Here is a 115,343-nt window from a genome sequence, read left to right on the forward strand (position 1 = left end):
AAGCCGCGTATCAGCCGCAGCAGGCTTATCAACCTGAACAGGCGCCGGTACAGCAGCCTCACTACCAGCCTGAAGCCGCGTATCAGCCGCAGCAGGCGTATCAGCCTGAACAGGCGCCGGTACAGCAGCCTGCTTATCAGCCTGAACCTTATGCCGCCTCGCCTGTTATTGAGCCAGAAGCTCCCCAGGAAGAGGTCAAGCCGCAGCGTCCGCCGATGTACTATTTCGAAGAGGTTGAAGAGAAGCGCGCGCGTGAGCGCGAACAGCTTGCCGCCTGGTATCAGCCGATTCCGGAGCCTGCGAGTCCGGTTGCGACCAGGCCTATCTCGCCGCCGCCATCTTCTCCGGTTGATGCCGCCGCGGTGACTACGCTCGCCGCCAGCGTACATCAGGCCGCGGGCGCTGGTGCTAGCGCTGCCGCGGTGGTCTCCGCTGCGTCATCCGCCGCGCCGCTGTTCAGTCCGGCAGCGGGCGGGCCGCGCGTGCAGGTCAAAGAGGGCATTGGTCCGAAGCTGCCGCGTCCTAACCACGTCCGCGTACCGACGCGCCGTGAGCTGGCATCGTATGGCATTAAGCTGCCTTCTCAGCGCATCGCGGAAGAGCGCGCCCGCCAGGCGGAGCTTGATCAAAATTATGACGATGAGCCACTCACCGATGAAGAAGTTAACGAGCTGGAGCAGGGCGAGCTGGCGCGTCAGTTTGCCGCCACCCAGCAGCAGCGCTACGGTGAGGTCTACCAGGCTGACGATGGCGGAGATGACGATTCAGCCGCCGAAGCCGAGCTGGCTCGCCAGTTTGCCGCCACCCAACAGCAGCGCTACAGCAGCGAGCAGCCGCGCGGGGCGAATCCGTTCTCTCCGGCTGATTATGACTTCTCGCCGATGAAAACGCTGGTGGACGACGGCCCGAGCGAGCCGCTGTTTACGCCGATGCCGGAGGTTCAGCCGTCGGCACCGCAATACCAGCAGCCGGCGCAGCATCAGCATCAGCCGGTACAGCAGCCGCAGCCCGTGCAGCACTATCAGCAGCCGACGCCGCAGCCTGCTTACCAGCAGCCGACGCCGCAGCCTGCTTACCAGCAGCCTCAGGCTCAGCAGCCGGTACAATCTGCGCCGGCGGCGCAGAGCTACCAGCCGCAGCAGGCTCCTCAGGCCCCGATGCAGCCGCCGGTCCAACAGCTGGCGCCGCAGCCGCAGGAGAGTCTGATTCACCCGCTCCTGATGCGTAACGGCAACAGCCATCCGCTGCAGCGGCCGACGACGCCGCTGCCATCTCTGGATCTGCTGACGCCGCCGCCGAGTGAGATAGAGCCGGTTGATACCTTCGCGCTGGAGCAAATGGCGCGCCTGGTGGAAGCTCGCCTTGCCGATTTCCGTATTAAAGCGGACGTCGTGAACTACTCGCCAGGCCCGGTTATCACCCGCTTTGAGCTGAACCTGGCGCCGGGCGTGAAGGCCGCGCGTATTTCTAACCTGTCGCGCGACCTTGCCCGTTCGCTCTCCACGGTTGCCGTGCGCGTCGTGGAAGTGATTCCCGGCAAGCCGTACGTTGGCCTGGAGCTGCCGAATAAGAAGCGTCAGACCGTCTACCTGCGCGAAGTGCTGGATAATACCAAGTTCCGCGATAACCCCTCGCCGCTGACCGTGGTGCTGGGCAAAGATATTGCCGGCGATCCGGTCGTCGCCGACCTGGCAAAAATGCCGCACCTGCTGGTTGCCGGTACCACCGGCTCCGGTAAATCGGTTGGCGTCAACGCCATGATCCTCAGCATGCTCTACAAGGCACAGCCGGAAGACGTGCGCTTCATTATGATCGACCCCAAAATGCTCGAACTGTCGGTCTATGAAGGGATCCCGCATCTGCTGACGGAAGTGGTTACCGATATGAAAGACGCCGCCAACGCTCTGCGCTGGAGCGTGAACGAGATGGAACGCCGCTACAAGCTGATGTCAGCGTTGGGCGTGCGTAACCTGGCGGGCTACAACGAGAAGATTGCCGAGGCGGCGCGCATGGGGCGCCCAATTCCGGATCCGTACTGGAAGCCGGGCGACAGCATGGATGCGGTTCATCCGGTGCTGGAAAAACTGCCTTACATCGTGGTGCTGGTGGACGAATTCGCCGACCTGATGATGACCGTGGGTAAAAAAGTGGAAGAGCTGATTGCTCGTCTGGCGCAGAAAGCGCGTGCGGCGGGTATTCACCTCGTGCTGGCGACCCAGCGCCCGTCGGTTGACGTGATCACCGGCCTGATTAAGGCCAACATCCCGACGCGTATTGCGTTCACCGTGTCGAGTAAAATTGACTCGCGTACCATTCTTGACCAGAGCGGTGCCGAATCGCTGCTGGGGATGGGGGATATGCTCTACTCCGGGCCGAACTCCACTATCCCGGTGCGCGTGCACGGCGCATTCGTACGCGATCAGGAAGTCCATGCGGTAGTCCAGGACTGGAAAGCGCGCGGGCGCCCGCAGTATGTCGACGGCATCACTTCGGATAGCGAAAGCGAAGGCGGCGGCGGTGGATTTGACGGCGGAGAAGAGCTGGATCCGCTGTTCGACCAGGCGGTTAATTTCGTGACCGAGAAGCGTAAAGCCTCTATCTCTGGGGTTCAGCGTCAGTTCCGTATCGGCTATAACCGCGCCGCGCGCATCATCGAACAGATGGAAGCGCAGGGGATCGTCAGCGAGCAGGGCCATAACGGAAACCGCGAAGTGCTGGCGCCGCCGCCCTTCGAGTGAGTGCAAAGTTGGGTAAATAAGAGCAAAATCAGCCTATTCTTCTGTCCCGCCGCGCCAGGCGGTCCTACATTAGGGGCAGAAGAGGCTCCCGCGCAGGGAGCGACGCACATTGACGGACATTAAGGAATAACAATGAAAAAACTCGCAATCACCTGTGCATTACTGTCTGGATTTGTTGTCAGCCAGGTTTGGGCTGACGCCGCCGGCGATTTGAAAAGCCGTCTGGATAAGGTGAGCAGCTTCCACGCCAGCTTCACGCAGAAAGTGACCGATGGCAGCGGCAACGCGGTACAGGACGGACAGGGCGACCTGTGGGTGAAGCGCCCGAATCTGTTCAACTGGCACATGACCCAGCCGGATGAAAGCATTCTGGTCTCTGACGGCAAAACGCTGTGGTTCTATAACCCGTTCGTTGAGCAGGCGACCGTCACCTGGCTGAAAGACGCCACCAGCAACACGCCGTTTATGCTGATTGCGCGTAACCAGTCTAACGACTGGCAGCAGTACAATATTAAGCAAAACGGCGATGACTTCGTCCTGACGCCGAAAAGCGGCAGCGGTAACCTGAAGCAGTTCACCATTAACGTAGGGCGTGATGGCACCATTCATCAGTTCAGCGCGGTAGAGCAGGACGACCAGCGCAGCAGCTACCAGCTGAAGTCGCAGCAAAACGGTGCGATAGACGCATCTAAGTTTACCTTTACGCCGCCGCAAGGGGTTACGGTGGACGATCAACGTAAATAGAGGCGAATGTGGGCAATCTGTCGCTCGATTTTTCCGACAATGCGTTTCAACCTCTGGCCGCCCGTATGCGGCCAGAAAATTTAGCGCAGTACATCGGCCAGCAGCATCTGCTGGCACCGGGTAAACCTTTGCCGCGGGCAATCGAGGCCGGGCATCTTCATTCGATGATTCTGTGGGGCCCGCCGGGTACCGGGAAAACGACCTTAGCGGAAGTGATTGCTCGCTATGCCAGCGCCGACGTCGAGCGTATTTCGGCCGTGACCTCCGGCGTGAAGGAGATCCGTGAAGCCATCGAACGCGCCCGGCAGAACCGTAACGCCGGTCGGCGCACCATCCTGTTTGTCGACGAAGTCCACCGCTTCAATAAAAGCCAGCAGGATGCGTTTCTGCCGCATATCGAAGATGGCACCATCACCTTTATCGGCGCGACGACGGAAAATCCCTCTTTTGAACTCAACTCCGCGCTGTTATCGAGAGCGCGCGTTTATCTGCTGAAATCACTGACCACGGAAGATATCGAGCAGGTGCTTACGCAGGCGATGAGCGATGCGGGCCGCGGCTACGGCGGGCAGAATATTGTGCTGCCTGACGACACGCGTCGGGCGATCGCCGAGCTGGTAAACGGCGATGCGCGCCGGGCGCTCAACACGCTGGAGATGATGGCCGATATGGCCGAAACCGACGCCGCCGGTCAGCGGGTGCTGCAGGCCAAACTGTTGACCGAAATTGCCGGCGAGCGTAGCGCGCGTTTTGATAACAAGGGCGATCGCTTTTACGATTTAATTTCGGCGCTGCACAAGTCCGTGCGCGGCAGCGCGCCGGACGCCGCGCTGTACTGGTATGCACGGATCATTAGCGCCGGCGGCGATCCGCTGTACGTTGCTCGCCGCTGCCTGGCGATTGCTTCGGAAGACGTCGGCAACGCCGACCCTCGGGCCATGCAGGTTGCTATCTCTGCCTGGGACTGCTTTACCCGAGTCGGCCCTGCGGAAGGCGAGCGGGCGATTGCTCAGGCCATTGTGTACCTCGCCTGCGCGCCGAAGAGCAACGCGGTTTACAGCGCCTTTAAGGCCGCGATGGCCGATGCCCGCGAACGCCCGGACTACGACGTGCCGGTCCACCTGCGCAACGCGCCAACGAAGCTGATGAAAGAGATGGGCTATGGCCAGCAGTATCGCTACGCCCACGATGAGCCCAACGCCTATGCCGCCGGCGAGGAGTACTTCCCGCAGGAAATGGCGCAAACGCGCTATTATCGGCCAACAAACCGAGGGCTTGAGGGGAAAATTGGCGAAAAGCTCGCCTGGCTTGCCGAACAGGATCAAAATAGCCCCACAAAACGCTACCGCTAACAGAGTCGTTGCGGTAAGGTTACCAGGATATTCCGGTGGTCGTAGTCTGCGGCCACTTTTCATTTTATTAATTCGATAAGCACAGGATAAGCATGCTCGATCCCAATCTGCTGCGTACCGAGCCAGACGCAGTCGCTGAAAAACTGGCACGCCGGGGCTTTAAGCTGGATGTAGATAAACTGCGCGCTCTGGAAGAGCGTCGTAAAGTTCTGCAGGTTGAAACTGAAAATCTGCAGGCGGAGCGTAACTCCCGATCGAAATCCATTGGCCAGGCGAAAGCGCGTGGGGAAGATATCGAGCCGTTACGCCTGGAAGTGAACAAGCTTGGCGAACAGCTGGATGCGGCGAAAACCGATCTGGACGCGCTGCTGGCCGAAATCCGCGATATCGCGCTGACCATTCCTAACGTTCCGCATGATGACGTTCCGCTGGGTAAAAGTGAAAACGACAACGTCGAAGTGAGCCGCTGGGGTACCCCGCGCGAGTTCGATTTTGACGTACGCGATCACGTGACTCTGGGCGAAATGCACGGCGGGCTGGACTTCGCTGCGGCGGTTAAACTGACCGGCTCGCGCTTTGTGGTCATGAAGGGCCAGCTGGCTCGTCTGCACCGCGCGCTGTCGCAGTTTATGCTGGACCTGCATACCGAACAGCACGGCTATAGTGAAAACTATGTCCCGTATCTGGTAAACCAGGAAACGCTGTATGGCACCGGCCAGCTGCCGAAATTCGCCGGCGACCTGTTCCATACTCGTCCGCTGGAAGAAGAGGCGGATAGCAGCAACTACGCGCTGATCCCGACCGCCGAAGTTCCGCTGACTAACCTGGTTCGCGATGAGATCATCGATGAAGACGATCTGCCGATCAAAATGACCGCGCATACGCCGTGCTTCCGCTCTGAAGCGGGATCCTACGGTCGTGATACCCGTGGTCTGATCCGTATGCACCAGTTCGACAAAGTTGAGATGGTGCAGATCGTCCGTCCGGAAGATTCCATGGCGGCGCTGGAAGAGATGACCGGCCACGCGGAGAAAGTTCTGCAGCTGCTGGGTCTGCCATACCGTAAAGTGGCGCTCTGCACCGGCGATATGGGCTTCAGCGCATGCAAAACCTACGATCTGGAAGTGTGGGTACCGGCGCAGAATACCTACCGCGAAATTTCGTCCTGCTCGAACGTCTGGGATTTCCAGGCGCGCCGCATGCAGGCACGCTGCCGCAGCAAGTCTGATAAGAAAACGCGCCTGGTCCATACGCTGAACGGCTCTGGCCTGGCAGTGGGTCGTACCCTGGTTGCGCTGATGGAAAACTATCAGCAGGCTGACGGCCGTATTGAAATCCCGGAAATTCTGCGCCCGTATATGCGCGGCCTTGAGTTCATCGGCTGATTTTTCTACCCCCTTCTCAAAAGCGCCTACGGGCGCTTTTTTTTCATCTCCTTCTTGATGCCGGGCAATAACCCGTCCGTTCAATACCCCCATACTCCCTTGGTGTTAAAGCAGCATAAAAAACTAATAAAAGCTAGTTACGCTATATATAAGTCTATATAGCGATTATCAGTAAATTGTGAGCAACCAAAGCGAGTATCCATGAAAATTAAAGCCCCCGATGCTTTACTGGCTGCCGAAGTAAGCCGGCGTGGTTTAATGAAAACCACGGCGATTGGCGGTCTGGCAGTGGCCAGTAACGCATTTACTTTACCCTTCACGCGCATTGCCCATGCCGCAGACACCCTGTCACCGGCAGGCGAAACGGTGACCTGGAGCGCCTGTACCGTGAACTGCGGTAGCCGCTGCCCGCTGCGCATGCATGTCGTTGATGGCGAAATTAAATACGTTGAAACAGACAATACCGGTGACGATAGCTACGACGGCCTGCACCAGGTGCGTGCCTGCCTGCGCGGACGCTCGATGCGTCGTCGCGTCTACAATCCCGATCGCCTGAAGTACCCGATGAAGCGCGTGGGTAAACGCGGCGAGGGGAAATTTGAGCGCATCAGCTGGGAAGAGGCGTTCGATACCATTGCCGGCAATATGCAGCGCCTGATCAAAGACTATGGCAACGAGTCTATCTACCTGAACTACGGTACCGGAACCCTGGGCGGGACCATGACCCGCTCCTGGCCGCCGGGAAAAACGCTCATTGCTCGCCTGATGAACTGCTGCGGGGGCTATCTTAATCACTACGGCGACTACTCTTCCGCGCAGATCGCCGCCGGGCTGAATTACACCTACGGCGGCTGGGCCGACGGCAATAGCCCGTCGGATATTGAAAACAGCCAGCTGGTGGTTCTGTTTGGCAATAACCCGGGCGAAACGCGGATGAGCGGCGGCGGGGTGACCTACTATCTGGAGCAGGCGCGACAAAAATCCAATGCGCGGATGATCATTGTCGATCCCCGCTATACGGATACCGGGGCCGGTCGTGAGGACGAGTGGATCCCGATTCGCCCGGGTACCGACGCGGCGCTGGTCTCCGCGCTGGCGTGGGTGATGATTACCGAAAACCTGGTCGATACCCCGTTCCTCGATAAATACTGCGTTGGCTATGATGAGAAAACGCTCCCTGCCGATGCGCCGGCAAACGGCCACTATAAGGCCTGGATCCTGGGTCAGGGCAGCGACGGTATCGCCAAAACGCCAGCATGGGCGTCAACCATCACCGGCATTCCGGCCGATCGCATCGTCAAGCTGGCGCGTGAGATTGCCACCGCGAAGCCCGCCTATATTAGCCAGGGCTGGGGGCCGCAGCGCCACGCTAACGGTGAAATTGCGACCCGGGCTATCTCGATGCTCTCTATTCTTACCGGCAACGTCGGCATTAACGGCGGCAACAGCGGCGCGCGCGAGGGCTCATACGATCTGCCGTTTGAGCGTATGCCGACGCTGGAAAACCCGGTTGAGACCAGCATCTCCATGTTTATGTGGACCGACGCCATCGAGCGTGGTCCGGAGATGACGGCGCTCCGCGACGGGGTTCGCGGCAAAGACAAGCTCGATGTGCCGATCAAGATGATCTGGAACTATGCGGGCAACTGCCTGATTAACCAGCACTCTGATATCAACCGCACCCATGAAATTCTGCAGGACGACAAGAAGTGCGAGATGATCGTGGTGATCGATTGCCATATGACCTCGTCGGCAAAATATGCCGATATCCTGCTGCCGGACTGCACCGCCTCCGAACAGATGGACTTCGCGCTGGATGCCTCCTGCGGCAATATGTCGTACGTTATCTTCACCGATGAGGCGATTAAGCCGCGCTTTGAATGCAAAACGATTTATGACATGACGACGGCGCTGGCGAAACGCATGGGCGTGGAGCAGCAGTTTACGGAAGGCCGTAGCCAGGAAGGCTGGATGCGCTATCTGCACGAGCTCTCCCGCAAAGCGATCCCCGATCTCCCGGACTTTGAGACTTTCCGCAAGCAGGGGATCTATAAGCAGCGTGACCCTGAAGGCCACCACGTTGCCTATAAGGCGTTCCGTGAAGATCCGCAGGCTAACCCGCTGACCACGCCGTCGGGAAAAATCGAAATCTATTCGCAGGAGCTGGCGAAAATTGCCGCCACCTGGGAGTTACCCGAAGGGGACGTTATCGATCCGCTGCCGATTTATACCCCCGGCTTTGAGAACTATAACGATCCGCTGACCGAGAAGTTCCCGCTGCAGCTGACCGGCTTCCACTATAAATCTCGCGTGCACTCGACCTACGGCAACGTAGACGTGCTGCAGGCGGCCTGTCGCCAGGAGATGTGGATTAACCCGCTTGATGCGAAGACGCGAGGTATCGCCAACGGCGACCGAATTCGTATTTTCAACGCCCGCGGTGAGGTACATATCGAAGCCAAAGTGACGCCGCGTATGATGCCTGGCGTTGTCGCGCTGGGTGAGGGCGCCTGGTATAGCCCGGACGCAGGCCGCGTGGATCAGGCGGGGAGTATCAACGTGCTCACCACCCAACGCCCGTCGCCGCTGGCGAAAGGAAATCCGTCGCATACCAACCTCGTCCAGGTTGAAAAGCTGTAAGGAATAACCGATGACAACTCAATATGGATTTTTTATCGATTCCGCCCGTTGCACCGGTTGTAAAACCTGCGAACTGGCTTGTAAAGACTATAAGAACCTGACGCCGGACGTCAGCTTCCGCCGCATTTATGAATACGCGGGCGGCGACTGGCAGGAGGATAACGGCGTCTGGCAGCAGAACGTGTTTGCCTACTACCTCTCTATCGCCTGTAACCACTGCGAGGATCCGGCCTGTACCAAGGTCTGTCCGAGCGGCGCAATGCGCAAGCGCGACGATGGCTTTGTGGTGGTGGATGAAGACGTCTGTATCGGCTGCCGCTATTGCCATATGGCCTGTCCGTACGGCGCGCCGCAGTACAACGCGGCGAAAGGGCATATGACCAAGTGCGACGGCTGCCACGAGCGCGTCGCCGTAGGTAAAAAACCGATCTGCGTCGAGTCCTGCCCGCTGCGGGCGCTGGACTTTGGCCCAATCGAAGAGCTGCGGCAGAAGCATGGCAAGCTGGCCGCCGTTGCGCCGCTGCCGTCGGCGCATTTTACGCAACCCAGCATTGTCATTAAACCGAACGCCAACAGTCGTCCGTGTGGCGATACAACCGGCTATCTGGCCAACCCGAAGGAGGTGTGAGATGGGAAGTGGATGGCATGAATGGCCGCTGATGATCTTCACGGTCTTTGGTCAGTGCGTAGTGGGGGGCTTCATTGTCCTGGCGCTGGCGCTTATGAAAGGCAGCCTGTCGCCTGAGCAGCAGCAGCGCGTGGTGCTGAGTATGTTTGGCCTGTGGGTGCTGATGGGGATTGGATTTATCGCCTCGACGCTGCACCTGGGGTCGCCGATGCGGGCCTTCAATTCGCTCAACCGCGTCGGAGCATCGTCGCTGAGTAATGAAATTGCCAGCGGAGCGCTCTTCTTCGCCGTTGGCGGCATTGGCTGGCTGCTGGCGGCGGTTAAGAAGCTTCCGGCCGGGCTGCGCAGCCTGTGGCTGATCGTCACGATGGTGCTGGGCGTCATCTTCGTCTGGATGATGGTGCGGGTGTACAACACCATTGATACGGTCCCGACCTGGTATAGCGTCTGGACGCCGCTGAGCTTCTTCCTGACGCTGTTTATCGGTGGACCGCTGCTCGGCTATCTGCTGCTGCGTGTGGCCGGCGTGAACGGCTGGGCGATGCGTCTGCTGCCCGTCGTAACGCTGGTGGCTCTGGTGGCGAGCGTGGCCGTGGCGCTGATGCAGGGAAGCGAGCTGTCGACTATCCACAGCTCTATCCAGCAGGCGTCTGCGCTGGTGCCGGACTACGGCTCGCTGATGGCGTGGCGCGTTGCGGCTCTGGCGCTGGCGCTGGCGTGCTGGGTTGCGCCAATGCTTAAAGGATATCAGCCGGCGCTGCCGCTGCTAGGCCTGGCATTTGTGCTGGTGCTGGTGGGTGAGATGGTGGGCCGCGGGGTCTTCTACGGTCTGCATATGACGGTGGGTATGGCGATCGCCAGCTAAGCCTTTATTCGCGCCGGAACTTCGCGGTTCCGGCGCGATAAAAAATGCGCTCTCTTCATGAAATATTTCAACTGATATTCCCGCCCGTTAATTCCAATAAATTAATAAAAACAATGGAATAATATAAAGAATAATTCTGCCGCCTCGCCGATGGATAAAAAACTTCAATCGTTGCCCGACAAACCGCGTCCTGCCTGATTTCAGGTGGATTGACAATGTTTATAGCAGTGGCATGATGCGCACGAAATCCGAACTTCCTCACGGTTTATATCCATGTCCATCTACACCCGGCCGGTGCAAATGTTGCTCTGCGGCCTGCTTTTGTTGACGCTGGCGATAGCGGTTTTAAATACCCTCGTCCCGCTTTGGCTCGCCCATGAAAACATGCCTACCTGGCAGGTCGGGATGGTCGGCTCATCCTATTTCACCGGTAACCTTGTCGGAACCCTGCTGGCCGGATGGGTCATTAAGCATCTCGGATTTAACCGCAGCTACTATCTTGCCTCGCTGATTTTTGCCGTCGGCTGCGTTGGGCTGGGCGTAACGATGGGGTTCTGGACCTGGTTCAGCTGGCGCTTTGTGGCCGGCGTGGGCTGCGCAATGATTTGGGTCGTGGTAGAGAGCGCGCTGGTGTGCAGCGGTACCTCCCGCAGCCGCGGTCGCCTGCTGGCGGCGTACATGATGGTTTACTACGTCGGTACCGTGCTGGGCCAGCTGATGGTGAGCAAGCTGCCGACGGATCTGATGAGCGTCCTGCCGTGGGTGACCGGTCTGGCGCTGGCCGCCATCCTTCCTCTGCTGTTTACGCGCGTGGTCAATCAGACGGACGAGCCGCACGAGCCGGCGCGCATCTGGCCAATGCTCAGGCTGCGCCAGGCTCGCCACGGCGTCAACGGCTGCATTATTTCCGGGATCGTCCTCGGCTCGCTATACGGACTTATGCCGCTGTGGCTGAACCATCAGGGAGTGAGCGACGCCGGGATTGGCTTCTGGATGGCGGTGATGGTGAGCGCCGGGATCCTCGGCCAGTGGCCGGTGGGTCGCCTGGCGGATCGCTATGGTCGCCTGCTGGTGCTGCGCGTTCAGGTGTTTATCGTCATTCTCGGCTGTCTGGCCATGCTTAGCCAGGCCGCGATGGCGCCCGCGCTGTTTATCCTTGGCGCCTCGGGCTTTACGCTGTATCCGGTAGCGATGGCCTGGGCATGCGAAAAAGTTGAGCGCCATCAGCTGGTGGCGATGAACCAGGCGCTATTGATGAGCTACACCATCGGTAGCCTGCTTGGGCCAACGCTGACCGCGATGCTGATGCAGAACTTCTCCGATAACTTGCTGTTTATTATGATCGCGAGCGTGTCGTTTATTTACCTGCTGACGCTGCTGCGAAAAGCGGGGCACCACCCGACGCCGGTGGCCCACGCCTGAATCCGCGCGCGCACTGGCCGTTCTGGATGCGGTGCTATCACCGCAAATTTGGAGCGAAGGGAACGTTGCTGCGCCTGGCGGGAGATAAATTGGTGAGTGCAGTCTGGCATTAAAACAGTTTTGATGATTCCCGGCGGGCGCATTGTGCCGCCGGGAGATTCAGCCCTAGTACATCACCTTATGACCATACTGCTCGAGAATGCCTTTTACGCGCTCCATGGTCTCTTTCTTCGGCGGATGCACGCCGTCAAGCTTGTACTCTTCACCCATCGCCACCCATTTATGCTTGCCCAGCTCGTGATACGGCAGCAGCTCGATTTTTTCGACGTTGCCCATATCGCGGGTAAACTCGCCGAGGCGGTGCGCGGAATCATCATCATCTGACCAGCCGGGTACCACTACGTAGCGGATCCAGACGTTGATATTCTTCTGCGACAAATAGCGGGCAAACTCCAGCGTACGGTGGTTAGAGACGCCGACCAGATTTTGGTGGATTTCATCATTCATCTGCTTAAGGTCAAGCATCACCAGATCGGTCACTTCAAGCAGCTCGTCAATCACCGGATCGTAGCGACGAACGAAGCCGTTGGTATCGAGGCAGGTGTGGATGCCCTCCTTGCGGCAGGCGCGGAACCAGTCGCGTACGAATTCAGCCTGCAGGATAGCCTCACCGCCGGAGGCGGTCACGCCGCCGCCGGATGCGTTCATAAAGTGACGGTAGGTGACAACCTCTTTCATCAGGCTTTCGACGGTGACTTCGGTACCGCCGTGGGTATCCCAGGTATCGCGATTATGGCAGTACAGGCAGCGCATCAGGCAGCCCTGGAAGAAGGTGATGAAGCGGATCCCTGGCCCATCGACGGTGCCACAGGATTCAAAGGAGTGAATGCGACCAATAGTTGACATTGCGGTGGTATCTCCAGATTCGGCCCGTCCGGGACCTGTGATGCACAGCTCAAACCGGCTGTGTTAAGTCTGTTTTGGCAGTTATCCATTGAGTATAGATAGCGGACAAAAGAGACTGGGGGGCAGGGAGGTATTGCTAAAAAGGCCCCACTTGCGTGGAGCCTTTATTGTACGCTTTTTATATCGCGATTTCAGTCAAAACCCGTTACATGGTCTGAGTGAAGGTACGAGTGATAACGTCCTGCTGCTGCTCTTTAGTCAGGGAGTTAAAACGTACTGCATAGCCGGATACGCGGATGGTCAGCTGCGGATATTTTTCCGGGTTTTCCATCGCGTCGAGCAGCATTTCACGGTTCATAACGTTGACGTTCAGGTGCTGACCGCCTTCGATAGAAGCTTCGTGGTGGAAGTAACCGTCCATCAGACCGGCCAGGTTTGTTTTACGAACTTCGTCGTCTTTACCCAGAGCGTTAGGAACGATAGAGAAGGTGTAAGAGATACCATCTTTAGCGTACGCAAACGGCAGTTTTGCAACGGAGGTCAGAGAGGCAACGGCACCTTTCTGGTCACGACCGTGCATCGGGTTAGCACCTGGTCCGAACGGAGCGCCAGCGCGACGGCCGTCAGGAGTGTTACCGGTTTTCTTACCATACACAACGTTAGAAGTGATGGTCAGAACGGACTGAGTCGGGATAGCGTTGCGGTAGGTAGTCAGTTTCTGAATTTTCTTCATGAAACGTTCAACCAGATCGACCGCCATGTCATCTACGCGAGAGTCGTTGTTACCAAACTGCGGGTATTCGCCTTCGATTTCGAAGTCGACAGCCAGACCGTCTTCGTCACGAATCGGTTTAACTTTCGCATATTTGATAGCGGACAGGGAGTCAGCGGCAACGGACAGACCGGCGATACCACATGCCATGGTGCGAACAACGTCACGATCGTGCAGCGCCATCAGAGAAGCTTCGTAGCTGTACTTGTCGTGCATGTAGTGGATGATGTTCAGCGCGGTGACGTACTGTTTAGCCAGCCAGTCCATGAAGTGATCCATGCGATCCATGACTTCGTCAAAGTTCAGAACGTCGCCTTTGATCGGTTCAGACTTAGGACCAACCTGCATTTTCAGTTTTTCATCAACGCCGCCGTTGATAGCGTATAGCATGGTTTTCGCGAGGTTAGCGCGAGCACCGAAGAACTGCATTTGCTTACCAACAACCATCGGGCTTACGCAGCAAGCGATAGCGTAGTCATCGTTGTTAAAGTCAGGGCGCATCAGATCGTCGTTCTCATACTGCAGAGAAGAGGTATCGATGGAGACTTTAGCCGCGTATTTTTTGAAGCTCAGCGGCAGTTTTTCAGACCACAGAATAGTGATGTTCGGCTCCGGAGACGGCCCCATGGTGTACAGGGTGTTCAGGAAGCGGAAGCTGTTTTTGGTGACCAGAGTACGGCCATCAACGCCCATACCACCGATTGATTCAGTTGCCCAAATCGGGTCACCGGAGAACAGTTCATCATACTCAGGAGTACGCAGGAAGCGAACCATACGCAGCTTCATGACCAGGTGGTCAATCATTTCCTGAGCGTCTTGCTCGGTGATTTTACCGGCTTTCAGGTCGCGTTCGATGAAGATATCCAGGAAGCTGGAGGTACGGCCGAAGGACATTGCCGCGCCGTTCTGAGACTTAACGGCAGCCAGGTAACCGAAGTAGGTCCACTGGATAGCTTCCTGCGCGGTTTTTGCCGGAGCAGAGATATCGCAGCCGTATTTGGCCGCCATTTCTTTGATCTGGCCCAGCGCACGGTACTGCTCGGAGATCTCTTCGCGCAGACGGATGGTTGCTTCCAGATCTTCGCCGTTTTCCAGTTTGCCTTGTAGAGACAGGAACTGAGCGTATTTGTCTTTCATCAGGAAGTCGATGCCGTACAGCGCAACGCGGCGGTAGTCACCGATGATACGGCCACGGCCGTAGGCATCCGGCAGACCGGTCAGCACGCCGGATTTACGGCAGTTCAGGATGTCTTTGGTGTAAACATCAAAAACGCCCTGGTTGTGAGTTTTACGGTACTCGGTGAAGATTTTTTTCAGCATCGGGTCCAGCTCGCGATCGTACGCTTTGCAAGAACCTTCAACCATTTTAATGCCGCCGAACGGGATAATGGCACGTTTCAGCGGAGCTTCAGTCTGCAGACCAACGATTTTCTCGAGCGCTTTCTCGATGTAGCCTGCGTCGTGAGAAGTGATGGTGGATGCAAGGGAAGTGTCAAAATCAACAGGCGCGTGAGTGCGGTTTTCCTGTTTAACACCTTCCATTACGTTGTCCCACAGCTTGGTGGTCGCGTCAGTTGCGCCAGCCAGGAAGGACTCGTCACCTTCGTACGGGGTATAGTTTTTCTGGATAAAGTCACGGACGTTGACTTCGTTCTGCCAGTCACCTTTCGCAAAACCTTCCCAGGCTGTGGCTAACTTTTCATTAAGCTCGGACATGTAACACCTACCTTCTTAAGTGGATTTTTTATTTACTGCCTGAAACAACCCTTAGTGATGGTCGTCGCCACGCAGGTAAATGACCCAGTATGTCAACCCAACCAGCAGACCACCGCCAATAATGTTCCCGATAGTTACCGGAATCAGGTTATCAGTGATGAAGTTCATGACGGTCAGGTGAGAGAAACTTTCCGGAGTTGAACCAACGGCGGTCCAGAATTCCGGGCTTGCAAAGTCGCGGATTACGATACCCATCGGGATCATAAACATGTTAGCGATACTGTGCTCAAAGCCGCTGGCAACGAACATGGCGACGGGCAGAACCATAATCATTGCTTTGTCCATCAGGCTGCGGCCGGAGTAGCTCATCCACACCGCGAGGCAGACCATCAGGTTCGCCAGGATACCCAGGCAGACGGCTTCAATAAATGTATGATGCATTTTGTGGTCAGCGGTTTGTAGGACGTTGAGCCCCCAACCGCCGTTAGCGGCCATATATTCACCCGATAGCCACATCAGCAGCACGAACAGCAGCGCGCCTATCAGGTTACCAACATAGACGTTGAGCCAGTTTATTGCCAGTTGACCCCAGGTAATCCTGCCGCTGGCTTTCGCCACAACGATAAGTACGGTGGAGGTAAACAGGTCAGCACCGCAGATGACGCACAGAATCAGGCCGAGTGAAAAGCAGATCCCCCCAATAAGCTTGGCAATACCGAAAGGCATCGCGGCAGTACCGGTCGTCGCGGTGATGTAGAAGACAAAAGCAATGGAGATAAAGACACCAGCGGTAATCGCCAGATAAAAGGTCTTCATCGGGTGCTTTGTCGCTTTATAGACACCCGCTTCTTCGGCGACTTTCGCCATCGCAGCGGGGAGTAATAGATCAAAAGGGTTGTCAGCTTTCACACTAACTCTCTCTTTATATAAGTTGGCGGTGAGATACTAACAAAGCATTATAGAAGGGAAATTGATGTAGATCATATCCCACCGGAACTATAAGCCCGTTTAGCGTATGGTTTTTGTGGTAATTAATGCTAATTTATTGTTTTTTAAAAAGAAAATAAAGTTTAATATTTACAAATTATGTTGATTTTTTTCATTTTTGGGCACAGGCCACGGTTAATTAAAATGGGGTATTTTTATTAAAATTAACATCTCCAAACTGTTGCGCGATCAATTTTCACTGTAAATTAACTTCACAACTACAAATTATTGGTCCCGTGAATAAAATATAAAAAAACGGAGCCGTAAACGACTCCGTGATGGGGCACTTCAGGCGGCGCTAAAGGCTATTTAGCCCAGTACGCCGCTTTAGCACGCTGCAGCTTCTCGTAGGCTTCCAGTAAGGACTGATGGGCCGGGAACGCGTGCAGATCGCTATCTACCGCCTGCAGGCCGTAGAACGGCGCTTCGCCGCTTAGCGCAGCGCTGGCGGCTTCCACCGCATCTGCGCCGTACATGCGCACAAAGGCGTTCAGGTACTGCAGCGGCTGACGCTCTTCTTCCTGGCTCAGCAGCAGCAGCGTTTGCAGGCAGCGGTAGTAGTTGGCGCGCTCTGCGCTGAAGATTGACGCATTGAACTCGATCGTCCACTCCGTCCAGATCAGCGCCTGCTCCAGATCGCCGCCGGCCAGCGCCAGCATCGCTTTCAGTTCGCCAATACGCAGCGTATACCAGCCGTTGTCTTTGCCCGTTGCCAGGCCCAGCAGTTCGCGAACGCGGGTGAAGTCGTCATTACCTTCATCGTCCAGCTGCTCAATCAGCGCCAGATAGTCCTCTTTTTCCCACTCGCTGCCCGGCAGAGAGAGGAGCGTTTCGCGCAGATGGCTGCCCATGCTGTTGTTCGCCAGCCACAGGTCTTCTGCCGGATAGATATCCGACATCCCCGGAACGATAATCCGGCAGGCGTAGACGCTGAGGTGCTCGTAATCGGCGATGTAGACCTCTTTATCTTCTTCTTTAAAGATGGCCATCAGGGTAGCGAACTCTTCTTCCGTGGTACCGGAGAAGCTCCAGTCGACGAACGGATAGTCGGCATCCTGTTTGAACATATCCCAGGAGATCAGGCCGCTGGAGTCGATAAAGTGGGTTTCAAGGTTGGCGTGTTCAGCCACTTCTTCGTCATCGAAGGTTGGCGGCGTGAAGACGTCGAGATCCTTCAGGCTACGGCCCTGCAGCAGCTCGGTGACGGTGCGCTCCAGCGCGACGCCGAAGTCAGGGTGCGCGCCGAAGGAGGCGAAACAGGTTCCGTTTTCCGGGTTAAACAGCACCACGCAGATCACCGGATACTTGCCGCCCAGCGAGCCGTCGTAAGCAAAAATTGGGAAACCTTCCGCTTCCAGCTTATTAATCGACTCCACCACGCCCGGATAGCGGGCCATTACTTCGGCAGGGATCTCCGGCAGGCTGATGCTTTCAGAAATGATGCGGTTCTTGATATGGCGCTCAAAGACTTCCGACAGGGCCTGAACGCGCGCTTCGTTCGCGGTGTTGCCCGCGGACATCCCGTTAGAAACGTACAGGTTGCCGATGATATTCATCGGAATATAAACGGTTTCGCCATCGGACTGACGGGTGAACGGCAGGCCGCAAACGCCGCGATCGTCATTACCCGACTGCAGGTCAACCAGCATGCCGGCGGTCAGCTGATCGTCAGGATCGTAGAAGGCGCGCAGGCGAGGATCGAGCAGCCCCTGCGGAACTTCATCATCTTCGGTCAGCGGGAACCATTTTTCGTTTGGATAGTGAACAAACGGCCCGTTAGCGATGGTTTCGCCTAACCAGAAGTCAGCGAAGAAATAGTTGGTCGACAGACGTTCGAAGTACTCGCCCAGCGCAGAGGCCAGCGCCGCTTTTTTGGTCGCGCCTTTGCCGTTGGTGAAGCACAGCGAGCAGGCTTTATCGCGAATATGAACTGACCACACGTGCGGTACCGGATTCAGCCACGAGGCCTCTTCAATATCAAATCCGAGGTCGAGCAATTTCTGCTGGAAGCGAGCGATGGAATCTTCCAGGGCGGCGTCTTTGCCGGGGATAAACGTTTGAGTCATAGCGGTCACTTTTTTCGTACGTAAAGCGCGCAATGATACGGGGTTTGTGTGTCAGGCGCTATCTTCGTGAAGGCCCCGGCGAAAATAAAAGCCTGGGCTATGCTTACAGGCAGTAACCTACTGTTAAGGCATTAAAAAATGAAAGCGTTCGATCTTCACCGCATGGCGTTTGATAAAGTTCCGCCGGAGTTTTTAGGGGAGGTCGCGCTGCGCAGCCTCTTTACCTTCCTGCTGGTTTTCCTGTTCCTTAAAATTACCGGACGGCGCGGCGTCCGCCAGATGTCGCTCTTTGAAGTGCTGATCATTTTGACGCTAGGCTCTGCGGCCGGGGACGTTGCCTTTTATGACGACGTGCCGCTGATCCCGGTGTTCGTCGTGTTTGTCACCCTGGCGCTGCTCTACCGCCTGGTAATGTGGCTGATGTCAAAAAGCGAGAAGCTGGAAAACCTGCTGGAAGGGAAGCCGGTGGTCATCGTCGAAGAAGGGGAGCTGGCGTGGGAGAAAGTCCACAGCGCCAATATGACCGAGTTCGAGTTTTTTATGGAGCTTCGCCTCTACAGCGTGGAGCAGCTCGGCCAGGTTCGGCTGGCGATAATGGAAACTAACGGACAAATCAGCATGTACTATTACGCTGATGAAGAGGTTAAGCCGGGGCTATGTATTCTGCCGGAGAGCTGCTATGAACGTTTTGTAACCATTCCTGAGACCGGCGAATACGCCTGCGTGCGCTGTAGCCAGGTGATCGTCATTCAGGCCGGTAAAAAACAATTATGTCGGCGCTGTCAAAATCCAGAATGGGCGAGGGTTAGCAGAGCTAAACGCATCACCTGACAGCCTTTTTGTCGGTTTTGTTACGGAGGGCTAGTGAATTGTTTTGTGTGAAGCCGATCATATTTTTCCGGTCATAAGTTTTAGGCATTGCGATGCGTGTCGCTGAATGATAAAACCGATGTACCCGTCATACTTCAGGCTGCATGTGCGCTGGCCGCACTCGTGCAAGCCGGCCGCTGACTTCAGCAGGCGCCAGCGGAAGAATCCACTGGTCGTCCGTCCGCAGCTCGAATTATCATGGTTCAGATACCGGAATAACTTATGCACGCGACGGTTCGCGGGCAAATAACATAGCAACGTGGTGAGGGGAAATGGCTCAGGTCTATAACTTTAGTTCGGGCCCGGCAATGCTGCCGGCGGAAGTGCTCAAACTGGCTCAGCAGGAGCTTTGCGACTGGCAGGGTCTGGGAACGTCGGTAATGGAGATCAGTCACCGTGGTAAAGAGTTTATCCAGGTGGCCGAGGCGGCGGAGCAGGATTTTCGCGATCTGCTCAACATCCCCTCCAACTACAAAGTTTTATTCTGCCATGGCGGCGGTCGCGGCCAGTTCGCCGGCGTCCCGCTGAACCTGCTCGGCGATAAAACCACCGCTGACTACGTTGACGCTGGCTACTGGGCAGCAAGCGCCATCAAAGAAGCGAAAAAATACTGTTCGCCAAATACCATTGACGCCAAAGTCACCGTTGATGGCCTGCGTGCCGTCCGGCCGATGAGCGAATGGCAGCTGACCCCGGGCGCGGCCTACCTGCACTATTGCCCGAATGAAACCATCGACGGCATCGCCATTGACGAAACGCCGAACTTTGGTGATGACGTCGTTGTTGCCGCCGATTTCTCCTCGACTATTTTGTCCGCGCCGATCGATGTTAGCCGCTTTGGCGTTATCTACGCCGGTGCGCAGAAAAACATTGGCCCGGCAGGGCTGACGCTGGTGATCGTTCGCGAAGACCTGCTGGGTAAAGCGAACGTCGCCTGTCCGTCAATACTCGATTACTCCGTGCTTGATGCCAATGATTCCATGTTCAACACGCCGCCGACCTTTGCCTGGTACCTCTCTGGCCTGGTATTCAAATGGCTGAAAGAGCACGGCGGCGTAGCGGCAATGGATAAAATCAACCAGCAAAAAGCCGATCTGCTCTACGGCACCATCGACGGCAGCAGCTTCTATCGTAACGACGTCGCGGCGGCCAACCGCTCGCGCATGAACGTTCCGTTCCAGCTGGCCGACAGCGCGCTGGACAAGCTGTTCCTCGAAGAGTCCTTCGCCGCTGGCCTGCATTCACTGAAAGGGCACCGCGTCGTGGGCGGCATGCGCGCATCTATCTATAACGCAATGCCGCTGGCGGGCGTGCAGGCGCTGACCGACTTTATGCAGGACTTTGAACGTCGTCACGGCTAATCAATGTTGTGCTTTTCATCCCCGCAGCCGGCCTGCGGGGTTTTTATTCCGTTTTTTTGAGAGTTGAGTTTGATGGAATCCCTGACGTTACACCCCATCGCGCGCGTGGATGGCACCGTGAACCTGCCTGGGTCTAAAAGTGTCTCTAACCGCGCTTTGCTGCTGGCGGCATTAGCCCGTGGCACCACGGTGCTGACCAACCTGCTGGACAGCGACGATGTTCGCCACATGCTGAATGCCCTGAGCGCCCTGGGAGTTCATTACACCCTGTCCTCCGATCGTACCCGCTGCGAAGTGACCGGCAACGGTGGTCCGCTGCAGGCGAATAGCGCGCTGGAGCTGTTCCTTGGCAATGCCGGGACCGCCATGCGCCCGCTGGCGGCAGCCCTGTGCCTGGGCAGCAACGATATTGTGCTGACCGGTGAACCGCGGATGAAAGAGCGTCCGATTGGTCATCTGGTTGATGCGCTACGTCAGGGGGGCGCCCAAATTGAGTATCTGGAGCAGGAAAACTATCCGCCTCTGCGCCTGCGCGGCGGCTTTGCCGGCGGCAGCGTTGAGGTTGACGGTAGCGTTTCCAGCCAGTTCCTTACCGCTCTGCTGATGGCTGCGCCGCTGGCGCCGCAGGATACCGTTATCACCATTAAAGGCGATCTGGTTTCCAAACCGTATATTGATATTACGCTGCACCTGATGAAGACCTTCGGCGTGGACGTTGAAAACCAGTCCTATCAGCGTTTTGTCGTTCGCGGCAACCAGCAGTACCGCTCTGCGGGCGACTACCTGGTTGAGGGCGATGCCTCTTCGGCATCCTACTTCCTCGCGGCGGGCGCCATTAAGGGCGGTACGGTGAAAGTCACCGGTATCGGCCGTAACAGCGTGCAGGGCGATATCCGCTTTGCCGACGTGCTGGAAAAAATGGGCGCTATCGTCAGCTGGGGCGATGACTATATTGCCTGTACCCGCGGCGAACTGAACGCCATCGATATGGATATGAACCATATTCCGGATGCGGCCATGACTATCGCCACCGCGGCGCTGTTTGCCAAAGGCACCACCACGCTGCGTAATATTTATAACTGGCGGGTAAAAGAGACCGATCGTCTGTTCGCGATGGCCACCGAACTGCGCAAAGTCGGCGCTGAAGTGGAAGAGGGCGAGGATTACATCCGCATTACGCCTCCGCTGGAGCTGCAGTTTGCTGAGATTGGCACCTATAACGATCACCGCATGGCGATGTGCTTCTCGCTGGTGGCGCTTTCCGACACGCCGGTGACGATCCTCGATCCGAAGTGTACGGCAAAAACCTTCCCTGACTACTTCGAGCAGCTGGCGCGGATTAGCACCCAGGCGTAAGCGCCTGCGGTTGCGCCAACGTAAAGCTTTGTCATCTGCGGGCTGATATTCCGTCAGCCCGCTATAATTGCGCAATTATTCTGCATTTCATTTCCGGTCGTCCGTATTTTGCATCCAATGCTCACTTTCCGTCGTATAGATGCGTATAATGCGCGGCGTTTATATTCTATGCGCCTTGCTGAAGGAGAAAAAGATGACGGCAGCTATTCCGGTAATCACCATTGATGGGCCTGGCGGTGCGGGTAAGGGAACGTTGTGCAAGGCGATGGCGGAAGCGTTAGGCTGGCATTTGCTGGATTCCGGCGCCATCTATCGCGTTCTGGCGCTGGCCGCGCTGCATCATCATGTGGACGTCGAATCTGAAGAAGCCCTGGTGCCGCTGGCCGCGCACCTGGACGTGCGCTTTATTTCCACCGATGGCAGCCTCGAAGTTATCCTTGAAGGTGAGGACGTCAGCGCGGCAATCCGCACGCAGGAAGTGGCCAATACCGCTTCGAAAGCGGCGGCTTTTCCCCGGGTGCGTGAAGCCCTGCTGCGCCGCCAGCGTGCGTTTCGCGAACTGCCGGGTCTGATTGCCGACGGACGAGATATGGGCACCGTGGTGTTCCCCGATGCGCCGGTGAAAATTTTCCTTGATGCGTCCGCGCAAGAACGTGCGCATCGGCGCATGCTGCAGTTGCAGGAAAAGGGCTTTAGTGTTAACTTTGACCGCCTTTTATCCGAGATAAAAGAGCGTGACGACCGCGATCGTAATCGCAGCGTGGCGCCACTTGTCCCGGCCGCCGATGCTTTAGTTCTCGATTCAACTGAACTAAACATTGAGCAAGTAATTGAAAAAGCGCTACAATATGCGCGCGAGAAATTGGCAGTCGCTTAGCCGTAATCGGCAAAGCGCAGCGGCCTCCGAATTATAGCAGTACCCCCGCAGCAACGGAGTGTTAGCGGGTATGTTAAACAACCCCATCCGGCACGGAGCCAGGTGGACGTTAAATATGAAACCTGAAGATTAAACATGACTGAATCTTTTGCTCAACTATTTGAAGAATCCTTAAAAACAATCGAAACCCGTCCGGGTTCCATCGTTCGTGGTGTTGTTGTTGCTATCGACAAAGATATCGTACTGGTTGACGCCGGTCTGAAATCTGAGTCTGCCATTCCGGCAGAGCAGTTCAAAAACGCCCAGGGCGAGCTGGAAATCCAGGTCGGTGACGAAGTTGACGTTGCTCTGGATGCAGTAGAAGACGGCTTCGGTGAAACCCTGCTGTCCCGTGAAAAAGCTAAACGTCACGAAGCTTGGATCACGCTGGAAAAAGCTTACGAAGAAGCTGAAACTGTAGTCGGTGTTATCAACGGCAAAGTTAAAGGTGGCTTCACTGTTGAGCTGAATGGTATTCGCGCGTTCCTGCCGGGTTCCCTGGTTGACGTTCGTCCGGTTCGCGACACGCTGCACCTGGAAGGCAAAGAGCTTGAGTTCAAAGTAATCAAGCTGGACCAGAAGCGTAACAACGTTGTTGTTTCCCGTCGTGCGGTTATCGAATCCGAGAACAGCGCAGAACGCGATCAGCTGCTGGAAAACCTGCAGGAAGGCATGGAAGTCAAAGGTATCGTTAAGAACCTCACTGACTACGGCGCATTCGTTGATCTGGGCGGCGTCGATGGCCTGCTGCACATCACCGACATGGCGTGGAAACGCGTTAAGCACCCGAGCGAAATCGTAAACGTTGGCGACGAAATCACTGTTAAAGTGCTGAAGTTCGACCGCGAGCGTACCCGTGTATCTCTGGGCCTGAAACAGCTGGGCGAAGATCCGTGGGTAGCTATCGCTAAGCGTTATCCGGAAGGTACCAAACTGACCGGTCGCGTGACCAACCTGACCGACTACGGCTGCTTCGTTGAAATCGAAGAAGGCGTTGAAGGCCTGGTTCACGTTTCCGAAATGGATTGGACCAACAAAAACATCCACCCGTCCAAAGTTGTTAACGTTGGCGACGTAGTGGAAGTTATGGTTCTGGATATCGACGAAGAACGTCGTCGTATCTCCCTGGGCCTGAAGCAGTGCAAAAACAACCCATGGCAGCAGTTCGCGGAAACCCACAACAAGGGCGACCGTGTTGAAGGTAAAATCAAGTCTATCACTGACTTCGGTATCTTCATCGGCCTGGACGGCGGCATCGATGGCCTGGTTCACCTGTCTGACATCTCCTGGAACGTTGCAGGCGAAGAAGCAGTACGTGAATACAAAAAAGGCGACGAAATCGCAGCAGTTGTTCTGCAGGTTGACGCAGAACGTGAGCGTATCTCTCTGGGCGTTAAGCAGCTCGCAGAAGATCCGTTCAACAACTGGGTTGCACTGAACAAGAAAGGCGCAATCGTAAACGGTAAAGTCACTGCAGTTGACGCTAAAGGCGCAACCGTAGAACTGGCTGACGGCGTTGAAGGTTACCTGCGTGCTTCTGAAGCATCCCGTGACCGCGTTGAAGATGCGACTCTGGTTCTGAGCGTTGGCGATGACGTTGAAGCTAAATTCACCGGCGTTGATCGTAAAAACCGCGCAATCAGCCTGTCTGTTCGTGCGAAAGACGAAGCTGACGAGAAAGATGCAATCGCAACTGTTAACAAACAGGAAGATGCAAACTTCTCTAACAACGCAATGGCTGAAGCTTTCAAAGCAGCTAAAGGCGAGTAATCTTAGTCTTTCGGGTTACAACAACCTGAATTACGACGAGTTTACTTGACAGATTGCAGGATTCGTCCTGTAATCAAGCACAAAGGGCGGCTACGGCCGCCCTTGTTTAAAGCTGTTAGCTAATCTGGCCTTGAAGGAAACCGGAGGAAAAATGACCAAGTCAGAATTGATAGAAAGACTTGCCAGCCAGCAATCCCACATTCCTGCGAAAGCAGTTGAGGATGCTGTTAAAGAAATGCTGGAACATATGGCCTCAACGCTTGCTCAAGGTGAGCGCATTGAAATCCGCGGTTTCGGCAGCTTCTCTTTGCATTACCGAGCACCTCGCACCGGGCGTAACCCGAAAACTGGCGATAAAGTCGAACTGGAAGGCAAGTACGTTCCGCACTTTAAGCCTGGGAAAGAACTACGCGACCGCGCCAATATTTACGAAGAGTAAGTTCCGCTGAACGGCGTTAACGTACTCCGAAGATAAAAAAAGCACCTGAGGGTGCTTTTTTTATGCCCGCAATTCGACCTTCCTCGCAAACCTCTGCCTGCTCTGGCGCAACGCGCCGATATTCCCGGAAGCCGGCACCCGCGCCGCGACCTTGCTGGATGACTATCGACTGACCCGACGCGATACTTCCCTGAAACAGGAAGGTTGGCATGCGTTTACCCCAGCTTGCGGGTTGTGCGATCGTCGGAGTCTTGCCGCTGCTGCTGCTCGCGCGGCTGCCCGAGCTGGCTACCCTGTGGTGGCTGACGGGCCTGGCGCTTGTGCCATTGCTACTGCGCTGGCGGCCCCTGCGCTTTGCGGCGCTGACGCTGCTTTTTTTCCTCTGGGGCGTGCTGAGCGCTCACCAGGTCATCTGGCCGACGCAGGCTTTACCCGGTAGCCCTCGGCGGGTAGAGGTTGAGCTGACGGCGACGGACGGGCAGACCACCCATCAGGGAAGCCTCATCCGGGTTGATGGACGGCGGCTGTTCCCGGCGCCGGGGATCGCGCTCTACGGCCAGGCGCTTCCCGAACCGCCGTGCGCGGGACAGCGCTGGATGATGACCGTCCACATTCGCCCGGTACACGGTCAGCTTAACGACGGTGGTTTTGACAGCCAGCGTTTTGCCCTGGCGCAGTCTCGCCCCGTGACCGGACGCTTCACGTCCGCAGAGGCCCTTGACCTGCGCTGCAGCCGACGCGCGGCCTATCTGCGCTCGTTAACCCGCACCCTCGATGCGCTGCCGTGGCGGTCGGTGATATTAGGATTAGGGATGGGGGAGCGGCTGGTGGTGCCGAAGGAGATCAAGCTCTTGATGCAGCAAACGGGGACCTCCCATCTGATGGCCATCTCCGGTTTACATATTGCGTTGGGCGCCATACTGGGTGGGCTACTGACTCGCGGCGCGCAGTTCTTTTTCCCCTGCCGCTGGATTGTCTGGCAGCTGCCGCTGCTGATTGGCCTGGCCTGCGCGCTGTTCTATGCCTGGCTTACCGGCATGCAGCCACCCGCGCTGCGAACCTGCGTCGCACTTGCCGTCGGCTGCGGGCTGCGGCTATCCGGCAGGCGCTGGACGTCATGGCAGATAGGGATATGCTGCGTGGGCGCTATTCTGTTTGCCGATCCGCTGGCCGTGCTATCCGACAGCCTGTGGCTCTCGGTGTTTGCCGTGGCGACGCTCATTTTTTGGTATCAGCTGGTGCCGCTGCCCCCGACATCGCGGGGCTGGCTGCTGCGCCAGCTGCTGGGGTTATGCCACCTGCAGTTCGGGCTGATGCTGCTGCTGTTGCCGATGCAGATTGTTATCTTTCACGGTATCAGCCTGACCTCGTGGCTGGCGAACCTGGTTGCCGTGCCACTGGTCACTTTTGCCATCGTGCCCCTTATTCTGGCGGCGATGCTGCTGCACCTCTGCGGGCCTGGGCTGGTTGAGATGGCGCTATGGCTATCGGCAGATCGCCTGCTGGCGGTGCTGTTCTGGTTCCTGCGCGGGCTGCCGCAGGGCTGGCTGCCGCTGGATTCTCGCTGGACGGGCGTCAGCGCGCTGCCCTGGCTGTTGCTGCTGGTCTGGCGTTTTCACGCCTGGCGCTCGCTTCCGGCGCTGTGCCTGAGCAGCATCGTGCTGCTGAGCTGGCCCTTCTGGCGTCCGACGGTGAAGGAGGAGTGGCGGGTGACGATGCTGGACGTCGGGCAGGGGCTGGCGATGGTCATCGAACGGCAGGGAGCTGAAATCCTCTATGACACCGGCCTGGCCTGGCCCGAGGGCGACAGCGGTCAGCTGATTATCATCCCCTGGCTACGCTGGCACCATCTGCGGGTGGAAGGGATTATTTTGAGCCACGAGCATCTTGACCACCGCGGCGGCCTGAATTCGATACGCCAGGTCTGGCCAGCGGCGTGGATACGCAGTCCTCTGGGGTGGGTGGGGCATCGCGCGTGCAGCAGGGGAGAGCGCTGGCGGTGGCGCGGCTTAACCTTTCGCGCGCTTTGGCCGCTGCCGGGAGCGACTGCTACCGGCAATAATCGCTCCTGCGTGGTGCGCGTTGATGACGGCCAGCGCAGTATTTTGCTCACCGGTGATATCGAAGCGGTAGCAGAGCGGGCAATGCTGAGCCGCTACTGGCAGCATCTGGCGTCTACACTTATCCAGGTTCCACATCATGGCAGCAATACCTCTTCGACCATTGCGCTGCTGCAGCGCACCGGCGGCGAGGCGGCGCTGGCCTCGGTATCCCGCTATAATGCGTGGCGGATGCCCTCGGATAAGGTTGTCCAGCGCTATCGACAGCAGGGATACCGCTGGTTCGATACGGCCCATCAGGGGCAAATGACGGTTGTTTTTTCCTCAGATGGTTGGCAAATCCTTAGCTTACGAGATCAACTTTTACCTCGTTGGTATCATCAGTGGTTTGGCGAGACCGAGGATAACGGGTAGAATATGCGGCTATTTCAACATAAGCTGGTTTACTGAATGCAGAATGATAAAGATCTCTCCACGTGGCAGACCTTCCGCCGCCTCTGGCCGCTTATTGCGCCATTTAAAACCGGACTGATCGTCGCGGCAATTGCGTTAGTCTTTAACGCGGCTAGTGATACCTTCATGCTATCGCTTCTTAAACCGTTATTGGATGATGGTTTTGGTAAAACGGATCGCTCAGTGCTGCTATGGATGCCGCTGGTGGTGATTGGGCTGATGCTGCTGCGTGGCGTCACCAGCTATATTTCGAGCTACTGTATCTCGTGGGTTTCCGGCAAGGTCGTGATGACCATGCGACGCCGTTTATTCAGCCACATGATGGGGATGCCGGTCTCTTTCTTCGACAAACAGTCTACCGGTACGCTGCTGTCGCGCATCACCTATGATTCCGAGCAGGTTGCGTCCTCCTCTTCCAGCGCGCTGATCACCGTCGTGCGCGAAGGTGCGTCGATCATCGGTCTGTTTATCATGATGTTCTACTACAGCTGGCAGCTGTCGCTGATTCTGATCGTACTGGCGCCAATCGTCTCTATCGCGATCCGCGTGGTCTCGAAGCGTTTTCGTAATATCAGCAAGAATATGCAGAACACCATGGGTCAGGTGACCACCAGCGCGGAACAGATGCTCAAAGGGCATAAAGAAGTGCTGATGTTTGGCGGCCAGGCCGTAGAAACCAAGCGTTTCGATAAGGTCAGCAACAAAATGCGCCTGCAGGGGATGAAAATGGTCTCCGCATCGTCCATCTCTGACCCTATCATTCAGCTGATCGCCTCTCTGGCGCTGGCGTTTGTGCTCTACGCCGCCAGCTTCCCAAGCGTTATGGAAACGCTGACTGCCGGTACGATTACCGTGGTCTTCTCCTCGATGATCGCCCTGATGCGTCCGCTGAAGTCACTCACCAACGTCAACGCGCAGTTCCAGCGCGGGATGGCCGCCTGCCAGACGCTGTTTGCTATTCTTGATTCCGAGCAGGAAAAAGACGAAGGCAAGCTGGTTATCGAGCGCGCGAAGGGGAGCCTTGAGTTCAATAACGTCACCTTTACCTATCCTGGCCGTGAAACGCCGGCGCTGCGTAACATCAGCCTGAATATTCCGGAAGGTAAAACCGTGGCCCTGGTGGGGCGTTCGGGATCGGGTAAATCGACAATCGCGAGCCTGATCACGCGCTTTTATGATATCGATGAAGGCCAGATCCTGCTCGACGGTCACGATCTGCGCGAATACACCCTGGCCTCCCTGCGCGATCAGGTCGCCCTGGTTTCGCAAAACGTGCACCTGTTCAACGATACCGTAGCCAACAACATTGCCTACGCGCGCAACGAAGAGTACAGCCGCGAGCAGATCGAAGAGGCGGCGCGGATGGCCTATGCCATGGACTTTATCAGTAAAATGGATAACGGCCTCGATACCGTCATCGGCGAGAACGGCGTGCTGCTTTCCGGCGGCCAGCGCCAGCGTATCGCCATCGCGCGCGCGCTGCTGCGCAACAGCCCAATCCTGATCCTTGATGAGGCAACGTCGGCGCTGGATACCGAATCTGAACGCGCCATTCAGGCGGCGCTGGACGAGCTGCAGAAAAACCGCACCTCGCTGGTTATCGCCCACCGCCTGTCAACCATCGAGAAGGCAGATGAAATCGTGGTGGTCGAAGATGGACGCATCGTTGAACGCGGCAGCCACGCTGACCTGCTGGAACATCGCGGCGTTTACGCTCAGCTGCATAAAATGCAATTTGGCCAATGATCGCGCGCATCTGGTCCGGTGAGTCGCCTTTATGGCGACTGCTGCTTCCGCTCTCCTGGCTTTACGGCCTGGTGAGCGGCCTGATTCGTCTCAGCTACCGGCTGGGGCTGAAGAAGGCCTGGCGCGCGCCGGTTCCGGTTGTTGTTGTCGGAAACCTCACCGCCGGCGGTAACGGCAAGACGCCGGTTGTCATCTGGCTGGTGGAGCAGCTGCAGCAGCGCGGGATCCGCGTTGGGGTCGTTTCTCGCGGCTACGGCGGCAAGGCGGCGAGCTATCCGCTGGTGCTCAACAGCACCACCGGCACATCGGAAGCCGGCGACGAGCCGGTGCTGATTTATCAACGCACCGGCGCGCCGGTGGCGGTCTCCCCCCAGCGCAGCGAGGCGGTGCGGGCACTGCTTGCCGTACAGGATCTGCAGCTTATCGTCACCGACGATGGCCTGCAGCACTACGGGCTGGCGCGTGATAAAGAAATCGTGGTTATTGACGGCGTACGCCGCTTTGGCAACGGCTGGTGGCTACCGGCCGGGCCGATGCGCGAACGCGCCTCGCGCCTGCGCAGCGTCGACGCCATTATCGCTAACGGCGGCGTCGCGCGGCCGGGAGAGATAGCCATGCAGCTGCGCCCCGGGCAGGCGGTGAATGTGCTTAACGGCGAACGACGCGACGTGGCGAGCTTTGATAACGTCGTCGCGATGGCCGGGATTGGCCATCCGCCGCGCTTTTTTGCCACCCTCGAAAGCTGCGGCGTGCGGCCGGTAAAAACCGTGGCGCTGGCCGATCATCAGGCTCTCACCCGAGCCGACGTTGCCGCTCTGGTAACCGAGCGGCAAACGCTGCTGATGACCGAAAAAGACGCGGTGAAATGCCGGGCCTTCGCCGAAGCTAACTGGTGGTATCTGCCCGTCGACGCCATAATGACGGACGAACGCGCGCAGCGGCTGCTTACGGATCTGGCGACGCTGGCGCAACGTTAGTTTTCGCCACGCCTGCTTTCGGTGCCGCTGTATCGTGATCCTCAACGGAGAACCTGCATGTCGGTACTAATGCTTTCACTTAAAGAAGCCCGCCATCTTCACCTCGCGGCGCAGGGCCTGCTGAAAAGGCCTCGCCGTCGCGCCCGCTCGGCCGATATTCTGCACGCTATCCGCCAGATGTCGCTGCTGCAAATTGATACCATCAACGTTGTCGCCCGTAGCCCCTATCTGGTGCTTTTCAGCCGCCTTGGCAGCTATCCGCAAAGCTGGCTGGACGAGGCGCTGCGCGCGGGCGAACTCATGGAGTACTGGGCTCATGAGGCCTGCTTTTTACCGCGCAGCGATTTTTCGCTGGTGCGCCACCGCATGCTGACGCCGGATAACATGGGCTGGAAGTACCATAAGGGGTGGATGACGGAGCATGCGGATGATATTCAGCTGCTGCTGGAGCACATCGCGCAAAATGGCCCGGTACGTTCGGCCGACTTTAGCCATCCGCGTAAAGGTGCCAGCGGCTGGTGGGAGTGGAAGCCGCACAAGCGTCATCTGGAGGGGCTGTTTACCGCCGGCGAAGTGATGGTCGTGGAACGGCGCAACTTTCAGCGGGTTTACGACCTGACGCAGCGGGTGATGCCGCACTGGGATGATGAGCGCGATGCGCTGTCGCAGGCGCAGGCTGAAGAGATTATGTTGCGCAATAGCGCCCGCAGCCTGGGTATTTTCCGCCCGCAGTGGTTGGCGGACTATTATCGCCTGCGGCAACCGGCGCTCGCGAGCCTGCTGGCAAACTGGCAGGAAGAGGGGCTGGTGACGGCGGTGAACGTCGAAGGGCTTGGCGATATGTGGCTGCACCGGGAGGCCTTGCAGCAGCTGGAGGCGGCGCCGGGCGGCAGGCTTTCGGCGAGTCATAGCGCGGTGCTGTCGCCGTTTGACCCGGTTGTCTGGGACCGTAAGCGCGCCGAGCAGCTGTTTAATTTTAGCTACCGTCTTGAGTGCTACACGCCGGCGCCAAAGCGCCAGTATGGCTACTTTGTGCTGCCGCTGCTGCATCAGGGCAGGCTGGTGGGCCGCATGGACAGCAAAATGCATCGCAAAACCGGGGTTCTGGAAATTTTCTCGCTCTGGCTGGAAGAGGGCGTCAAGGTGACCTCTGGCCTGGAGAGCGGGCTGCAGCGGGCCATCGACGATTTCGCCCGCTGGCAGTTGGCCGAACGCGTGAGCTTCGGCCAACTGCCGCCGGAACTCTTTGCCGACCGCCGGCAGGGCTGGCAGCTCGAAGCGAGTTGAGCGCCGTCATCCGTCCGGTCGCATCGCCAAACGCCGCGCGGCAGCGGTACGTCGGCGGGCTTTCGCCCCCTTCGCCGCTAGCGCAAACGGATCCCGGAGTCAGGTATCCTGTGCTATGCTGCTGCGGAATCTATTCGGTCCATCAGGAGGAAACATGGATCACCGTTTACTTGAAATTATCGCCTGTCCTGTTTGCAACGGTAAACTCTATTACAGCCAGGATAAGCAAGAGCTCATCTGCAAAATTGACAGCCTGGCCTTTCCTCTGCGCGACGGTATTCCCGTATTGCTGGAAACCGAAGCCCGCTCGCTAGCCGTTGGAGAGAGCCACTCATGAGTTTTGTGGTCATCATTCCTGCGCGCTTTGCCTCCACGCGTTTGCCCGGCAAGCCATTGCAGGATATCAACGGCAAACCGATGATTGTCCACGTACTGGAGCGCGCGCGCGAGTCCGGGGCCGAGCGTATTATCGTCGCTACCGACCATGAAGAGGTGGCGCGCGCGGTGGAAGCCGCCGGCGGCGAAGTGTGTATGACGCGCGCCGACCACCAGTCCGGTACTGAACGCCTGGCGGAAGTTGTTGAGAAGTGCGCCTTCAGCGATGAGACGATTATCGTCAATATTCAGGGCGACGAGCCGATGATCCCGCCGGCGATTGTACGCCAGGTGGCCGAGAACCTGGCCTCCAGCACCAGCGGGATGGCGACGCTGGCGGTGCCGATCCACGATGCCGAAGAGGCGTTTAACCCAAATGCGGTGAAGGTGGTGATGGATGCCGAAGGCTACGCCCTCTACTTCTCCCGCGCCACCATTCCCTGGGATCGCGATCGCTTCGCGCAGTCTCGCGACGCCATCGGCGATTCGCTGCTGCGCCATATCGGCATCTACGGCTATCGCGCAGGCTTTATCCGCCGCTATGTCAGCTGGGCGCCGAGCCCGCTGGAGCAGATCGAAATGCTCGAGCAGCTGCGCGTGCTGTGGTACGGTGAAAAAATCCATGTCGCGGTAGCGGAAGTTGTCCCGGGCACCGGCGTCGATACGCCGGAAGATCTGGAGCGCGTTCGCGCCGAGCTGCGTTAATTCCCCGATCCCCTCCGCCAGGAGGGGATATCCTCAGGCTATTTTTCCATACTTTTCGCCGCAATTTTTGATCTCACCCGATGACAACCTCGCGACCGACGCTCATGATGAAACCAGTAGTGTTCATGAGGGTAATTCAATGGAACAGTTGCGAACCGAGCTGAGTCACCTGCTGGGCGAAAAGCTCAGCCGGGTAGAGTGCGTGAGCGAGAAGCCCTTAACGGCGCTGTGGGCGCTCTATGATGCACAGGGAAATCCGCTGCCGCTGCTGGCGAGAAGCTTCACCACGCCCGGCGTTGCGCGCCAGCTGGCGTGGAAGATATCAACCCTGGCCCGCAGCGGCTCCGTGCGTATGCCGGTGGTCTACGGCGTGATGACGCATGAGGAGCACCCCGGGCCGGACGTCCTGCTGATTGAGCGGCTGCGCGGCGTCTCCGTCGAAGCTCCGGCCCGCACCCCCCAGCGCTGGGAGCAGCTGCAGGAGCAGATCGTCGAAGCGCTGCTGTCGTGGCACCGTCAGGATAGCGGCGGCTGCGTCGGGGTGGTGGATTGTACGCAGGAAAATCTGTGGCCAAACTGGTACCGCCAGCGGGTGGAGGTCCTGTGGGGAACGCTTAACCTTTATCAGGATACCGGCCTGACGATGCAGGACAAGCGGATCCTCTTCCGGGCGCGCGAGTGCCTTGGCGAATTATTTAAAGACTTCAACGACAACTGCGTGCTGGTGCACGGCAGCTTCACGCTGCGCAGCATGCTGAAGGACGCGCGTAGCGACCAGCTGCTGGCCATGGTGGGGCCGGGGATGATGCTGTGGGCTCCGCGTGAATATGAGCTGTTTCGCCTCTGCGACGGCGGCCAGGCGGAACAGCTGCTGTGGCACTATCTGCACCGCGCGCCGGTCGCGGAATCCTTCCTCTGGCGGCGCTGGCTCTATCTGCTGTGGGACGAGGTCGACAGCCTGGTCAACACCGGGCGCTTCGATCGCGCCCGCTTTGATTTGGCCGCCAAATCACTCCTGCCCTGGCTCGCCTGACGCGCCTTTAAGCCACTGCCAGATGCGCCCCAGCGTTTCATAGCCGACGCGATCGCTGTGCATCAGCCAGAAGGGCGACGGGATTGCGCGCTCCCAGGGATTTAGCGGCGATTCGATAGCCAGCTGGTTGGCCGGCGCCGGCAGCGGGTTTAGCCCGGCATTGCGGAAGAAGATCATCGCTCGCGGCAGGTGCGACGCGGAGGTGACCAGCAGGAAGGGCGCATCGCCAATCGCCTGTTTTACCGCCTGAGCCTCTTCTTCCGTGTCCTTTGGCCGATCGAGGACGATAATGTCGCTGGCCGGCACGCCGAGGCTTTCCGCCACGCGGGCACCCGCCAGCGCGGTGCTGACCGGGTTAGTTTTGGCGGCCGCGCCGGTGAAAATAAGCTTCGACCCCGGATTCTCATGCCACAGGCGGATCCCTTCGGTCAGCCGCGGCAGGCTGTTGTTAATCAGGTTCGAGCTGGGCGCCCACGTCGGATTCCACGTATACCCGCCGCCGAGCACCACCACATACTGAACCTTTTCGCCGCCGCGCCATGTCGGATAGGTATCTTCAATCGGCTTGAGCAAGCTGTCGGCCACCGGCTGCAGGCTGAGCAGGGCAAGCACCAGCCAGCCGATGCTGACGCAGGCCTTGCCGGTTTTTTGAAAACGGCTAAACCACAGTAGCGCAATGCCGAAAGCTATCAGCATCAGCAGCAGGGGAAGGGGCAGCATCATGCCGCCCAAATACTTTTTCAGCGTAAAAAGCATGCCAGATGGGTCCTTTTTAACCACATAACCAAACTTATGCCCCGATCTTATAACAGATCGCTTCACTCTCAGCGCGGGTATGACAAAATAGCGGCTTTGTGTTGGCTTGTGGAGTCGCCCGTGCAGGATCGCAATTTCGATGACATTGCCGAAAAGTTTTCGCGCAATATATACGGCACTACCAAGGGCGAACTGCGCCAGGCTATCCTCTGGCAGGATCTGCAGCCGCTGCTGGATCGGCTGGGTCCCGGGCCGCTGCGCGTTCTTGACGCCGGCGGCGGCGAGGGGCAAACGGCGGTAAAGGTGGCGCAGATGGGTCATCACGTCACGCTCTGCGATCTTTCTGCCGAGATGGTTGCCCGCGCCCGACAGGCGGCAGTCGATAAAGGTGTGATCGACAACATGCATTTTGTACAATGCGCGGCTCAGGATATTGAGCAGCATTTGGAAAGCCCGGTCGATCTGATACTGTTTCATGCGGTGCTGGAATGGGTGGCCGAGCCTCAGGAGATGCTGCAGGCGCTGTGGTCGGTGCTGCGTCCCGGCGGCGCGCTGTCGCTAATGTTCTACAATGCTAACGGTCTGCTGATGCACAACATGGTTGTCGGAAACTTCGATTACGTGCAGATCGGGATGCCAAAAAAGAAAAAACGCACGCTATCGCCGGACTATCCGCGTTCCCCGGAGCAGGTGTACGGCTGGCTGGAAGAGCAGGGCTGGCAAATTACCGGCAAAACCGGCGTGCGGGTGTTTCATGACTATCTGCGTGAAAAACGCAGACAGCGCGACAATTTTGCGGCGCTGCTGGAGCTGGAGACGCGCTACTGTCGCCAGGAGCCGTATATTAGCCTGGGTCGCTATATTCACGTCACCGCGATGAAGAACCAGGCTCAGAGCTGCAGATGCAAGGATAAAGTATGAGTGAATTTTCCCAGACAGTCCCCGAACTGGTTGCCTGGGCCAGAAAAAATGATTTTTCTATTTCGCTGCCGGTCGACAGACTCTCTTTTCTGCTGGCGGTTGCCACGCTGAACGGCGAGCGGCTTGAAGGGGAAATGACCGAGGGAGAACTGGTGGACGCGTTCCGCCACGTTAGTGATGCGTTTGAGCAGACCAGCGAAACCATCAGCCAGCGCGCCAATAACGCGATTAACGATATGGTGCGCCAGCGTCTGCTGAACCGCTTTACCAGCGAACTCACGGAAGGCAACGCCATTTATCGCCTGACGCCGTTAGGTATTGGGATTACCGACTACTATATTCGCCAGCGCGAGTTCTCCACGCTGCGCCTGTCGATGCAGCTCTCGATCGTCGCCGGCGAGCTCAAGCGCGCCGCCGATTCTGCGGAAGAGGGCGGCGACGAGTTTCACTGGCATCGTAACGTCTTCGCGCCGCTGAAATATTCGGTCGCGGAAATTTTTGACAGCATCGATCTGACCCAGAGGATCATGGATGAACAGCAGCAGCTGGTGAAGGACGACATCGCCCAGCTGCTGAACAAAGACTGGCGAGCGGCGATCTCCAGCTGCGAGCTGCTGCTTTCGGAAACCTCCGGGACGCTGCGCGAACTGCAGGATACGCTGGACGCGGCGGGCGATAAGCTGCAGGCTAACCTGCTGCGGATCCAGGACGCGACTATCGCGCGGGACGACCTGCATTTTGTCGATCGCCTGGTGTTCGATCTGCAAAGCAAGCTGGATCGTATCGTAAGCTGGGGCCAGCAGGCCATCGACCTGTGGATCGGCTACGATCGCCACGTGCACAAGTTTATCCGTACCGCCATTGATATGGATAAAAACCGCGTCTTTGCTCAGCGTCTACGCCAGTCGGTGCAGACCTACTTCGATGCGCCGTGGGCCCTGACCCACGCCAGCGCCGACCGCCTGCTCGATATGCGTGATGAAGAGATGGCGCTGCTCGACGAAGAGGTCACCGGGGAGCTCCCTGAGGATCTGGAGTACGAAGAGTTTAATGAGATCCGTGAACAGCTGGCGGCCCTGATTGAAGCGCAGCTGGTTATCTATAAAGACAAAGGTCTGCCGCTGGACCTCGGCCTGGTCGTTCGCGAGTATCTGGCGCAGTATCCGCGCGCGCGGCACTTCGATGTGGCGAGAATCGTCGTCGATCAGGCGGTACGTTTGGGCGTAGCGCAAGCAGATTTCACCGGACTGCCGGCACAATGGCAGCCGATTAATGATTACGGAGCCAAGGTACAGGCGCATGTCATCGACAAATATTGAACAAGTGATGCCAGTTAAGCTGGCGCTGGCGTTGGGCAATCCGTTATTTCCGGCGCTGGATAGCGCCCTGCGTGCGGGCCGTCATATCGGCCTGGACGAACTGGATAATCACGCATTTTTGATGGATTTTCAGGACTACCTGGAAGAGTTTTACGCTCGCTATAACGTTGAGCTGATTCGCGCGCCGGAAGGGTTCTTCTACCTGCGTCCGCGCTCCACCACGCTGATCCCGCGCTCGGTGCTGTCAGAGCTGGATATGATGGTCGGCAAAATTCTCTGCTACCTCTATCTTAGCCCGGAGCGTCTGGCGAATGAGGGGATCTTCACCCAGCAGGAGCTCTATGACGAGCTGCTGAGCCTGGCGGACGAAGCCAAGCTGCTGAAGCTGGTGAATAACCGCTCCACCGGCTCCGACCTCGACAGGCAGAAGCTGCAGGAAAAAATGCGCGCGTCGCTTAACCGCCTGCGCCGTCTCGGCATGGTGTGGTTTATGGGCCATGACAGCAGCAAATTCCGCATAACCGAATCGGTGTTCCGCTTCGGCGCTGACGTTCGCGCCGGCGACGATCCGCGCGAGGCGCAGAAGCGCCTGATCCGCGACGGCGAAGCGATGGCGCTGGAGAATCACCTGCAGCTCAACGATGAGAATGAAGAGAATCAGCCGGATAGCGGGGAGGAAGAGTAATGATTGAACGCGGTAAATTTCGCTCGCTAACGCTGGTTAACTGGAACGGCTTTTTTGCCCGAACGTTTGACCTGGATGAACTGGTTACCACGCTTTCTGGGGGTAACGGCGCCGGGAAATCAACCACCATGGCGGCCTTCGTCACGGCCCTGATCCCGGACCTGACCCTGCTGCACTTCCGTAACACCACCGAAGCAGGCGCCACCAGCGGCTCGCGCGATAAGGGCCTGCACGGCAAGCTGCGCGCCGGGGTGTGCTACTCGGTGCTGGACGTTATCAACTCTCACCACCAGAGGGTGGTGGTGGGCGTGCGCCTGCAGCAGATCGCCGGTCGCGATCGCAAAGTGGATATTAAGCCGTTTGCCATTCAGGGTCTGCCGGACGCTATCCAACCGACGCAGCTGCTGACGGAAACCCTTAACGAACGCCAGGCGCGCGTCCTGAGCCTCAACGAGCTGAAAGATAAGCTGGAAGAGATCGAAGGGGTGCAGTTCAAGCAGTTCAACTCGATAACCGACTACCACTCGCTGATGTTCGATCTGGGCGTGGTCGCCCGTCGTCTGCGCTCGGCCTCTGACCGTAGCAAATACTATCGCCTGATCGAAGCCTCGCTGTACGGCGGGATCTCCAACACCATTACCCGCTCGCTGCGCGACTACCTGCTGCCGGAAAACAGCGGCGTGCGCAAGGCGTTCCAGGATATGGAAGCCGCGCTGCGTGAAAACCGCATGACCCTGGAGGCGATTCGCGTCACGCAGTCCGACCGCGATCTGTTTAAGCACCTGATCAGCGAGGCCACCAACTACGTGGCGGCGGACTACATGCGTCACGCCAACGAGCGTCGCGTCCATCTGGATAAGGCGCTGGAGTATCGCCGCGATCTGTTCACCTCCCGCGCACAGCTGGCGGCAGAGCAGTATAAGCACGTCGATATGGCCCGCGAGCTGCAGGAGCATAACGGGGCAGAAGGCGATCTTGAGGCCGACTATCAGGCCGCCAGCGATCATCTGAACCTGGTGCAAACCGCGCTTCGCCAGCAGGAAAAAATCGAGCGCTACGAAGCGGATCTCGATGAGCTGCAGATCCGTCTTGAAGAGCAGAACGAAGTGGTGGCGGAAGCGACCGATCTGCAGGAAGAGAACGAGGCTCGTGCGGAAGCCGCAGAGCTGGAAGTGGATGAGCTGAAAAGCCAGCTTGCCGACTACCAGCAGGCGCTGGACGTCCAGCAGACCCGCGCGATCCAGTACAACCAGGCGCTGCAGGCCTTAGACCGTGCGAAGGCGCTGTGCCATCTGCCGGATTTAACTGCGGAAAGCGCCGGCGAGTGGCTGGAAACTTTCCAGGCGAAGGAGCAGGAAGCGACGGAGAAAATGCTGTCGCTGGAACAAAAAATGAGCGTTGCGCAAACCGCGCACGGTCAGTTTGAGCAGGCTTTCCAGCTGGTGGTGGCCATCAACGGCCCGCTGGCGCGTAATGAAGCCTGGAACGTGGCGCGCGAGCTGCTGCGCGACGGCGTCAACCAGCGCCATCACGCCGAACAGGCCGCGGGGCTGCGTAGCCGCCTGACCGAGCTGGAGCAGCGCCTGCGCGAGCAGCAGGAAGCTGAACGCCAGCTCAACGAATTCTGCAAGCGCCAGGGCAAGCGTTACGATATTGACCGCCTGGAAACGCTGCACGAGGAGCTGGAAGCGCGAATTGCCTCCTTGTCCGACGGCGTCTCCTCCGCCAGCGAACAGCGAATGACGCTGCGTCAGGAGCTGGAGCAGCTGCAGTCTCGTACCCAGACGCTGCTGCGTCGGGCGCCGATCTGGCTGGCGGCGCAGAACAGCCTCAGCCAGCTTTGCGAGCAGAGCGGCCAGCAGTTTGAATCAAGCCAGGACGTGACCGAATATCTCCAGCAGCTGCTGGAGCGCGAGCGCGAGGCTATCGTTGAGCGCGACGAAGTCGGCGCGCGTAAGCGGGCCATTGATGAAGAGATTGAGCGTCTTAGCCAACCGGGAGGCTCGGAAGATCCGCGGCTGAATGCCCTGGCAGAGCGCTTTGGCGGCGTGCTGTTGTCAGAAATTTATGACGACGTTAGCCTCGAAGATGCGCCGTACTTCTCGGCCCTGTACGGCCCGTCGCGCCATGCCATCGTGGTTCCCGACCTGTCGCAGCTCACCGGGCAGCTTGAAGGCCTGGAGGATTGCCCGGAAGATCTCTACCTGATCGAAGGCGATCCGCAGTCGTTCGATGACAGCGTCTTTAGCGTTGATGAGCTGGAAAAAGCGGTGGTCGTCAAGGTTGCCGATCGCCAGTGGCGCTACTCGCGCTTCCCGACGCTGCCGCTGTTTGGCCGCGCCGCCCGTGAAAGCCGTATTGAAAGCCTGCACGCCGAGCGGGAAGATCTCTCCGAGCGTTTTGCGACCCTGTCGTTCGACGTGCAGAAGACCCAGCGTCAGCACCAGGCCTTCAGCCGCTTTATCGGCAGCCACCTGGCGGTGGCCTTTGAAGACGATCCGGAAGAAGAGATCCGTAAGCTGAACGGCCGCCGCGGCGAGCTGGAGCGGGCGCTTAACGCGCACGAGAGCGATAACCAGCAGAACCGGGTGCAGTACGAGCAGGCGAAAGAGGGCGTTTCCGCGCTTAACCGCCTGCTGCCGCGCCTTAGCCTGCTGGCGGACGATACGCTGGCCGATCGCGTTGACGAAATTCAGGAGCGCCTGGACGAAGCCGAGGAAGCGGCTCGCTTTATCCAGCAGCACGGCAATCAGCTGGCGAAGCTGGAACCGATGCTCTCGGTACTGCAGAGCGATCCGGAGCAGTTCGAGCAGCTGAAAGAAGATTACGCTTACTCGCAGCAAACCCAGCGTGAAGCGCGCCAGCAGGCGTTTGCGCTCAGCGAAGTGGTGCAGCGTCGCGCTCACTTTAGCTACTCTGATTCCGCCGAGATGCTCAGCGGCAACAGCGATCTCAACGAAAAACTGCGCCAGCGTCTGGAGCAGGCGGAGGGCGAACGCAGCCGGGCTCGTGACGCCACGCGTACGCATACCGCGCAGCTGAACCAGTACAACCAGGTTCTGGCCTCGCTGAAAAGCTCGTATGACACCAAAAAAGAGCTGCTGGGCGATCTGTATAAAGAGCTGCAGGATATCGGCGTGCGCGCCGATAGCGGGGCGGAAGAGCGCGCCCGCGTGCGTCGTGATGAGCTGCATACGCGTCTGAGCAATAACCGCTCGCGGCGCAATCAGCTGGAAAAAGCCCTGACCTTCTGCGAAGCGGAGATGGATAACCTGACCCGCAGGCTGCGCAAGCTTGAGCGTGATTACTGCGAAATGCGTGAGCAGGTTGTCAGCGCCAAAGCCGGCTGGTGTGCGGTGATGCGGCTGGTGAAAGACAACGGCGTTGAGCGCCGACTGCACCGTCGCGAGCTGGCCTACCTCTCGGCAGATGAGCTGCGTTCGATGTCGGATAAAGCGCTCGGCGCGCTGCGTCTGGCGGTTTCCGATAACGAACACCTGCGTGACGTGCTGCGAGTCTCTGAAGATCCGAAGCGTCCTGAGCGCAAAATTCAGTTCTTCGTCGCCGTCTACCAGCACCTGCGCGAGCGTATCCGTCAGGATATTATCCGCACCGACGACCCGGTCGAGGCGATTGAGCAGATGGAGATCGAGCTCAGCCGTCTGACCGAAGAGCTGACCAACCGCGAGCAGAAGCTGGCGATCAGCTCCCGCAGCGTGGCCAATATCATCCGCAAGACCATTCAGCGCGAGCAGAACCGTATTCGGATGCTCAACCAGGGTCTGCAGAGCGTCTCCTTTGGTCAGGTCAACAGCGTGCGTCTCAACGTCAACGTGCGGGAAACCCACTCGACGCTGCTCGACGTGCTGTCTGAACAGCATGAGCAGCATCAGGATCTGTTCAACAGCAACCGCCTGACCTTCTCGGAAGCGCTGGCGAAGCTCTATCAGCGCCTCAATCCGCAGATTGATATGGGCCAGCGTACCCCGCAAACCATCGGCGAAGAGCTGCTGGACTACCGCAACTATCTGGAGATGGAAGTGGAAGTTAACCGTGGCTCCGACGGCTGGCTGCGCGCGGAGTCCGGCGCGCTGTCGACCGGGGAAGCGATCGGTACCGGGATGTCGATTCTGGTGATGGTCGTTCAGAGCTGGGAAGACGAGTCTCGCCGCCTGCGCGGTAAAGACCTGTCGCCGTGCCGTCTGCTGTTCCTCGATGAAGCGGCGCGTCTTGACGCCCGCTCTATCGCCACCCTGTTTGAGCTGTGCGAACGTCTGGAAATGCAGCTGATTATTGCCGCCCCGGAAAATATCAGTCCGGAAAAAGGCACCACCTATAAGCTGGTGCGTAAGGTGTTCAATAACCATGAGCACGTGCACGTGGTTGGCCTGCGCGGTTTCGCGGCCCAGCTGCCCCAAACGCTGCCGGGCACGGCGGACGCTTCCTGACCGATCTGCTGCGGTAGGGAGTGAGTAGTCTAAAAGGGCGACATGATGTCGCCCTTTTTGTTAGCCGGTATGATGTGTTAACGTTGTATAATCTTTAAACTTCTTTACATTTGGGAAGGCAAAAGCGTTTTCGCCTTTATATACTGAGAGTGAGCCCTATTTTTAAGGGCGGCAATGTGTCAACAGGGGGGCAAGGGATGTTGCTAAAGAAACGGTATGGTCGTCAATTGTCGGCGCTGAGCTTGAGCCTGGCTTTTGCATTTGCTCCACTGTTCAATGTCCAGGCCGAAGAGCCTGAAGTCGTACCCACGGACAGTTCCGCCACGCTGGGAGAGCTTTCGTCAGCGCTGCTGCTAAACAACGGCCAGTCTGCCACGGTGGCGAAAATGGCCGGCGAGCAGCCTCTGGCGACCGAGGTCGCCGCGAAAAGCCGGGCTGAGATTGAAGCGCTGCTTCCGGCTGGCTATAAGCCCGTCTTTATGAATCCGCTGGTGTCGCTGTATGCGGCCAGGGATATGAAACCGATGTGGGATAGCCGTGAGGCGGTGCAGGCTTTTCAGCAGCAGCTGGCCGAAGTCGCTATCGCCGGTTTCCAGCCGCAGTTCACCACCTGGGTGAGCCTGCTGACCGATCCCGCGGTGAGCGGAATGGCGCGTGATGTCGTGCTGTCCGACGCCATGATGGGCTACCTGCATTTTATTAGCGGTATTCCGATTCAGGGCAACCGCTGGCTATACGGAACCAAACCCTACACCATGGCCACGCCGCCGCTATCGGTCATCAATCAGTGGCAGCTGGCGCTGGATAATGGCTCTTTGCCGCAGTTTATTGCCGGACTCACGCCGCGCCATCCGCAGTATGAAGCGATGCATCAGGCGCTGCTGCAGCTGGTGGCCGATTCGCGGCCGTGGCCGCAGATGACCGGCAGCGCATCGCTGCGTCCGGGCGAGTGGAGTAATGATATCGGCGCGCTGCGCGAGATATTACAGCGTACCGGCATGCTGGATGATTCGGCGAAAATTACCCTCCCGGGCGACGTTGTCAGCCCGTCGGCGGGCAAGAAAAGCAAGCCGGCCGCCCGCGGCATTTACGATCGCCAGCTGGTTGAGGGCGTAAAGCGCTTTCAGGCCTGGCAGGGGCTGGGCGCGGACGGCGTGATCGGCCAATCCACGCGCGATAGTCTGAACGTCTCCGCGGCGCAGCGTGCCGGGGTGGTGGCGCTCAACATTCAGCGCTTGCGCCTGCTGCCTGGCAAACTGTCGACCGGCATTATGGTGAATATTCCGGCCTTTTCGCTGGTCTATTACCAGGACGGTAGCCAGGTGCTGGCATCGCGGGTGATCGTCGGTCGTCCGGACCGTAAAACGCCGATGATGAGCAGCGCGCTGAATAACGTGGTGGTCAATCCGCCGTGGAACGTGCCGCCGACGCTGGCGCGCAAAGATATTCTGCCGAAGGTGCGCAACGATCCTGGCTATCTTGAGCAGCATGGCTATACCCTGATGCGCGGCTGGAACAGCAAAGAGGCGATCGACCCTTATCGCGTAGACTGGTCGACAATCACCGAGAGCAATCTTCCGTTCCGCTTCCAGCAGGCTCCGGGCGCGCGCAACTCGCTGGGGCGCTACAAATTCAACATGCCGAGTTCTGACGCTATCTATCTGCACGATACGCCGAATCACAACCTGTTCCAGAAAGACGTACGGGCGCTGAGCTCCGGCTGCGTGCGCGTGAATAAGGCCTCCGAGCTGGCAAATATGCTGCTGCAGGATGCGGGCTGGAACGATACGCGAATTTCCGCCGCGCTTAAGCAGGGCGATACCCGCTATGTGAATATCCGCAACAATATCCCGGTGAATCTTTATTATCTCACCGCCTTTGTTGGCGCTGATGGACGCACACAATATCGAACAGATATTTACAATTACGATCTCACCGCGCGATCTGGCGCACAAATTCTGGCAAAAGCCGAACAATTAATCAGGTAAATGAAGTAGTTCAACGGATATCGTTGTCCTAACTCTGGGTGAAAACAGGCGCTGTTCGTCTACAGGGCCCGTTTTCACTGGGGTTAGGCCGCCTTGACGTTGGCAATAATGCCCGGTAAGGTGCCTTTCGTGCGCCAGAAGTGCATATTACACAACACCATTAAAACTGCATTGAGGTGACAGGTCTGGGAACCTCCTGACGCTTGCTACGGTAAGTGCGCGGGGGAGAAGACGTCGCCAGTAAACAGGCAGCTTGAAGGATGGCGTGTATATTTCGATTCATTTACTTGTAGACCTGATTATCATGGACAAATTTGACGCTAATCGCCGCAAACTGCTGGCGCTAGGTGGCGCTGCGCTAGGTGCAGCAGCCATTTTGCCTGCGCCGGCATTTGCCACCCTCTCGACCCCCCGACCGCGTATTTTGACGCTGAATAACCTGCATACCGGTGAATCACTCAAAGCGGAGTTCTTCGATGGCAGAGGCTATATTCAGGATGAATTAGCAAGACTTAACCATTTCTTCCGTGATTTCCGCGCGAATAAAATAAAGTCCATCGATCCGAGCTTATTCGATCATCTTTATCGCCTGCAGGGATTACTTGGCACCAGTAAGCCTGTCCAGCTGATCTCCGGCTATCGTTCCCTCGATACCAACGATGAGCTACGTGCACGAAGCCGCGGTGTAGCCAAACATAGCTACCACACCAAAGGCCAGGCCATGGATTTTCATATTGAAGGCATTTCGTTGAGCAATGTTCGCAAAGCGGCGTTATCTATGGGCGCGGGTGGTGTAGGATACTACCCACGTAGCAACTTTGTGCATATTGATACCGGTCCGGTAAGGCACTGGTAACGAAAGGAGCGTCATGAACTATCGTATTATTCCGGTTACCGCGTTCGCCCAGAACTGCTCTTTAATCTGGTGTGAGCAAACCCGACTTGCTGCGCTGGTCGATCCCGGCGGTGATGCAGAGCGAATCAAACAGGAAGTGGCGGCAGCGGGCGTTAGCCTGATGCAGATTTTGCTCACTCACGGTCATCTCGATCACGTTGGTGCGGCAGCCGAGCTGGCGCAACATTACGGCGTGCCGATTATCGGCCCGGAAAAAGAAGATGAGTTCTGGCTGGAAGGACTCCCTGCGCAAAGCCGGATGTTCGGCCTGGAGGATTGCCAGCCGCTGCATCCTGACCGCTGGCTCAATGAAGGCGATGTCGTCAGCGTGGGGAACGTTTCTCTGCAGGTTCTGCACTGCCCGGGCCATACGCCGGGACACGTTGTTTTCTTCGATGACGCGTCGCGGCTGCTGGTTTCCGGCGACGTTATCTTTAAAGGTGGCGTCGGGCGTAGCGACTTCCCGCGCGGCGACCACGGCCAGCTGATCGACGCGATTAAACGCAAGCTGTTGCCTTTGGGCGATGACGTGACGTTTATCCCCGGCCACGGGCCGATGTCAACGCTGGGTCATGAGCGTTTGCACAATCCCTTCCTGCAGGATGAAATGCCGGTCTGGTAACCATGCCCGGACGCTAAATACAAAAAAGGCCGCAAATGCGGCCTTCTTTTTTTAGGGTCCTGCGGCGTTACAGTACGGCGACGATCGCTTCACACAGCGGCGCCATGTTGTCCGGCGTCATGCCAGCAACGTTGATACGCCCGGAAGCCACGGCGTAAATAGCGAACTCTTCGCGCAGGCGCAGAACCTGCTCTTTGGTCAGGCCGCTAAACGAGAACATGCCGTTTTGCTTAATGATGAAGGAGAAGTCGCGGTTAGCGCCTTTTTCCTGCAGGGTATTGACGAACAGCAGGCGCATACGCTGAATGCGCTGGCGCATGTCGGTCAGCTCCTGCTCCCAGATAGCGCGCAGAGCATCGTTGCTGAGGATTGTCGCCACAACGGCAGCGCCGTGCGCCGGCGGGTTGGAGTAGTTAGCGCGGATCGCTGACTTCATCTGGCTGAACGCGCGGTCAACGGTGTCGCTATCGCTCGCGACCAGCGTACAGGCGCCAACGCGCTCATTGTACAGGCCGAAGTTCTTCGAGTAGGAGCTGGCAACCAGCAGCTCTTTGTGCAGCGCGGCAAAGGCGCGCAGGCCTTCGGCATCTTCTTCCAGACCGCGGGCAAAGCCCTGGTAGGCGAAGTCGAACAGCGGCAGCCAGCCCTTATCAACGGAGAGCTGTGCCAGCTGTTGCCACTGTTCCAGCGTCGGATCGATACCGGTTGGGTTGTGGCAGCAGCCGTGGAACAGAACAACGTCACCCGCCTGAGCTTCATTGAGGCTTGCCAGCAGGCCGGCAAAGTCGAGCGTGCGGCTAGCCGCATCGTAGTAGGTGTACTCGCGAACCTCAAGGCCGGCGGAATTGAATACGCTCTTGTGGTTCGGCCAGCTCGGGTTGCTCACCCAAACGCGCTTAACGTCGGTATTTTTGGCAAGGAAGTCAGCGGCAACGCGCAGGGCACCGGTACCACCAGGGGTCTGGGCGGTACGGGCACGCCTGTCGCTGATGATAGCGCTTCCTTTACCGAACAGCAGCTCCTGCGTGCATTGACCAAATTCCGGAATACCGTCGATACCCAGATAATTTTTTGTGGTCTCATTCTCCAGCAGATATTGCTCTGCCTTCTTCACGCTGGTCAGGACCGGGGTTTTACCCGTTTCATCTTTATAAACGCCAATCCCGAGGTTAATTTTTGTAGGACGGTCATCGGCACGAAACAGATCGGCCAGGCCCAGAATAGGGTCGGCAGGGGCGGCAGTAATGTTCTCAAACATGACGAGGTTCCATTGTGATTACTGAAGGGAGTTCCGCTATCAGGGTAACGGGAGAATGACCAATTGCCAACCGTTTGCGACAAAAAGCGCGAAGGTTTTCCAAAGTTACGATCTTTGCCTTAGTAACGTAGAAAAGCAGGACCGAAGTCCTGCTTTTTAGGCATATCACGAAGGGGTGTACTGCTGAAAACTTAGAACTGGTAAACGATACCCACTGCCGCCTGGTCGTCGGTGGCTACGCCAGCAGTTTTGGTGTATTCGTTGTCGTCCAGCAGGTTGAATTTGTATGCTGCGTAGACGTTCATGTTCTTGTTGAAGTAGTACCAGGTACCCAGTTCTACGTATTTAACCAGGTCAGCATCGCCGCCGGAGAAGCCAGCGCGGCCCTGCAGGTCTTTGCCTTTGGTCTGAACGTAGCCCACGGACGGACGCAGACCGAAGTCGAACTGGTACTGAGCAACGGCTTCAAAGTTCTGAGTTTTGCCAGCGAAGTAGTTAGCCTGGTTTTCCGGAGTCATGTTGTAAGTCTGGGAGTACATCACTGCCGCATAGACGTTGTTTGCATCGTACTTAGCGGAGGTTGCCCATGCTTCAGCTTTGTCACCGTTGCCATCAGCTTTCTGAGCGATGCTGCGGTTAGAGTTCGCGTAGCCTGCAGACAGCGCGATACCGTTTTCGAATGCGTAGGTTGCAGAGGTGCTGACGCCGTCGCCGTTTTGTTTCTGGATAGCACGGCTTGTGTCGTTTTTACCCTGATACTGCAGCGCGAAGCTCAGGCCGTCAACCAGACCGAAGAAGTCAGAGTTACGGTAGGTAGCAACGCCGTTGGTACGGCCAGTCATGAAGTTGTCGGTGTAGTTCCAGCCGTCGCCGCCCCACTCAACCAGCATATCGGTTGCAGCTTCAACGTCATAGATGGCACCGTAGTTACGGCCGTAGTCGAATGAACCGTATTCGCCAGCCTTCAGGCCTGCGAATGCCAGACGGGTTTTAGTCCCCTGGGAACCTTCAACGTTGGACGCATCCATGTTGTATTCCCACTGGCCGTAACCGGTCAGCTGATCGTTGATCTGGGTTTCGCCCTTCAGGCCGATACGTGCATAGGTGGTGTCGGAGCTGTTGGTGTCGCCGTTTGTTGTCCAAACGTGCTCGCCAACCATTTTCCCGTAAAAGTCCAGTTTGTTGCCGTTTTTGTTATAGATTTCTGCAGCATTTGCTGCGCCGGCTACCAGCAGAGCAGGGATTACCACTGCCAGAATATTGCGCTTCATCATTATTTATTACCCTCATTAGTATTTTTATATGAACACTTGCCACTGCCGCCAATACATTCTGTCAATAAAAATTTACAGAACCATTGATGATAGTTTGGTGTCTGAAGGCATCTTTCCATCCGCGCCAGCGTTTCGCTAGCCTGAAAATGCTACCAATGTCGCATATAAGTAACAATAAGAAAGTGTGTGTAACAAAGTGTGAATTTTTGGGAACTTTGTGAACTCAATCAAAATTCCGTTCCACTTTGCGCATAAAATCACCATGTCTTATATATCTATATGAATTAATTATGATTAATTTAGATAAGTGGCGATTTGTGCATTTTGTGGCTGGATTTCGCTTTTTTTTCACTCAGCATTTGTCTTTGCATGTTGTGCGGCGGGTGGTTAAAAAATGAGCAAAATAATCAGTCATTTCACCGATGAATGAACATAAGGTGCGCTTTCTTGTTTCGGTGGGGGGCGAAATAGTGCGTAACATAAATGTGACGCGGAAGGGTTGATGTTTAAGTTTCTAGATATTCGTTAACAATAATTGACATAAAAAAGGGTCAGCTTACGCTGACCCTTTTTGCAAGGCGGGAATAAAAATCAGAATGTCGCGCTGCGCGGAGTACGCGGGAACGCAATCACGTCGCGAACGTTCTGAACGCCGGTAACGTAGGCAATCAGACGCTCAAAGCCCAGGCCGAAGCCAGAGTGCGGAACGGTGCCGTAGCGACGCAGGTCGCGATACCACCAGTAGTCTTCTTTATTAAGACCCATTTCCGCCATACGTGCGTCAAGCACGTCCAGGCGCTCTTCACGCTGCGAACCACCGATAATTTCACCGATGCCCGGTGCCAGAACGTCCATTGCGGCGACGGTTTTGCCGTCTTCGTTAAGGCGCATGTAGAACGCCTTAATGTCTTTCGGATAGTTTTTGACCACCACAGGCGCTTTGAAGTGCTCTTCTGCCAGGTAGCGCTCGTGCTCGGAAGAGAGGTCCACGCCCCAGTACACCGGGTTTTCGAACTGCTTGCCGCAGTTTTCGAGGATCGTGACCGCGTCGGTATAATCGACCTGGGCGAAATCGGCAGAGACGAAACGCTCGAGGCGGTCGACCGCATCTTTATCCACGCGCTCGGCGAAGAATTTCATGTCGTCCGCGCGCTCTTCCAGTACGGCCTTGAAGACGTACTTCAGCATCGCTTCCGCCAGACCTGCCACATCGTTCAGGCTGGCGAAGGCCACTTCCGGCTCCAGCATCCAGAACTCCGCCAGATGGCGGCTGGTGTTGGAGTTTTCCGCGCGGAAGGTCGGGCCGAAGGTGTAGATTTTCGACAGCGCGCAGGCGTAGGTTTCGCCGTTCAGCTGGCCGGAAACGGTAAGGAATGACTCTTTGCCGAAGAAATCCTTATCGAAATCCACTTTGCCCTGGTCGTTACGCGGCAGGTTTTCCAGATCCAGCGTCGAGACGCGGAACATTTCGCCTGCGCCTTCGGTATCAGAAGCGGTGATCAGCGGAGTAGAAACCCAGAAGAAGCCCTGCTCGTCAAAGAAACGATGCAGCGCCTGCGCCAGGGTATGACGCACGCGGGCAACCGCGCCAATCAGGTTGGTACGCGGACGCAGGTGGGCGACTTCGCGCAGATACTCGATGCTGTGGCGCTTGGCCGCCATCGGGTAGGTATCCGGATCTTCGACCCAGCCGGTCACTTCGACGCTGCTGGCCTGAATTTCGAAGCTCTGGCCCTGGCCCTGAGATGCCACGACTTTACCGGTGACGATGACCGAGCAGCCGGTAGTCAGACGCAGCACTTCCTGATTGTAATTGGGAAGAGAATTACTAATGACGGCCTGTACAGGATCAAAGCAGGAACCGTCATAGACGGCCAGGAAGGAAAAGCCAGCTTTTGAATCTCGGCGGGTACGTACCCATCCGCGGACGGTGACTTCGCTGTCAACCGCAACACGGCCCTGGAGTACGTCGGCTACAGGCACAACGCTCATAATAGTCTCTCTATTCGTAGTCCAATAAAAACATCTGTTTCCCCCTGCAATGGGGGGATATCTATGTTACCTGTCATCTTCCGTCAGACAAGCAGATTTCGCACCGCGAGAGGGAGTTTTCGGAAATAAATAAAGAACAAGGAGCCAGAACGGCTCCTTGTGGTGATTAACTGGCCTTTTTGATCGGCGGCAGGTCGAAGGCTTCGCGCAGGGCGCGCACGAATGCCTTATCGTGACAGATGGTCTTGCCAGGGCTGTCTGAAAGCTTGGCCACCGGCTTGCCGTTGCACTCCACCAGCTTTATCACGATATTGAGCGGCTTAACCTGTGGAATATCGCAGGTTAAGCGCGTTCCGATGCCAAAGCTGAGATTCACCCGCGATGAGAAGTGACGATAGAGATCGACGGCTTTCGTCAGATCGAGGTTATCGGAGAAGACCAGCACCTTACTCAGCGGGTCGATACCCAGCTTCTGGTAATGGGCAATGGCTTTCTCGCCCCATTCAACCGGGTCTCCGGAGTCGTGGCGCAGTCCCTGATAGCGTTCGGCGAATTCCGGGCCGAAATCACGCAGGAAGGCATCCATCGTAATACAGTCGGTCAGGGCAATACCCAGCTGGTCCGGATACTCTTCCAGCCAGGCGGCAAGGGCCGCGCGCTGGCTGCTGGCAAGGCTTGGGCTGATCTGCTGATGGGCCTGGAACCACTCATGAGCCTGGGTACCCATCGGCGTGAGATGCAGGCGACGCGCCAGGTCGTAGTTGCTGGTGCCGGTAAACCACGGCTCCTGCTGCAGGCGTTTGACGATAGCCTGCTGGACCTCGCGCGAGAAGCGACGACGGGTGCCGAAGTCCATCAAACGGAAGCGGCTCATATCGATATCGGCGGTGATTTCCCTGAAGTCGCTCAGCTTGCGCTCGAGGGTCTCCAGCGCCAGATCAACGCCGATTTCCGGCGAACGGTAGTGATGAACCAGCTCGCTGATCACCGCCAGCAGCGGGACTTCCCACATAATGACTTCGCGCCAGGGGCCGGATAGACGAATGTTCAGCTTGCCGTTGTCGTTGCTGACGGTGACCTGTCGCGGGTCGTAGCGGAAGTCGCGCAGCCAGTCGAGGTAATCCTCGGAAAAGAACGGCAGGGTCGACAGCCAGTGATACTCATCGTCCTGCAGCTTCAGGTCGCGCATAGCCTCAACCTGTTCGCGAATCGCATCGGCATAAATGCCGAGCAAATCATCCCCGCGGCAGCGGAACTCCGCCGCAACGTGTACCTCGTTATAGCGGTGGAACACGGCCTGCTGCATGTGCAGCTTATAGGCATCCGTATCAAGCAGCGAGTGCAGTACAGGAGCAGTGAATTGTGTCATGGTGCGCAGTAGCATCCTCTCACTGGAGCGTATCCATCAAAACCAGAGCAGAAAAAAGGAGGCGGAGTATAGCTTTATTCCCCGACTCTGTCCCGCAGTGAAGGCCGATGGCGACGCTGACGGTCATTTGCGAGGCCTAGTTTAATATATTGAACACGGATCACACCACAAGCTTTGCACCGGGTCGAGCGCATTTCGTGCCTCCTGTGTTATCAATATGTAGCGATTTTCGTGTTTGACGTTGAAAAGATGAAGATTCTGCATAGCGAGAACATCACAACAGGAATAGACTGGGTTTGACACTTTATGGAACATGCTAAAGGTTTTTTATGACACAACAGCCCCAAGCCAAATACCGCCACGACTATCGTGCGCCGGACTATCTGATTAGCGATATCGATTTGACCTTTGACCTGGATGCCGCGAAAACCGTTGTTACGGCCGAGAGTAAAGTCTCCCGTCACGCGGCTGCGTCTGATGTGCCATTGCGTCTGGATGGCGAAGACCTGACGTTGGTCTCTCTGCAGGTTAACGGTCAACCGTGGAGCGACTATAAAGAAGAAAATAACCAGCTGGTTATTGGCGGATTACCGGAACATTTCACCCTGACTATCGTCAATGAAATCAGCCCGGCGGCCAATACCGCGCTCGAAGGGCTGTATCAGTCTGGTGAAGCGCTGTGCACGCAGTGTGAAGCGGAAGGTTTCCGCCATATTACCTGGTATCTGGATCGCCCGGACGTTCTGGCGCGCTTCACCACCAAAATTATCGCCGATAAGGCGAAATACCCGTACCTGCTCTCTAACGGCAACCGCGTGGCGCAGGGCGAGCTGGAAAATGGCCGTCACTGGACTCAGTGGCAGGATCCGTTCCCAAAACCGTGCTACCTGTTCGCGCTGGTGGCCGGTGATTTCGACGTTCTACGCGATACCTTCACCACCCGTTCCGGACGCGAAGTGGCGCTGGAGCTGTTCGTCGATCGTGGCAACCTTGACCGCGCGCCGTGGGCGATGACGTCGCTCAAAAACTCGATGAAATGGGACGAAACCCGTTTCGGCCTCGAGTACGATCTCGACATCTACATGATTGTCGCCGTCGACTTCTTTAACATGGGCGCCATGGAGAACAAAGGGCTGAACGTCTTTAACTCCAAATACGTGCTGGCCCGCACCGATACCGCCACCGATAAAGACTACCTCGATATCGAGCGCGTGATTGGCCACGAATATTTCCACAACTGGACCGGCAACCGGGTGACCTGCCGCGACTGGTTCCAGCTGAGCCTCAAAGAGGGGCTGACCGTGTTCCGCGATCAGGAGTTCAGCTCCGATCTGGGCTCGCGCGCGGTGAACCGTATTAACAACGTCCGCACCATGCGCGGGCTGCAGTTTGCCGAAGACGCCAGCCCGATGGCCCATCCGATTCGTCCGGATAAGGTTATCGAGATGAATAACTTCTACACCCTGACGGTATATGAAAAGGGTGCGGAAGTGATCCGCATGCTGCATACCCTGCTGGGTGAGACCAACTTCCAGAAAGGCATGCAGCTGTACTTCGAGCGCCATGACGGCAGCGCCGCCACCTGCGACGATTTCGTTCAGGCGATGGAAGACGCGTCGAACGTTGACCTGTCGCACTTCCGCCGCTGGTACAGCCAGTCCGGTACGCCGGTGGTGAGCGTGCATGACGACTATAACCCGGAAACCGAGCAGTACCGGCTGACCATCAGCCAGCGTACGCCGCCGACCTCCGAGCAGGCGGAAAAGCAGCCGCTGCATATTCCGTTCGATATCGAGCTCTACGATAACGAAGGCAAGGTGATTCCGCTGCAGAAGGGCGGGCACCCGGTGCATCACGTGCTGAACGTCACCCAGGCCGAGCAGACGTTTGTCTTTGATAACGTCTACTTCCAGCCGGTTCCGGCGCTGCTGTGCGAGTTCTCCGCGCCGGTGAAGCTGGAATATAAGTGGAGCGATCAGCAGCTGACATTCCTGATGCGCCACGCGCGCAACGACTTCTCCCGCTGGGATGCCGCGCAGAGCCTGCTGGCGACTTACATCAAGCTTAACGTCAATCGCCATCAGCAGGGCCAGCCCCTGTCGCTGCCGGTTCACGTCGCCGATGCGTTCCGCGCGATCCTGCTGGATGAGAAGATCGATCCGGCGCTGGCGGCAGAAATCCTGACGCTGCCGTCCGCCAGTGAAATCGCCGAGCTGTTTGCGATTATCGATCCGCTGGCCATTGTGGCGGTGCGCGAAGCGCTCACCCGCACGCTGGCGAAAGAGCTGGCGGACGAGTTCCTCGCTATCTACAACGTCAATAAGCTCGACGGCTATCGCGTAGAGCATGCCGATATTGGCAAGCGTTCGCTGAGCAATACCTGCCTGCGCTACCTGGCATTTGGCGACGCAGAGCTGGCGGATAAGCTGGTCGTCGCCCAGTACCATCAGGCCGATAACATGACCGACGCGCTGGCGGCTCTGTCGGCAGCGGTGGCGGCGCAGCTGCCGTGCCGCGATGCGCTGATGCAGGAGTATGACGATAAATGGCATCAAGACGGCCTGGTGATGGACAAATGGCTGATCCTGCAGGCCACCAGCCCGGCGGATAACGCCGTGGAGACGGTGCGCGCGCTGCTGAACCACCGTTCGTTCAGCATGAACAACCCGAACCGCGTGCGCTCGCTGATTGGCGCCTTTGCCGGCAGCAACCCGGCGGCCTTCCACGCCGAAGATGGCAGCGGATATCAGTTCCTGGTGGAGATGCTGACCGAGCTCAACAGCCGCAACCCGCAGGTGGCGTCGCGCCTGATTGAGCCGTTGATTCGTCTGAAGCGTTATGATGCCAAACGCCAGGCGCTGATGCGCGCGGCGCTGGAGCAGCTGAAAGGTCTGGAGAATCTCTCCGGCGATCTGTTCGAGAAAATCAGTAAAGCGCTGGCGTAATAGCGTCCCGCTCCCGAAGTGCGGCGTTGGTGCCGCGCTTCGGGAGTCGTTTAGCCATGACTAAACAGGCGCGGGGAGGCTTCGTGCCTGCCGCGCTTCATTACCCGGTTGAGAACCTCAGCCTCCAGCTCCGCCAGCCGCGCCGAACCGGTATGCCGCGGGCGCGGAATATCCACCGTAACGTCCAGCCCAATCTTGCCCTCTTCAATCAACAGCACCCGATCGGCCATCGCCACCGCTTCGCTCACGTCGTGAGTCACCAGCAGGACGGTGAAGCCATGTTCCTGCCAGAGCGAGACGATTAAATCCTGCATCTCGAGGCGGGTGAGGGCGTCCAGGGCGCCGAGCGGCTCGTCGAGCAGCAGCAGGCCGGGGCGATGAATCAGCGCCCGGGCCAGCGCCACGCGCTGCTTTTGTCCGCCGGAAAGCGCCGCCGGCCACTCGTTGGCGCGGTTTTCGAGGCCGACGCTGGCCAACGCCTGCAGGGCCGCCTCACGCCACGAGCCTTTAAGCCCGAGGCCGACGTTATCGATCACCGTTTTCCACGGCAGCAGGCGTGAATCCTGAAACATCATGCGGGTATCGTCCTGGATTTGCGCCAGCGGCGTGGATCCCGCCAGCAGCTCGCCGGCGTTGGGTTTCTCCAGTCCGGCAAGCAGGCGCAGCAGGGTACTTTTACCGCCGCCGCTGCGCCCGACCACCGCGACGAACTGCCCGGTAGGAATATGTAAATCTAGCGCGTTAAGAATGGTGTTTTCGCCGTAGCGTTTGGTCACGCCGTTAAGCAACAGCGGGATCCCTGGGTTCAGACGGGCGGTAGTCATGCGTTAGCCTCCTGAAGATGATAGGCCGGATTCCAGCGCAGCCAGACGCGTTCCAGCAGCTGCGCGCTGAAGTCGGCCAGTTTGCCCAGAATGGCGTAGAGAATGATGGCCACGACCACCACGTCGGTTTGCAGAAACTCGCGCGCGTTCATCGCCAGGTAGCCGATGCCGGCGTTTGCCGAGATGGTCTCGGCGACAATCAGCGTTAGCCACATCAGGCCGAGCGCGAAGCGGATACCGACCATGATTGACGGCAGGGCTCCGGGAAGAATCACGTGACGAAATAGCGCAAAGCCGGATAAGCCGTAGCTGCGCGCCATCTCAACCAGCCCGCGGTCAATGTTGCGGATACCGTGCCAGGTGTTGATATAGATTGGGAACATGGTGCCCAGCGCGACGAGAAAAATCTTGGCGCTCTCGTCGATGCCGAACCATAAAATAACCAGCGGGATCAGAGCCAGGTGCGGCACGTTGCGCAGCATCTGAATCGAGGTGTCCAGCAGACGCTCTCCCCAGCGCGAGAGGCCGCTGATCATCCCCAACACCAGACCAATGGAGCCGCCGATAGCGAAGCCAAGCAGCGCGCGCCACGAGCTGATGGCCAGATGTTGCCAAAGCTCGCCGCTGGCGGAGAGCGTCCAGAAGGCTTTCAGCACCCCTTCCGGCGAAGGCAGGATCCGGGTGGAGAGCCAGCCCACCGAAGAGGCGAGCTGCCAGACGATAACGGTGCCGACCGGTAAAAACCAGGGGGCAAGGCGGATCAGCAGTTTTTGCCCAGCGATAGCCATATGTCGCTCCTCAGCTCTGCGCCGCTTTACGCGGGATAAATTCATTCGCTACCGCTTCACCCTGCGGACGCAGGTTCTGCGGCTGCGGGATTGACGGAATATTGACGTCCAGCAGCGGGAACAGCAGCTCGCCAACGCGCAGGGCTTCCTCAAGGTGTGGATAGCCGGAAAGCACGAAGCTATCGATACCGAGCTCGGCATATTCGTTGATGCGCTCGGCAACCGTGGCGGCGTCGCCGACCAGCGCGGTTCCGGCGCCGCCGCGCGCCAGCCCGACGCCGGCCCACAGGTTAGGGCTGATTTCGAGCCTGTCGCGCTGGCCGTTGTGCAGGGCGGCCATGCGGTGCTGGCCGACGGAATCGGTTTGTGCAAAGGCGGCCTGCGCCCGGGCGATGGTGTCATCATCCAGATGGGAAATTAAGCTCTCCGCCGCCTGCCAGGCCTCTTCGTTGGTTTCACGCACGATGACGTGCAGGCGGATGCCGAAACGAACCTTACGGCCGTGACGGGCAGCCTTTTCGCGCACCTGGGCGATTTTTTCCGCCACCTGCGCCGGCGGCTCTCCCCAGGTCAGATAGAGATCGACCTGCTCGGCGGCGAGATCCTGCGCCACTTCAGAGGATCCGCCGAAGTAGAGCGGGGGACGCGGCTGCTGCAGCGGCGGGAACATCAGTTTCGCACCGCGCACGCGCTGGTGCTTGCCGTTGAAGGTGACGGTTTCACCCTCCATCAGCCGGCGCCAGATATGGGTAAATTCCGCCGAGGCTTCATAGCGCTCGGTATGATCGAGGAATACGCCGTCTCCGGCGAGCTCCTGCGGATCGCTCCCGGTCACCAGGTTAAACAGCGCCCGGCCGTTGGAGAGCCGATCCAGCGTCGCTGCCTGGCGCGCGGCGACCGTTGGCGATACCACGCTCGGACGCAGGGCGACGAGAAACTTCAGGCGCTGAGTCACCGGGATCATCGAGGCGGCCACCAGCCAGGCGTCTTCACATGAGCGTCCGGTGGGGATCAGGACGCCGGTATATCCGAGGCGATCGGCGGTCTGCGCAATCTGCTGCAGATAGCCGTAATCAACCGGACGCGCGCCTTGCTCGGTACCAAGATAGCGGCCGTCACCGTGAGTAGGTAAAAACCAGAACATATTCAGACTCATGATTTCGCTCCCTGAAGGGTCGCGGGCTGCCAGATGCGCGCGCGGATATCGACTTTTTTCGGGACCAGCTTGTTCTCATAGAACAGGTCGGCGGTTTGCTGCTGGCGAGCGGCGGTTTCGGCGCTAACCGGCGTAATGGTGGTCGGCGGGCGATGGTCGAGATAGCTGGCTATCACCGCCTCAGGAAGACCCATGATTTTGGCTAACAGGGTGATGCTTTGCGCACGCTGGCTGAGCGTCAGCGCATCGGCCTGGCTAAAGGTCTGCAGCACGCCCTCAATAAAGGCGCCGTTTTTTTGCGCATAAGGGCGTGAAGCGAGATAGAAAGAGCCGGTTTGCTTCAGGTCGGTGCCATCTTTCAGAACCCGGGCGCCGCCCTGCTGGAGAGCCGCGGAGTAGTAAGGGTCCCAGATGGCCCACGCGTCGACGTTACCCTGCTGGAAAGCCGCACGCGCGTCGGCGGGAGCAAGATAAATTGGCTGGATATCGTTGAACGTCAGGCCCGCCTGCTGTAAGGCGCGCAGCAGCAGGTTGTGGGAGCTGGAGCCGCGTTGAAAGGCGACCTTACGGCCTTTTAGCTGCGCGACCTCTTTGATCGGGCTGTTTTCCGCCACCAGAATCACTTCGGCTTTGGGTTTCGGCGGTTCGGCGCCGACGTACACCAGATCGGCCCCGGCGGCCTGGGCAAAGATAGGCGGAATATCGCCGGTGCTGCCAATATCAATGCTGCCGACGTTTAACGCTTCGAGCATCTGCGGGCCGGCGGGAAACTCCACCCAGGAGATTTTGGTGCCCGGGTAGCGCTGTTCCAGCAGCTGGTGGCTTTTTGCCAGCACCATGCTGACGCTGCCTTTTTGATAGCCGATACGCAGAGCGTCCGGTGCGGACTGCGCCGCGTGACTCAGGGCGGAGAGCATCAGCAGCCCGCCGAGCGCCAGGGGAGCGAGGAGTTTACGCATGTTCGACCCCTCGGGTTGCTTTCAGGGCCGGCGCGCGGCTGGTTGGGCGATGAAGCGCCTGCCAGAAGGTCTCCAGCGCGTGGTCGAGGCGACCCTGCAGGTTTGGCGTAAACTGAGGCTTGTGCTGATAGTCAGTCACCTGGCTATCATCGGCAAACACGCCGTGGAGGATCTCCTGGGCCTTCAGGGCGTTAAGAACCGGCTTCAGGGCATAGTCAACCGCCAGCATATGGGCGATGGTGCCGCCGGTCGCCAGGGGCAGGACGATTTTGCCTTCCAGCGCGCGTTCCGGCAGCAGGTCGAGCAGCGTCTTCAGCGCGCCGGAAAAAGAGGCCTTGTAGACCGGGGTGGCGATAATCAGGCCATCCGCGCCGGCCAGCTGTTCATTAAGAGTCTGCAGCGCCGGATTATCGAAACGCGCATAAAGAAGATCTTCCGGATCAAAATTCTGCAGGTGCCAGTGGCAGACTTCAACATCAGCGGCGGAGAGCGTCTCTCTGGCATATTCCAGAAGGGCGCTGGAACGGGAAGGGTAGCGCGGGCTGCCCGCAAGTGTGATGACACGCATGTTCTCTCTCTCCTTATAACCAAATGTTCGCATTTATCTATTATTGATAACATTTACCGGCAGTGTGACAGAGGCGATTTATTTACCTAAATGATTTTTCCACCCTTGTTTTGTCAGAATTTGCATAAAGCAGGGCGGAAAAAGTAAACGTTTGCGTCGGATGGACGATTTTTTGTCGCAGGTCAATTCCCTTTCCGCTGAGGATCGAACATAATACGCCCCCGGTTTGCACACCGGGAATCCAGGAGAGTTCATGTACTACCCCTTCGTTCGTAAAGCTCTTTTTCAGCTCGATCCTGAGCGCGCTCATGAAGTAACCTTCCAACAATTACGCCGTGTATCGGGAACGCCGCTTGAAATGCTGATCCGCCAGAAGGTGCCGTCTAAACCGGTGACCTGCATGGGGCTCACGTTTAAGAATCCGCTGGGCCTTGCCGCCGGGCTGGATAAAAACGGCGAGTGTATCGATGCGCTCGGGGCAATGGGTTTTGGTTCAATCGAAATTGGTACCGTGACGCCGCGCGCGCAGCCGGGTAACGATAAGCCGAGGATCTTCCGCCTGGTGGCGGCAGAAGGTTTGATCAACCGTATGGGCTTTAATAATCTCGGTGTTGATAACCTCGTCGAGAACGTTAAAAAGGCGCATTTTGACGGTATTCTTGGGATTAATATCGGGAAAAATAAAGATACCCCGGTTGAGCAGGGCAAAGATGATTACCTGATTTGTATGGAAAAAGTCTATCCCTACGCCGGCTATATCGCCATTAATATCTCCTCACCGAATACCCCAGGGCTGCGTACTTTACAATATGGCGACGCGCTCGATGATTTACTTTCCGGTATTAAAAATAAGCAGCTTGAGCTGCAGCAAAAGCATCAAAAATATGTCCCGGTGGCCGTGAAGATCGCCCCGGATCTTTCCCTTGAGGAATTGATCCAGGTGGCCGATAGCCTGGTTCGCCATAATATTGACGGCGTGATTGCCACCAATACCACCCTCGATCGATCGCTGGTGCAGGGAATGCAATATTGCGATGAAACCGGTGGCCTCAGCGGTCGTCCTCTGCAATTAAAAAGCACTGAGATTATCCGCATGCTGGCGACAGAATTAAACGGCCGCTTGCCAATTATCGGAGTCGGCGGGATTGACTCTGCGATTGCGGCCCGGGAAAAAATCGCCGCCGGCGCGACGCTGGTTCAGATTTATTCTGGCTTTATTTTTAAAGGTCCGCCGCTGATTAAAGAAATTGTTACCAATATCTAATCTTTTCCCCCTCTGAAACACCCCCAGGGCTTTATTTCCGGCCCTGGTTGTTTTATATTCCCTCATTGTTGCTTATTTAGACATTTTAGTCTTTTCTTAATTTTGGAAATAATTCTGTTGCCGTATGCCGTGCATTACAGATAGAAGTGAAAGAGGACGGGGGAAAAATGCGGATTAAACCTGACGATAACTGGCGTTGGTATTACGATGAAGAGCACGATCGTATGATGCTCGATTTGGCCAATGGCATGTTGTTCCGCTCGCGCTTTGCGCGCCGGATGCTCACGCCCGATGCATTCGCGCCATCCGGATTTTGCGTTGACGACGCCGCTCTTTATTTTTCCTTCGAAGAAAAATGCCGGGATATAGAATTATCTAAAGAGCAGCGCGCTGAATTAGTCCTTAACGCGCTGGTCGCCATTCGTTTTCTTAAGCCTCAGATGCCGAAAAGCTGGCATTTCACCAGCCATGAAGAGAGCTGGCAGCCCAGCGGCGGCGATACCGCCAGCGCCTGGCTCAGCGATACCGGGCAGCAGGTGAATCTGCTGGTGGTGGAGCCCGGCGAAAACGCCGCCCTGTGCCTGCTGGCCCAGCCGGGGTTAACCCTGGCCGGACGAGTGATGCAGCTTGGCGACGTGATTAAAATTATGAACGACAGGCTGCAGCCCGCGCCGGGTCTCTCCAGCTACAGCCTCGGCGAGGCGGTTTAGGCCGGCGAGTCTCTTTGCCCGCCAGCCGCTACAGGCCTCAGGGCGCCAGGCGCAGGTCGGTCTTCGGTACGCAGCTGCAGCACAGAATAGTGCCATCCGCCGCCACGGCGTTTTTCTTCAGCGGGTTGACTTCCCCCTCTTCAAGCCGAATGCGGCAGCTGCCGCAGATGCCCGCCCGGCAGGAGTAGGGCACGCGGATCCCCTGTTGCTCGAGCTGTTCCAGCAGAACCTGCTGGTTATTCCCGGTAAAGCGCTGCCCCTGCCACTCAATATCAACCGTCGCTTCCTGCTGGGCTGCGGTGGGTTCACCGTCATCGCTTTCGCCCGCGCCGTAGGCCCTGGCAGGCCCACGCGTCAGCACCTCGACTTCGTCACCGACGCGAATAACGCCGCTGCTGCGGGCAATCAGGTTTTGACCGAAATCGACATCGCCATTATCCACCGCGGTGCGGAAGCGTTGCAGCGTGGCCAGCGGCTCGCCGGACGGGTGCTTCTGCCCGCGTTCCGGGCTGACGGTGGTAAAAATGCAGCGGCTGCAGGGCTTAGCGACATCAAAAATCACTTCGCCAATGCGGATCACCTTCCAGCTATCCTCCTCCCACGCCTCGGCGCCGGTGACCACCAGGTTAGGGCGAAACTGCTCCATACGGACGCTGGCCGGACAGCGCTGCTGCAGATCGCGCAGCGAGGCTTCGTTGGTGAGTAAATAGGGGTAACCGTCGGCAAAGCTGAGCGGGACGGCGTCATGGCGCTTCACGCGGCGGGTCAGCTGCGGACCCAGCCAGCGAAGCTGAACCTGGCGATTAAAGAAGCCGCTTAGCCATTGGTTAACCGTTGACGGCGCCACCAGGGCGGTGAAATGGTTTCCCCACACCTCGGTAGGCTCGCCCTGAGGCGCAAAATCAGCGAAGCGAACGATAGCGCTGCTGCCGTCAGGCGCGGTCAGGTGAACGCCATCCTGCAGCACAGAGGGGGTGAATTTCACCATTTGCGGAAACTGGCGGGCGGTAATGAAGGTGCCATCCGTTTCCGTCACCATAAACAGGCGATCGAAGGCGAGGCCGCTGATATCGGCAAACGCGTGCGTCAGGCCAATTCCACGCATGGATTTGACGGGATGTATAAAAAGTCGCGATAGCGTTTTCATGCGGAGTCTCTGGGCTTAAAAATAAGCCTTTAACTTTATGACATGAGGCGCATATTGGCTATAATGCGCACCAATTTTCTTTTAGTAAAAGTGACGATATGAATTCTCTGTTTGCCAGTACGGCTCGTGGGCTTGAAGAGCTGTTAAAAACTGAACTGGAATCACTTGGCGCAGCGGACTGCCAGGTAGTCCAGGGCGGGGTCCATTTTCAGGGAGATACGCGCCTGCTGTATCAAAGCCTGATGTGGAGCCGGCTGGCCTCACGTATCATGATGCCGTTAGGCCAGTGTAGCGTGTATAGCGATTTGGACCTTTACCTCGGCGTACAGGCCATTCCATGGACGGAGATTTTCACCCCTGACGCCACTTTTGCCGTGCACTTTAGCGGGCTGAACGAAGAGATTCGTAACAGCCAGTACGGTGCGCTGAAGGTAAAAGATGCGATCGTCGACAGCTTTACGCGCAAAAATCTGCCGCGGCCGAACGTCGATCGTGAAAATCCCGATCTGCGGATCAACGTCTGGCTGAACAAAGAGACGGCGCACATCTCGTTAGATCTAAGCGGCGAAGGCCTGCATCTGCGCGGCTACCGCGACGGTACCGGTATGGCGCCAATCAAAGAGACGCTCGCCTCGGCGATCGTCATGCGTTCCGGCTGGGTGCCGGGTACGCCGCTGCTCGATCCGCTGTGCGGTTCCGGTACCCTGCTGATTGAAGCCGCAATGCTGGCTACCGATCGCGCACCGGGCCTGCATCGCGGCCACTGGGGCTTCAACGGCTGGCTCCAGCACGATGATGCGGTATGGCAAGAAGTGAAAACCGAAGCCCAGACCCGCGCTCGCGCAGGCCTCGCGGCGTATGAGTCCCGCTTCTACGGTTCCGATGTCGACGCGCGGGTTATTGAACGCGCGCGCAGCAACGCCCGTCGCGCGGGCGTAGGCGAGCTGATTACGTTTGCCGCTAAAGACGTTGCTCAGCTGAGCAACCCGCTGCCGAAAGGCCCGTACGGAACGGTGATCGGTAACCCGCCGTACGGCGAGCGTCTTGAGAGCGAGCCGGCGCTGATTGCGCTACACAGCCTGCTTGGCCGGACGATGAAAAGCCAGTTTGGCGGCTGGAACCTGTCGCTGTTCAGCGCTTCTCCGGATCTGCTGAGCTGCCTGCAGCTGCGGGCCGACAAGCAGTTTAAGGCTAAAAACGGCCCGCTGGACTGCGTGCAGAAAAACTATCACATTGCCGAAAATGAAGGCGGTAAAGCGGTTTCGCTTGCCGAAGATTTCGCTAACCGTCTGCGTAAAAACCTGAAGAAATTTGAGAAATGGGCGCGCCAGGAAGGTATCGAATGCTACCGCCTGTACGATGCCGATCTCCCGGAATATAACGTCGCTATCGACCGCTACGGCGAGTGGGTCGTCGTGCAGGAGTACGCGCCGCCGAAAACGGTCGACGCGCATAAAGCCCGCCAGCGCCTGTTCGATATTATCGCCGCGACGATTTCGGTCTTAGGTATCGCGCCGAATAAGCTGGTGTTGAAAACCCGTGAACGGCAGAAAGGTAAAAACCAGTATCAGAAAATGGCCGAAAAAGGCGATTTTATCGAGGTGCAGGAGTATAACGCTCGTCTGTGGGTCAACCTGACCGATTACCTCGACACCGGTCTGTTCCTCGACCACCGCATCGCGCGGCGTATGCTTGGCGAGATGAGCAAAGGCAAAGATTTCCTCAACCTCTTTGCCTATACCGGCAGCGCCAGCGTTCATGCCGGTCTCGGCGGCGCGCGCTCAACGACCACCGTCGATATGTCACGCACCTACCTTGAGTGGGCCGAGCGAAATCTGCGCCTCAACGGTTTAACCGGCCGTTCGCACCGCCTGATGCAGGCCGACGTGCTGGGCTGGCTGCGTGAGAGCGATGAACAGTTTGACCTGATCTTTATCGATCCGCCGACGTTTTCTAACTCAAAGCGTATGGAAGAAACCTTCGACGTACAGAGCGATCACCTGCGCCTGCTGACCGATCTTAAACGTCTGCTGCGTAAAGGCGGCACGATTATGTTCTCGAACAATAAACGCGGTTTCCGTATGGATCATGACGGGCTGGCGCAGCTTGGCCTGAAAGCGCAGGAAATTACGCAAAAAACGCAATCTCAGGATTTTGCCCGTAACCGTCAGATTCACAACTGCTGGCTGATTACCGCAGCCTGAAAGGAATAAAGAATGTCATTGATTAGTATGCATGGTGCCTGGCTCTCCTTCAGCGACTCTCCGCTGCTGGATAACGCCGAGTTGCATATCGAAGATAACGAGCGCGTGTGCCTGGTTGGGCGTAACGGCGCGGGCAAATCCACCCTGATGAAGATCCTCAACCGCGAGCAGGGTCTGGATGACGGGCGCATTATTTATGAACAGGATCTGGTTGTTGCGCGTCTGCAGCAGGATCCGCCGCGCAATATTGCGGGCACCGTGTACGACTTCGTTGCCGAAGGCATCGAAGAGCAGGCGGCGTACCTTAAAGGCTATCACGACGTTTCGCGTCTGGTGATGACCGACCCGAGCAATAAAAACCTCAACGAGCTGGCGCGTCTGCAGGATCTGCTGGATAACCTCGGTCTGTGGCAGCTGGAGAGCCGCATTAACGAAGTGCTGGAGCAGCTGGGCCTCGATGCCAACGCCGAGCTGGCTTCGCTGTCCGGCGGTTGGCTGCGTAAAGCGGCCCTCGGCCGCGCGCTGGTTAGCGGCCCGCGCGTGCTGCTGCTGGATGAACCGACTAACCACCTCGATATCGAAACCATCGACTGGCTGGAAGGCTTCCTGAAGACCTTCAAAGGCACCATTATTTTCATTTCGCACGACCGTTCATTTATTCGCAATATGGCGACGCGGATCGTCGACCTCGATCGCGGCAAGCTGGTGACCTATCCGGGCAACTACGATCAGTATCTGCTGGAAAAAGAAGAAGCGCTGCGCGTTGAAGAGCTGCAGAACGCGGAGTTCGATCGCAAGCTGGCGCAGGAAGAGGTGTGGATCCGTCAGGGGATCAAAGCGCGTCGTACCCGTAACGAAGGCCGCGTGCGCGCCCTGAAGGCGATGCGTCGCGAGCGCGGCGAGCGCCGCGAAGTGATGGGCAGCGCGAAGATGCAGGTAGAAGAGGCGTCACGCTCGGGCAAAATTGTCTTCGAGATGGAGAACGTTGACTACCAGGTTGGCGGCAAGGTGCTGGTCAAAGACTTCTCGGCGCAGATCCAGCGCGGTGACAAAATAGCGCTGATTGGCCCTAACGGTTGCGGTAAAACGACCCTGCTGAAGCTGATGCTCGGTCAGCTGCAGGCGGACAGCGGACGGGTTCACGTCGGCACCAAGCTGGAAGTGGCCTACTTCGATCAGCACCGCGCCGAGCTGGATCCGGACCGCACGGTGATGGATAACCTCGCTGAAGGCAAGCAGGAAGTGCTGGTTAACGGTAAGCCGCGCCACGTGCTGGGCTATCTGCAGGACTTCCTGTTCCATCCGAAGCGGGCGATGACGCCGGTTCGTGCGCTCTCCGGCGGGGAGCGTAACCGTCTGCTGCTGGCGCGTCTGTTCCTGAAGCCTAGCAACCTGTTGATTCTCGATGAACCGACCAACGACCTGGATGTAGAAACTCTGGAGCTGCTGGAAGAGCTTATCGACGGCTATCAGGGCAGCGTGATGCTGGTCAGCCACGACCGTCAGTTTGTCGATAACACCGTGACCGAATGCTGGATCTTCGAAGGTGAAGGGCGCATCGGTCAGTACGTTGGCGGCTACCACGACGCGCGCGGACAGCAGTCTCAGTCTTTGGCGCAAAAACAGTCCGTGGCTAAAAAAAATGTTGAAGCAACGCCGGCGAAAACGGAAAGTGTCAAACGTGCAGCGAGCAAACTAAGCTATAACCTGCAGCGCGAGCTGGAGCAGCTGCCGCAGCGTCTGGAAGAGCTGGAGGCCGAGCTGCAAAGCTTGCAGGATCAGGTTGCCGACGCCTCCTTCTTTGGTCAGTCGCATGACCATACGCAGCAGGTGCTGGCGCAGCTGTCTGAAGCGGAACAGGCTCTGGAAAAGGCCTTTGAGCGCTGGGAATATCTCGAAGGATTAAAAAACGGCGCATAAGCTGAGGAGTTTTCATGTGCGATCATCATCATGCTGCGCGGCATATCCTGTGTCCACAATGTGATCTGCTGGTGGCTTTGCCCCAGCTGGAGCATCGCCAGAAAGCCGTATGTCCGCGCTGCGGAACAACGTTAACGACTTCATGGGACGCGCCTCGGCAGCGTCCCACAGCCTATGCGCTGGTCGCGTTGTTTATGCTGCTGCTGGCAAACCTGTTTCCCTTCGTCTACATGAAAGTGGGGGGCCTCAACAGTGAAATTGGGCTGCTGGAGATCCCCGACGTGCTGTTTAGCGAAGATTACGCCAGCCTCGGCACCTTCTTTCTCCTCTTTGTGCAGCTGGTGCCGGCCTTTTGCCTGATATCGATTTTGCTGTTGGTCAATCGCGTTCATATGCCCGCTGGGCTAAAGGCTTTCCTCGCGCGGATCCTGTTCCACCTCAAAACCTGGGGAATGGCGGAAATCTTTCTCGCCGGGGTGCTGGTGAGCTTCGTGAAGCTCATGGCCTACGGCGATATTGGCGTTGGCCTGAGCTTTTTCCCCTGGTGTATGTTCTGCCTGCTGCAGCTGCGCGCGCTGCAGTGCGTGGACCGACGCTGGCTGTGGGACGATATTGCGCCAATGCCTGCGGTTAAACAGCCGTTGAAGATTGGCGTCTCGGGCATTCGCCAGGGCCTGCGCTCCTGCTCCTGCTGTACGGCTATTTTACCCGCTGACGCCGCGGTATGCCCGCGCTGCCAGACGAAAGGGACGGCGCGGCGCAAGCATAGCCTGCAGTGGACGCTGGCGCTGCTGATAACCTCGTGCCTGCTCTATCTCCCCGCCAATATCATGCCCATCATGATAACCGACCTGCTGGGCGATAAAATGCCGTCGACGATCATGGCCGGGGTGATCCTGCTGTGGAGTGAAGGATCGTATCCGGTGGCGCTGGTGATATTTATCGCCAGTATTATGGTGCCGACCTTAAAAATGATCGCGATTGGTTGGCTGTGTTGGAACGCCAACGGCAATGGTTCGCGTGATTCAGAGCGCATGCATCTGATTTATGAAGTAGTGGAGTTTGTTGGCCGCTGGTCAATGATTGATGTCTTTGTCATCGCTGTACTCTCGGCGCTGGTGCGCATGGGAGGGTTGATGAATATCTATCCTGCGATAGGAGCGGTGATGTTTGCGCTGGTTGTTGTGATGACAATGTTTTCGGCGATGACGTTCGACCCTCGTTTGTTGTGGGACCGTGAACCAGATTCAAGCCATGAGGAAATACAGCAGCATGGAAAATAATAGCGGAGAAGCAAAAGTGCAAAAGGTGAAGAACTGGTCACCAGTATGGATCTTCCCCATCGTCACTGTGCTAATCGGCGCGTGGATTCTTTTTTATCACTATAGCCATCAGGGGCCGGAGGTGACGCTGATCACCACCAACGCCGAAGGCATTGAGGGTGGTAAAACCCGGATTAAAAGCCGCAGCGTTGACGTCGGCGTGGTAGAAACCGCCACCCTGACGGACGACCTGACGCACGTAGAGATTAAGGCTCGCCTGAACTCCGGTATGGAGAAACTGTTGCATCAGGATACGGTGTTTTGGGTGGTAAAACCGCAGGTCGGGCGTGAAGGGATCAGCGGGCTTGGCACGCTGCTATCCGGCGCCTTTATCGAGCTGCAGCCGGGAACGAAAGGCTCGGATGCTGCGCAGTACCCGCTGCTGGACTCGCCGCCGCTGGCCTCGCCGGATGCGAAGGGTATCCGTATCCTGCTGGAAAGCAACAAGGCCGGCCAGCTCTCTCCAGGCGATCCGGTGCTCTTTCGCGGCTATCGGGTCGGGTCGGTTGAAACCAGCACCTTCGATCCGCAAAAGCGCAATATTACCTATCAGCTGTTCATCAACGCGCCGAACGATCGGCTGGTTACCACCAACGTTCGCTTCTGGAAAGACAGCGGTATTGCCGTGGATCTGACCTCCGCCGGGATGCGGGTGGAAATGGGATCGCTGTCGACGCTGTTTGGCGGCGGGGTGAGCTTTGATATTCCGGAAGGGCTGGATCTTGGCGAGCCGGTGGCGAACAAAACCGGTTACCATCTTTTTGACGATCAGAAAAGCATTCAGGATTCGGTCTTTACTCAGCACATTGACTACGTGATGTTCTTTAAAGATTCGATTCGCGGCCTTCAGCCCGGCGCGCCGGTGGAGTTCCGCGGGATACGCCTGGGCACGGTCGGCAAGGTGCCGTTCTTTATTCCAGGACTGCATCAGCGGCTGAATGACGATTATCGCATTCCGGTAGAGGTGCGCATCGAGCCGGAACGGCTGATCAACCAGCTTGGCGGCGATCCGGATATCCGCACCCATATGGAGGATCTGATCAATCGCGGCCTGCGCGGTTCGCTGAAAACGGGCAATCTGATCACCGGGGCGCTGTTTATCGATCTCGACTTCTATCCGAAAGCGCCGCCGCGCGGCAAGATGCACGAGTTTGGCTCGTATCCGATCATTCCGACGGTCAGCGGCGGTCTTGCGCAAATTCAGCAGCGCCTGATGGATGCGCTGGATAAGATTAACAATCTGCCGATTAACCCGCTGCTTGAGCAGGCGACCAGTACGCTGGCGCAGAGCGAAAAAACAATGCAGCACGTTCAGACGACGCTGGATAGCCTGAATAAGATCACCTCAAGCCAGTCGATGCAGCAGCTGCCTGGCGATATGCAGAATACGCTGCGTGAACTGAACCGTAGTATGCAGGGCTTCCAGCCGGGGTCTGCGGCATACAATAAGATGGTTGCGGATATGCAGCGACTGGATCAGGTTCTTCGTGAACTGCAGCCGGTACTGAAAACGCTCAATGATAAGAGCAACGCGCTGGTATTTGAGGCCAAGGGTAAAAAAGATCCGCAGCCGAAGGGAGCGAAATAATGAAAAAGTGGTTAGTAGCGGCAGCGGTATGCGCGCTGGCGGCCTGCAGCAGCAGCGGGGAGGATAAAACCTACTATCAGCTGCCGGTCGCCCAAAGCGGTGCGCAAAGCGCCGCCCATCAGGGGAAGAACCTGCTGTGGGTTGAGCAGGTCACTATCCCTGACTATCTGGCGGGCAACGGGGTGGTCTATCAGACCACCGACGTGCAGTACGTGATCGCGAGTAATAATCTGTGGGCCAGCCCGCTCGATCAGCAGCTGCGCACCACCCTGGTCGCTAATCTGAGCAATCAGCTGCCCGGCTGGGTGGTGGCATCGCAGCCGCTGGGCAACGATCAGGATACGCTGAACGTCTCCGTTAACGGCTTCCATGGCCGTTATGACGGGCGAGTTATCGTCAGCGGAGAGTGGCTGCTGAAGCACCAGGGGCAGCTGATTAAGCGTCCGTTTAATATTGAGCTTAAGCAGCAGCAGGACGGCTATGATGCGATGGTGAAAACGATGGCCCAGGCCTGGACTCAGGAAGCGACCGCTATTGCCAACGAGCTGAATCGACTGCCATAAGTATAATTAATGAAGCTAAATAGCCGCCGTGGTCTGAAAAACCACGGCGGTTTTTTTATTTGTCTCGTCAGATTGTTACTTGTGCTGGTTCACAGTTTTTGTACAAATGAACTTTCATGTAGCTCACAAATATGACAATGGCGTGAATTTTGCGCATTGACGTTACCTCTGATTCGCGGTATTCGTTAACCGTGGTTGCATATTTAGTGACCACTGTTTTCTTTTCCACCAGATCAAAGAATGAGGGAAACGAGGCATGAAGAGACAAAAACGAGATCGCCTGGAACGGGCACATCAACGTGGATATCAGGCCGGGATAACCGGAAGATCGAAAGAAATGTGTCCTTACCAGACCCTGAATCAAAGGTCATACTGGCTAGGAGGCTGGCGAGAAGCCATGGAGGACAGGGTACAAACTGCCTGACTGTCTCTTTAAAAAAGAAGCCTCCGCAAGCGGGGGCTTCGCCTTTTTTAAGCGTTACTGCTTATCAGAAAGCAGAAGTGTCCTGGAACAGGCCCACTTTCAGATCGGCTGCGGTGTAGATCAGACGATCGTCAACCAGTACTTCACCATCCGCCAGGCCCATAATCAGACGACGGTTAACAACGCGTTTAAAGTGAATACGATAGGTCACTTTCTTCGCAGTCGGCAGTACCTGACCGGTGAATTTAACTTCACCTACGCCCAGCGCGCGGCCTTTGCCTTCGCCGCCGAGCCAGCCCAGATAGAAGCCGACGAGCTGCCACATTGCGTCCAGGCCCAGACAGCCTGGCATCACCGGATCGCCGATAAAGTGGCAACCGAAGAACCACAGGTCCGGGTTGATATCGAGTTCTGCTTCGACATAACCTTTATCGTAGTTGCCACCGGTTTCGCTCATTTTGATGACGCGGTCCATCATCAGCATACTTGGCGCGGGCAGCTGCGGGCCTTTTGCGCCAAACAGTTCACCACGGCCAGAGGCAAGAAGGTCTTCTTTCGTATAGGATTCGCGTTTATCTACCATGTTTTCAGTAAGCCTTATTTTGAGTTCGGGACGCAGGATAGCTAACACGTGTAAGCTGAACAAGTCCGATCAGTTAGAACCTGAACCACCTAACCAGCGTAGCGGCCACGGAAAACGATGACGACTCTCTTGCTGCGTCGCCTGCGCAATCCGCTCCTGAATGGTTTGCCGTAAAGTTTGCCCTTCACCATCCCACAACAGCTGGGTCAGCATAGGCAGCGCTTCCGTGACGTCTTCCACCGCCCAGATGAAAAACTTCTCTTCAGCGACAGCCTGCTGTAGTTCTGGCGCCAGGCTCAGATGGCGAACATTCGCCGCAGGAATGATGACTCCCTGTTTGCCGGTCAGCTCGCGCTGTTGGCAAATGGTGAAGAAGCCTTCAATTTTTTCGTTAAGCCCGCCTACCGGCTGTACGCGGCCGAACTGATCGACTGAGCCGGTGACGGCGATACTTTGGTTGATAGGCACGCCGGCGAGGGCGCTGATTAAAGCGCACAGTTCGGCCATGGAGGCGCTATCGCCATCCACTTCGCTGTAGGATTGCTCGAAGGTCAGCGATGCGGAGAAGGGGAGCTGCTGCTCGAGTTCCAGTTCGGACATCAGGAACGCCTGCATAATCATCATGCCTTTGGCATGAATGTTACCGCCCAGCTCTGCCTTGCGCTCAACGTCGATGAATTCACCGTCGCCGATATGGACGACGCAGCTGATGCGCGATGGCTCACCAAAGGCCCGCGGATGACCGGGGAATTCGATCACCGACAGCGCGTTGATTTGCCCGATGCATTCGCCATCGGTCTCAATCAAAATTTGCTCTTGCAGGATTTCGTCCTGGATCCGCTCGGCAAGGTAGCCTTCGCGCCATTCACGACGAGCCAGCATGGTCTGCATCTCTTCCGCAGAGATAAGCTCACCTTCGCTGAAAGCGGCGGCTTCGCGCAGCTGGCGGGCAATCCACAGCGGACACAGCGGCAGCGTTTCTTGATCGCCGGTATAGCGTGCGCCTTCCTGAATCAGCAGCGGCCAGGCATCGGCGGCCGGCCCGGGCAGCTCAAGCTGCTGCGCGTTTTGCCACACCCACTGACACCACTGTTTCAGGGTGTCGCCGTCGGCGATTTGCAGGTTGTCTTCATACTCGCTGTAAATCGCCTGGGCCGAGAGCTCAGGTTCCATATCCTGAAAATCAGCCAATGAATCGCGTTCACCGACCAGAATAATCTTCAGATTGAGCGGCATCGACGGGATGCTGACCGGCAGCGGGCGAGACTCATCGATGGAGAGCCAGTCAAAGCGTTGGCGAGTAACGATGTTCTTCAGGCGCATCCACAGCAGCGGTTGGGCTAATAGCGCGCGCAGGGCGATAATAAGCACGCCGCCGTTGCTGCGATGGACCAGACCCGGCTGCAGGGATATCTCGCCGTTAAACTGGCGCACGCAGCCAAAAAGCTGCTCTGCTTCAATCCAGTCGGCTGATTCAACCGGCGCGGTGCTGGCAAAATTATCATCGGCGCTTTTGGCTGGTGAAAGGGTGACGTTTCCACCGTTAACCTGGTAGCGCACGCCGTAAAGCGGCGCGGCCGGTTGGTATAGGCTGCGGGTCTCTGCAGCTAACCACTGCAGGTATTCCGGCTCTTCCGGGGCCTTAACCAGCATGAACGGTGAAATGGTCGGAGTCACCAGTAGCTGCTCCAACGCATAGAACAAACGGGGCTGCAGTTCGCCTGACAGGGAAGCCTCTGGCTGGGCTAAATCAGCTTGTGCAAACAGCGCCTGATAACTTTCCGTATCAGGAGCAAGGTCGTTTCGGGTAAGTTTCGTAATGGTCAAAGTCGCTGTTTTTTAGTGAGATGTAAAACGCGCGATTATACCTTATGCCGCGTCCGAGCACACGGAGGATCGTGTTTGCGTTAACGATAACGACGCAATGCATATCACGAATGATGATTTATTCTCAGCACATCGAGAAAAAACTGATATCCTGAAGTGAGTTACACGGTCACATTGAGATCGCAATGAAATATCAACAACTGGAAAATCTTGAAAGCGGCTGGAAATGGAAATACTTGGTTAAAAAGCACCGGGAAGGTGAGCTGATTACCCGCTATATTGAAGCCAGCGCAGCGCAAGCCGCGGTCGATGTCTTGCTGACGCTCGAAAATGAACCGGTTCTGGTGAACACCTGGATTGATCAGCATATTAATCCGGAGCTAATGAACCGGATGAAGCAGACTATCCGCGCGCGTCGCAAGCGTCATTTTAACGCTGAGCATCAGCATACGCGTAAAAAGTCTATCGACCTGGAGTTTGTGGTTTGGCAGCGTCTCGCGGGTCTGGCACAGCGACGGGGAAAAACGCTGTCGGAAACTATCGTACAGCTGATTGAGGATGCTGAGCATAAAGAGAAGTATGCCAGCAAGATGTCCAGCCTGAAGCACGACCTGCAGGTATTGCTAGGTAAAGAGTAGTCCGCAAGACTGATAGCGCGATGCGCGAGCGTTTTTCGCGTTAGCGCCAAATTTGAGACAAAAAAACCCCGCATCAGCGGGGTTTTTTATCGGTAGTAAAACTTAAGCCTGCGGCTGAGCTACTACTTCTTTGTAACCTTTAACTTCGATCTCTACGCGACGATCCGGACCCAGGCAATCGATCAGTGCAGCGCGAGCTTTCACGTTGTCACAGGTGTTGCCAGTAACTGGGTTGGATTCGCCCATACCGCGAGCGGAGATTTTACCAGCCGGGATACCTTTAGATACCAGGTAATCAACAACGGACTGAGCACGTTTCTCAGACAGCTGCTGGTTGTAAGCGTCAGAACCGATGCGGTCAGTGTAGCCCAGAACAACTGCGGAACCGTCTTTCGGATCCATGTTGCTCAGCTGGGTGTACAGCTGATCCAGAGCCTGCTGGCCTTCCGGTTTCAGAGTAGATTTGTTGAAGTTGAACAGTACGTCAGACTTCAGAGTGAAGTGCTTGGTAGTCACTTCCGGAGCCGGAGCCGGAGCAGGAGCTACAACCGGAGCTGCTTCTTCCTGACCGAAACGGTAGGAAACACCTACGCTCAGCATGCCGTTATCAGGACGCGTACCAACGGTACCTGCATCACCGATGTTGTTAACCCACTGGTATTCCAGACGGGTTGCGATGTCACGAGTCATTGCCCACTCGATACCACCAGCAAATACCGGGGATACGCCAGTGTCGTGTTCGCTGCGGGAAGTACCGGTAGAACCGTAGTTGCCGTCAGCATCTGCACGCCAGACCATACCACCCAGACGGGTGTAGATGTCCAGATCGTCAGTGATCGGGTAACCCAGTTTAGCAGTCAGCTGAACGCCCTGAGCTTTGAAAGCGCCGTTGTCAACGCTGCCTTTATAGGCCATACGTCCCAGCCAGTCGTAACCCATTTCGAAACCGAGGTACGGGTTAACCTGATAACCACCAAACGCACCAGCACCAAGCTGATCGTTACGGGTCGGGCCGTTGTTGTTCTGGAAACCGTTACCGTAGAAACCGGTATCGTGATACTGGGACCAACCCAGTTTACCACCTGCATACCAGGTGTTATCTTTCGGTGCGGCCTGCGCTACGGTAGCGAAGCCAGCCAGTGCCACTGCAATCGCGATAGCTGTCTTTTTCATTTTCTGCGCCTCATTATCATCCAAAATTCGCCATGAAGGTACAAAAGACCTCACGGTTAGATCCTTCACCCGGGGCGTGACTTGTTGTTAACTATGCTGATACATGCAGCGTAAGCCGATCACCCCTGGCGATGTAAAGTCTACAACTTAGTTCGAAACTTACAAGTGTGAACTCCGTCAGGCATATGAAAAAAAAGGGTTGTATACACAATATTTAACAAATATGGTTGGTTTTCGTTCACCGGAGAAACCTGCGAGACCGCATCAGACAGGCATCCGCACAAAAACAACCCTTATAAAAGTATGCCTTTGGACTGCGCAAAAAAAATTCTAGGATTAATCCTAATTTGCCTTAATGATACAAATTAGAGTGAATTTTTAGCCCGCTCAGTTGTCTCCCATGCTGGCTCGTATTTCCTACAGGCCTCATGATGAACCCCATCGCATGACCTTCTTCCGCGGCACTAACCAGCCGTTCATGTTCTTCGGCCGTCAGCTCATCTGCCAGCCAGCCGATTACCACGCTATAGTTACCCGTACGCAGGGCGCGAATCATTGACTCTACCGTGTTGTAAGGGGAGAGCTGGTTTATCTGCATGACTTTCGACAGCGGCAGGCCGGAGGATTGCACCCACTCGCGGCTCAGCTTCTGTTTTGGCGTCAGCCAGAGCTGCCAGCGGGATTGCTGACCCAGTTGCTGTAATAAAGGAAGCAGCAGCAGCTGCGTCATCATCGGCTGATCTTCACGGTAGACAATCTCACTAATCAGCCCGCTGGCTGGTTGTTCGACGGCGTCATGGGAGTGGCGACGTACTGAAGCAGAAGTCAGTGATGAACGATTTGCGTAAGCTGAAGTAAGCATTGTCTATTTCCGCCTGTAGTTACTGTATGCATATACAGTATATCCGGGCGGCGAAAAGATCAACCTCATTTATCGTGTTGTCGCTCGAAATTTGTTCGACGTTGTCGGCCATACCCACCACGACCTGCTCTCGCCAGGCTAAAGCCGTGGCATAAATTTTTGCGCAATAAACAGCAAGCCCTACGAGCCTGGTCGCACATTTTTACGATGCTCCATGTTTAGCGCTGCTCTCCCTGAGCACAAACTATTTGTGCGACTATTAATTAATGCTCCGTTTATATTTTATCTTTAATACATCAGGTTTCGCACAGACGTAATTTCTTGAAAGCACCTCGCAAAATGGTGAGTTGATTGAGCCGAACGTTAAAATCACCTTGCTGCAATAAAGGAACTCACTTATTTTCTGAACTAACGGATCCGTTAACTAAATGACTCAGTATTCGCATGATTAACCAAGGAATAATCATGAAAAAAATATCATCCCTACGGTTTCATAAATTTCAGAAGTGCTTGTCGCCATTAGGAAAAATAATCTGCCGTCCTTTGTTTGGTGGCTATAGCCTGGCAATAGACAACACCGTATTTGCGATGGTTGCAGAGGGGGAGATCTATCTTAAGATTTGTGAGCAGGGCGCCGCATATTGCGTTGCTCATGAAAATCCGCTTTTAAAAATGCGAAAAAACGGGCGGCCAATTTTGCTTAAATATTATCAGATAAATGAAACGCTTTGGTGTGACAGTAAAATGCTTTTCAAACTATCGTCGCTTTCATTACAGGCGGCGCAAAAAGAAAAGAACCAGCAGCGTTATTCCGGCAGGTTGAAAGATCTGCCAAATATTAGTTTTCATATGGAGCTACTATTAATTAACTCAGGGGTAATAGATCAGCAGGCGCTGCGTCATATTGGTGCACAGCGTGCGTGGCTAAAGCTGCGAGAGTCGAATAAGGCCGTCACGCTGAATATTCTCTATTCACTGGAAGGGGCAATTACCGGCGTTCACGCCGCTGCGCTCCCGACGGCACGGCGTCAGGAGCTGCAGGAGTGGGCGCTTAACCAGCGGTAAGGCTGGCCGCTATTTACTCTGGCCGAACTGCCACCTGCTGCTGTAGGCGGCAGATTTCAGGTAATAGTGCTAACAACAGACCGATTTGTTGGAGCACCAGCGGCTCTTTGCTATCGGCGCGAGGTTCGAGGTGTTGGATCCGGGTCTGCAGGCGGGTGAGTGCCTGCTGTACCCGCAGTTCGTCGGCCGGTGAATGATGGAGTGCATCATCTACGTAGCAGACTGCGTCGTCCAGCAGCGCCAACGTCTCCGGCGTGGTCAGCTTCTCCCGATGCGCCCCCAGCGCTGAAATGTAGCTGGTAAAGGTATGATTCAGGCAGAGCAAGCGGAAGGCCGTTTCACGAATATCGGCATTTGCCCGGGGCTCCGTTGATAAATTCGATACCACTGAAGCCAGCTCACCGTCCCGGCTATGGGCATCCCGTCGCGCAACCCGATACGCCAGGCGGTTATCGCGCCCCTGGTGATACTGTTCAAGAATGGCGTCGAGGTATCGGCAGTTGGCGTTTATGGCCTGATCCAGAACTCGCGGCAGGTTACGGAACTTCCAGTCCGGCCAAATAAAGCTGACCGCAGCCCAGGCAATCGCACAGCCGATGAGGGTATCGAAGATGCGCGGCAGAGCGACTTCAAAGCCTTCCCCCAACAGGTTAAAGCAGAGCAGAACCAGTAGGGTAATAAACATTGTGGCGTGGGCATATTGTACATTGCGAAAGGCAAAGAACAGGACGCCGGTAAGGACAATCAGCAGCAGCTGGCCTTCGACCGAGGGTACCAGCAGCAGTATCGGTAGACCGATAGCCACCCCCACCAGGGTGCCAATAATCCTCAGGGCCAGGCGGTGACGGGTGGCGTTATAGTTTGGCTGACAAACAAACAGGCTGGTAAGCAGTATCCAGTAGCCGTGATTGAGCCCGGTTAGCTGGATAAACGCATACCCTGCGCACAGTACCAGCGACATTCTCACCGCGTGGCGGAAGAGGGCCGATTCCGGTGACAGGTTACGGCGTAAGCGCAGCCAGATATCGCTGAAGCCGCTAAGACGGTCCTCTGCGAGTAAATTTTCCGTCGTCCCGTGTGCGGGGGCGGCAACCTGAGCGGACTCGATGGTTGCCAGCTGAGCGTCAATTGCTCTCAGGTTGTTCAGCAGGAAGCCCAGCGCTTTGACCTGCTCTAACGGTTCTCCGCTGGCCCGTACGCGGTCGAGTGCGGCGTCAAGATGCATAAATGCGCGCTCGAAATGCGCATCGTGCTGGTAGGGTTCGCGCAGCAAAATAGCGCGGGATAACTTCTGACACGCCTGAGCCTGCATCGATAGCATGCGCTGAAAGCGGAACATGATGTCGCTGTAGCGAAAACGGTCGCGGAGCGTTTGGTACTGGATATGCGACGAGCTGGCGCGTTCGTGGATATCCTGGGCAACGAAGTAATACTGCAGCGTCCGTCGGGTACCTCGCTGCCCGCGGTCGCCGCGCAGGCGGGTGAGCAGCGACGTTTTAGTCTGGTTAAGCGTTGCCACCAGCTGGCCATTGGCGATAGCCAGATCGTAGAGTGGCGCCTGGCTTTCGTCTTCAATATCCGGGTCAAACATGCGTGATTTGAGATCCAGATAGCGCGCCAGCAGCTCATAGCTGCGCGCAAGATTGTCCTGAAGCGGGCGAATCGGGAAAATAATATGTCCGGCCAGCGTCAGCAGGTTGTACCAAACGGCACCGGTCAGCAAAAATAACGGCTGTAGATACCAGCGATCGTAGAGCGTGACCCCCAGCATGGTGTAGATAGCGATCAGCAGAGCGCCGAAGGCGATAGTGGCGTAACGCTGCCCCAGACCGCCGAGTAAAATAAACCCGGTGGTCGAGAGGGTTAAACCGAGAGCAAATAGCCACGGCCAGGGAAAGAGCAGCTCCACCGAAGCCGATGCGATAAAAAAGCACACCAGGGTGATGGCCAGATTGCGCAACCGCCCGGTCAGGCGGTCGTCGAGATCGGTTAACGCGGCGGCAACGACTCCGAGCGTTAATGGAATCGTGAGTTTTACTTCGCCAAGCCACCATGGAACGGCGGTTGTGCCGCAAAGTGCGATGAAAATCCTGGCGTTATAGAGCCAGGCGCTGTTCCATGTATAACGGCGTAGCAGGGGGCTAAGCATGTCAGTATTCCGTCCGATTACTGGAAGCGACGGCGCGCATTCGCTTCACGCGCGGCGCGGGCGGTCTCGACGGAAACAACCCGGCGTCCCACGGGCCACAGCGCAATAGCGGCAATTTTAAAGTTAGCGATGCCCACCGGAATACCGATAATGGTCAGGCACTGGGCGATACCGCTAAAGATATGCATCAGGCACAGCCACCAGCCGAAGAAAATAAACCATAAAATATTCAGCACGGTACCGCCTGCATTCAGCAGGCTATTCTTGCCCTGCGGCTCGAGCTCATCGACGTGAATAGCTTCATTCCCATAGGGTAAAAGAGAGAGTCGGGTAATTTCCCAGCATGAGCGTGTCAGCGGCAGCGTGAAGATCAGAATGATGCTGACCAGCGTCGCCAGCAGCCAGCCCAGCGTAGTGGCGAAACCGCCGAGGATAAAGTTCAAAATATTCAGAATGGTACGCATAAACCCTCCGTTCACTCCTGTGGATAATAAGACCCGGCCATTGTAACGTTTTTTACGCTGGAGCACCCGGTCACTGGCGGTTAAACTTAAAAACATCCAACCTGATTGAAATTCGGCATGATATGGAACTTAAAGCGACAACATTGGGCAAACGCATGGCGCAGCATCCCTATGATAGGGTGCAGCTGCTTAACGCCGGGGTAAAAGTTTCCGGCGATAGCCACGAGTATCTTATACCTTTCAATCAGTTATTGTCAGTTCATTGTCGGCGTGGGCTGGTCTGGGGCGAGCTTGAGTTCGTGCTCCCGGATGGCAAGGTCGTGCGTTTGCATGGTACCGAATGGAATGAAACCCAGCGTTTCTTTCATCATCTGAATACGCTATGGCAGCAGTGGAGCGCGGACATGAGCGCCATTGCCGCCGACGTGCTGAGCCAGCAGCTGGCTGAGATCGCCCGCTCCAGCGCAGAAGGCAAGTGGCTGACCCGTCAGCAGGTCAGCGAGGTGCAGGGGAAAATTCGGCGGGCGCTCACCGGACTACCGATACCGACCAGCCGGCTTGACGCTTTCGACAACTGCCGCGAGCTGTGGCGTCAATGTCAGAGCTGGCTGGGTGATACCGAGGTGGCCCGGATGGCCCACAATCAGGCTTTCACGGCCTCGATGCTCGAGCAGTACGACGCATTTTTTGCGGGCGTGGAGTCGTCACCGCTTAACCCGGCGCAGGCGCGAGCGGTAGTGAACGGCGAGCGCTCTCTGCTGGTTCTTGCCGGCGCCGGCAGCGGCAAGACCTCGGTGCTGGTTGCCCGTGCCGGATGGCTGCTGACCAGAGGTGAAGCGGCGGCGGAGCAGATCCTGCTGCTGGCGTTTGGTCGTCAGGCGGCGCAGGAGATGGATGAGCGCATTCGCGAGCGGTTGGGCTCCGAAGATATTTCGGCGCGGACATTTCACTCCCTGGCTCTGCATATCATCCAGCAGGGCAGTAAAAAAGTACCGTCTATTAGTCAGCTTGAGAGCGACACTCCGGCGCGCCAGGCGCTGCTGCTGAAAAACTGGCAGCAGCAGTGCCGGGAGAAAAAAGCTCACGCCAAAGGTTGGCGACAGTGGCTGGAAGAAGAGATGGGCTGGCAGGTTCCGGAAACCGATTTTTGGCAGGACAAAAAAATAGCGAGGAGAATGGCGAGCCGCCTCGATCGCTGGGTCAGCCTGATGCGTATGCACGGCGGTTCGCAGGCGGAGATGATCGCCGACGCGCCGGAGGAGATACGCGAGCTTTTTGCTAAGCGCGTAAAATTAATGGCGCCGCTGTTGAAAGCGTGGAAAACGGCGCTAAAAGAGGAAAATGCGGTCGATTTCTCCGGCCTGATCCATCAGGCCATCAATATTCTTGATAAAGGCCGTTTTGTCAGCCCGTGGAAGCATATTCTGGTCGATGAATTTCAGGATATTTCACCGCAGCGGGCCTCACTGCTGGCCGCGCTGCGCCGGCAGAATACCCAGACCACGCTATTTGCCGTCGGCGACGACTGGCAGGCAATCTATCGCTTCAGCGGTGCCCAGCTTTCGCTGACTACCGCTTTCAATCACTGCTTTGGCGAAGGGGACTGCTGCGCGCTGGATACGACGTACCGCTTTAATGGTCGCATTGGTGAAGTGGCGAACGGTTTTATTCAACAGAACCCGCACCAGTTAAGCAAGCCGCTCAACAGCCTGACCGCCGGGGATAAAAAAGCCGTTACGCTGCTGGCGGACGATAAGCTTGATGATTTGCTCGATAAGATGAGCGGCTACGTGAAAGCGGATCAGCGGATCCTGCTATTGGCGCGTTACCATCACCTGAAACCCGCCGCGCTGGAGAAGGCCGCTACGCGATGGCCGAATCTGCAGCTCGATTTTATGACGATCCATGCCAGCAAAGGGCAGCAGGCAGATTACGTGATTGTCCTTGGGCTTCAGGATGGGGATGATGCGTTCCCGGCTCCGGCGCGGGAGTCGATCATGGAAGAGGCGCTGCTGCCGCAGCCGGAGGATTTTCCCGATGCAGAAGAGCGGCGCTTGCTGTACGTTGCCATCACTCGTGCACGTCTTCGCGTTTGGCTGCTGTTCAACAAAGAGCGACCGTCTGCGTTTGTGGAGATGCTGGAAGCGCTGGATGTACCGGTAGTAAGAAAACCTTAGCGGCTGGCGGCCTGGCCGCCAGCAGGGGCTACTTAAGGCGTTCCGCCAGGTAACGCTGATAATCCGGGATCAGAATATCGAGAGGCTCGCCAAAGTGCGGCGACAGGATAATAAAGTCGGCGGTTGAGGCATTGGTCGCAACGGGAATATTCCATACCGTCGCCAGACGCAGCAGCGCCTTAACGTCCGGGTCATGAGGCACGGCGTTTAGCGGATCCCAGAAGAAAATCAGCACATCAATTTTCCCCTCTGCAATCAGCGCACCGACCTGCTGGTCGCCGCCCATCGGGCCGCTCAGCATCGCGTTCACTTCAAGCCCGGTTGCCCTGGAGATAAGATTTCCGGTGGTACCTGTTGCGTAGAGTTCGTGTTGAGCCAGCAGCGCCTGGTGGCGAGCAACCCACTTCATCAGCATATCTTTACAGTGATCGTGAGCAACCAGAGCGATATGTTTGCGCGCGGGCAGCGTACGTGTCGTCAGTTCCATAATTTCATTCCACATTTTAGCCTGCAGACAGATTACTGGAAGTGACTGCTGCTGCAAGCATCAGGGTGAAAAATTTTGACGTATCCGCTAGTCAGCGTGGATGGCCGGTTAGCCTGGATTAGCTTACACTTGGGCTAAATAGCGGGAGGATAAAATGAAAGAGAACGATATCGCAGGCATTCTGACCTCAACACGGACGATTGCGCTGGTGGGAGCCAGTGACAAACCGGACCGCCCAAGCTACCGGGTGATGAAGTATCTGCTGGAGCAGGGGTACCACGTGATCCCGGTTTCACCGAAGGTGGCGGGTAAAACCCTCATGGGGCAACAAGGCTACGCCACGCTGGCTGATGTTACGGAAAAAGTGGATATGGTCGACGTCTTTCGCAACTCTGATGCGGCGCTGGGCGTTGCTCAGGAGGCCATTGCCATCGGTGCGAAAACGCTGTGGCTGCAGCTAGGCGTGATTAACGAGCAGGCGGCTGTTCTGGCGCGAGAGGCAGGACTAACCGTAGTGATGGACCGCTGTCCGGCGATTGAAATCCCGAGATTAGGTCTGGCGAAGTAAATAAAAAACCCCGCCGGTGCGGGGTTTTTTCTGCTAGTTGCGCAGTCGAGGTGCCTGAAGCTGCTGGCGAATGGTCCGTGCCAGCTCGTCCATTGACGGCTGCTCCGGATGCTCATCGCTGGGCTCGCTGCTGAGCTGCGCTTCGGCAAGATAGGTATGAACGGGCTGACCATCCTCATCTTCCATCACCACATGATACCAGGGCAACGCCCGCAGCTCGTCGTTGGCCGCAATTTCGTCCTCCGCCGGCTCTGCAAGCGAATATTCTGGATCGATATCAACGACCACGCCGAGGAAGCCTAACAGAGTATGGCGAACCTGCTGGCCGATACCGAATTTGCTGGCAATCATAGGCACCTCCTGGGAAACGTTATTACCTGCTATATGCGGGCAACGTTGCGCTTTTCAAGTTACATGATGCGGCAGGCAAACCCTTTCAGATACAGACCTTCCGGGTAGGTTGCGATCACGGGATGGTCGGCAGCCTGGCGGAACTGTTCTATAAATTGTACATCACGTCCGGCGTCAATTGCGGCATCGGCGATGATTTTCTGAAATAAATCGGTAGCCATCAGACCCGAGCAGGAGAAGGTCAGCAGGATCCCGCCGGGATTGAGCAGCTGGATAGCCAGCATGTTGATATCTTTATAGCCGCGGCAGGCGCCCATCAGCTGGCTTTTGTTCTCAACAAATTTCGGCGGATCCATCACGATCACGTCAAATTTTTCATTCTGGTCACGATACTTACGCAGCAGCTTAAAGACGTCATCGCGGACAAATTCAGCTTTGGAGAGATCGAGCTGGTTCAGTTCGATATTCTGCTTCGCCACGTCCAGCGCTTCCTGAGAGGTGTCCACGCTGATGACCTGGCTGCAGCCGCCCATCAGGGCAGAAACGGCAAAACCGCCGGTATAGGAGAAGCAGTTGAGGACGCGTTTGTCGGCAACATAGCGACGGGTCGCCAGGCGGCTATCGCGCTGATCGAGATAGTAGCCGGTTTTGTGGCCGCCCTGAATATCAACCAGCAGCTGCATTCCGTGCTCGGTGATGGGCAGCAGCGCAGGCGGCATTTCGCCGGTAACCAGGCCCTGTGCCAGATCCAAACCCTCTTTTTTACGTACCGCGACATCGCTGCGATCGTAGATGGAACAGGTCGGGAACAGCGTTTGTAGCGCGCTAACGATAGAGGCGCGCTGATATTCTGCGCCAGCGCTAAGCAGCTGCAGAACGAAAAAATTGCCGAAGCGGTCGATAGTTACGCCCGGAAGCCCGTCAGACTCGCCGGCAATCAGACGATAGCTGTCGAGGCCATCGCGCTCCGCCAGCCATTCGCGCCAGGTTTGCGCCTGCTGCAGACGGCGTTCAAAAAAGGCAATATCGATCTCCTCGCTGCGGTCAAAACTCCAGACGCGAGCGCGGATCTGCGACGATGGAGAGAACGCGCCGCGAGCAAGCCATTTCCCCTGCGAATCAACGATATCGATAGTTTCGCCGGAACGGGCTTTACCTTCCATACGGGCGACGGCGCCAGAGAAAATCCAGGGATGGCGACGCAGCAGGGATTTCTCGCGTCCTTTGGTCAACACTAAGCGGGGGAAAATGGAATCTGTCATGGGGCTACCTTTAGCAACGGGAATGTCGGCACCGAAAAATGGCGCGTAGGTTAGCACATGTGGCCGCCGCAAGCACCATGCCCGCTGTGCAGGCAGGTGAGCGTTTCGGCACAAAACACAGGCACTTTGGCACAATAAAAATCACCCGCGGATCTTACAGTGTTTTCCTCAACCCAATGGAGGAAAATGCAATGAAAACAGGATTTGGCTTAGCTATGGTTTTACTGTTAGCGACGTGCGGCAGCGCGGCAGCGGCGCAGTTTCAGGTCACCAGCGGCGATATGCGGGATGAAGGGAGCCTCGCTCAGGTACATTGGTTCAGCGGTTTTGGCTGCACCGGCGGCAACGTCTCGCCGCAGCTGGCCTGGAAAAATGCGCCGTCGGGGACCCGCAGTTTTGCCGTCACCGCCTACGATCCGGATGCACCAACCGGCAGCGGCTGGTGGCACTGGACGGTGGTGAATATCAGCAGCAGCGTGACGAGCTTAGCCGCTGGCGCCGGAGATAAAAACAGCGCTAAACTGCCGGGCGGAGCGGTTCAGGGGCGCAATGATTTTGGCTATGCCGGTTTTGGCGGCGCCTGTCCGCCCGCTGGCGATAAGCCTCACCGCTACCGCTTTACCGTGTGGGCGCTTGATACGCCGACGTTACCCATTGATGCACAGGCCAGCGGTGCGCTGGTCGGATTTATGTTGCACAGCCACGCTATCGCCAGCGCGCAGCTGACGGCAAGGGCAGGGCGCTAACCCCGTAAGGATGGCCAGATGCAGAATATAAACTTTCGCCATAACGCCTTAACCGCGGCGGAAATTACCTCCAGGCGCCTGTATAAACTGCATCGCGTGACCCTATTTACCCCCGCGCTGTGCCGGGTCAATCGCGGCAGCAAAATTATCGTTCAGGGCGTTAGCCAGATGCTGGCGACGCCGCAGCAGCTGATTATTCTGCCCGCCGATCTTGAGCTCGAGGTGATTAATCAGCCCGATAAGGGGCTGTTTTGCTCCGATCTGCTCTCTTTGACGCCGGAGCTGCTGGCGGATTTTAAGGCCCGCTATATGAGCGAGCCGCAGCCCGGGCGACTTACCTCTCTGTGCGCACCGGCGACCCCGGACCTGCTGTTTATGTGGCAAAACGTCCTGCAGGCGGTACGCAGCGGGCTGTCGGCGGAGCTGCAGCATCATCAGGCGATGGGGCTGCTGCTGGCGCTGCATCAGGCGGGCTACGCCGGGCCGCTGCTCAATGAGCGCCAGCAGAACCTGAGCGGCCAGGTGCGGCAAATTATCATGCTGTCGCCCGCGCAGGCCTGGAGCGTCCCGCGAGTGGCGAAGATGCTGTTTCTTGGTGAATCGACGCTGCGCCGTCGCCTGCAGCAGGAAGATCAAAGTTTTCGCCAGATTGTTGAGGAGGTGCGTATGGCCTACGCTCTCGGCCAGCTACAATCGACCTCATTACCGATAGGTGAAATCGCCCTCAACAGCGGCTATCAGTCCGGTTCGCGCTTCACGGCGCGCTTTCGCCAGCACTATGGCCTGTTGCCGAAGCACGTACGCTAGCCAGAATTTGCTATTCTCAGCGTAGAGTTATTGGCAATAAAAGGAGAGCAATCATGGCGACACTCTGCACGATGGCATGGGTATATGGTTCAGTTCAGGGGGTTGGCTTTCGCTACACGACGCAGCGGGAGGCGTTACGCCTGGGGCTGACGGGCTACGCGCGCAATCTGGACGACGGCAGCGTCGAGGTTTTGGCCTGCGGCGAGGCGGAGCAGGTGGCGGCGCTGGTGAGCTGGCTGAAGGAGGGCGGGCCTCGCAGCGCACGGGTCGATCGGGTGCACACCGAGCCCCATCAGCCCACCAGAGAGTGGCAAAAGTTCTCTATTCTGTACTAGATGCATTTCACCGGTTTGGGCAGCCCGGCAATTTTCGTTGCCTGTTTGGCGGGGCCTTTGGGGAACAGGCGGTAGAGATAGCGGCTGTTGCCTTTCTCCTCGCCGAACTTATTTGCCATCGCCTTCACCAGCATCCGAATGGCCGGCGAGGTGTTGAACTCCAGATAAAAGTCGCGGACAAAACGCACGACCTCCCAGTGTTCTGTCGACAGGATAATACCTTCCCGCTCGGCAATAGCGGTCGCCAGGGCTTCGCTCCAGAGGGTGGTATCCTTCAGATAGCCTTCGCTATCGGTCTCAATTTCATTGCCTTCAAAGATAAACATAATTCTTCACATACCGCTAAAACTGGCGGCAGTTTAGCAAAAAAAAAGGCCCCGCATAAGCAGGGCCCGAGAAGAACGTGGGAGAGATTAGTCTTTGCTGGCGAAGCCCAGAATGCTGAGCAGGCTGACAAAGATGTTGTACAGCGACACGTACAGGCTCACGGTGGCGCGGATATAGTTGGTTTCACCGCCGCGGATGATGTTGCTGGTTTCAAACAGGATGGCGCCGGATGAAATCAGAATAAACACCGCGCTGATTGCCAGATGCAGAGCCGGCAGCTGCAGGAAGATATTCGCCACCATACCGATCAGCACCACCACTACGCCTGCCATCAGCATGCCGCCAAGGAAAGACATATCTTTGCGGGTCGTAAGCACATAGGCCGAGCAGCAGAAGAACACCAGCGCCGTACCGCCCAGCGCCAGGCCGATCAAATCTCCCATACCCGCCGACAGATAGGCGTTAAGCATCGGCCCAAGGATATAGCCCAGGAAGCCGGTAAAGGCGAAGGCCGCGAGGATGCCCGATGGCTTGTCGGCCAGCTTATAGGTCAGGAACATCAGTCCGTACATGCCGACCAGGGTCAGAATCAGCCCGGGAGATGGTAGCATCAGGACCGTGCTTGCCGTTGCCGTAATGGCAGAAAATGCCAGCGTCAGGCTGAGCAGGAAATAGGTGTTCCGCAGAACTTTGTGCGTGCTGAGCAGCGATGAACGGTCACGCGACGACGTAATTATACGATCCATGAGTCACTCTCTTATGACAGATGTTATTAATAACGAAGCATAAAAAAACCACGCCAGAAGCCATAGTGCTTTTACCCATCTTTACTTAGACCTCAGCGCAGAGAACCAGCATATTATTCTAATAAATGACGGTAAGGCGGCGCGTTTGTGCGTTTGGCGTCAGGAACCCGATCGGAATCTGATAGGTCACTGAAAAATATTGCGTTATGGCGATTCTGTGGCTAAGTGTGGAGAGGGTACAAACGAAGCACCATAAAGGCAAGGGATATGAAATTACAAAAATATAACGACATCACGCGGGCGCTACTGGTGGTGGGTTTACTCGCCGCAGCGGCGCCGACTCTCGCAGCACAGGTCCCGGCCGGCACCGCGCTGGCAGAGAAGCAGGAGCTGGTCAGAAATAACGGTAGCGAGCCCTCATCGCTGGATCCGCATAAAGTCGAAAGTGACGTGGAATTCAACATCATCAGCGATCTCTTCGATGGGCTGGTCAGCGTCTCTCCGGCAGGCGAAATTCAGCCTCGTCTGGCGGCGAAATGGGACAACAAAGATAACACCGTCTGGACGTTCCACCTGCGTCCGGGCGTCACCTGGTCTGACGGGACCGCAATTACCGCCCAGGATATTGTCTGGAGCTGGCAGCGGCTGGTTTCCCCGGCTACGGCATCACCCTATGCCAGCTATCCGGGAAATATGCATATTGTGAATGCGCAGGATATCGCGCAGGGTAAAAAAACGCCCGATACGCTGGGGGTGAAGGCTCTCGATGACGCCACGCTGGAAGTCACCTTGAGCCAGCCTAACGCCGCGTTCTTGCCGATGCTGGCGCACCCGTCTCTGGTACCGATTGATAAAGTGCTGGTCAGCCGCTTCGGCGAGAAGTGGACCAAACCCGAGCATATGGTGACCAGCGGCGCCTATAAGCTGTCCAGGTGGGTAGTGAACGAGCGCATCGTGGCCGAGCGCAATCCGCGCTATTGGGATAATGCCGCTACCGTGATCAATAAAGTGACCTATCTACCCATTAGCTCCGAGGCGGCAGATGTTAACCGCTATAAAGCGGGAGAAATCGATATCGTTTTTACGGTGCCGATTAACCAGTTTACGCAGTTGAAAAAAACCATGGGCGAGCAGCTGAACGTCTCCCCGCAGCTGGCGACGTACTATTACGAATTCAATACCACCAGGCCGCCGTTTAACGACCCGCGGGTCCGGCTGGCGCTGAATATGGCGCTGGATAAAGACATCATCGCAGAGAAGGTCCTGGGGCAGGGGCAGCGTCCGGCATGGTTAATTAGCCAGCCTGATATTGGCGGCGTAAAGCTGCATAACCCGGACTATGCCAGCTGGCCGCGCGACAAGCGTATTGCCGAGGCTAAAAAGCTGCTGAGCGAAGCCGGTTATAATGACAGCCACCCGCTGGTGTTTAATTTGCTCTACAACACTTCTGAATCGCATCAGCGCGTGGCCATTGCCGCCAGTTCGATGTGGAAGAAAAACCTCGCCGTTGAGGCGAAGCTACAAAATCAGGAGTGGAAAACGATGCTCGACACCATGCATACGCATAATTTTGATGCGGTGCGCTACGCGTGGATTGCCGATTATGACGATGCCGCCACCTTCCTCAATAACTTCCGCACCGGCGATAGTGAAAATACCAGCCAGTACAGCAACCCTGCGTACGATGAAGCGTTGCGTAATGCGGCCAAAGCGCCGGACGTGGCCACCCGGGGCAAGTTTTATCAGCAGGCAGAGGACCTGTTGGGCAAAGATGTCCCGGCAGTCCCGGTTTACCACTATGTCCGTACGCATCTGGTGAAGCCGTGGGTAGGCGGATTTACGCCGGATAAGCTGGGGTATTACTTTACCCGCGATATGTACATCAAAAAACATTAACGCTGGGAGGGCGGCTGGCGCTGAAATTCTGCGCAAACCGCCTGATTTTCAGACGAATAACACAGTTTTGTTTGTTTTTAAGGCAGTTGAACAAAATCGTGCTTTACAGCCTGAACGGAGGTGTTTATAGTGCGCCCCATACCGGAAGCGTGGCCGAGCGGTTGAAGGCACCGGTCTTGAAAACCGGCGACCCGAAAGGGTTCTAGAGTTCGAATCTCTACGCTTCCGCCAAATAAAAGAAGGGGTTACCAAAAGGTAGCCCCTTCTTGCTTTGGGCTGTTGGTATCGTGTTGGTCTATTCGCCGGGCATACTGTCCATTTTGACACCCTCAATCGTTTGCCTTTCCACGGCGATGGAGCATTGAGCGTCGGCGAAATTTCCCTCTTCCTGTCCTGGGCTGTTCGGTTTTGTCTATGCTGAACAACGCCTTATCTTTGCTGCTCCCCTCAACGGCCGAAATATCGCCTGCGCGAAGCAGACAACCGACCCGACCCGCGTCATCGATCAGGCGCGCAGACGGAGGCCGAAGATATTGTTGCCACGCGCGTGCAGGTAATAAGCGCTGCCACCGTGTAATGTGGCTATTGCGCTGACCAGCGACAGCCCCAGTCCGCTACCGGCGGTGTGGCGGACGTTGTCTCCGCGCCAGAAACGTTCGAATAGCTTGTCAGGCTCGGCAAGCACTTCACCGGCGTTGGAGACTTCAACCTCAACGAATTCACCGCGTTGAAAGGCCCCGACGGATATCGTTCCTTTTCCCGGTGAATAGCGAATTGCATTCGTCAGCAGGTTAGTCATCGCCCGCTGGAAGAGCATTTTATCCGCGGTGAGGCTACCTTCGGCTTTCAGCTCGATGAATATTTCCCGCTCCTCCGCGACGGGCTCCAGGAAGTCGATCAGCGTTTCCAGGGCGTCATGGAGTAGGAACGTTTGTTCATTGAGTTTGATATTGTTGTGCGTGGCGCGGGCGAGAAAGAGAATATTCTCTGTCAGCCGCGACAGACCCTCCAGCTCTTCAATATTCCATTCAAGCAGAGTCTGGTATTCCGCCGCTGAACGCTCATGACCAAGCGCAACCTGATTCTGACCTAATAAAACGTTGATGGGGGTACGTATCTCATGAGCCAGGTCGTCGGCAAACTGGGTCAGACGGATAAAGTCCGTCGACAGGCGCTGGCGCATGGCATTAAGCGCCTCGCCGAGCGGAAGAAGCTCCTGCGGTATCGCCTGAAGCGGCACCGGATTATTTAACCTGTCGCTGCCGGTTTCTGCCATGATCTTGCTTAACTGACCGATCGCGCGAAGCCCTCTACGGATAAGTATCGGACTGACGGCGGCACACAGCAGAATGGCGGCCAGCGAAACCAGAATACTTTGCTGGCGATAACGTTCGAGCATGAGCGCTCGCTCGCGTGCAACCCGTGCAAGGGTAATGGTTATCGGTCCTTCCTGTGAATTTGCCTGCAGGCTAAGCGCTGAGACTTCGGTATCGTCAGCGTTGACCCAGCGGTGCAGCTGTTTCGCGTTGGGTTGGCTGCTTATCGACGTGGGCGTGATATCCGGCAAAGCAACGCCCGTATGGTTAATACTGACGTTTTGCTCATGCTGTGAGCGGATGCTGAGAATATCCTGGCGGATATCGACCATGCGATTGAAATAGAGCGGCAGGGAGCCGGGATGGGCGCCATCTTCAAGTAACTGCCTTAATTGGGCCGCACGGTTAAGAAGAGTTTGATCGTCACGCCAGATAAGCTCGCTGCGTAATGCGTTATAAAGGATCAGGCTTATACCGCTGCAGGCCATCGTCATAATCAGCGTGAAAATCGCCGTCAGCCGCAGAGTGAGGGAAGGGCTATACACCGCCGGGCTCCTGTTCCGTCAGACAATATCCCATGCCTCTTACCGTGGTAATAAGCTTTTTAGCAAAAGGATCGTCTACTTTACGTCGCAGGCGGCGAATGGCGACATCCACGATGTTGGTTTCGCTGTCGAAATTAACCCCCCAAATTTCGCTGGCAAGCAGAGTCCGGGGCAGGATTTCACCGTGACGACTCGCCAGAAGCCACAGCAGCATAAACTCTTTACGCGTTAGCGCCACGGGTATGCCGCCGCGCGTCACCTGAAGGCGCGCCGAGTCCATCACCAGATCGGCCACACGAAGCGAAGTGCTGTACGGCTGGTGCTGGCGGAGCTGATTCTTTACCCTTGCCAGCAGCTCAGAAAATGAGAACGGTTTGACCAGATAATCATTCGCTCCCAGCTCCAGCCCTCTGACCCGATCGTCAACCGAATCTCTGGCGGTGAGGCAAATAACGGGAATATTGCAGGCGGTGCGCAGGGCTTGCAGCACCTGCCATCCATCCATACCCGGCAGCATAATATCCAGTATGACCAGGCTGTAGGGGTGTGCCAGCGCCAGGTGCAGGCCGTCCCGCCCGTCCGCCGCGTGATCCACGATATAGCCCGCTTCTTCCAGTCCCTTGCGCACCCAGGCGCTGGCTCTCTGGTTATCTTCAATGAGTAATAGTTTCATTCGCGCAGTTTGCCATGAATTGTATGACCGCCCCAGCGTTTCAGCGCCAGATGACAATATGGTCATCTTTCTGACAGGTTATTTCGAAAACCACTCGGGTATAAAAGTGCGGTGATTAACACAGGAGAATCAACTATGAAAAAGTCCGTTGCCGCCTTGTCCCTCGCCATGCTTCTGGCTGCCCCCGGTATTACCCTTGCCGCCAGCAAAAACCCGCTGAGCGTCCATGTGCTAAACCAGCAAACGGGGCTGCCGGCACCGCACGTTGGCGTGACGCTTGAGCAGAAACAGGGTGAGAACTGGAAGGTTCTGAATACGGCCAGCACTAACGAGGATGGCCGCATTGATGCGCTATGGCCGGGAAAGCCCTTTGAAGCGGGAGAGTACCGGGTGACTTTTAAAACCGGGAAATACTTCGCTGAACAAAAACAGCAGAGTTTTTTCCCAGAAATCCCGGTTGAATTCCAGATAACGAATACGACCACCACCTATCACGTCCCGCTGTTGCTGAGCCAGTACGGCTACTCCACCTACCGGGGAAGCTGAGCATAAATGAGACGTTTTATGCTTGCACTGACCCTTGCCACGGGATCGGGCTTCGCGTTTGCTGCTGAACCCGCGGTCGTCTATGACATGACCCAGGCGCTCAGTCAGAAACTGGCGACGGAAGCGTTGGCCGTCTGTCACGGTATGAATCGTCAGGGCGTGGTCGCCGTGGTAGATCGCGGCGGGAACCTGGTTTCGCTGATGAGGGATGACAACGTGGGGCCGCATAATACCCAGGCCGCATGGCGTAAGGCCTTCACGGCGCTGTCGACAAAAACGCCGACCAGGCAGCTGGCCAAACAGTCTCAGTCATCGCCGGATGCCGCGAACCTGAATACCGTTAACGAGCTACTGCTCCTTGGCGGCGGCGTACCGGTACAATATCGCGGCCAGTGGATTGGTGCCGTCGGTATGGCGGGAACCGGCGGGGCTGAGTCCGACGATCGCTGTGGGAGTGAAGCCATTAACAACGTACTTGGTCAAAGCCAGAATAAATAGCGCTGAAAGCACGGCTGTACTAAAGGTGGGGAAGAGCGCTCTCCCTACCTTTAGTGACGCTGATTATCCGGATGAAATAACCTAAGAGCCGCGTCAGCGAGGGCGCGGCGATCGCCTGTTTACTGCTTCACCCACACTAACCGATCGACCCGGAAGCCCAGAGCACGGGCGGTGTTAAGGTAGTCTTGCTTGACTGCTTCCGAAAGGGTTGGCGTACGCGACAGGATCCACAGATAGTCGCGGTTCGGCCCGCTGACCAGCGCGTACTGGTAATCTTCATCGAGCTTAATCACGTTATAGCCGCCGTAAAACGGCCCAAAGAACGAGACCTTCAGCGCCGCAGTGGTCGCCGGACCGGTGAAATAGGCCTTTCCTTCGCTCTCATTCCACCTGTTTTTCTGCGGATCGTAGCCGCGGTTCAGCACGCTAAGACCGCCGTCGCTGCGTTTGCCGTAGGTGGCGCTCACCTGCTCAAGGCCGCGCTCGAAGCGGTTTTCCAGGCGCGCGATTTCGTACCATTTACCCAGATAACGGCCGGCGTCAAAGCCGGTGACAGGCTGCACACCTTTTGGCGGCGTGGGGGATTTACAGGCCACCAGGGTCAAGGCGATTGCAATACCGGTTGCAACGGGCCATAGCTTCATGAGAACTCCTTTCATCTGTGCAGTTGGGAGTAAAGTGTAGTGCAAACTTTCCGCACTTCATTCCACCCGAAATGATTCGTAGTATATTGAGAGTATTCTTTATGATCAGGTACCCGCTATGTCTTACTCCATCGGGGAATTTGCCCGGCTTTGCGGAATCAACGCCACCACGCTTCGCGCCTGGCAGCGTCGCTACGGCCTGCTAAAACCGCTGCGCACCGACGGCGGACATCGCCAGTACAGCGACGACGATATCCAGCAGGCGCTAAAAATTCTCGACTGGGTCAAAAAAGGGGTGCCTGTCAGCCAGGTTAAGCCGCTGCTGGCCCGCCCCGGCCCGCGACGTACCAACAACTGGGTCAACCTCCAGGAGACGATGCTACAGCGTCTCAAAGAGGGGAAAATCGAATCCCTGCGCCAGTTAATTTACGATTCTGGCCGCGAATATCCTCGCCCGGAGCTGGTCACTGAAGTGTTGCGCCCCCTGCGCAGTAAAGTCTCGGCCAACATTCCTGCCATGATGACCCTGCGCGAAATCCTCGACGGCATTATTATCGCCTACACCTCGTTTTGCCTTGAAGGAGATAAAAAAGCGCCCGGCGATAACGCCCTGATTACCGGCTGGCACCTGGCCGATCCGTGTGAAATCTGGCTCGAAGCGCTCAAGCGCACCGGCCAGGGGCAGCGCATTGACGTACTTCCCGTCCCGCCCGCCGCGCTGGCTCCGGAAATCTTCCCGGAGCGCAAATGGCTGCTGGTCACCAGCGGCAAGCTTACCGCCGTTCGCAAAAAGCAGATCGTTCTCTGGCAGCAGCAGGGCGTTTCCCTCGAAGTTATTCCTCTGTAGTTTCTTTCGTCCACTGCCGATGTTGTTCCTCACGCGCCACCGCAAAGGTGGCGTGCCTGCGTGTGACTATCAAAAATTAAGCGCCTAAAGAACTTAATTTAATTGATTGAAATACATTAAGTAAAAAAATAATATCATTATAAACTTGGACAAATAAACTTAATTGTCTAAGTTTTAACTATGCGAGTGCGCTACGTTGTTTAACGTCAGGATGAGACTTATGAGCACAATGCCGTCCGTTATCAATCGGTTTGTTGAGTACTACGCCGGACTGGATAACCAGCCGCCATCGGCGCTGGCCGCGCTCTATGAGGCTGACGCCACGCTTATCGATCCGTTTGGTGAGCACCGGGGGCTTTACGCCATCCAGCGTTACTTCACCCATCTTCTGGCCAACGTGGAGCACTGTCGCTTTTCCATCGATCCGCCGCTGTGCGACGGCCACTTTTTTGTCGTGACCTGGACCATGCACTGGTCGCATCCGCGTATTGACGGAGGCGCGATCCTGACGTTGCCGGGATGCTCGGTAGTAAAGATTCAGGGCGAGATGATTACTAGCCAGCGCGACTACTACGATGCTGGCGAGATGATCTACGAGCATCTCCCGCTGCTGGGATGGGCGGTGCGCAGCGTGAAGCGCAGGGTGCGCCCATGATGACTGTCCTCATCACGGGTGCAAGCTCCGGGATTGGGGCCGGACTCGCCAAATCCTGGGCCGATGACGGCTACCGCGTCATCGCCTGCGGGCGGGATCGGGCCCGCCTGGAGGCCCTGCAGCGCTGCAGCCCAAACATCGCCATACGCCTGTTCGATATGACAGACAGGGACGCCTGTCGCCAGGCGCTGGCGGGCTGTTCCGCGGAGCTGACGATCCTCTGCGCGGGGACCTGTGAATATCTGCAAAATGGGGTGGTGGATGCCGCCCTGGTGGAACGGGTCATCACCACCAATTTTCTGGGCCCCGTCAACTGCCTGGCCGCGCTTGAACCGCAGCTGGTTTCGGGAAACCGCGTGGTGCTGGTCAGCTCGATGGCGCACTGGCTGCACTTCCCACGTGCCGAGGCGTACGGTGCGTCAAAAGCCGCGTTGACCTGGTTTGCTAACAGCCTGCGGCTGGACTGGGAGCCCAGGGGTATCGCCATCACCGTGGTTTCACCGGGCTTTGTCGATACCCCCCTGACGCGTAAAAATGATTTCCCTATGCCCGGACGGGTCAGCGTGGAGAGCGCAGTGAAGGCTATCCGGCGCGGCTTGTCCAAAGGGAAAGACGATATCGCTTTCCCGACGGGGTTCGGTCTTACCCTGCGCCTGCTTGCTGCTCTTCCTGCCGGCCTTCAGCGTACATTTCTGCGCAGGATGGTACGCTCATGAACATCGCCATTATCGGCAGCGGCATCGCCGGGCTGACCTGCGCCTGGCGGCTCGCCGGGCATCATCAGGTGACGCTTTTCGAAGCAGAGCCCACGGTTGGCGGGCATACCGCGACGGTCGATGTCGCGACGCCGCAGGGGACCTGGGCCATTGATACCGGGTTTATCGTCTACAACGACCGCACCTATCCCCGTTTTACCGGCCTGCTAAGCGAGCTGGGCATCAGCGGACAAAAAACGCAGATGAGCTTCTCGGTGCATAACCCGCAAAGCGGCCTGGAGTACAACGGACATACCTTAAGCTCGTTGTTTGCCCGGCGTCGCAATCTGGTGAGCCCGAGATTCTGGGGATTGCTAAAAGAGATCGCCCGTTTTAATCGGCTGGCAAAAGGGACGTTAGGCAACGTCGATCGGCACGCCACGCTCGCCACCTTTCTGGAACAGCACCGCTTCAGCGCGTTTTTCGCCCGCCATTACATTCTGCCGATGGGGGCCGCTATCTGGTCATCGTCGCTGCAGGAGATGCGTCGTTTTCCACTGCCGCTTTTTTTGCAGTTTTTTGAGCATCACGGCCTGTTGGATATGACCCATCGCCCGCAGTGGTTCGTCGTACCCGGCGGTTCGCGGGAGTATATTCGCGCCATGCTGGCGCAGCTGGGGGATCGCCTGACCCTACACCTCAATGCCCCCGTGCAGAAGGTTATCCGTGATGACCGCGGCGTGACGGTTCAGCTTGCAGCTGCGAGTCATACGTTCGATCAGGCGATCTTCGCCTGCCACTCAGGGCAGGCCCTGGCCATGCTCGCTGAGCCCTCTAAGGCCGAACGTGAGGTGCTGGGCGACATTTGCTGGCAGCGTAATGAGGTGGTATTACACGGTGACCCTCGCTGGCTACCCGTACGCGAGCGCGCCTGGGCGAGCTGGAACTATCGCCTGAGCGAGCACGATCGGGCCCGCGCCTGCGTGACCTACAACATGAATATCCTGCAAGGCCTGCCGGCAAATGCCCCTTTGTTCTGCGTCACCCTGAATCCGGATACGCCGGTAGATGAACGCTACGTCTGGCGGCATTTGGCCTATGAGCATCCGCTGTTTACCCCTAAAAGCTGGCGCGCGCAGGCTCGCCGTCATGAGATTAACGGCCAGCGGCGCAGCTGGTTCTGCGGCGCATACTGGTACAACGGCTTTCATGAAGATGGGGTGCGTAGCGCGCTGGATGTGGTGCAGGGGATTGCCGCCGGAGAGGGGCGCTAAGATGAACAGTTGCCTGTATCAGGGCGTATTGCGCCATCGCCGTCTTCAGCCGAAAACGCACCGGTTTAGCTATAACGTGTTTATGGGCTGGCTCGATCTGGATGAGCTGACGCTGCTGCCTTGCGTCGGCGTGCGCCGCAACCGCTTCGCCGCGGCCGCATTCCACGATGCGGATTACCCGCTGGGAACGCCGCTGAAAGAGAAGGCGCTCAACCGGCTCGAAAGCCTGACGGGAATCCGGCCTGACGGCCGCGTCATGCTCCTGACCCAGTTTCGCTACTTTGGATTGCACTTTAATCCGGTCAATTTCTACTACTGCTACGACCGCGCTGACACCCTGCGTTGGGTGCTGGTCGAGGTGCGCAATACCCCGTGGAACGAGCGTCACTACTACGCGGTCGATGCCCGGACGCCGCGTCCGCTGGAAAAAGCCTTCCACGTTTCCCCCTTCAACCCGATGGACATGGTTTATCACTGGCGCTTCAACCATCCCGACAGCACGCTCTATATGCATATCGAGAATCACAAGGTGTCGAAAGTGTTCGACGCCACTCTGATGCTGAAGCGCCGGCCGCTGACGCGCAAAAACCTGAGGTCACTGCAGCTACGCATCCCGTGGATGACGCTGAAAACCGTGCTCGCCATTTACTGGCAGGCTCTGCGGCTGTGGCTCAAGCGTATGCCCGTCCACCCTCATCCCGCTAGCAGGAGTGAACGCTCATGACCGATCCCGTCTTTGCGCTTGAGCCCGATATTCCGTGCAACGTGCGTATTGCGCGATGGCTGCTTTTCCGGCTGCTGGGCGGCATCCGCCACGGCTCGCTGACCCTGCGGGAGGGGGCGCAGACGTTTCATTTTGGTGACGCCGCCGCGTCGCTGAGCGCCGACGTGGCGATTCTCACGCCGGCCGTTTACTGGCGCCTGCTGACGGGCGGGAGCCTGGCCGCCGCCGAAGCCTGGATGGAAGGGGAATGGGAAACCCAGCAGCTCACCCCGCTGCTGCAAATACTGGCGCTAAACCGGCGCGTGCTGGGGCGGCTGAATCGCGGTTTTCGCCTGCTGGGCAGGCCCATTGCCCGCCTTCACCACCGGGCACGTCGCAACCACCGCCAGCAGGCACGGAAAAACATCGCCGCACATTACGATCTCGGCAACGATTTTTACGCGCACTTCCTCGATGAAGAGCTGCTCTATTCCAGCGCGCTGTTTACCGCCGATGAGCAGAGTCTGGCAGAGGCTCAGCGGGCGAAAATGGCGCGTCTGTGTGAACAACTGGCGCTGACCTCCGGCGATCACCTGCTGGAAATTGGCACCGGATGGGGGGCGATGGCGGAGTACGCCGCGCGCCACTACGGCTGCCGCGTCACGACGACCACGCTGTCGCAGGAGCAATATCACTGGGCGAAAGCCCGGATTGCCGAGGCCGGGCTGGAAGAGCGGGTTGAGGTTCTGCTGTGCGATTACCGCGATCTGACCGGCACGTACGACAAGCTGGTATCGGTTGAGATGATCGAGGCGGTGGGGCAGCGCTACCTTCCCACTTTCTTCCGCACCTGCCAGGCCCGCCTGCGCTCCGGGGGGAAAATGGCGATTCAGGCCATCACCATTCAGGATCAGCGATACCGTGACTACAGCAAAGGCGTTGATTTTATTCAGCGTTATATCTTCCCCGGCGGCTTTTTGCCCAGCGTCACGGCGATGAGCACGTTGATGACCCGCCACACCGATTTTGTCATCCGCAATCTGATCGACATGGGGCCTGACTACGCCCGCACGCTCGTGCACTGGCGACAGCGTTTCGTTCACGCATGGCAGGACATAGAAAAATTGGGTTTTGACGATCGCTTTCGCCGCATGTGGCTGTATTACCTCAGCTACTGCGAAGCGGGGTTCAACGCCCGCACCATTAGCGTGGTGCAACTGACCGCAGAACGCGTTTGAAGCGCCGCTATGTGCCGGTCTTTTAACAAAACCGAGATGAAGAAATTCGACCTAACCGTGGGAATAGCCACGCTTTTCTTCACACGCAAAACGCCGTAAAGAGGATAGAGTCATGAATACGCAACCTGTTGTTGGGATCAGCGGCTGTTTAACCGGCTCGGCCGTACGGTTTGATGGCGGACATAAGCGGATGGCCTTTGTGATGGATGAGCTGGCACGGTGCGTGACCTTCAAACCCATCTGCCCGGAGATGGCCATCGGCCTGCCGGTTCCTCGCCCGGCGCTGCGCTTGTTGCAAACCCGGGAAGGGGATATTCGCATGCGTTTCAGCCATGCACCGCACGACGATGTCACGCAGAAAATGGCTGATTTCACCGAGCATGCTCTTCCGCGCCTGGGCGAATTGTCGGGGTTCATCGTTTGCGCTAAATCGCCGAGCTGCGGCATGGAGCGCGTGCGGCTGTACGATGAAGAAGGCAATCGCGGGCGTAAAGAGGGCGTGGGGCTTTTCACCAGGGCGCTGCTGGAGAATTACCCGTGGCTACCGATAGAAGAGGATGGCCGCCTGCACGACCCGCAGCTGCGTGAAAATTTTGTCGAGCGCGTTTTCGCCCTGCATGAGCTCAATAGCCTACGGGCTAACGGCCTGAATCGCCGTGGTCTGCTCGATTTCCACAGCCGCTACAAACTGCAGCTGCTTGCGCACCATCAGGCGCGCTACCGTGAGATCGGGCCGTTCGTCGCCTCGCTGCACGAATGGCAGGATCTGGACGCTTTTTTCGTGGCCTACCGCGAAAAGCTGATGGCGATCCTCAAGCAACCTGCTTCGCGGAAAAATCACACTAACGTGCTGATGCATATTCAGGGCTACTTTCGTGAGCAGTTGAATACCCGTCAGCGCGGTGAACTGCGCGACGCGATCCTCCACTATCGTGCCGGGCTGCTGCCGTTACTCGCACCCTTAACGCTGCTGAAGCATTACCTGGCGGAATACCCGGATCGCTATCTGTTAACGCAGAACTACTTTGATCCCTATCCGCAGGATTTAGCCCTGCGCCTGACGGTAAATTAAATCGGCCGCCTCGGCATAGCGCCTTTCTGAGCCATTATTTTACCGGTACTTAACGTCGCTAACGCCGCGTTTTGAAATAACAGCATCACTTTTTTTGCTTAATTTTTTTTGGTTATGAACCAGGTTGCTGAGATTATTTTTTTTTCATCATCAATGCCGATGCTGTTTATTCATGTGGTTGACCACAGTTTCGGCGATAAATAATGAAAGCGGGCTTTTTCAGGCGCATCGTCCCTTGAGGTACAAGAAGGGGCGAGGCGCGCGCTGGCGGCGGATGCGGCGAAACTGCGGGCCAGAGATGCTTGTGGCAAGAGCGGTAGCGATGGGTTACATTGTGATTAACACATTTTCACATTTTTGTTTCGTGATTCTGTCAATACGCTGCTACGCCGTTGGGTTGGTTTATATGGATAACAGAATGTTAACTGATATTTCATATCGTCATTTCGTCGAAAATGTGAAAGATTATGCTATCTATATGCTGGAGTTGGATGGGACGATTGCCAGCTGGAATGAGGGCGCGCGCCAGGCTAAGGGCTACACCAGCGAAGAGATTATTGGCAGTAACTTCAGCATATTTTACAGCGAAGGCGAGCAGCAATCAGGAGAGCCGGCGAGAAACCTGGCGCTGGCCCTGAAAACCGGCAAATTCGAGGGAGAAGGGTGGCGCTACAGAAAGGACGGTTCGTCATTTTGGGCGCACGTAGTAATAGACGCTATCCGCGATGACGACGGGACTTTACAGGGTTTCGCCAAAATAACCCGGGATATTACCGAACATAAGCAAGTGATTGATAAGCTCTCATGGATGGCGAGATATGATTCTCTGACCGGGCTACCTAATCGGGTGGCGTTTTTTGCGTTTGTCGAAGGATTGATCGCGGGTAATCACTATCCTCAGCTGGCTATTTTTACTATAGACCTTGATAAGTTCAAGGAAATAAACGACGTTGAGGGCCATCTTATTGGCGATCTGCTGCTGCAAAGAGTTTCGGCAAATGTCGCTAAAATGGTCAAGAACGATGAGCTGGTGGCCCGGTTTGGTGGCGATGAGTTTGTGGCGGTAAAGCCGTTTGAGTCTGCCGAAGAACTCGATCTCTTTACCGAGAAGCTGCAGGGGTGCTTTAGCGGAATACATGATTTTGCCACTACCTCGGTTTCAGTCATTGCGAGCATCGGCTTTTCTGTTTTTCCTCGCGACGGTACCGATCTTAATACCTTAATCAGCAACTCAGATCTGGCTATGTATCGTGCCAAATCTGATATCGACAATAAGGTGTGCCGCTACGAGCCTGAGATGGACGAGCGAACGCGTAAGCGCAATCAAATGATTTCGGATATCAGGCAGGGGATCAAGGAGGACCAGTTTTATCTTCACTATCAAGAAAAGCGCTCGATCTCCGGAAAGCAGGTGACGGGATATGAGGCTTTACTACGCTGGCAGCACCCCGAACTCGGGCTGATATACCCTGACGAATTTATTCCCCTGGCGGAAGAGAGCGCGACGATTATACCGCTGGGCTATTGGGTATTAGAGCAGGTATGTCGTGAAGCGCTGGTGAATAAAATTCACAAGAAGGTTTCGGTAAATATCTCTCCGGTGCAGCTGCGCCATCGTGATTTTATAGACAACGTCCGCGGAATTTTAATGAGGACCTGTTTCCCGGTTAGCCTCCTTGAATTCGAGGTCACGGAGACGGCGTTTATGGTCGATAAAAAGCTGGTGTTTAACGTTCTCAATCAAATAAAAAACATGGGGATCAGTATTGCCCTCGATGATTTTGGCACCGGCTACTCCTCCATTAGCATGCTGCGTGAATTTCATTTTGACCTCATCAAAATGGACCGCAGTTTTCTGCAAAACATTGAGAACGATTCCGAAGTTCGCTCCTTCGTGCGGGCGGTTATCTCGCTCAGTAAATCGATTAATACCCCGCTGATTGCCGAGGGCGTTGAGACCCTGGAGCAGCTGAAAATCCTGAAAGATGAAGGCTGCAACGAAGTCCAGGGCTTTCTTTTTGGCAAGCCGACGATCATTGGGCAATTAAAAAAGTAGCCTCTCAGGCCCTTCATCGCTGCGCCGTAAGCGGGCCCGAGAGGCCTGCCTGCCGGCAGGAAGCCGGCTTCAGCTTTGCCGATATCTCTGCAAAGGTGAATATTCGTAAGGCGAGCATTCATCACCACTTCCCGAGCAAGGCGGAGCTGGTGAAGGTGGTGGTAACCGAGTATCGGGAAGAGGCCCGGGCCGGAATGCAGGCGATGACCCGGCAGATGAATGACCCGCTGGCGGAACTTCAGGCCTACGTCGACTACTGGGCGACCTGCATTCGCGAGGGCTCCTCGCCGTTTTGCATCTGCGCCATGCTGTCGGCGCGCGCCTTTAACGATGCGAATATTTTCCGCACAATAGTGCAGCCGCTGCTCGATAACCTGACTCTGCGCGCCTGATCGTTACCGGGAAAGCGCGCGCGATTTTTTTCGCTTCGCTTACCTCCCCCGTTCCGCACGCAAATTACCCGCCACGAAAGCGCCCGCCGGTCGGCGGTTGCGCCGAAGCCGCTCAAATCGGACCTGTGAGCCCTGCAGGCCCGGTGCGACTCGGTCAATTTATTTGATGCATTATGTTAAACAAACGATATTTATTCCCATCAGCGAATGCGTAAAGTAGACCTAAACCTCGCCAGGCGCTGATTTACGGTATCGCGGTTAATGCCGGCCTGCGGATAATTTCCCTGCAAACCAGGATGAATACGTCATGAAAAAGATTGGATTTTTGTCATTTGGCCACTGGACGCCATCGGCGCAGTCCGCCACCCGTTCGGCGGCTGACGCGCTGCTGCAGTCCATCGATCTGGCGGTTGCCGCCGAAGAGCTGGGCGCGGACGGCGCCTATTTTCGGGTGCATCATTTTGCCCGTCAGCTCAGCTCGCCGTTTCCTCTGCTGGCCGCGATAGGCGCAAAAACCAGCAGGATTGAAATCGGCACCGGCGTTATCGATATGCGCTATGAAAATCCGCTCTATATGGCCGAGGACGCGGGGGCGGCGGATCTGATTTCCGGCGGTCGCCTGCAGCTTGGCATCAGCCGCGGCTCGCCGGAGCAGGTGATTGACGGCTGGCGTCATTTTGGCTACGTGCCCGCCGACGGAGAAAACGAGTCAGACATGGCGCGTCGTCATACCGAAGTGCTGCTGGACGTGCTGCGAGGGGAGGGGTTTGCCCAACCGAATCCGCAGCCGATGTTCCCCAACCCGCCGGGCCTGCTGCGCCCCGAGCCGTATGCCGAAGGGCTGCGCGAGCGCATCTGGTGGGGCGCGGGTTCCAACGCCACGGCGGTATGGGCGGCGAAGCTGGGGATGAACCTGCAGAGCTCGACGCTGAAAGATGACGAAACCGGCGAGCCTTTCCATATTCAGCAGGCAAAACAGATCCGGGCATACCGCGAGGCCTGGGCGCAGGCGGGGCATTCCCGTACGCCGCGCGTCTCGGTCAGCCGCAGTATTTTTGCCCTGATGAACGATCGCGACCGGATGTATTTTGGTACAGGCCGGGATGACGGGGATACAATTGGCCAGCTTGATGAGAAAACGCGGGCGATCTTCGGGCGCAGCTATGCCGCCGAGCCGGACCGGCTTATCGAGCTGCTGAAGAGAGACGAAGCGATTGCCGAAGCCGACACCTTATTGCTCACCGTGCCGAATCAGCTGGGCGTGGATTACAACGTGCACGTTATTGAGTCCATTCTCAAACAGGTTGCGCCGGCGCTGGGCTGGCGCGACAAATAGGCGGTAACGCCAACGCCCCGTGAGCCATGCGGGGCGTTAAATCCTACGGCTGGGCCGGCGGCTGTAGCTGATAGATCCACGCGGACAGGCGCAGATCATCGGCCGTCGTCACCTCAACTTCCACCCGGTCGTAGCCCTCTTCGAACTCGTCCAGCGCGGGCCAGAACTCCGCCAGCTTTGCGGACGAAAACAGATAGCCGTGGACCTGCGGCCCGCTTTCACTCAGGACGATCCCCGGAAAATCAGCGGCAGCGCCCCAGCCGCGGGCATAAAAGGTGCCGGTCACCGTTCCCGGCAGCCACTCTCCGCCGATATTTTCCAGAATATAGGCATTCGCGTGGCCCGGACGCAGCGTACCGTAGACAAATAAACGTTCCATTATTCCTCATTAAGCAAGATGATAAATTCCCCGGCGGGCGGGGGAGATAGCTCATACTGGCGGAATAGTGACGTTTTTTAAAGCGCTACAGGCGGGTCAGCCGCTGAACGTTCAGACTCTCCAGCCTGCCGTCGAGGATCGCGAGAAAATCATCGTGATAGGACATGGCGACGTGCTTTTTCAGATCCTCCTCTGACTTCCAGCGCTCAATAAAGATAAATGACGTCTTACCCTCATTCTGCAGCTGGCGGACGTCGGCAATTGCCCGGCTTTCATGCAGATCGTACTGCAGGCAGCCCGCTTCCTGATGCGTCAGGGGGACCATTGCCAGGGCAGCGGCCCTGACTGCTTCGATATGCTCAGGGAGCGGGGTTAGGGTGGCAACAATATTGACTTCGCTCATGGGGTCTCCTTCGACTCAGCGATAAGCATTCCCGGCTGAGCGAGCAAAAAGCGCAGCCCGGGCGTGAATTATTCAGCGTAGCGATGAATTGAGGGATCCACCAGCCGCGATGAAGAAGAGAAACCGAGAGGACGTTCGCTACCCTGATATGCTTCGTTGGCAACGAGATAAACCACGCACAGCGAAGCGGATGGGCCGCCACACATACCAGGCCAGCACGATAGCCTAATCAGGCGAGCAGGCGGCGTGCAATCCTTGCCCTAATTGCCGACCTGGTTTTTATTCCTGGCGCAATAAAATGCCACACCGCGCGTATTTTTAAATATTGCGCTTAAAAATTAATATCGTCTTAAGGTTACTTTAATCTTTCGTTGTTCCTTAATTTAAACCAAGAATAATCAAACACTCGGTTTATTAAACAGAGTATTTTTAACTGTTTTGTTTTGATGGTAATTGTTTTCATTATCATTCCCTTTTCGCTGTGCTTTAATCCTTTTCGCTCTGCTTTGGTTGCCATTTTTCTACTATTACTAAGGATTAGCCTATGAATTTCCGCCTCTTATCCTGTTGCTCTGCGGCTCTGGTCGCTTCGGCAATGTTCCTGGCACCGCAGGCTCTGGCAGCTGATAGCGGTGAAGGCATTGTTATTTATAATGCGCAGCATGAAAACCTGGTTAAGTCGTGGGTAGATGGCTTTACCAAAGAGACCGGTATTAAAGTGACCTTACGTAACGGTGGCGACAGCGAGCTGGGCAACCAGCTGGTGCAGGAAGGGGCGGCATCACCCGCAGACGTCTTCCTGACCGAAAACTCGCCGTCGATGGTGCTGGTTGATAACGCCAGGCTGTTTGCCCCCCTGGATGCCGATACCCTGAAGCAGGTGGCGCCAGAGTATCGCCCGGAACACGGGCGCTGGATTGGCATTGCCGCACGCAGCACCGTGTTCGTCTATAACCCGCAAAAAATCAGTGAATCTCAGCTGCCGCGCTCGCTGATGGATCTGGCAAAACCGGAGTGGAAAGGGCGCTGGGCGGCCTCTCCGTCAGGGGCAGATTTCCAGGCTATCGTTAGCGCGATGCTGGCGCTGAAAGGCGAGAAGGCCACCCTCGACTGGCTCAAAGCCATGAAAGCCAACTTTGTGGCCTATAAAGGCAACAGCACGGTGATGAAGGCGGTTAACGCCGGCCAGATTGATGGCGGCGTTATCTATCACTACTACCGCTTTGTCGATCAGGCTAAAACCGGCGAAAACAGCAAGAATACCGGGCTCTATTACTTCAAACATCAGGACCCGGGCGCATTCGTCAGCATTTCCGGCGGTGGCGTCCTGGCTTCCAGCAAGCATCCGCAGCAGGCTCAGGCCTTTATCAAGTGGATCACCGGCAAGCAGGGCCAGGAAGAGCTGCGCACCAATAACGCCTTTGAATATGCCGTTGGCGTCAATGCGGCCTCCAACCCGAAGCTGACGCCGCTGCGTGAGCTGGATGCGCCAAAAGTTGAGCCTTCTTCGCTGAACGGTAAAAAGGTTATCGATCTGATGACGCAGGCTGGCCTGCTGTAATCTCTGCTGAAGTGAAAAATTTATGTCTGGTCTGAGTCTTATACTCGGAAAAAAAGTTGGACGCCTGCCTGAGCGCAGGCGTCCTGCGTTTCCGATGGTGGCATTAGCCGTCCTGTTTTCATTACTTGCGCTGCTGCCGCCCGGTTTTGTCATCGCCGTCGGCATTGAAACCGGCTGGGAGACCATCAAGGCGCTGGTATTTCGCCCGCGGGTGGGAGAGTTGCTCAGCAACACGCTGTGGCTGACCGTGCTGACGATCCCGCTGTGCATTACGCTTGGGGTGATGGTGGCATGGCTGACGGAGCGCACGACGCTGGCGGGGCGCGGGGTATGGTCGGCGCTGGCCGTTGCGCCGCTGGCCATTCCGGCATTTGTCCAAAGCTATGCCTGGGTGAGCGCCGTGCCGTCGATGCACGGCCTCTCCTCCGGCGTCTTCCTCTCGGTCCTGGCCTACTACCCGTTTATCTATATGCCGGTTGCGGCGGTGCTCAAACGCCTCGATCCCACGCTTGAAGACGTGGCCGCATCGCTCGGGACGCCGCCATGGAAGGTTTTTTTCAGCGTGATACTACCCCAGCTGAAGCTGGCGATTTGCGGCGGGGCGCTGCTGGTGGCGCTCCATCTGCTGGCGGAGTACGGCCTGTACGTGATGATCCGCTTCGATACCTTTACCACCGCGATCTATGACCAGTTTCAGTCCACGTTCAGCGGTCCGGCCGCGAATATGCTGGCTGGCGTCCTCGCGCTATGCTGCCTGGCTATTTTACTGCTGGAAGGGGCAACGCGCGGTAAAGCTCGCTACGCGAGGATCGGTGCGGGAGCCGCGCGCGAGCAAAAGCGGCGGACGCTGAACGCGCCGGCCGCATTCGCCGCGCAGCTGCTGCTTTTTGCCCTGGTGCTGCTCGCCCTCGGCGTGCCGCTGATTGTGCTCTGCCGCTGGCTGTGGCTGGGAGGAGTGGCAAACTGGTCCCACGCCGATCTCTGGCTCTCGCTGCGCCAGACGCTGATGACCGGCGCCGCCGGCGCCCTGCTGACCACTGCCTGCGCTATTCCTATCGCGTGGCTGGGCGTTCGCTATCCGAACCGCGTGTTCCGCCTTCTGGAAGGGGTCAACTATATAACCAGCTCGCTGCCGGGTATCGTCACGGCGCTGGCGCTGGTGACGGTCACCATCCATTACGCGCGGCCGGTCTATCAAACGGAAGTCACGCTGTTTCTTGCCTATCTGCTGATGTTTATGCCCAGAGCGCTGATCAATCTGCGTGCCGGAATTGCCCAGGCGCCGGTCGAGCTGGAAAACGTTGCGCGCAGCCTGGGGCGAAGTCCTGCCCGGGCGCTCTGGAGCGTCACCATGCGCCTCGCGGCACCCGGTGCCGCCGCCGGGGCTGCGCTGGTCTTTCTCGGCGTAAGCAACGAGCTCACCGCCACGCTGCTGCTTTCACCGTTGGGCACCCGCACGCTGGCAACCGGCTTTTGGGCGCTCACCAGCGAGATTGACTACGTGGCCGCCGCGCCCTACGCGATGTTAATGATTCTGATCTCGCTGCCGCTGACCGGCATTCTTTATGTACAGTCGAAAAAAATTGCAGGTTTGTAATATGCTGGAACTCACCGCGCTCTCTAAATCTTTTGCCGATGCTCAGGTGCTGGATAACCTCAATCTGACGGTGGCTCCGGGCAGCCGTACGGCGATCGTCGGGCCTTCAGGCTCCGGAAAAACCACCTTGCTGCGCATTCTTGCCGGATTTGAAACCCCGGATACGGGGCGGATCGTGATGCAGGGGAAAACGCTCTACGGCGAGGGGATTTTTATTCCCGCTCACCAGCGTGGTATTGGCTTTGTACCGCAGGAGGGGGCGCTTTTCCCTCATCTTAGCGTGGCGGACAATATTGCCTGGGGGCTGGACGATACCCGCCAGGAGAAGCGGCGTAAGGTGGCGGCGCTGATGGAGATGGTTTCTCTCGACCAGCAGCTGGCGACCCACTGGCCGCACGAAATCTCCGGCGGCCAGCAGCAGCGCGTGGCCTTAGCCAGGGCGCTGGCGCAGCGTCCCTCGCTGATGCTGCTGGATGAGCCTTTCTCGGCCCTTGATACCGGGCTTCGCGCCGCCACTCGCAGAGCCACCGCCGATTTACTGGCGCAAAGCGGCGTGGCGTCAATCCTTGTGACCCACGATCAGAACGAAGCCCTCTCTTTCGCCAGCCAGGTGGCGGTGATGCGCCGGGGTCGTTTCACTCAGGTCGGTAGCCCCTTTGCGGTTTACTCGCAACCGGTCGATGAAGCGACCGCGCTCTTTCTTGGCGATGCGCTGGTGCTTCCTGCCCGACTCAGCGCCGGCCGCGCGGAGTGCATTATTGGCGAGGTGCTCACCGATGATGACCACGCCGCGGGAAGCGGCCGGATTATGCTGCGTCCGGAGCAGCTGATGGTCACCCTCTGTCAGGAGGGTGAAAGCGCCATGACTATCGTTGACGTCGATTTTTGTGGACACCTCTCAACCCTAAGTCTGGCCGCTCCGGGGATGAGTGAACCGCTGATCCTCAAAACCGTTAGCCAGGCCGGCTGGACGACGGGGGCCAGGGTGCGTTTAGCGGTCGCCGGGAAAGCGCGGGTATTTATGCATTAAAATAGCGATACTTTTTTGTCGAGGATTGTTCTGCCCGTGCCGCCAAATGAGCGGGCAGAGCGCTGCATATCTGCGGCCAGATAATAATAACGCAATATTTTGCGGTGAGTATCCGCAGCCAGGCGCAGCGCGAGGCGCGGGTGGCGGAGTCAGGCCCGCAGAGCCGCGAGACGTTTAACGCTCTCTTAGCGCAAAACCGTGGCAGATTAAGCGACCTGCTGAAAAACGAAAAATCAGGCCGGTGACGGCCAAAAAAAAGCCAGCCAAAAGCTGGCTGGCAAATACTCGGATAGTACTCAATTTTATAGTGGATGTTCAGAATGATCCCTGAGCACCGGTCTGGAAGCTGCGACAGGCAATATCCAGACAGCTGGTCAGGCTCGTCACGCTTATTGTGCGCCGGGAGAGATCGTCTCTTCCCCTCAGCCAGCAGCAGGCGTCTGGCGATGCCGGATTTGTCATACAAATATGATGGTATTTGATTCAGAAAGGAAATGAATAATTTTTATTAAAATTATTCGATTATGGAATGATTGACCGACTTTTGATGGCTGTTAATCTTTGTCAGCGAGCAGGGCGCCAGCCTGCTCTACGGCAGCCCGGCGCCGGTGAAAAGCGACCCCGCTAGAGATCGATCAGCAGGTTGGGCGAACGGCTGCGGGAGCAGCAGAGCGCGATGCGCTGCTCGGCGGCGGCTTTCTCCGCCGGGGACTGCACCGTATCCCGGTGATCGACCACGCCCTCGATAACCGGCGTGAGGCAGGCGCCGCACATTCCCATCTCGCACGAGAGCGGGACCGCAACCCCCTGCTGCTGGAGCACCTGGGCAATGGTCTGGTGCGCCGGCACCGGCCACTGCGCGCCTGACGACGCCAGGGTGACGGTAAAGGTATCGGCCTCGCCGCGGGCGTCGGCGACCGGCGCGGTTGCCTGAAACGCTTCGCTGTGGATCTGCGCCTCCTGCCAACCCTTTTGTACCGCGACCTCGCGCGCGCAGGCCATAAAACCCTGGGGCCCACAGAGGTACAGAAGCTCTCCGGTGTGCGCCCCGGCGAGCGTCGTGGCGAGGTGCTGACGCGGGCTTTGCCCCTCCTCAGAGCAGTAAAGGGCGCAGCTTCCCTGGCTGAAGCGCTGCGCCAGCTGGCGGACGAAGGCCGCGTTTTCGCGACGCTTGACGTAGTAGTGCAGCTCGCAGGGCACGCCGTCCGCTTCGAGCTGCAGCAGCATCGCGTACAGCGGCGTAATGCCGATACCGGCGGCCAGCAGCACAACGCGCTCCGCGGGCTGCAGCATAAACAGGTTGCGCGGGGGAGAGATGCGCAGCGTCTGCCCCGGGCGCAGCGCCTCGTGGATATAGCGCGATCCGCCGCGCGATTTACGATCCCGGGCGACGCAGATCAGATAGCCCTCAGCGCCGGTGGTGGGGCCGGTCAGCGAGTACTGGCGCTGGGTCCCATCCGGCAGATGGAGATCGATATGCGCCCCTGGCCGCCACGCGGGCAGCGGCTCCCCGCGGCTGGAGACCAGCCTGACGGCGAGGCTGGTATCGCCCTCGCGCCACATTCCGTCAACGACTACCTGCAGCTGTTCACTCATTTATGCCTCCGCCTATACGAGGAAAAAGTCGCCAAAGCCCATCTTCTGCAGCCCGCGACGATAGGCAATCGAGCTGCGGTCGGCGGGAATGTGCGCCTCAAGGGTTAAGTCCAGCGGCAGTCTCTCCGGACGCTGGGTTTCGACCATCAGCCGGTCCTCCTCGAAGACGCGCAGATTGAACGCGTGCACGTCCGCGACCGGCACGTGGAGATCGAAGTTGCGCGCAATCGGGGCGAACATGCGGGTGACGCGCGACGATACCGGCGAAGCGGCGTTCATAATCACCAGCCGGGCTTCGCCGGGGAAGTGGATGGTTAGCGTCGCGGTGAAGGGCAGGTGCATCTCGAAATGGCGCAGCCACTGAAACCCTTCCGGCGCGCGGAAACCGGCGCTGGCCGGATAGTTGCCGACCGAGCTCCAGTAGTCGGCGATAAAGCCGAAGGGCGTCTCCTGCGGGCTGTAGGCCGGCACTTCCTGATTCTCCGGGTCGGCGAAGGTATCGGTATGGATCCACGCGAAATGGGCCACGTCGAGAAACCCCTCCACCTGGCGGCCGGCGAAGCCGTTGACTTCAAACGCCGGGCAGTTGATCTGCTGAAACCCCTCATCGTGCCAGTGCGGCATGGTGGGCAGCGGCATCGGGTTCTCCGGGTCGAAGGCCATGCACACCCAGATCAGCCCAAAGCGCTCCTCCACCGCGTAGTGGGTCAGGTGGAGCCTGGCCGGCACCGGCTGGTCGGGGCTGGAGGGGATCCGGTTGCAGCGCCCCTCTTCGCCGAAGCGCAGGCCGTGATAGGGGCAAATAATCCCTTCGTCGTCGTGCGAGCCGAGGGTCAGCGGGACGCCGCGATGGGGGCAGACGTCGCGGGCCGCCACCACCGAACCTTTAATCCGGTAGAGAACCAGCGGTTCGTCCAGCAGGGTTGCCTTCAGCGGAGCGCCGCCGACGTCCTCGGCGCGGGCGACCGGGTGCCAGCATTTCGCCAGCCGGAGCCAGTCGTCCGGCTCGAAGGTGCAGCGGGCCGGTGGGGTGGGGTGGGTTCTGTTCATCATATTCCTTCCTGCTCACGGAAAAGCATTTGTTTAATTGTTGTGAGTTTATTGTTGTCATATTAGGGTGTTGACATCCATCGCCATTAATTCACTAACCCGTTGCAAAAAAGAGTACAGGGGGAATATGAGTCCGTTTTCGCGTTTCGCTATCTATTTCGCCGCGGTGGCCCGCTGCGGCAGCCTGCGCCGGGCGGCTGAAAAGCTGCATATCTCGGCCTCGGCGATAAACCGCCAGATCCTGCAGGCCGAAGAGGAGTTCGGCACGCCGCTGTTTGAACGGCTGCCGGAGGGGCTGCGCATGACCACCGCCGGAGAGCTGCTCTATGACAACCTGCTGCGCTGGCAAAAGGAGTTTCAGCTGACCCGCCAGCAGTTTGACGAGCTGCAGGGGCTAAAGCGCGGCAGCGTCAGCATCGGCATGGTGCAGGCGCTGGCGGAGGGCAGCTTTGCCGCGGCGCTGGCCGATATCATTACCGGGTGGCAGTGGCTGGAGCTCAATCTGCGGGTGGCGGATAGCCACGCGGTGAGCGAAAAGGTTCGCCAGGCTGACGTCGATTTTGGTCTGATCCTCGACCCGGAGGGCCAGGCGGGGCTCAGCGTGCTGGCGTTCGTCGAGCTGGAGATGGGGGTGGTGATGCGCCCGGACTGTGCGCTCGCGCAGGCTGCGGCGCTGTCGTTAGGCGACCTTAGCCACCTGCGGCACATCGTTCCCGGCGCGCCGCTTATCGTGCACGACCGGGTGGCGATGCTCTATCGGCACTACGACTTTTCCCCGGCAAACAGCATCAGCTGCAATGATATTCGGCTAATTAAATCGCTGGTCCTCAAAGGCAGCGGCGTCACGATCCTGAGCCTGCTGGACGTGCTGGATGAGGTCAACAGCGGGCAGCTGGCGTTTATCCCTTTGCGCAACAAGCTGCTGCGCCCGCTGACCCTGGCGCTGTGCACCGCGCCATCGCGCCAGCTCTCTCGTCCGGCGCAGATGGCGATTCAGAAGCTGACGGCGGTGATGGAGGCGATGCGGGCCGTCGGCGAAAACCGGGAGCCGCGGCCCTGAAGGCGGCTAGCCGAGCGGGCCACCCTGTATCGTCTCGCACAGGCCGTTGATGATCCGCTCGCCGCTCTCCTCTGCAAGCTCCCGGTACCAGGCCTCGGTGAGCGCCATCTCCTTGCCGTGGGTGATATCGCAGCGCTTGCGCGCTTTGAGGATCAGGTCGCGAACCCGCTCGCAGCGCCGGGCTTCGTACTGGCGCAGCGCGGCGGCGATATCCCCGCCGTTGCGGAACGTCTCCCCCAGCACCACCGCGTCTTCCAGCGCCGCGCAGCCGCCCTGGCCGATATCCGGGGTGGTGCTGTGTCCGGCATCTCCCAGCAGCGCCACCCTGCCGCGTACCAGGCGGTCGAAGGGCTCAATATCGTGAATTTCGATTCGGTTGGTGGTGGCCGGATCGAGGCGGGCGATCAGCTCCTGCACCGGCGCTGCCCAGCCGCTGAAGTAGCGGCTAAGATCCGCCCTCAGGGTGCTACGATCTTCCGCCAGCCCGGCCGGCAGAGGGACATCAAAGAAAAAATAGAAGCGCCCGTTGGCGACCGGCATCAGCGAGACGCGCTTGCCCTCACCGACAAAGGTGGTCCACTGATCGGCGGGGGCGATGGCCTCATCAATTTCCACCAGCCCGTTCCAGTTAACGTAGCCCGCGTAGCGTCGTTCGGGGGTAAAACCGAGCACGTACGGGCGCAGGGCAGAGTGGCTGCCGTCGGCGGCGATCAGCATATCGCCGCGGGCGGTGGTTCCGTCGCTAAACCATGCCGTCACGCCGTCATCGTCCTCCTCCACGCGGGTGGCCCGCTTACCGAACCGTACCGCGTCGCGGCCCCAGAAGTTCAGCATCTCGCCCTGCAGCTCGCTGCGCGAGACCGGGCAGGGGCGGCCGCCGGTGCGTTCGACCAGCGGCGCAAGGCTAAAGCGGGTCAGGGTTTTGCCATGCCGGTGATCCTGATAGGCCATATAGCGCAGCGGCCCGCCGTAGGTCTCGGTGATGTCACCCATGCCCAGCAGGTTCATGCACTTCACCCCGTTGGGCCAGATTGAGATGGCGGCGCCAACCGGCTTAATCTCCTGCACCGCTTCAAACACCTCACAGCTAATTCCGGCCGCTTTAAGCGCGACCGCCGCGCTCAGGCCGCCGATACCGGCACCCATCACTAATGCTTTCATTATCTTCTCCTGTGGCATGTGTTGTGAAGAACCGAGCAATTTGCGTACCAGCTTGCCGACAGGCGCCACGAGGCGGCTGCCGGAGGCGTCGGCGGAGGTTATGCGCTAAAGTGGTGCGTTATCGGGCAATAATTGCCTTTTATTGCATCAAAAATTTTAAACCGGGCGCTTGCGAATCGACCGTTTCACCCGCCCGCGGCATCCGGACCCTGCACGGAGGGAATGTGGCCTGCTTTGTGCAAGCCGCTCTGTGCAATCCTGCGCTAATGCTATTAACAACGAGCCGTATGGGCCGTTTGGTATAAGGAGCAACAACATGTCCGAAGTGGCCGCGACGATCGCGATTGAGGACTTTAACCGGCTGGACGACGAGGCGGCCCGTGGCCTGCTGCAGCCCTGCGTGGCGATCCCCGCCTGGACGACGGCGCTGGTGCAGGGCCGTCCTTACCCCGACCGCACCGCGCTGCTGGCCGCCGCGAAGGAGGCCGCGCAGCGCTGGGGAGAGGCCGAGCTGGATCGGGCGCTGAGCGCCCATCCGCGTATTGGTGAAAAGCTGCCCGAAGAGAGGCCGCACGCCGCGCTGTCGCGGCACGAGCAGGGGGCCATCAACGATGAAGATGCGTCTCTTGCCCGGGCGCTGAAAGAGGGCAACGCCCGCTACGAAGCCCGCTTCGGGCGGGTCTTCCTGATCCGCGCCAAAGGCCGCAGCGGGGAAGAGATCCTGCAGGCGCTGACGCAGCGGCTGAACCACGACGAGGCGGAAGAGACGCGGGTGGCGCTGGCGCAGCTGCGCGAAATTACCTTATTAAGATTGACGGGAGTCATAGGCGAATGAATACGTTGAGTACCCATATTCTCGATATCTCCAGCGGCAGGCCCGCGCAGGGCGTGGCGGTGAACCTGCTGCTGGGCGGGCAAACGATCGCCAGCGGCCTGACCGATGAGCAGGGCCGCATTGCGCTGCTGGCGCCCGGTATGCTGAGCGCCGGGCGCTATCGGCTGGTGGCGGAGATCGGCGACTGGTTTTCGCGCGACGGGCGGGAAACGCTCTACCTCAGCGCGCAGATCGATTTTGCGATCGCCGAAGACGCCGATGAGCACTTCCACCTGCCGTTTTTGATTGCCCCCGGCGGCTGGTCGACCTATAGGGGGAGCTAATGTTGCGTTCTGGCCCGGCGGGGGCGTCAGCCCTGCTGGTGCCAGACGCGCTCGCCGTTGACCCAGGTCTCGCTGATATTGCGCTCGTCGCCGAGGGTCATCAGCACAAACAGCTGCTCGTAGATATCTTTGCAGCGTCCGATGCGCAGCCGCTGTAAAGGGGTGGCTGCCGGGTCGATAACCACGAAGTCGGCCTCTTTTCCCGGTTCGAAATTACCAATTTTATCGTCAAGGCGCAGGGCGTGCGCGCCGCCGAGCGTGGCGTGGTAAAAGGCCTCGCAGGCGGGCAGGCGATAGCTCTGAAGCTGGGCAACTTTATAGGCTTCCCCCAGCGTGCGCAGCATGCTGAAGGTGGTTCCCGCCCCGACGTCGGTGCCGATGCCGATCCGCACCCGCTGCTGCCAGCTGGCGGGCAGGCGAAACAGGCCGCTGCCGAGGAACAGGTTCGAGGTCGGGCAGAAGGCCAGCGCGGAGCCGGTTTCGTGCAGGCAGCGCCACTCGGCGTCAGCGAGGTGAATGCCGTGCGCAAATACGCTGCGCTCGCCGGTCAGCCGGTAGTGGTGATAGACGTCGAGATAGTGCTCATGCTCCGGCCACAGGCTTTTCACCCACGCGACCTCGCTGAGATTTTCGCTCAGATGGGTGTGTAGCCAGGTATCCGGAAACTCCTCCCGCAGTTGCTGAATGGCCGACAGCAGCTCCGGTGTGGAGGTGGGGGCGAAGCGCGGGGTAATGGCGTAGCCCAGGCGCCCGCGGTGGTGCCAGCGCTGGATCAGCTCGCGGGTTTGCCGGTAGCTTTGTTCCGCCGTTTCCGTCAGGTATTCCGGCGCGTGGCGGTCCATCATCACCTTCCCGGCGAGAATGCGCATATTCAGGCGCAGCGCTTCGCTAAACAGCGCATCGACGGACTCGGGGTGCAGAGTGCAGAACACCAGCGCGGTGGTGGTGCCGTGGCTGAGCAGCTGGTTGACAAAAAAGCGGGCGATCTCCGTGGCGTAGGCCTCGTCCGCGAACTGGCTTTCAACCGGGAAGGTGTAGGTGGTTAACCACTCCAGCAGCTGTTCGCCGTAGGCGCCAATCATCTCCGTTTGCGGATAGTGGACGTGGGCGTCGATAAAGCCCGGCAGCAGCAGTCTGCCGCGCAGGTCGGTGTATCCCTTGTGCGGATGGAGAAACTGCTCTCCCTCCTGCCACGGCAGCAGCGTCTGGATCGTGCCGTTCTCAATAAACAGCAGGCCGTCGGCAAGATAGCGCGCGTGGCGGGCGATATCGTCGGCGCCGTCGGCGACCCGGGCGATATCAAAAAATGCTCCGCGAATTGCAGCATCGTACGACTTGATGGTTTCCGCCATGTTGGCTCCCTGTTGAATCGCGCATTGAGCAAGATCTAAAGCAATATTAATGCCAGCCGTCGCGGTTGAGGAATACGCCGCGCCGGAGGGCGCGGCCAGAGAGGGGAAACTACTCTTTCTGCGCCACGGCGCGGGCGCCGTAGCGCGCGGTGGCGGAGACGGCGACGCGATCGTCGCGGGCAATCCAGCGGTAGGTGGCGCCGCTCAGGAAGACGCCGATAAACCAGCTAAAGTTGGCGACCTCATGCAGGGCGGGGATAAAGCTGATAACCAGACCGATAGCCACGGAGGGCACCAGCGCGGCGATGGCCTTCGGGTTAAAGCCGTTGCGATACCAGTATTGTCCTTTCGGCGTATCGTCAAACAGATCGTCCACCGAGATTTTCCCGCGCTTAATCAGGTAGAAGTCGACCAGCAGAATGCCGAACAGCGGGCCGATAAACGCCCCCAGCACGTCGAGGGTGTAGTGGATAAGCTCCGGGGAGTTAAACAGGTTCCACGGGGTGAGCAGGATTGAACCCACCGCGGCGATCATCCCGCCGGTACGGAAGCTGATTTTCTGCGG

The 115,343-nt window shown here is 57.4% G+C and carries 100 protein-coding genes and 1 tRNA gene (1 of these 101 running past the window's edge); 64 read left to right on the forward strand and 37 right to left on the reverse strand.

Annotated features, from left to right (window positions below; translation table 11 throughout):
• From ftsK to RTE01_RS02865, 8 genes are all read left to right on the forward strand, one after another.
• Positions 1-2,738: DNA translocase FtsK (gene ftsK / locus RTE01_RS02830; RefSeq protein WP_141334670.1), on the forward strand; the 2,738-nt coding region annotated here is incomplete at its 5' end.
• A gap of 132 nt (positions 2,739-2,870) precedes the next feature.
• A complete protein-coding gene (lolA, locus tag RTE01_RS02835; RefSeq protein ID WP_041144781.1) occupies positions 2,871-3,482 on the forward strand; it encodes an outer membrane lipoprotein chaperone LolA in 612 nt (203 codons plus the stop codon).
• Positions 3,483-3,490: 8 nt separating this feature from the next.
• A complete protein-coding gene (locus RTE01_RS02840) occupies positions 3,491-4,834 on the forward strand; it encodes a replication-associated recombination protein A (protein ID WP_041144782.1) in 1,344 nt (447 codons plus the stop codon).
• A gap of 92 nt (positions 4,835-4,926) precedes the next feature.
• Complete coding sequence (gene serS / locus RTE01_RS02845; RefSeq protein ID WP_041144783.1) at positions 4,927-6,219, forward strand: serine--tRNA ligase; 1,293 nt, start codon at positions 4,927-4,929, stop codon at positions 6,217-6,219.
• A 201-nt stretch (positions 6,220-6,420) separates the two neighbouring features.
• A complete protein-coding gene (gene dmsA, locus RTE01_RS02850) occupies positions 6,421-8,859 on the forward strand; it encodes a dimethylsulfoxide reductase subunit A (RefSeq protein ID WP_041144784.1) in 2,439 nt (812 codons plus the stop codon).
• Between the two features lie 10 nt (positions 8,860-8,869).
• Positions 8,870-9,487 carry a DMSO/selenate family reductase complex B subunit gene (locus RTE01_RS02855; protein ID WP_134525480.1) on the forward strand — a complete coding sequence of 206 codons (618 nt, stop codon included), beginning with the start codon at positions 8,870-8,872 and terminating at the stop codon, positions 9,485-9,487.
• A gap of 1 nt (position 9,488) precedes the next feature.
• Positions 9,489-10,352: a dimethyl sulfoxide reductase anchor subunit family protein gene (locus tag RTE01_RS02860; RefSeq protein WP_123551155.1), complete on the forward strand. Its 864-nt coding sequence runs from the start codon at positions 9,489-9,491 to the stop codon at positions 10,350-10,352.
• 273 nt (positions 10,353-10,625) lie between these two features.
• The gene (locus RTE01_RS02865; protein WP_041144787.1) at positions 10,626-11,774 is read left to right on the forward strand and encodes an MFS transporter; all 1,149 of its coding nucleotides are present in this window, start codon (positions 10,626-10,628) and stop codon (positions 11,772-11,774) included.
• A 165-nt stretch (positions 11,775-11,939) separates the two neighbouring features.
• Here RTE01_RS02865 and pflA read toward each other — a convergent pair whose 3' ends face one another.
• The 4 genes from pflA to ycaO all read right to left on the reverse strand — a co-directional run bounded on the left by pflA (position 11,940) and on the right by ycaO (position 18,221).
• On the reverse strand, positions 11,940-12,680 hold the full coding sequence (gene pflA, locus RTE01_RS02870) for a pyruvate formate lyase 1-activating protein (protein ID WP_041144788.1): 741 nt from the start codon (positions 12,678-12,680) through the stop codon (positions 11,940-11,942).
• 205 nt (positions 12,681-12,885) lie between these two features.
• Positions 12,886-15,168 (reverse strand): formate C-acetyltransferase, encoded by a 2,283-nt coding sequence (pflB, locus tag RTE01_RS02875; protein ID WP_041144789.1) that lies wholly within the window; start codon positions 15,166-15,168, stop codon positions 12,886-12,888.
• Between the two features lie 51 nt (positions 15,169-15,219).
• Positions 15,220-16,077, reverse strand: a complete 858-nt coding sequence (focA, locus tag RTE01_RS02880; RefSeq protein WP_041144790.1) for a formate transporter FocA — start codon at positions 16,075-16,077, stop codon at positions 15,220-15,222.
• A 383-nt stretch (positions 16,078-16,460) separates the two neighbouring features.
• Positions 16,461-18,221 carry a 30S ribosomal protein S12 methylthiotransferase accessory factor YcaO gene (gene ycaO, locus RTE01_RS02885; protein ID WP_134525481.1) on the reverse strand — a complete coding sequence of 587 codons (1,761 nt, stop codon included), beginning with the start codon at positions 18,219-18,221 and terminating at the stop codon, positions 16,461-16,463.
• A 138-nt stretch (positions 18,222-18,359) separates the two neighbouring features.
• Here ycaO and RTE01_RS02890 point away from each other — a divergent pair, with 138 nt between their 5' ends.
• The 6 genes from RTE01_RS02890 to ihfB all read left to right on the forward strand — a co-directional run bounded on the left by RTE01_RS02890 (position 18,360) and on the right by ihfB (position 24,933).
• Entirely contained in the window at positions 18,360-19,052 is a 693-nt protein-coding gene (locus tag RTE01_RS02890; RefSeq protein WP_041144792.1) for a DUF421 domain-containing protein, read from the forward strand.
• 311 nt (positions 19,053-19,363) lie between these two features.
• Entirely contained in the window at positions 19,364-20,452 is a 1,089-nt protein-coding gene (gene serC, locus RTE01_RS02895; RefSeq protein WP_041144793.1) for a 3-phosphoserine/phosphohydroxythreonine transaminase, read from the forward strand.
• A 72-nt stretch (positions 20,453-20,524) separates the two neighbouring features.
• Entirely contained in the window at positions 20,525-21,808 is a 1,284-nt protein-coding gene (gene aroA, locus RTE01_RS02900) for a 3-phosphoshikimate 1-carboxyvinyltransferase (RefSeq protein ID WP_115193237.1), read from the forward strand.
• A 193-nt stretch (positions 21,809-22,001) separates the two neighbouring features.
• Positions 22,002-22,685, forward strand: coding sequence for a (d)CMP kinase (gene cmk / locus RTE01_RS02905; RefSeq protein ID WP_041144795.1), 684 nt, complete (start codon positions 22,002-22,004; stop codon positions 22,683-22,685).
• A gap of 135 nt (positions 22,686-22,820) precedes the next feature.
• Entirely contained in the window at positions 22,821-24,494 is a 1,674-nt protein-coding gene (rpsA, locus tag RTE01_RS02910; protein ID WP_004860074.1) for a 30S ribosomal protein S1, read from the forward strand.
• A 151-nt stretch (positions 24,495-24,645) separates the two neighbouring features.
• A complete protein-coding gene (gene ihfB, locus RTE01_RS02915) occupies positions 24,646-24,933 on the forward strand; it encodes an integration host factor subunit beta (RefSeq protein ID WP_004100704.1) in 288 nt (95 codons plus the stop codon).
• Positions 24,934-24,949: 16 nt separating this feature from the next.
• On the opposite strand, the gene RTE01_RS02920 is transcribed toward ihfB, so the two are convergent.
• A complete protein-coding gene (locus RTE01_RS02920) occupies positions 24,950-25,144 on the reverse strand; it encodes a hypothetical protein (protein ID WP_134525482.1) in 195 nt (64 codons plus the stop codon).
• Here RTE01_RS02920 and RTE01_RS02925 point away from each other — a divergent pair.
• The 7 genes from RTE01_RS02925 to RTE01_RS02955 all read left to right on the forward strand — a co-directional run bounded on the left by RTE01_RS02925 (position 25,143) and on the right by RTE01_RS02955 (position 33,569).
• Complete coding sequence (locus RTE01_RS02925) at positions 25,143-27,407, forward strand: ComEC family protein (RefSeq protein WP_141334672.1); 2,265 nt, start codon at positions 25,143-25,145, stop codon at positions 27,405-27,407. The genes RTE01_RS02920 and RTE01_RS02925 overlap by 2 nt on opposite strands.
• Before the next feature lie 36 nt (positions 27,408-27,443).
• Complete coding sequence (msbA, locus tag RTE01_RS02930) at positions 27,444-29,192, forward strand: lipid A ABC transporter ATP-binding protein/permease MsbA (protein ID WP_041144797.1); 1,749 nt, start codon at positions 27,444-27,446, stop codon at positions 29,190-29,192.
• Positions 29,189-30,169 (forward strand): tetraacyldisaccharide 4'-kinase, encoded by a 981-nt coding sequence (gene lpxK / locus RTE01_RS02935; RefSeq protein WP_076945065.1) that lies wholly within the window; start codon positions 29,189-29,191, stop codon positions 30,167-30,169. The genes msbA and lpxK overlap by 4 nt, the downstream gene beginning before the upstream one ends.
• A gap of 57 nt (positions 30,170-30,226) precedes the next feature.
• Positions 30,227-31,456, forward strand: a complete 1,230-nt coding sequence (locus RTE01_RS02940; protein ID WP_134525483.1) for a winged helix-turn-helix domain-containing protein — start codon at positions 30,227-30,229, stop codon at positions 31,454-31,456.
• Positions 31,457-31,610: 154 nt separating this feature from the next.
• Positions 31,611-31,793, forward strand: a complete 183-nt coding sequence (ycaR, locus tag RTE01_RS02945; RefSeq protein ID WP_041144800.1) for a protein YcaR — start codon at positions 31,611-31,613, stop codon at positions 31,791-31,793.
• Positions 31,790-32,536 (forward strand): 3-deoxy-manno-octulosonate cytidylyltransferase, encoded by a 747-nt coding sequence (gene kdsB / locus RTE01_RS02950; protein WP_041144801.1) that lies wholly within the window; start codon positions 31,790-31,792, stop codon positions 32,534-32,536. Before ycaR ends, kdsB begins: the two co-directional genes overlap by 4 nt.
• Before the next feature lie 139 nt (positions 32,537-32,675).
• The gene (locus RTE01_RS02955) at positions 32,676-33,569 is read left to right on the forward strand and encodes a YcbJ family phosphotransferase (RefSeq protein WP_041144802.1); all 894 of its coding nucleotides are present in this window, start codon (positions 32,676-32,678) and stop codon (positions 33,567-33,569) included.
• Here RTE01_RS02955 and elyC read toward each other — a convergent pair.
• Positions 33,546-34,325: an envelope biogenesis factor ElyC gene (elyC, locus tag RTE01_RS02960; RefSeq protein ID WP_141334674.1), complete on the reverse strand. Its 780-nt coding sequence runs from the start codon at positions 34,323-34,325 to the stop codon at positions 33,546-33,548. The two genes, RTE01_RS02955 and elyC, sit on opposite strands and share 24 nt — an antisense overlap.
• Before the next feature lie 120 nt (positions 34,326-34,445).
• On the opposite strand from elyC, the gene cmoM reads away from it, so the two are divergent.
• The 7 genes from cmoM to RTE01_RS02995 all read left to right on the forward strand — a co-directional run bounded on the left by cmoM (position 34,446) and on the right by RTE01_RS02995 (position 45,203).
• A complete protein-coding gene (gene cmoM, locus RTE01_RS02965; protein WP_041144804.1) occupies positions 34,446-35,246 on the forward strand; it encodes a tRNA uridine 5-oxyacetic acid(34) methyltransferase CmoM in 801 nt (266 codons plus the stop codon).
• Entirely contained in the window at positions 35,243-36,565 is a 1,323-nt protein-coding gene (gene mukF, locus RTE01_RS02970; RefSeq protein WP_041144805.1) for a chromosome partition protein MukF, read from the forward strand. Before cmoM ends, mukF begins: the two co-directional genes overlap by 4 nt.
• Positions 36,546-37,250, forward strand: coding sequence for a chromosome partition protein MukE (gene mukE, locus RTE01_RS02975; protein WP_041144806.1), 705 nt, complete (start codon positions 36,546-36,548; stop codon positions 37,248-37,250). Before mukF ends, mukE begins: the two co-directional genes overlap by 20 nt.
• Positions 37,250-41,698 carry a chromosome partition protein MukB gene (gene mukB / locus RTE01_RS02980; protein WP_115193230.1) on the forward strand — a complete coding sequence of 1,483 codons (4,449 nt, stop codon included), beginning with the start codon at positions 37,250-37,252 and terminating at the stop codon, positions 41,696-41,698. Before mukE ends, mukB begins: the two co-directional genes overlap by 1 nt.
• Positions 41,699-41,895: 197 nt before the next feature.
• Entirely contained in the window at positions 41,896-43,686 is a 1,791-nt protein-coding gene (ldtD, locus tag RTE01_RS02985) for a L,D-transpeptidase (RefSeq protein WP_134525484.1), read from the forward strand.
• A 304-nt stretch (positions 43,687-43,990) separates the two neighbouring features.
• Positions 43,991-44,542, forward strand: a complete 552-nt coding sequence (locus RTE01_RS02990) for a YcbK family protein (protein WP_041147566.1) — start codon at positions 43,991-43,993, stop codon at positions 44,540-44,542.
• 13 nt (positions 44,543-44,555) lie between these two features.
• The gene (locus RTE01_RS02995) at positions 44,556-45,203 is read left to right on the forward strand and encodes an MBL fold metallo-hydrolase (protein WP_041144809.1); all 648 of its coding nucleotides are present in this window, start codon (positions 44,556-44,558) and stop codon (positions 45,201-45,203) included.
• Positions 45,204-45,270: 67 nt separating this feature from the next.
• Here the strand turns inward: RTE01_RS02995 and RTE01_RS03000 are convergent, their stop codons facing one another.
• From RTE01_RS03000 to pncB, 4 genes are all read right to left on the reverse strand, one after another.
• Positions 45,271-46,461 (reverse strand): amino acid aminotransferase, encoded by a 1,191-nt coding sequence (locus RTE01_RS03000; protein ID WP_041144810.1) that lies wholly within the window; start codon positions 46,459-46,461, stop codon positions 45,271-45,273.
• A 191-nt stretch (positions 46,462-46,652) separates the two neighbouring features.
• Positions 46,653-47,735 carry a porin gene (locus RTE01_RS03005; protein ID WP_041144811.1) on the reverse strand — a complete coding sequence of 361 codons (1,083 nt, stop codon included), beginning with the start codon at positions 47,733-47,735 and terminating at the stop codon, positions 46,653-46,655.
• A gap of 591 nt (positions 47,736-48,326) precedes the next feature.
• A complete protein-coding gene (gene asnS, locus RTE01_RS03010; RefSeq protein WP_041144812.1) occupies positions 48,327-49,727 on the reverse strand; it encodes an asparagine--tRNA ligase in 1,401 nt (466 codons plus the stop codon).
• 166 nt (positions 49,728-49,893) lie between these two features.
• Positions 49,894-51,096: a nicotinate phosphoribosyltransferase gene (pncB, locus tag RTE01_RS03015; RefSeq protein ID WP_134525485.1), complete on the reverse strand. Its 1,203-nt coding sequence runs from the start codon at positions 51,094-51,096 to the stop codon at positions 49,894-49,896.
• A 329-nt stretch (positions 51,097-51,425) separates the two neighbouring features.
• Between pncB and pepN the strand changes: the two genes are divergently transcribed.
• Positions 51,426-54,041, forward strand: coding sequence for an aminopeptidase N (pepN, locus tag RTE01_RS03020; protein ID WP_134525486.1), 2,616 nt, complete (start codon positions 51,426-51,428; stop codon positions 54,039-54,041).
• Positions 54,042-54,091: 50 nt separating this feature from the next.
• Here the strand turns inward: pepN and ssuB are convergent, their stop codons facing one another.
• Genes ssuB through ssuE form a run of 5 tightly spaced genes read right to left on the reverse strand, consistent with a single transcriptional unit; the run spans position 54,092 to position 58,336 of the window.
• A complete protein-coding gene (gene ssuB / locus RTE01_RS03025; RefSeq protein ID WP_041144815.1) occupies positions 54,092-54,865 on the reverse strand; it encodes an aliphatic sulfonates ABC transporter ATP-binding protein in 774 nt (257 codons plus the stop codon).
• Positions 54,862-55,653: an aliphatic sulfonate ABC transporter permease SsuC gene (gene ssuC, locus RTE01_RS03030; protein WP_123551165.1), complete on the reverse strand. Its 792-nt coding sequence runs from the start codon at positions 55,651-55,653 to the stop codon at positions 54,862-54,864. Before ssuC ends, ssuB begins: the two co-directional genes overlap by 4 nt.
• Positions 55,654-55,663: 10 nt before the next feature.
• The gene (ssuD, locus tag RTE01_RS03035) at positions 55,664-56,809 is read right to left on the reverse strand and encodes an FMNH2-dependent alkanesulfonate monooxygenase (protein WP_041144817.1); all 1,146 of its coding nucleotides are present in this window, start codon (positions 56,807-56,809) and stop codon (positions 55,664-55,666) included.
• On the reverse strand, positions 56,806-57,768 hold the full coding sequence (locus tag RTE01_RS03040) for a sulfonate ABC transporter substrate-binding protein (protein ID WP_041144818.1): 963 nt from the start codon (positions 57,766-57,768) through the stop codon (positions 56,806-56,808). Before RTE01_RS03040 ends, ssuD begins: the two co-directional genes overlap by 4 nt.
• A complete protein-coding gene (gene ssuE, locus RTE01_RS03045) occupies positions 57,761-58,336 on the reverse strand; it encodes an NADPH-dependent FMN reductase (protein ID WP_041144819.1) in 576 nt (191 codons plus the stop codon). Before ssuE ends, RTE01_RS03040 begins: the two co-directional genes overlap by 8 nt.
• Positions 58,337-58,589: 253 nt before the next feature.
• Between ssuE and pyrD the strand changes: the two genes are divergently transcribed.
• Both pyrD and zapC read left to right on the forward strand, forming a co-directional pair.
• On the forward strand, positions 58,590-59,600 hold the full coding sequence (pyrD, locus tag RTE01_RS03050; RefSeq protein ID WP_041144820.1) for a quinone-dependent dihydroorotate dehydrogenase: 1,011 nt from the start codon (positions 58,590-58,592) through the stop codon (positions 59,598-59,600).
• Positions 59,601-59,767: 167 nt separating this feature from the next.
• Positions 59,768-60,310: a cell division protein ZapC gene (gene zapC / locus RTE01_RS03055; protein ID WP_041144821.1), complete on the forward strand. Its 543-nt coding sequence runs from the start codon at positions 59,768-59,770 to the stop codon at positions 60,308-60,310.
• A 37-nt stretch (positions 60,311-60,347) separates the two neighbouring features.
• On the opposite strand, the gene RTE01_RS03060 is transcribed toward zapC, so the two are convergent.
• The gene (locus tag RTE01_RS03060) at positions 60,348-61,457 is read right to left on the reverse strand and encodes a YcbX family protein (protein ID WP_041144822.1); all 1,110 of its coding nucleotides are present in this window, start codon (positions 61,455-61,457) and stop codon (positions 60,348-60,350) included.
• A gap of 98 nt (positions 61,458-61,555) precedes the next feature.
• On the opposite strand from RTE01_RS03060, the gene rlmKL reads away from it, so the two are divergent.
• The 6 genes from rlmKL (at position 61,556) to rmf (ending at position 69,478) form a co-directional block, all read left to right on the forward strand.
• Positions 61,556-63,661: a bifunctional 23S rRNA (guanine(2069)-N(7))-methyltransferase RlmK/23S rRNA (guanine(2445)-N(2))-methyltransferase RlmL gene (gene rlmKL / locus RTE01_RS03065; protein WP_076945079.1), complete on the forward strand. Its 2,106-nt coding sequence runs from the start codon at positions 61,556-61,558 to the stop codon at positions 63,659-63,661.
• 12 nt (positions 63,662-63,673) lie between these two features.
• Entirely contained in the window at positions 63,674-65,581 is a 1,908-nt protein-coding gene (locus RTE01_RS03070) for an ABC transporter ATP-binding protein (RefSeq protein ID WP_041144824.1), read from the forward strand.
• 14 nt (positions 65,582-65,595) lie between these two features.
• Complete coding sequence (gene pqiA, locus RTE01_RS03075) at positions 65,596-66,864, forward strand: membrane integrity-associated transporter subunit PqiA (protein WP_115193224.1); 1,269 nt, start codon at positions 65,596-65,598, stop codon at positions 66,862-66,864.
• Positions 66,854-68,491, forward strand: a complete 1,638-nt coding sequence (pqiB, locus tag RTE01_RS03080; protein WP_123551167.1) for an intermembrane transport protein PqiB — start codon at positions 66,854-66,856, stop codon at positions 68,489-68,491. The genes pqiA and pqiB overlap by 11 nt, the downstream gene beginning before the upstream one ends.
• Positions 68,491-69,054 (forward strand): membrane integrity-associated transporter subunit PqiC, encoded by a 564-nt coding sequence (gene pqiC, locus RTE01_RS03085; RefSeq protein WP_041144827.1) that lies wholly within the window; start codon positions 68,491-68,493, stop codon positions 69,052-69,054. The genes pqiB and pqiC overlap by 1 nt, the downstream gene beginning before the upstream one ends.
• A 256-nt stretch (positions 69,055-69,310) precedes the next feature.
• A complete protein-coding gene (gene rmf, locus RTE01_RS03090) occupies positions 69,311-69,478 on the forward strand; it encodes a ribosome modulation factor (protein WP_004871568.1) in 168 nt (55 codons plus the stop codon).
• Between the two features lie 64 nt (positions 69,479-69,542).
• On the opposite strand, the gene fabA is transcribed toward rmf, so the two are convergent.
• Positions 69,543-70,061, reverse strand: coding sequence for a bifunctional 3-hydroxydecanoyl-ACP dehydratase/trans-2-decenoyl-ACP isomerase (gene fabA, locus RTE01_RS03095; RefSeq protein ID WP_041144828.1), 519 nt, complete (start codon positions 70,059-70,061; stop codon positions 69,543-69,545).
• Between the two features lie 69 nt (positions 70,062-70,130).
• Positions 70,131-71,888, reverse strand: coding sequence for an AAA family ATPase (locus RTE01_RS03100; protein ID WP_041144829.1), 1,758 nt, complete (start codon positions 71,886-71,888; stop codon positions 70,131-70,133).
• A gap of 185 nt (positions 71,889-72,073) precedes the next feature.
• Between RTE01_RS03100 and matP the strand changes: the two genes are divergently transcribed.
• The gene (matP, locus tag RTE01_RS03105; protein WP_041144830.1) at positions 72,074-72,526 is read left to right on the forward strand and encodes a macrodomain Ter protein MatP; all 453 of its coding nucleotides are present in this window, start codon (positions 72,074-72,076) and stop codon (positions 72,524-72,526) included.
• Between the two features lie 102 nt (positions 72,527-72,628).
• Here the strand turns inward: matP and ompA are convergent, their stop codons facing one another.
• Both ompA and sulA read right to left on the reverse strand, forming a co-directional pair.
• Positions 72,629-73,699, reverse strand: a complete 1,071-nt coding sequence (gene ompA / locus RTE01_RS03110; RefSeq protein WP_041147567.1) for a porin OmpA — start codon at positions 73,697-73,699, stop codon at positions 72,629-72,631.
• 352 nt (positions 73,700-74,051) lie between these two features.
• Complete coding sequence (sulA, locus tag RTE01_RS03115; RefSeq protein WP_041144831.1) at positions 74,052-74,561, reverse strand: SOS-induced cell division inhibitor SulA; 510 nt, start codon at positions 74,559-74,561, stop codon at positions 74,052-74,054.
• 465 nt (positions 74,562-75,026) lie between these two features.
• Here sulA and RTE01_RS03120 point away from each other — a divergent pair, with 465 nt between their 5' ends.
• On the forward strand, positions 75,027-75,626 hold the full coding sequence (locus RTE01_RS03120) for a TfoX/Sxy family DNA transformation protein (protein ID WP_041144832.1): 600 nt from the start codon (positions 75,027-75,029) through the stop codon (positions 75,624-75,626).
• Positions 75,627-75,639: 13 nt separating this feature from the next.
• Here the strand turns inward: RTE01_RS03120 and yccS are convergent, their stop codons facing one another.
• Both yccS and RTE01_RS03130 read right to left on the reverse strand, forming a co-directional pair.
• On the reverse strand, positions 75,640-77,775 hold the full coding sequence (gene yccS, locus RTE01_RS03125) for a YccS family putative transporter (RefSeq protein ID WP_134525487.1): 2,136 nt from the start codon (positions 77,773-77,775) through the stop codon (positions 75,640-75,642).
• A gap of 17 nt (positions 77,776-77,792) precedes the next feature.
• Positions 77,793-78,239 (reverse strand): YccF domain-containing protein, encoded by a 447-nt coding sequence (locus RTE01_RS03130; protein ID WP_041144834.1) that lies wholly within the window; start codon positions 78,237-78,239, stop codon positions 77,793-77,795.
• Between the two features lie 122 nt (positions 78,240-78,361).
• Here RTE01_RS03130 and helD point away from each other — a divergent pair, with 122 nt between their 5' ends.
• Positions 78,362-80,416, forward strand: coding sequence for a DNA helicase IV (helD, locus tag RTE01_RS03135; RefSeq protein WP_134525488.1), 2,055 nt, complete (start codon positions 78,362-78,364; stop codon positions 80,414-80,416).
• A 28-nt stretch (positions 80,417-80,444) separates the two neighbouring features.
• Here the strand turns inward: helD and mgsA are convergent, their stop codons facing one another.
• Positions 80,445-80,903 (reverse strand): methylglyoxal synthase, encoded by a 459-nt coding sequence (mgsA, locus tag RTE01_RS03140; protein WP_041147568.1) that lies wholly within the window; start codon positions 80,901-80,903, stop codon positions 80,445-80,447.
• A gap of 154 nt (positions 80,904-81,057) precedes the next feature.
• Here mgsA and RTE01_RS03145 point away from each other — a divergent pair, with 154 nt between their 5' ends.
• Positions 81,058-81,471 carry a CoA-binding protein gene (locus RTE01_RS03145; protein WP_134525489.1) on the forward strand — a complete coding sequence of 138 codons (414 nt, stop codon included), beginning with the start codon at positions 81,058-81,060 and terminating at the stop codon, positions 81,469-81,471.
• Positions 81,472-81,504: 33 nt separating this feature from the next.
• Here the strand turns inward: RTE01_RS03145 and hspQ are convergent, their stop codons facing one another.
• Positions 81,505-81,822, reverse strand: a complete 318-nt coding sequence (gene hspQ / locus RTE01_RS03150) for a heat shock protein HspQ (RefSeq protein ID WP_041144837.1) — start codon at positions 81,820-81,822, stop codon at positions 81,505-81,507.
• A gap of 59 nt (positions 81,823-81,881) precedes the next feature.
• Positions 81,882-83,057 carry a 23S rRNA (cytosine(1962)-C(5))-methyltransferase RlmI gene (gene rlmI, locus RTE01_RS03155; RefSeq protein WP_172620479.1) on the reverse strand — a complete coding sequence of 392 codons (1,176 nt, stop codon included), beginning with the start codon at positions 83,055-83,057 and terminating at the stop codon, positions 81,882-81,884.
• Positions 83,058-83,275: 218 nt separating this feature from the next.
• Here rlmI and RTE01_RS03160 point away from each other — a divergent pair, with 218 nt between their 5' ends.
• From RTE01_RS03160 to yccX, 3 genes are read left to right on the forward strand one after another with little or no spacing between them, the layout of a single operon-like run.
• A complete protein-coding gene (locus RTE01_RS03160; RefSeq protein ID WP_041144839.1) occupies positions 83,276-83,830 on the forward strand; it encodes a YbhB/YbcL family Raf kinase inhibitor-like protein in 555 nt (184 codons plus the stop codon).
• A gap of 18 nt (positions 83,831-83,848) precedes the next feature.
• Positions 83,849-84,637, forward strand: coding sequence for a helix-turn-helix transcriptional regulator (locus tag RTE01_RS03165; protein WP_041144840.1), 789 nt, complete (start codon positions 83,849-83,851; stop codon positions 84,635-84,637).
• A gap of 53 nt (positions 84,638-84,690) precedes the next feature.
• Positions 84,691-84,972, forward strand: coding sequence for an acylphosphatase (gene yccX, locus RTE01_RS03170; RefSeq protein WP_041144841.1), 282 nt, complete (start codon positions 84,691-84,693; stop codon positions 84,970-84,972).
• On the opposite strand, the gene tusE is transcribed toward yccX, so the two are convergent.
• A complete protein-coding gene (gene tusE / locus RTE01_RS03175; RefSeq protein WP_115193217.1) occupies positions 84,969-85,298 on the reverse strand; it encodes a sulfurtransferase TusE in 330 nt (109 codons plus the stop codon). The two genes, yccX and tusE, sit on opposite strands and share 4 nt — an antisense overlap.
• Before the next feature lie 87 nt (positions 85,299-85,385).
• Entirely contained in the window at positions 85,386-86,045 is a 660-nt protein-coding gene (gene yccA, locus RTE01_RS03180) for an FtsH protease modulator YccA (RefSeq protein ID WP_041144843.1), read from the reverse strand.
• Between the two features lie 267 nt (positions 86,046-86,312).
• Here yccA and RTE01_RS03185 point away from each other — a divergent pair, with 267 nt between their 5' ends.
• Positions 86,313-87,941, forward strand: a complete 1,629-nt coding sequence (locus RTE01_RS03185; RefSeq protein ID WP_134525490.1) for an ABC transporter substrate-binding protein — start codon at positions 86,313-86,315, stop codon at positions 87,939-87,941.
• Between the two features lie 143 nt (positions 87,942-88,084).
• Positions 88,085-88,172: transfer RNA gene (locus tag RTE01_RS03190), tRNA-Ser, on the forward strand.
• Positions 88,173-88,446: 274 nt separating this feature from the next.
• Here RTE01_RS03190 and RTE01_RS03195 read toward each other — a convergent pair.
• Positions 88,447-89,802: a heavy metal sensor histidine kinase gene (locus tag RTE01_RS03195; protein WP_134525491.1), complete on the reverse strand. Its 1,356-nt coding sequence runs from the start codon at positions 89,800-89,802 to the stop codon at positions 88,447-88,449.
• A complete protein-coding gene (hprR, locus tag RTE01_RS03200) occupies positions 89,795-90,475 on the reverse strand; it encodes a response regulator transcription factor HprR (protein ID WP_041144846.1) in 681 nt (226 codons plus the stop codon). The genes RTE01_RS03195 and hprR overlap by 8 nt, the downstream gene beginning before the upstream one ends.
• A 135-nt stretch (positions 90,476-90,610) precedes the next feature.
• Here hprR and uraH (RTE01_RS03205) point away from each other — a divergent pair, with 135 nt between their 5' ends.
• The gene (uraH, locus tag RTE01_RS03205) at positions 90,611-91,021 is read left to right on the forward strand and encodes a hydroxyisourate hydrolase (protein WP_041144847.1); all 411 of its coding nucleotides are present in this window, start codon (positions 90,611-90,613) and stop codon (positions 91,019-91,021) included.
• An 18-nt stretch (positions 91,022-91,039) separates the two neighbouring features.
• Positions 91,040-91,519, forward strand: coding sequence for a GlcG/HbpS family heme-binding protein (locus tag RTE01_RS03210; protein WP_227503277.1), 480 nt, complete (start codon positions 91,040-91,042; stop codon positions 91,517-91,519).
• 119 nt (positions 91,520-91,638) lie between these two features.
• Here the strand turns inward: RTE01_RS03210 and RTE01_RS03215 are convergent, their stop codons facing one another.
• Positions 91,639-92,163 carry a lipocalin family protein gene (locus RTE01_RS03215; RefSeq protein WP_134525492.1) on the reverse strand — a complete coding sequence of 175 codons (525 nt, stop codon included), beginning with the start codon at positions 92,161-92,163 and terminating at the stop codon, positions 91,639-91,641.
• A gap of 118 nt (positions 92,164-92,281) precedes the next feature.
• Between RTE01_RS03215 and RTE01_RS03220 the strand changes: the two genes are divergently transcribed.
• From RTE01_RS03220 to RTE01_RS03265, 10 genes are all read left to right on the forward strand, one after another.
• Entirely contained in the window at positions 92,282-93,010 is a 729-nt protein-coding gene (locus tag RTE01_RS03220; RefSeq protein WP_041144850.1) for a MerR family transcriptional regulator, read from the forward strand.
• Between the two features lie 220 nt (positions 93,011-93,230).
• The gene (locus RTE01_RS03225; protein WP_041144851.1) at positions 93,231-93,665 is read left to right on the forward strand and encodes a nuclear transport factor 2 family protein; all 435 of its coding nucleotides are present in this window, start codon (positions 93,231-93,233) and stop codon (positions 93,663-93,665) included.
• Complete coding sequence (locus RTE01_RS03230) at positions 93,662-94,381, forward strand: SDR family NAD(P)-dependent oxidoreductase (protein WP_134525493.1); 720 nt, start codon at positions 93,662-93,664, stop codon at positions 94,379-94,381. The genes RTE01_RS03225 and RTE01_RS03230 overlap by 4 nt, the downstream gene beginning before the upstream one ends.
• The gene (locus RTE01_RS03235) at positions 94,378-95,634 is read left to right on the forward strand and encodes an NAD(P)/FAD-dependent oxidoreductase (RefSeq protein ID WP_141334677.1); all 1,257 of its coding nucleotides are present in this window, start codon (positions 94,378-94,380) and stop codon (positions 95,632-95,634) included. The genes RTE01_RS03230 and RTE01_RS03235 overlap by 4 nt, the downstream gene beginning before the upstream one ends.
• A gap of 1 nt (position 95,635) precedes the next feature.
• On the forward strand, positions 95,636-96,358 hold the full coding sequence (locus tag RTE01_RS03240) for a DUF1365 domain-containing protein (RefSeq protein ID WP_041144854.1): 723 nt from the start codon (positions 95,636-95,638) through the stop codon (positions 96,356-96,358).
• Positions 96,355-97,575 carry an SAM-dependent methyltransferase gene (locus RTE01_RS03245; RefSeq protein ID WP_115193197.1) on the forward strand — a complete coding sequence of 407 codons (1,221 nt, stop codon included), beginning with the start codon at positions 96,355-96,357 and terminating at the stop codon, positions 97,573-97,575. The genes RTE01_RS03240 and RTE01_RS03245 overlap by 4 nt, the downstream gene beginning before the upstream one ends.
• Before the next feature lie 112 nt (positions 97,576-97,687).
• Positions 97,688-98,647 (forward strand): YbgA family protein, encoded by a 960-nt coding sequence (locus RTE01_RS03250; RefSeq protein WP_115193196.1) that lies wholly within the window; start codon positions 97,688-97,690, stop codon positions 98,645-98,647.
• Between the two features lie 406 nt (positions 98,648-99,053).
• A complete protein-coding gene (locus tag RTE01_RS03255) occupies positions 99,054-100,703 on the forward strand; it encodes a putative bifunctional diguanylate cyclase/phosphodiesterase (RefSeq protein ID WP_134528435.1) in 1,650 nt (549 codons plus the stop codon).
• Positions 100,691-101,095, forward strand: coding sequence for a TetR/AcrR family transcriptional regulator (locus RTE01_RS03260; protein WP_134525494.1), 405 nt, complete (start codon positions 100,691-100,693; stop codon positions 101,093-101,095). The genes RTE01_RS03255 and RTE01_RS03260 overlap by 13 nt, the downstream gene beginning before the upstream one ends.
• Positions 101,096-101,402: 307 nt before the next feature.
• Positions 101,403-102,431 (forward strand): LLM class flavin-dependent oxidoreductase, encoded by a 1,029-nt coding sequence (locus RTE01_RS03265; RefSeq protein WP_041144864.1) that lies wholly within the window; start codon positions 101,403-101,405, stop codon positions 102,429-102,431.
• A gap of 43 nt (positions 102,432-102,474) precedes the next feature.
• Here the strand turns inward: RTE01_RS03265 and RTE01_RS03270 are convergent, their stop codons facing one another.
• Together RTE01_RS03270 and RTE01_RS03275 are read right to left on the reverse strand one after the other, a co-directional pair.
• Complete coding sequence (locus RTE01_RS03270; RefSeq protein WP_041144865.1) at positions 102,475-102,810, reverse strand: gamma-glutamylcyclotransferase family protein; 336 nt, start codon at positions 102,808-102,810, stop codon at positions 102,475-102,477.
• Between the two features lie 85 nt (positions 102,811-102,895).
• On the reverse strand, positions 102,896-103,213 hold the full coding sequence (locus tag RTE01_RS03275; protein ID WP_041144866.1) for a putative quinol monooxygenase: 318 nt from the start codon (positions 103,211-103,213) through the stop codon (positions 102,896-102,898).
• 544 nt (positions 103,214-103,757) lie between these two features.
• Between RTE01_RS03275 and RTE01_RS03280 the strand changes: the two genes are divergently transcribed.
• Genes RTE01_RS03280 through RTE01_RS03290 form a run of 3 tightly spaced genes read left to right on the forward strand, consistent with a single transcriptional unit; the run spans position 103,758 to position 107,401 of the window.
• On the forward strand, positions 103,758-104,774 hold the full coding sequence (locus tag RTE01_RS03280; protein WP_115193191.1) for an iron ABC transporter substrate-binding protein: 1,017 nt from the start codon (positions 103,758-103,760) through the stop codon (positions 104,772-104,774).
• A gap of 22 nt (positions 104,775-104,796) precedes the next feature.
• On the forward strand, positions 104,797-106,371 hold the full coding sequence (locus RTE01_RS03285; protein WP_166793715.1) for an ABC transporter permease: 1,575 nt from the start codon (positions 104,797-104,799) through the stop codon (positions 106,369-106,371).
• Between the two features lies 1 nt (position 106,372).
• Positions 106,373-107,401 (forward strand): ABC transporter ATP-binding protein, encoded by a 1,029-nt coding sequence (locus RTE01_RS03290; RefSeq protein WP_141334679.1) that lies wholly within the window; start codon positions 106,373-106,375, stop codon positions 107,399-107,401.
• A gap of 624 nt (positions 107,402-108,025) precedes the next feature.
• Here RTE01_RS03290 and RTE01_RS03295 read toward each other — a convergent pair.
• Together RTE01_RS03295 and hpxD are read right to left on the reverse strand one after the other, a co-directional pair.
• Positions 108,026-108,997 (reverse strand): PDR/VanB family oxidoreductase, encoded by a 972-nt coding sequence (locus RTE01_RS03295; RefSeq protein ID WP_141334681.1) that lies wholly within the window; start codon positions 108,995-108,997, stop codon positions 108,026-108,028.
• Between the two features lie 12 nt (positions 108,998-109,009).
• On the reverse strand, positions 109,010-110,047 hold the full coding sequence (gene hpxD / locus RTE01_RS03300; RefSeq protein ID WP_041147571.1) for a molybdenum cofactor-independent xanthine hydroxylase subunit HpxD: 1,038 nt from the start codon (positions 110,045-110,047) through the stop codon (positions 109,010-109,012).
• A 127-nt stretch (positions 110,048-110,174) separates the two neighbouring features.
• Between hpxD and hpxR the strand changes: the two genes are divergently transcribed.
• Positions 110,175-111,107, forward strand: coding sequence for a LysR family hpxDE operon transcriptional regulator HpxR (gene hpxR, locus RTE01_RS03305; protein WP_041144871.1), 933 nt, complete (start codon positions 110,175-110,177; stop codon positions 111,105-111,107).
• A gap of 6 nt (positions 111,108-111,113) precedes the next feature.
• On the opposite strand, the gene hpxO is transcribed toward hpxR, so the two are convergent.
• The gene (gene hpxO / locus RTE01_RS03310; RefSeq protein WP_115193186.1) at positions 111,114-112,268 is read right to left on the reverse strand and encodes an FAD-dependent urate hydroxylase HpxO; all 1,155 of its coding nucleotides are present in this window, start codon (positions 112,266-112,268) and stop codon (positions 111,114-111,116) included.
• 316 nt (positions 112,269-112,584) lie between these two features.
• Between hpxO and uraD the strand changes: the two genes are divergently transcribed.
• The gene (gene uraD, locus RTE01_RS03315; protein ID WP_134525495.1) at positions 112,585-113,103 is read left to right on the forward strand and encodes a 2-oxo-4-hydroxy-4-carboxy-5-ureidoimidazoline decarboxylase; all 519 of its coding nucleotides are present in this window, start codon (positions 112,585-112,587) and stop codon (positions 113,101-113,103) included.
• On the forward strand, positions 113,100-113,426 hold the full coding sequence (uraH, locus tag RTE01_RS03320) for a hydroxyisourate hydrolase (RefSeq protein ID WP_041144874.1): 327 nt from the start codon (positions 113,100-113,102) through the stop codon (positions 113,424-113,426). The genes uraD and uraH (RTE01_RS03320) overlap by 4 nt, the downstream gene beginning before the upstream one ends.
• Before the next feature lie 26 nt (positions 113,427-113,452).
• Here uraH (RTE01_RS03320) and guaD read toward each other — a convergent pair whose 3' ends face one another.
• Positions 113,453-114,778 (reverse strand): guanine deaminase, encoded by a 1,326-nt coding sequence (gene guaD / locus RTE01_RS03325; protein ID WP_115193184.1) that lies wholly within the window; start codon positions 114,776-114,778, stop codon positions 113,453-113,455.
• A gap of 109 nt (positions 114,779-114,887) precedes the next feature.
• On the reverse strand, positions 114,888-115,343 hold the 3' end of the coding sequence (locus RTE01_RS03330) for an NCS1 family nucleobase:cation symporter-1 (protein ID WP_123551184.1). 1,044 nt of this gene lie beyond the right edge of the window; only the last 456 of its 1,500 coding nucleotides appear in the window; the start codon falls outside the window, past its right edge; the stop codon is at positions 114,888-114,890.

The sequence above is a fragment of the Klebsiella terrigena genome (genome assembly GCF_006539725.1).
Lineage (GTDB): Bacteria > Pseudomonadota > Gammaproteobacteria > Enterobacterales > Enterobacteriaceae > Klebsiella > Klebsiella terrigena.

What these genes read in the sequence shown, in the direction of transcription:
- RTE01_RS03130 (WP_041144834.1), bottom strand. Translation starts at nt 78,239, where the DNA reads ATGCGTACCATTCTGAATATTTTGAACTTTATCCTCGGCGGTTTCGCC.
- RTE01_RS02890 (WP_041144792.1), top strand. Translation starts at nt 18,360, where the DNA reads ATGAAAGCGTTCGATCTTCACCGCATGGCGTTTGATAAAGTTCCGCCG.
- mukE (WP_041144806.1), top strand. Translation starts at nt 36,546, where the DNA reads ATGTCATCGACAAATATTGAACAAGTGATGCCAGTTAAGCTGGCGCTG.
- RTE01_RS02995 (WP_041144809.1), top strand. Translation starts at nt 44,556, where the DNA reads ATGAACTATCGTATTATTCCGGTTACCGCGTTCGCCCAGAACTGCTCT.
- RTE01_RS02940 (WP_134525483.1), top strand. Translation starts at nt 30,227, where the DNA reads ATGTCGGTACTAATGCTTTCACTTAAAGAAGCCCGCCATCTTCACCTC.
- hspQ (WP_041144837.1), bottom strand. Translation starts at nt 81,822, where the DNA reads ATGATTGCCAGCAAATTCGGTATCGGCCAGCAGGTTCGCCATACTCTG.
- ssuC (WP_123551165.1), bottom strand. Translation starts at nt 55,653, where the DNA reads ATGGCTATCGCTGGGCAAAAACTGCTGATCCGCCTTGCCCCCTGGTTT.
- RTE01_RS03265 (WP_041144864.1), top strand. Translation starts at nt 101,403, where the DNA reads ATGAAAAAGATTGGATTTTTGTCATTTGGCCACTGGACGCCATCGGCG.
- uraH (WP_041144847.1), top strand. Translation starts at nt 90,611, where the DNA reads ATGAAAAAGTCCGTTGCCGCCTTGTCCCTCGCCATGCTTCTGGCTGCC.
- RTE01_RS03165 (WP_041144840.1), top strand. Translation starts at nt 83,849, where the DNA reads ATGCAGAATATAAACTTTCGCCATAACGCCTTAACCGCGGCGGAAATT.
- ssuE (WP_041144819.1), bottom strand. Translation starts at nt 58,336, where the DNA reads ATGCGTGTCATCACACTTGCGGGCAGCCCGCGCTACCCTTCCCGTTCC.
- hpxO (WP_115193186.1), bottom strand. Translation starts at nt 112,268, where the DNA reads ATGAAAGCATTAGTGATGGGTGCCGGTATCGGCGGCCTGAGCGCGGCG.
- RTE01_RS03060 (WP_041144822.1), bottom strand. Translation starts at nt 61,457, where the DNA reads ATGAAAACGCTATCGCGACTTTTTATACATCCCGTCAAATCCATGCGT.
- fabA (WP_041144828.1), bottom strand. Translation starts at nt 70,061, where the DNA reads ATGGTAGATAAACGCGAATCCTATACGAAAGAAGACCTTCTTGCCTCT.
- pqiB (WP_123551167.1), top strand. Translation starts at nt 66,854, where the DNA reads ATGGAAAATAATAGCGGAGAAGCAAAAGTGCAAAAGGTGAAGAACTGG.
- RTE01_RS03220 (WP_041144850.1), top strand. Translation starts at nt 92,282, where the DNA reads ATGTCTTACTCCATCGGGGAATTTGCCCGGCTTTGCGGAATCAACGCC.
- RTE01_RS02925 (WP_141334672.1), top strand. Translation starts at nt 25,143, where the DNA reads ATGCGTTTACCCCAGCTTGCGGGTTGTGCGATCGTCGGAGTCTTGCCG.
- RTE01_RS03000 (WP_041144810.1), bottom strand. Translation starts at nt 46,461, where the DNA reads ATGTTTGAGAACATTACTGCCGCCCCTGCCGACCCTATTCTGGGCCTG.
- ycaO (WP_134525481.1), bottom strand. Translation starts at nt 18,221, where the DNA reads ATGACTCAAACGTTTATCCCCGGCAAAGACGCCGCCCTGGAAGATTCC.
- ssuD (WP_041144817.1), bottom strand. Translation starts at nt 56,809, where the DNA reads ATGAGTCTGAATATGTTCTGGTTTTTACCTACTCACGGTGACGGCCGC.
- RTE01_RS03230 (WP_134525493.1), top strand. Translation starts at nt 93,662, where the DNA reads ATGATGACTGTCCTCATCACGGGTGCAAGCTCCGGGATTGGGGCCGGA.
- RTE01_RS03250 (WP_115193196.1), top strand. Translation starts at nt 97,688, where the DNA reads ATGAATACGCAACCTGTTGTTGGGATCAGCGGCTGTTTAACCGGCTCG.
- hpxR (WP_041144871.1), top strand. Translation starts at nt 110,175, where the DNA reads ATGAGTCCGTTTTCGCGTTTCGCTATCTATTTCGCCGCGGTGGCCCGC.
- pyrD (WP_041144820.1), top strand. Translation starts at nt 58,590, where the DNA reads ATGTACTACCCCTTCGTTCGTAAAGCTCTTTTTCAGCTCGATCCTGAG.
- RTE01_RS03120 (WP_041144832.1), top strand. Translation starts at nt 75,027, where the DNA reads ATGAAAAAAATATCATCCCTACGGTTTCATAAATTTCAGAAGTGCTTG.
- uraH (WP_041144874.1), top strand. Translation starts at nt 113,100, where the DNA reads ATGAATACGTTGAGTACCCATATTCTCGATATCTCCAGCGGCAGGCCC.
- RTE01_RS03275 (WP_041144866.1), bottom strand. Translation starts at nt 103,213, where the DNA reads ATGAGCGAAGTCAATATTGTTGCCACCCTAACCCCGCTCCCTGAGCAT.
- ihfB (WP_004100704.1), top strand. Translation starts at nt 24,646, where the DNA reads ATGACCAAGTCAGAATTGATAGAAAGACTTGCCAGCCAGCAATCCCAC.
- RTE01_RS02990 (WP_041147566.1), top strand. Translation starts at nt 43,991, where the DNA reads ATGGACAAATTTGACGCTAATCGCCGCAAACTGCTGGCGCTAGGTGGC.
- pqiA (WP_115193224.1), top strand. Translation starts at nt 65,596, where the DNA reads ATGTGCGATCATCATCATGCTGCGCGGCATATCCTGTGTCCACAATGT.
- serS (WP_041144783.1), top strand. Translation starts at nt 4,927, where the DNA reads ATGCTCGATCCCAATCTGCTGCGTACCGAGCCAGACGCAGTCGCTGAA.
- ycaR (WP_041144800.1), top strand. Translation starts at nt 31,611, where the DNA reads ATGGATCACCGTTTACTTGAAATTATCGCCTGTCCTGTTTGCAACGGT.
- RTE01_RS03145 (WP_134525489.1), top strand. Translation starts at nt 81,058, where the DNA reads ATGAAAGAGAACGATATCGCAGGCATTCTGACCTCAACACGGACGATT.
- pflA (WP_041144788.1), bottom strand. Translation starts at nt 12,680, where the DNA reads ATGTCAACTATTGGTCGCATTCACTCCTTTGAATCCTGTGGCACCGTC.
- ompA (WP_041147567.1), bottom strand. Translation starts at nt 73,699, where the DNA reads ATGAAAAAGACAGCTATCGCGATTGCAGTGGCACTGGCTGGCTTCGCT.
- RTE01_RS03290 (WP_141334679.1), top strand. Translation starts at nt 106,373, where the DNA reads ATGCTGGAACTCACCGCGCTCTCTAAATCTTTTGCCGATGCTCAGGTG.
- RTE01_RS03160 (WP_041144839.1), top strand. Translation starts at nt 83,276, where the DNA reads ATGAAAACAGGATTTGGCTTAGCTATGGTTTTACTGTTAGCGACGTGC.
- sulA (WP_041144831.1), bottom strand. Translation starts at nt 74,561, where the DNA reads ATGCTTACTTCAGCTTACGCAAATCGTTCATCACTGACTTCTGCTTCA.
- RTE01_RS02855 (WP_134525480.1), top strand. Translation starts at nt 8,870, where the DNA reads ATGACAACTCAATATGGATTTTTTATCGATTCCGCCCGTTGCACCGGT.
- RTE01_RS03245 (WP_115193197.1), top strand. Translation starts at nt 96,355, where the DNA reads ATGACCGATCCCGTCTTTGCGCTTGAGCCCGATATTCCGTGCAACGTG.
- rmf (WP_004871568.1), top strand. Translation starts at nt 69,311, where the DNA reads ATGAAGAGACAAAAACGAGATCGCCTGGAACGGGCACATCAACGTGGA.
- guaD (WP_115193184.1), bottom strand. Translation starts at nt 114,778, where the DNA reads ATGGCGGAAACCATCAAGTCGTACGATGCTGCAATTCGCGGAGCATTT.
- kdsB (WP_041144801.1), top strand. Translation starts at nt 31,790, where the DNA reads ATGAGTTTTGTGGTCATCATTCCTGCGCGCTTTGCCTCCACGCGTTTG.
- helD (WP_134525488.1), top strand. Translation starts at nt 78,362, where the DNA reads ATGGAACTTAAAGCGACAACATTGGGCAAACGCATGGCGCAGCATCCC.
- rpsA (WP_004860074.1), top strand. Translation starts at nt 22,821, where the DNA reads ATGACTGAATCTTTTGCTCAACTATTTGAAGAATCCTTAAAAACAATC.
- RTE01_RS03280 (WP_115193191.1), top strand. Translation starts at nt 103,758, where the DNA reads ATGAATTTCCGCCTCTTATCCTGTTGCTCTGCGGCTCTGGTCGCTTCG.
- aroA (WP_115193237.1), top strand. Translation starts at nt 20,525, where the DNA reads ATGGAATCCCTGACGTTACACCCCATCGCGCGCGTGGATGGCACCGTG.
- uraD (WP_134525495.1), top strand. Translation starts at nt 112,585, where the DNA reads ATGTCCGAAGTGGCCGCGACGATCGCGATTGAGGACTTTAACCGGCTG.
- cmk (WP_041144795.1), top strand. Translation starts at nt 22,002, where the DNA reads ATGACGGCAGCTATTCCGGTAATCACCATTGATGGGCCTGGCGGTGCG.
- pncB (WP_134525485.1), bottom strand. Translation starts at nt 51,096, where the DNA reads ATGACACAATTCACTGCTCCTGTACTGCACTCGCTGCTTGATACGGAT.
- serC (WP_041144793.1), top strand. Translation starts at nt 19,364, where the DNA reads ATGGCTCAGGTCTATAACTTTAGTTCGGGCCCGGCAATGCTGCCGGCG.
- ldtD (WP_134525484.1), top strand. Translation starts at nt 41,896, where the DNA reads ATGTTGCTAAAGAAACGGTATGGTCGTCAATTGTCGGCGCTGAGCTTG.
- mukF (WP_041144805.1), top strand. Translation starts at nt 35,243, where the DNA reads ATGAGTGAATTTTCCCAGACAGTCCCCGAACTGGTTGCCTGGGCCAGA.
- matP (WP_041144830.1), top strand. Translation starts at nt 72,074, where the DNA reads ATGAAATATCAACAACTGGAAAATCTTGAAAGCGGCTGGAAATGGAAA.
- asnS (WP_041144812.1), bottom strand. Translation starts at nt 49,727, where the DNA reads ATGAGCGTTGTGCCTGTAGCCGACGTACTCCAGGGCCGTGTTGCGGTT.
- pepN (WP_134525486.1), top strand. Translation starts at nt 51,426, where the DNA reads ATGACACAACAGCCCCAAGCCAAATACCGCCACGACTATCGTGCGCCG.
- pqiC (WP_041144827.1), top strand. Translation starts at nt 68,491, where the DNA reads ATGAAAAAGTGGTTAGTAGCGGCAGCGGTATGCGCGCTGGCGGCCTGC.
- mukB (WP_115193230.1), top strand. Translation starts at nt 37,250, where the DNA reads ATGATTGAACGCGGTAAATTTCGCTCGCTAACGCTGGTTAACTGGAAC.
- lolA (WP_041144781.1), top strand. Translation starts at nt 2,871, where the DNA reads ATGAAAAAACTCGCAATCACCTGTGCATTACTGTCTGGATTTGTTGTC.
- dmsA (WP_041144784.1), top strand. Translation starts at nt 6,421, where the DNA reads ATGAAAATTAAAGCCCCCGATGCTTTACTGGCTGCCGAAGTAAGCCGG.
- RTE01_RS02865 (WP_041144787.1), top strand. Translation starts at nt 10,626, where the DNA reads ATGTCCATCTACACCCGGCCGGTGCAAATGTTGCTCTGCGGCCTGCTT.
- RTE01_RS03240 (WP_041144854.1), top strand. Translation starts at nt 95,636, where the DNA reads ATGAACAGTTGCCTGTATCAGGGCGTATTGCGCCATCGCCGTCTTCAG.
- yccX (WP_041144841.1), top strand. Translation starts at nt 84,691, where the DNA reads ATGGCGACACTCTGCACGATGGCATGGGTATATGGTTCAGTTCAGGGG.
- RTE01_RS03225 (WP_041144851.1), top strand. Translation starts at nt 93,231, where the DNA reads ATGAGCACAATGCCGTCCGTTATCAATCGGTTTGTTGAGTACTACGCC.
- pflB (WP_041144789.1), bottom strand. Translation starts at nt 15,168, where the DNA reads ATGTCCGAGCTTAATGAAAAGTTAGCCACAGCCTGGGAAGGTTTTGCG.
- hprR (WP_041144846.1), bottom strand. Translation starts at nt 90,475, where the DNA reads ATGAAACTATTACTCATTGAAGATAACCAGAGAGCCAGCGCCTGGGTG.
- msbA (WP_041144797.1), top strand. Translation starts at nt 27,444, where the DNA reads ATGCAGAATGATAAAGATCTCTCCACGTGGCAGACCTTCCGCCGCCTC.
- mgsA (WP_041147568.1), bottom strand. Translation starts at nt 80,903, where the DNA reads ATGGAACTGACGACACGTACGCTGCCCGCGCGCAAACATATCGCTCTG.
- RTE01_RS03040 (WP_041144818.1), bottom strand. Translation starts at nt 57,768, where the DNA reads ATGCGTAAACTCCTCGCTCCCCTGGCGCTCGGCGGGCTGCTGATGCTC.
- RTE01_RS03005 (WP_041144811.1), bottom strand. Translation starts at nt 47,735, where the DNA reads ATGATGAAGCGCAATATTCTGGCAGTGGTAATCCCTGCTCTGCTGGTA.
- RTE01_RS03255 (WP_134528435.1), top strand. Translation starts at nt 99,054, where the DNA reads ATGGATAACAGAATGTTAACTGATATTTCATATCGTCATTTCGTCGAA.
- RTE01_RS02920 (WP_134525482.1), bottom strand. Translation starts at nt 25,144, where the DNA reads ATGCCAACCTTCCTGTTTCAGGGAAGTATCGCGTCGGGTCAGTCGATA.
- RTE01_RS03235 (WP_141334677.1), top strand. Translation starts at nt 94,378, where the DNA reads ATGAACATCGCCATTATCGGCAGCGGCATCGCCGGGCTGACCTGCGCC.
- RTE01_RS02860 (WP_123551155.1), top strand. Translation starts at nt 9,489, where the DNA reads ATGGGAAGTGGATGGCATGAATGGCCGCTGATGATCTTCACGGTCTTT.
- tusE (WP_115193217.1), bottom strand. Translation starts at nt 85,298, where the DNA reads ATGTTTATCTTTGAAGGCAATGAAATTGAGACCGATAGCGAAGGCTAT.
- RTE01_RS02955 (WP_041144802.1), top strand. Translation starts at nt 32,676, where the DNA reads ATGGAACAGTTGCGAACCGAGCTGAGTCACCTGCTGGGCGAAAAGCTC.
- RTE01_RS03215 (WP_134525492.1), bottom strand. Translation starts at nt 92,163, where the DNA reads ATGAAGCTATGGCCCGTTGCAACCGGTATTGCAATCGCCTTGACCCTG.
- RTE01_RS03285 (WP_166793715.1), top strand. Translation starts at nt 104,797, where the DNA reads ATGTCTGGTCTGAGTCTTATACTCGGAAAAAAAGTTGGACGCCTGCCT.
- elyC (WP_141334674.1), bottom strand. Translation starts at nt 34,325, where the DNA reads ATGCTTTTTACGCTGAAAAAGTATTTGGGCGGCATGATGCTGCCCCTT.
- RTE01_RS03270 (WP_041144865.1), bottom strand. Translation starts at nt 102,810, where the DNA reads ATGGAACGTTTATTTGTCTACGGTACGCTGCGTCCGGGCCACGCGAAT.
- yccS (WP_134525487.1), bottom strand. Translation starts at nt 77,775, where the DNA reads ATGCTTAGCCCCCTGCTACGCCGTTATACATGGAACAGCGCCTGGCTC.
- RTE01_RS03210 (WP_227503277.1), top strand. Translation starts at nt 91,040, where the DNA reads ATGCTTGCACTGACCCTTGCCACGGGATCGGGCTTCGCGTTTGCTGCT.
- lpxK (WP_076945065.1), top strand. Translation starts at nt 29,189, where the DNA reads ATGATCGCGCGCATCTGGTCCGGTGAGTCGCCTTTATGGCGACTGCTG.
- ssuB (WP_041144815.1), bottom strand. Translation starts at nt 54,865, where the DNA reads ATGACTACCGCCCGTCTGAACCCAGGGATCCCGCTGTTGCTTAACGGC.
- zapC (WP_041144821.1), top strand. Translation starts at nt 59,768, where the DNA reads ATGCGGATTAAACCTGACGATAACTGGCGTTGGTATTACGATGAAGAG.
- RTE01_RS03295 (WP_141334681.1), bottom strand. Translation starts at nt 108,997, where the DNA reads ATGAGTGAACAGCTGCAGGTAGTCGTTGACGGAATGTGGCGCGAGGGC.
- RTE01_RS03070 (WP_041144824.1), top strand. Translation starts at nt 63,674, where the DNA reads ATGTCATTGATTAGTATGCATGGTGCCTGGCTCTCCTTCAGCGACTCT.
- yccA (WP_041144843.1), bottom strand. Translation starts at nt 86,045, where the DNA reads ATGGATCGTATAATTACGTCGTCGCGTGACCGTTCATCGCTGCTCAGC.
- hpxD (WP_041147571.1), bottom strand. Translation starts at nt 110,047, where the DNA reads ATGAACAGAACCCACCCCACCCCACCGGCCCGCTGCACCTTCGAGCCG.
- RTE01_RS03185 (WP_134525490.1), top strand. Translation starts at nt 86,313, where the DNA reads ATGAAATTACAAAAATATAACGACATCACGCGGGCGCTACTGGTGGTG.
- rlmKL (WP_076945079.1), top strand. Translation starts at nt 61,556, where the DNA reads ATGAATTCTCTGTTTGCCAGTACGGCTCGTGGGCTTGAAGAGCTGTTA.